The 109,922-nt window shown below is 62.4% G+C and carries 120 protein-coding genes, 1 tRNA gene and 1 pseudogene (1 of these 122 cut by a window edge); 43 read left to right on the plus strand and 79 right to left on the minus strand.

Annotated elements, in window-relative coordinates; translation table 11 throughout:
- Nucleotides 1-249, plus strand: partial view of a VOC family protein gene (locus V1294_RS25810; protein WP_334501053.1) — the 3' portion only. Its footprint begins 207 nt before the window's first position; the window shows 249 of its 456 coding nt (coding positions 208-456); its start codon lies beyond the left edge, outside the window; it ends in the stop codon at nucleotides 247-249.
- A gap of 228 nt (nucleotides 250-477) precedes the next feature.
- A complete protein-coding gene (locus tag V1294_RS25815) occupies nucleotides 478-1,008 on the plus strand; it encodes a hypothetical protein (RefSeq protein WP_334501055.1) in 531 nt (176 codons plus the stop codon).
- Nucleotides 1,009-1,014: 6 nt separating this feature from the next.
- Here the strand turns inward: V1294_RS25815 and V1294_RS25820 are convergent, their stop codons facing one another.
- A complete protein-coding gene (locus V1294_RS25820; RefSeq protein WP_334501057.1) occupies nucleotides 1,015-2,547 on the minus strand; it encodes an acyl-CoA carboxylase subunit beta in 1,533 nt (510 codons plus the stop codon).
- Nucleotides 2,548-2,680: 133 nt separating this feature from the next.
- On the opposite strand from V1294_RS25820, the gene V1294_RS25825 reads away from it, so the two are divergent.
- The gene (locus tag V1294_RS25825; RefSeq protein WP_334479581.1) at nucleotides 2,681-3,094 is read left to right on the plus strand and encodes a DUF4260 domain-containing protein; all 414 of its coding nucleotides are present in this window, start codon (nucleotides 2,681-2,683) and stop codon (nucleotides 3,092-3,094) included.
- Nucleotides 3,095-3,110: 16 nt separating this feature from the next.
- On the opposite strand, the gene V1294_RS25830 is transcribed toward V1294_RS25825, so the two are convergent.
- A complete protein-coding gene (locus V1294_RS25830) occupies nucleotides 3,111-3,287 on the minus strand; it encodes a PilZ domain-containing protein (RefSeq protein ID WP_334501059.1) in 177 nt (58 codons plus the stop codon).
- Here V1294_RS25830 and V1294_RS25835 point away from each other — a divergent pair.
- Together V1294_RS25835 and V1294_RS25840 are read left to right on the plus strand one after the other, a co-directional pair.
- Nucleotides 3,286-3,414, plus strand: coding sequence for a hypothetical protein (locus V1294_RS25835; protein ID WP_442895386.1), 129 nt, complete (start codon nucleotides 3,286-3,288; stop codon nucleotides 3,412-3,414). The two genes, V1294_RS25830 and V1294_RS25835, sit on opposite strands and share 2 nt — an antisense overlap.
- Nucleotides 3,415-3,503: 89 nt before the next feature.
- Nucleotides 3,504-4,007, plus strand: a complete 504-nt coding sequence (locus V1294_RS25840) for a hypothetical protein (RefSeq protein WP_334479579.1) — start codon at nucleotides 3,504-3,506, stop codon at nucleotides 4,005-4,007.
- A gap of 39 nt (nucleotides 4,008-4,046) precedes the next feature.
- On the opposite strand, the gene V1294_RS25845 is transcribed toward V1294_RS25840, so the two are convergent.
- Together V1294_RS25845 and blaOXA are read right to left on the minus strand one after the other, a co-directional pair.
- Complete coding sequence (locus V1294_RS25845; RefSeq protein WP_334501061.1) at nucleotides 4,047-5,423, minus strand: serine hydrolase; 1,377 nt, start codon at nucleotides 5,421-5,423, stop codon at nucleotides 4,047-4,049.
- A gap of 76 nt (nucleotides 5,424-5,499) precedes the next feature.
- On the minus strand, nucleotides 5,500-6,318 hold the full coding sequence (gene blaOXA, locus V1294_RS25850) for a class D beta-lactamase (RefSeq protein WP_334501063.1): 819 nt from the start codon (nucleotides 6,316-6,318) through the stop codon (nucleotides 5,500-5,502).
- 152 nt (nucleotides 6,319-6,470) lie between these two features.
- Between blaOXA and V1294_RS25855 the strand changes: the two genes are divergently transcribed.
- Entirely contained in the window at nucleotides 6,471-7,583 is a 1,113-nt protein-coding gene (locus V1294_RS25855; protein ID WP_334501065.1) for a hypothetical protein, read from the plus strand.
- A 17-nt stretch (nucleotides 7,584-7,600) separates the two neighbouring features.
- Here the strand turns inward: V1294_RS25855 and V1294_RS25860 are convergent, their stop codons facing one another.
- The 8 genes from V1294_RS25860 to V1294_RS25895 form a co-directional block, all read right to left on the minus strand.
- Nucleotides 7,601-7,867, minus strand: a complete 267-nt coding sequence (locus V1294_RS25860) for an EscU/YscU/HrcU family type III secretion system export apparatus switch protein (RefSeq protein ID WP_334501069.1) — start codon at nucleotides 7,865-7,867, stop codon at nucleotides 7,601-7,603.
- On the minus strand, nucleotides 7,864-9,450 hold the full coding sequence (fliK, locus tag V1294_RS25865) for a flagellar hook-length control protein FliK (protein ID WP_334501073.1): 1,587 nt from the start codon (nucleotides 9,448-9,450) through the stop codon (nucleotides 7,864-7,866). Before fliK ends, V1294_RS25860 begins: the two co-directional genes overlap by 4 nt.
- Nucleotides 9,451-9,502: 52 nt before the next feature.
- Nucleotides 9,503-9,952 (minus strand): DUF2158 domain-containing protein, encoded by a 450-nt coding sequence (locus V1294_RS25870; protein WP_334501075.1) that lies wholly within the window; start codon nucleotides 9,950-9,952, stop codon nucleotides 9,503-9,505.
- Nucleotides 9,953-10,150: 198 nt separating this feature from the next.
- A complete protein-coding gene (locus V1294_RS25875; protein WP_334501077.1) occupies nucleotides 10,151-10,942 on the minus strand; it encodes an ATP12 family chaperone protein in 792 nt (263 codons plus the stop codon).
- A gap of 143 nt (nucleotides 10,943-11,085) precedes the next feature.
- Entirely contained in the window at nucleotides 11,086-12,312 is a 1,227-nt protein-coding gene (locus V1294_RS25880) for an amidohydrolase family protein (protein ID WP_334501079.1), read from the minus strand.
- 96 nt (nucleotides 12,313-12,408) lie between these two features.
- Nucleotides 12,409-13,602: an RluA family pseudouridine synthase gene (locus V1294_RS25885; RefSeq protein ID WP_334501081.1), complete on the minus strand. Its 1,194-nt coding sequence runs from the start codon at nucleotides 13,600-13,602 to the stop codon at nucleotides 12,409-12,411.
- Nucleotides 13,599-13,916: a HigA family addiction module antitoxin gene (locus V1294_RS25890; RefSeq protein WP_334501083.1), complete on the minus strand. Its 318-nt coding sequence runs from the start codon at nucleotides 13,914-13,916 to the stop codon at nucleotides 13,599-13,601. The genes V1294_RS25885 and V1294_RS25890 overlap by 4 nt, the downstream gene beginning before the upstream one ends.
- Before the next feature lie 12 nt (nucleotides 13,917-13,928).
- Nucleotides 13,929-14,213, minus strand: a complete 285-nt coding sequence (locus V1294_RS25895; RefSeq protein ID WP_334504826.1) for a type II toxin-antitoxin system RelE/ParE family toxin — start codon at nucleotides 14,211-14,213, stop codon at nucleotides 13,929-13,931.
- Nucleotides 14,214-14,364: 151 nt separating this feature from the next.
- Here V1294_RS25895 and V1294_RS25900 point away from each other — a divergent pair, with 151 nt between their 5' ends.
- The 5 genes from V1294_RS25900 (at nucleotide 14,365) to V1294_RS25920 (ending at nucleotide 17,250) form a co-directional block, all read left to right on the plus strand.
- Nucleotides 14,365-15,300 (plus strand): alpha/beta hydrolase, encoded by a 936-nt coding sequence (locus tag V1294_RS25900; RefSeq protein WP_334501085.1) that lies wholly within the window; start codon nucleotides 14,365-14,367, stop codon nucleotides 15,298-15,300.
- A gap of 118 nt (nucleotides 15,301-15,418) precedes the next feature.
- Nucleotides 15,419-15,853, plus strand: a complete 435-nt coding sequence (locus tag V1294_RS25905) for a hypothetical protein (protein ID WP_334479561.1) — start codon at nucleotides 15,419-15,421, stop codon at nucleotides 15,851-15,853.
- Between the two features lie 24 nt (nucleotides 15,854-15,877).
- Nucleotides 15,878-16,558 carry a winged helix-turn-helix transcriptional regulator gene (locus tag V1294_RS25910; protein ID WP_334501087.1) on the plus strand — a complete coding sequence of 227 codons (681 nt, stop codon included), beginning with the start codon at nucleotides 15,878-15,880 and terminating at the stop codon, nucleotides 16,556-16,558.
- 12 nt (nucleotides 16,559-16,570) lie between these two features.
- Entirely contained in the window at nucleotides 16,571-16,966 is a 396-nt protein-coding gene (locus tag V1294_RS25915) for a TfoX/Sxy family protein (RefSeq protein WP_334501091.1), read from the plus strand.
- Entirely contained in the window at nucleotides 16,963-17,250 is a 288-nt protein-coding gene (locus V1294_RS25920) for a hypothetical protein (protein WP_334501093.1), read from the plus strand. The genes V1294_RS25915 and V1294_RS25920 overlap by 4 nt, the downstream gene beginning before the upstream one ends.
- A 93-nt stretch (nucleotides 17,251-17,343) precedes the next feature.
- Here V1294_RS25920 and V1294_RS25925 read toward each other — a convergent pair whose 3' ends face one another.
- The 4 genes from V1294_RS25925 to V1294_RS25940 form a co-directional block, all read right to left on the minus strand.
- A complete protein-coding gene (locus V1294_RS25925) occupies nucleotides 17,344-18,009 on the minus strand; it encodes a tetratricopeptide repeat protein (RefSeq protein WP_334479555.1) in 666 nt (221 codons plus the stop codon).
- Nucleotides 18,010-18,056: 47 nt separating this feature from the next.
- Nucleotides 18,057-19,391 carry a replication-associated recombination protein A gene (locus V1294_RS25930; RefSeq protein WP_334501095.1) on the minus strand — a complete coding sequence of 445 codons (1,335 nt, stop codon included), beginning with the start codon at nucleotides 19,389-19,391 and terminating at the stop codon, nucleotides 18,057-18,059.
- Nucleotides 19,388-20,782, minus strand: coding sequence for a DegQ family serine endoprotease (locus V1294_RS25935; protein ID WP_334501097.1), 1,395 nt, complete (start codon nucleotides 20,780-20,782; stop codon nucleotides 19,388-19,390). The genes V1294_RS25930 and V1294_RS25935 overlap by 4 nt, the downstream gene beginning before the upstream one ends.
- Before the next feature lie 83 nt (nucleotides 20,783-20,865).
- The gene (locus V1294_RS25940; protein WP_334479549.1) at nucleotides 20,866-21,243 is read right to left on the minus strand and encodes a winged helix-turn-helix transcriptional regulator; all 378 of its coding nucleotides are present in this window, start codon (nucleotides 21,241-21,243) and stop codon (nucleotides 20,866-20,868) included.
- A 122-nt stretch (nucleotides 21,244-21,365) separates the two neighbouring features.
- On the opposite strand from V1294_RS25940, the gene V1294_RS25945 reads away from it, so the two are divergent.
- From V1294_RS25945 to V1294_RS25960, 4 genes are all read left to right on the plus strand, one after another.
- Nucleotides 21,366-22,379: a zinc-binding alcohol dehydrogenase family protein gene (locus tag V1294_RS25945; protein WP_334501099.1), complete on the plus strand. Its 1,014-nt coding sequence runs from the start codon at nucleotides 21,366-21,368 to the stop codon at nucleotides 22,377-22,379.
- A 128-nt stretch (nucleotides 22,380-22,507) separates the two neighbouring features.
- Complete coding sequence (locus V1294_RS25950; protein ID WP_334501101.1) at nucleotides 22,508-23,485, plus strand: Bug family tripartite tricarboxylate transporter substrate binding protein; 978 nt, start codon at nucleotides 22,508-22,510, stop codon at nucleotides 23,483-23,485.
- 7 nt (nucleotides 23,486-23,492) lie between these two features.
- A complete protein-coding gene (locus V1294_RS25955; protein ID WP_334501103.1) occupies nucleotides 23,493-24,986 on the plus strand; it encodes an amidase in 1,494 nt (497 codons plus the stop codon).
- 340 nt (nucleotides 24,987-25,326) lie between these two features.
- A complete protein-coding gene (locus V1294_RS25960) occupies nucleotides 25,327-25,695 on the plus strand; it encodes a hypothetical protein (RefSeq protein ID WP_334501105.1) in 369 nt (122 codons plus the stop codon).
- 65 nt (nucleotides 25,696-25,760) lie between these two features.
- Here V1294_RS25960 and V1294_RS25965 read toward each other — a convergent pair whose 3' ends face one another.
- The 34 genes from V1294_RS25965 to rpsL all read right to left on the minus strand — a co-directional run bounded on the left by V1294_RS25965 (nucleotide 25,761) and on the right by rpsL (nucleotide 46,519).
- Nucleotides 25,761-26,105: a DUF1236 domain-containing protein gene (locus V1294_RS25965; RefSeq protein WP_334501107.1), complete on the minus strand. Its 345-nt coding sequence runs from the start codon at nucleotides 26,103-26,105 to the stop codon at nucleotides 25,761-25,763.
- Between the two features lie 149 nt (nucleotides 26,106-26,254).
- Nucleotides 26,255-26,551 carry a DUF1330 domain-containing protein gene (locus V1294_RS25970; RefSeq protein ID WP_334501109.1) on the minus strand — a complete coding sequence of 99 codons (297 nt, stop codon included), beginning with the start codon at nucleotides 26,549-26,551 and terminating at the stop codon, nucleotides 26,255-26,257.
- An 8-nt stretch (nucleotides 26,552-26,559) separates the two neighbouring features.
- The gene (locus V1294_RS25975) at nucleotides 26,560-27,360 is read right to left on the minus strand and encodes an SDR family NAD(P)-dependent oxidoreductase (RefSeq protein WP_334501111.1); all 801 of its coding nucleotides are present in this window, start codon (nucleotides 27,358-27,360) and stop codon (nucleotides 26,560-26,562) included.
- Nucleotides 27,361-27,496: 136 nt separating this feature from the next.
- A complete protein-coding gene (rplQ, locus tag V1294_RS25980; RefSeq protein WP_334501113.1) occupies nucleotides 27,497-27,913 on the minus strand; it encodes a 50S ribosomal protein L17 in 417 nt (138 codons plus the stop codon).
- 118 nt (nucleotides 27,914-28,031) lie between these two features.
- Nucleotides 28,032-29,063: a DNA-directed RNA polymerase subunit alpha gene (locus tag V1294_RS25985; protein ID WP_108518115.1), complete on the minus strand. Its 1,032-nt coding sequence runs from the start codon at nucleotides 29,061-29,063 to the stop codon at nucleotides 28,032-28,034.
- Nucleotides 29,064-29,168: 105 nt separating this feature from the next.
- The gene (rpsK, locus tag V1294_RS25990) at nucleotides 29,169-29,558 is read right to left on the minus strand and encodes a 30S ribosomal protein S11 (protein ID WP_006021048.1); all 390 of its coding nucleotides are present in this window, start codon (nucleotides 29,556-29,558) and stop codon (nucleotides 29,169-29,171) included.
- A 117-nt stretch (nucleotides 29,559-29,675) separates the two neighbouring features.
- Nucleotides 29,676-30,044, minus strand: coding sequence for a 30S ribosomal protein S13 (gene rpsM, locus V1294_RS25995; RefSeq protein WP_025588626.1), 369 nt, complete (start codon nucleotides 30,042-30,044; stop codon nucleotides 29,676-29,678).
- Between the two features lie 185 nt (nucleotides 30,045-30,229).
- On the minus strand, nucleotides 30,230-31,078 hold the full coding sequence (locus V1294_RS26000; protein WP_334501115.1) for an adenylate kinase: 849 nt from the start codon (nucleotides 31,076-31,078) through the stop codon (nucleotides 30,230-30,232).
- 79 nt (nucleotides 31,079-31,157) lie between these two features.
- Nucleotides 31,158-32,489, minus strand: coding sequence for a preprotein translocase subunit SecY (secY, locus tag V1294_RS26005; RefSeq protein ID WP_334479530.1), 1,332 nt, complete (start codon nucleotides 32,487-32,489; stop codon nucleotides 31,158-31,160).
- 148 nt (nucleotides 32,490-32,637) lie between these two features.
- Nucleotides 32,638-33,126 (minus strand): 50S ribosomal protein L15, encoded by a 489-nt coding sequence (rplO, locus tag V1294_RS26010; RefSeq protein WP_108518109.1) that lies wholly within the window; start codon nucleotides 33,124-33,126, stop codon nucleotides 32,638-32,640.
- Between the two features lie 75 nt (nucleotides 33,127-33,201).
- Nucleotides 33,202-33,396: a 50S ribosomal protein L30 gene (gene rpmD / locus V1294_RS26015; RefSeq protein ID WP_057849116.1), complete on the minus strand. Its 195-nt coding sequence runs from the start codon at nucleotides 33,394-33,396 to the stop codon at nucleotides 33,202-33,204.
- Between the two features lie 37 nt (nucleotides 33,397-33,433).
- Nucleotides 33,434-34,009, minus strand: coding sequence for a 30S ribosomal protein S5 (rpsE, locus tag V1294_RS26020; RefSeq protein WP_028349043.1), 576 nt, complete (start codon nucleotides 34,007-34,009; stop codon nucleotides 33,434-33,436).
- Nucleotides 34,010-34,070: 61 nt separating this feature from the next.
- On the minus strand, nucleotides 34,071-34,430 hold the full coding sequence (gene rplR / locus V1294_RS26025; protein WP_247515609.1) for a 50S ribosomal protein L18: 360 nt from the start codon (nucleotides 34,428-34,430) through the stop codon (nucleotides 34,071-34,073).
- Between the two features lie 11 nt (nucleotides 34,431-34,441).
- The gene (gene rplF / locus V1294_RS26030) at nucleotides 34,442-34,975 is read right to left on the minus strand and encodes a 50S ribosomal protein L6 (protein WP_334479523.1); all 534 of its coding nucleotides are present in this window, start codon (nucleotides 34,973-34,975) and stop codon (nucleotides 34,442-34,444) included.
- A 16-nt stretch (nucleotides 34,976-34,991) separates the two neighbouring features.
- Entirely contained in the window at nucleotides 34,992-35,390 is a 399-nt protein-coding gene (gene rpsH / locus V1294_RS26035; RefSeq protein ID WP_057834252.1) for a 30S ribosomal protein S8, read from the minus strand.
- Between the two features lie 14 nt (nucleotides 35,391-35,404).
- Nucleotides 35,405-35,710 (minus strand): 30S ribosomal protein S14, encoded by a 306-nt coding sequence (gene rpsN / locus V1294_RS26040; RefSeq protein ID WP_025588640.1) that lies wholly within the window; start codon nucleotides 35,708-35,710, stop codon nucleotides 35,405-35,407.
- Nucleotides 35,711-35,754: 44 nt separating this feature from the next.
- On the minus strand, nucleotides 35,755-36,312 hold the full coding sequence (gene rplE, locus V1294_RS26045) for a 50S ribosomal protein L5 (protein WP_334479521.1): 558 nt from the start codon (nucleotides 36,310-36,312) through the stop codon (nucleotides 35,755-35,757).
- Nucleotides 36,305-36,619 carry a 50S ribosomal protein L24 gene (rplX, locus tag V1294_RS26050; RefSeq protein ID WP_108518098.1) on the minus strand — a complete coding sequence of 105 codons (315 nt, stop codon included), beginning with the start codon at nucleotides 36,617-36,619 and terminating at the stop codon, nucleotides 36,305-36,307. The genes rplE and rplX overlap by 8 nt, the downstream gene beginning before the upstream one ends.
- A complete protein-coding gene (rplN, locus tag V1294_RS26055) occupies nucleotides 36,619-36,987 on the minus strand; it encodes a 50S ribosomal protein L14 (RefSeq protein ID WP_011473865.1) in 369 nt (122 codons plus the stop codon). Before rplN ends, rplX begins: the two co-directional genes overlap by 1 nt.
- Before the next feature lie 84 nt (nucleotides 36,988-37,071).
- Nucleotides 37,072-37,320, minus strand: a complete 249-nt coding sequence (gene rpsQ / locus V1294_RS26060; RefSeq protein ID WP_057843583.1) for a 30S ribosomal protein S17 — start codon at nucleotides 37,318-37,320, stop codon at nucleotides 37,072-37,074.
- An 11-nt stretch (nucleotides 37,321-37,331) separates the two neighbouring features.
- On the minus strand, nucleotides 37,332-37,538 hold the full coding sequence (rpmC, locus tag V1294_RS26065; protein WP_108518096.1) for a 50S ribosomal protein L29: 207 nt from the start codon (nucleotides 37,536-37,538) through the stop codon (nucleotides 37,332-37,334).
- Between the two features lie 4 nt (nucleotides 37,539-37,542).
- The gene (gene rplP, locus V1294_RS26070) at nucleotides 37,543-37,956 is read right to left on the minus strand and encodes a 50S ribosomal protein L16 (protein ID WP_025588649.1); all 414 of its coding nucleotides are present in this window, start codon (nucleotides 37,954-37,956) and stop codon (nucleotides 37,543-37,545) included.
- 32 nt (nucleotides 37,957-37,988) lie between these two features.
- Nucleotides 37,989-38,687, minus strand: coding sequence for a 30S ribosomal protein S3 (rpsC, locus tag V1294_RS26075; RefSeq protein ID WP_108518094.1), 699 nt, complete (start codon nucleotides 38,685-38,687; stop codon nucleotides 37,989-37,991).
- 19 nt (nucleotides 38,688-38,706) lie between these two features.
- On the minus strand, nucleotides 38,707-39,093 hold the full coding sequence (gene rplV / locus V1294_RS26080; protein WP_247515603.1) for a 50S ribosomal protein L22: 387 nt from the start codon (nucleotides 39,091-39,093) through the stop codon (nucleotides 38,707-38,709).
- Nucleotides 39,094-39,103: 10 nt separating this feature from the next.
- The gene (gene rpsS / locus V1294_RS26085; protein ID WP_247515602.1) at nucleotides 39,104-39,382 is read right to left on the minus strand and encodes a 30S ribosomal protein S19; all 279 of its coding nucleotides are present in this window, start codon (nucleotides 39,380-39,382) and stop codon (nucleotides 39,104-39,106) included.
- 12 nt (nucleotides 39,383-39,394) lie between these two features.
- On the minus strand, nucleotides 39,395-40,228 hold the full coding sequence (gene rplB / locus V1294_RS26090; protein WP_334479517.1) for a 50S ribosomal protein L2: 834 nt from the start codon (nucleotides 40,226-40,228) through the stop codon (nucleotides 39,395-39,397).
- A gap of 12 nt (nucleotides 40,229-40,240) precedes the next feature.
- Entirely contained in the window at nucleotides 40,241-40,540 is a 300-nt protein-coding gene (locus V1294_RS26095; protein ID WP_057849127.1) for a 50S ribosomal protein L23, read from the minus strand.
- Nucleotides 40,537-41,157 carry a 50S ribosomal protein L4 gene (gene rplD, locus V1294_RS26100; RefSeq protein WP_108518082.1) on the minus strand — a complete coding sequence of 207 codons (621 nt, stop codon included), beginning with the start codon at nucleotides 41,155-41,157 and terminating at the stop codon, nucleotides 40,537-40,539. Before rplD ends, V1294_RS26095 begins: the two co-directional genes overlap by 4 nt.
- A gap of 1 nt (nucleotide 41,158) precedes the next feature.
- A complete protein-coding gene (rplC, locus tag V1294_RS26105; protein WP_108518080.1) occupies nucleotides 41,159-41,878 on the minus strand; it encodes a 50S ribosomal protein L3 in 720 nt (239 codons plus the stop codon).
- A gap of 52 nt (nucleotides 41,879-41,930) precedes the next feature.
- Entirely contained in the window at nucleotides 41,931-42,239 is a 309-nt protein-coding gene (gene rpsJ / locus V1294_RS26110) for a 30S ribosomal protein S10 (protein ID WP_002712302.1), read from the minus strand.
- A gap of 89 nt (nucleotides 42,240-42,328) precedes the next feature.
- Nucleotides 42,329-43,519: an elongation factor Tu gene (tuf, locus tag V1294_RS26115; RefSeq protein ID WP_334479514.1), complete on the minus strand. Its 1,191-nt coding sequence runs from the start codon at nucleotides 43,517-43,519 to the stop codon at nucleotides 42,329-42,331.
- A gap of 40 nt (nucleotides 43,520-43,559) precedes the next feature.
- Nucleotides 43,560-45,632 carry an elongation factor G gene (gene fusA / locus V1294_RS26120; protein ID WP_334501118.1) on the minus strand — a complete coding sequence of 691 codons (2,073 nt, stop codon included), beginning with the start codon at nucleotides 45,630-45,632 and terminating at the stop codon, nucleotides 43,560-43,562.
- A 29-nt stretch (nucleotides 45,633-45,661) separates the two neighbouring features.
- Nucleotides 45,662-46,132, minus strand: coding sequence for a 30S ribosomal protein S7 (rpsG, locus tag V1294_RS26125; RefSeq protein WP_108518073.1), 471 nt, complete (start codon nucleotides 46,130-46,132; stop codon nucleotides 45,662-45,664).
- A gap of 15 nt (nucleotides 46,133-46,147) precedes the next feature.
- The gene (gene rpsL / locus V1294_RS26130; RefSeq protein WP_108518071.1) at nucleotides 46,148-46,519 is read right to left on the minus strand and encodes a 30S ribosomal protein S12; all 372 of its coding nucleotides are present in this window, start codon (nucleotides 46,517-46,519) and stop codon (nucleotides 46,148-46,150) included.
- A gap of 677 nt (nucleotides 46,520-47,196) precedes the next feature.
- On the opposite strand from rpsL, the gene V1294_RS26135 reads away from it, so the two are divergent.
- Nucleotides 47,197-48,420 carry an FAD-dependent oxidoreductase gene (locus tag V1294_RS26135; RefSeq protein ID WP_334501120.1) on the plus strand — a complete coding sequence of 408 codons (1,224 nt, stop codon included), beginning with the start codon at nucleotides 47,197-47,199 and terminating at the stop codon, nucleotides 48,418-48,420.
- Here V1294_RS26135 and V1294_RS26140 read toward each other — a convergent pair.
- The 7 genes and pseudogenes from V1294_RS26140 to rplJ all read right to left on the minus strand — a co-directional run bounded on the left by V1294_RS26140 (nucleotide 48,363) and on the right by rplJ (nucleotide 63,910).
- Nucleotides 48,363-50,391, minus strand: a pseudogene (locus V1294_RS26140) (ABC transporter ATP-binding protein). The gene V1294_RS26135 and the pseudogene V1294_RS26140 sit on opposite strands and share 58 nt — an antisense overlap.
- Before the next feature lie 164 nt (nucleotides 50,392-50,555).
- The gene (locus tag V1294_RS26145) at nucleotides 50,556-52,610 is read right to left on the minus strand and encodes an FAD-dependent oxidoreductase (protein WP_334501122.1); all 2,055 of its coding nucleotides are present in this window, start codon (nucleotides 52,608-52,610) and stop codon (nucleotides 50,556-50,558) included.
- Nucleotides 52,611-52,861: 251 nt separating this feature from the next.
- Nucleotides 52,862-53,959 carry a helix-turn-helix transcriptional regulator gene (locus V1294_RS26150; RefSeq protein ID WP_334501124.1) on the minus strand — a complete coding sequence of 366 codons (1,098 nt, stop codon included), beginning with the start codon at nucleotides 53,957-53,959 and terminating at the stop codon, nucleotides 52,862-52,864.
- Between the two features lie 160 nt (nucleotides 53,960-54,119).
- On the minus strand, nucleotides 54,120-58,319 hold the full coding sequence (rpoC, locus tag V1294_RS26155) for a DNA-directed RNA polymerase subunit beta' (RefSeq protein ID WP_334479504.1): 4,200 nt from the start codon (nucleotides 58,317-58,319) through the stop codon (nucleotides 54,120-54,122).
- A gap of 154 nt (nucleotides 58,320-58,473) precedes the next feature.
- The gene (rpoB, locus tag V1294_RS26160; RefSeq protein WP_334479503.1) at nucleotides 58,474-62,592 is read right to left on the minus strand and encodes a DNA-directed RNA polymerase subunit beta; all 4,119 of its coding nucleotides are present in this window, start codon (nucleotides 62,590-62,592) and stop codon (nucleotides 58,474-58,476) included.
- A 370-nt stretch (nucleotides 62,593-62,962) separates the two neighbouring features.
- Nucleotides 62,963-63,340, minus strand: a complete 378-nt coding sequence (gene rplL, locus V1294_RS26165) for a 50S ribosomal protein L7/L12 (RefSeq protein WP_334479502.1) — start codon at nucleotides 63,338-63,340, stop codon at nucleotides 62,963-62,965.
- A gap of 51 nt (nucleotides 63,341-63,391) precedes the next feature.
- Nucleotides 63,392-63,910 (minus strand): 50S ribosomal protein L10, encoded by a 519-nt coding sequence (rplJ, locus tag V1294_RS26170; protein WP_108518055.1) that lies wholly within the window; start codon nucleotides 63,908-63,910, stop codon nucleotides 63,392-63,394.
- Between the two features lie 644 nt (nucleotides 63,911-64,554).
- Between rplJ and V1294_RS26175 the strand changes: the two genes are divergently transcribed.
- Nucleotides 64,555-64,932 carry a hypothetical protein gene (locus tag V1294_RS26175; RefSeq protein WP_334501126.1) on the plus strand — a complete coding sequence of 126 codons (378 nt, stop codon included), beginning with the start codon at nucleotides 64,555-64,557 and terminating at the stop codon, nucleotides 64,930-64,932.
- Nucleotides 64,925-65,473, plus strand: coding sequence for a hypothetical protein (locus V1294_RS26180; protein ID WP_334501128.1), 549 nt, complete (start codon nucleotides 64,925-64,927; stop codon nucleotides 65,471-65,473). Before V1294_RS26175 ends, V1294_RS26180 begins: the two co-directional genes overlap by 8 nt.
- A gap of 128 nt (nucleotides 65,474-65,601) precedes the next feature.
- Here V1294_RS26180 and V1294_RS26185 read toward each other — a convergent pair whose 3' ends face one another.
- The 5 genes from V1294_RS26185 to secE form a co-directional block, all read right to left on the minus strand.
- On the minus strand, nucleotides 65,602-66,555 hold the full coding sequence (locus V1294_RS26185) for a 2-hydroxyacid dehydrogenase (protein WP_334501131.1): 954 nt from the start codon (nucleotides 66,553-66,555) through the stop codon (nucleotides 65,602-65,604).
- Between the two features lie 123 nt (nucleotides 66,556-66,678).
- Nucleotides 66,679-67,371, minus strand: a complete 693-nt coding sequence (gene rplA, locus V1294_RS26190; RefSeq protein ID WP_334501132.1) for a 50S ribosomal protein L1 — start codon at nucleotides 67,369-67,371, stop codon at nucleotides 66,679-66,681.
- Between the two features lie 6 nt (nucleotides 67,372-67,377).
- A complete protein-coding gene (gene rplK / locus V1294_RS26195; RefSeq protein WP_025588714.1) occupies nucleotides 67,378-67,806 on the minus strand; it encodes a 50S ribosomal protein L11 in 429 nt (142 codons plus the stop codon).
- A 161-nt stretch (nucleotides 67,807-67,967) separates the two neighbouring features.
- A complete protein-coding gene (gene nusG / locus V1294_RS26200) occupies nucleotides 67,968-68,498 on the minus strand; it encodes a transcription termination/antitermination protein NusG (protein WP_247787048.1) in 531 nt (176 codons plus the stop codon).
- Between the two features lie 20 nt (nucleotides 68,499-68,518).
- The gene (gene secE, locus V1294_RS26205; RefSeq protein WP_108518041.1) at nucleotides 68,519-68,710 is read right to left on the minus strand and encodes a preprotein translocase subunit SecE; all 192 of its coding nucleotides are present in this window, start codon (nucleotides 68,708-68,710) and stop codon (nucleotides 68,519-68,521) included.
- 364 nt (nucleotides 68,711-69,074) lie between these two features.
- Here secE and V1294_RS26210 point away from each other — a divergent pair, with 364 nt between their 5' ends.
- The gene (locus V1294_RS26210; RefSeq protein WP_334501134.1) at nucleotides 69,075-69,260 is read left to right on the plus strand and encodes a hypothetical protein; all 186 of its coding nucleotides are present in this window, start codon (nucleotides 69,075-69,077) and stop codon (nucleotides 69,258-69,260) included.
- 32 nt (nucleotides 69,261-69,292) lie between these two features.
- On the opposite strand, the gene V1294_RS26215 is transcribed toward V1294_RS26210, so the two are convergent.
- Nucleotides 69,293-69,368: transfer RNA gene (locus V1294_RS26215), tRNA-Trp, on the minus strand.
- Nucleotides 69,369-69,531: 163 nt separating this feature from the next.
- Here V1294_RS26215 and V1294_RS26220 point away from each other — a divergent pair.
- A complete protein-coding gene (locus tag V1294_RS26220) occupies nucleotides 69,532-70,755 on the plus strand; it encodes a serine hydrolase domain-containing protein (RefSeq protein WP_334501136.1) in 1,224 nt (407 codons plus the stop codon).
- A 185-nt stretch (nucleotides 70,756-70,940) separates the two neighbouring features.
- Here V1294_RS26220 and V1294_RS26225 read toward each other — a convergent pair whose 3' ends face one another.
- Both V1294_RS26225 and V1294_RS26230 read right to left on the minus strand, forming a co-directional pair.
- Complete coding sequence (locus V1294_RS26225; RefSeq protein WP_334479488.1) at nucleotides 70,941-71,708, minus strand: SDR family NAD(P)-dependent oxidoreductase; 768 nt, start codon at nucleotides 71,706-71,708, stop codon at nucleotides 70,941-70,943.
- 89 nt (nucleotides 71,709-71,797) lie between these two features.
- Nucleotides 71,798-72,505, minus strand: coding sequence for a histidine phosphatase family protein (locus tag V1294_RS26230; protein ID WP_334501138.1), 708 nt, complete (start codon nucleotides 72,503-72,505; stop codon nucleotides 71,798-71,800).
- A 139-nt stretch (nucleotides 72,506-72,644) separates the two neighbouring features.
- Here V1294_RS26230 and V1294_RS26235 point away from each other — a divergent pair, with 139 nt between their 5' ends.
- Nucleotides 72,645-73,430 (plus strand): SDR family NAD(P)-dependent oxidoreductase, encoded by a 786-nt coding sequence (locus V1294_RS26235; RefSeq protein ID WP_334479485.1) that lies wholly within the window; start codon nucleotides 72,645-72,647, stop codon nucleotides 73,428-73,430.
- A gap of 75 nt (nucleotides 73,431-73,505) precedes the next feature.
- On the opposite strand, the gene V1294_RS26240 is transcribed toward V1294_RS26235, so the two are convergent.
- From V1294_RS26240 to V1294_RS26255, 4 genes are read right to left on the minus strand one after another with little or no spacing between them, the layout of a single operon-like run.
- On the minus strand, nucleotides 73,506-73,862 hold the full coding sequence (locus V1294_RS26240; protein WP_334501139.1) for an NIPSNAP family protein: 357 nt from the start codon (nucleotides 73,860-73,862) through the stop codon (nucleotides 73,506-73,508).
- A 45-nt stretch (nucleotides 73,863-73,907) separates the two neighbouring features.
- On the minus strand, nucleotides 73,908-74,819 hold the full coding sequence (locus V1294_RS26245) for a DMT family transporter (RefSeq protein ID WP_334504827.1): 912 nt from the start codon (nucleotides 74,817-74,819) through the stop codon (nucleotides 73,908-73,910).
- Between the two features lie 5 nt (nucleotides 74,820-74,824).
- On the minus strand, nucleotides 74,825-75,883 hold the full coding sequence (locus V1294_RS26250) for a phosphotransferase family protein (RefSeq protein WP_334501141.1): 1,059 nt from the start codon (nucleotides 75,881-75,883) through the stop codon (nucleotides 74,825-74,827).
- A 57-nt stretch (nucleotides 75,884-75,940) separates the two neighbouring features.
- The gene (locus V1294_RS26255; protein WP_334501143.1) at nucleotides 75,941-77,173 is read right to left on the minus strand and encodes an acyl-CoA dehydrogenase family protein; all 1,233 of its coding nucleotides are present in this window, start codon (nucleotides 77,171-77,173) and stop codon (nucleotides 75,941-75,943) included.
- A gap of 215 nt (nucleotides 77,174-77,388) precedes the next feature.
- Here V1294_RS26255 and V1294_RS26260 point away from each other — a divergent pair, with 215 nt between their 5' ends.
- Complete coding sequence (locus tag V1294_RS26260) at nucleotides 77,389-78,081, plus strand: TetR/AcrR family transcriptional regulator (protein WP_334479477.1); 693 nt, start codon at nucleotides 77,389-77,391, stop codon at nucleotides 78,079-78,081.
- 432 nt (nucleotides 78,082-78,513) lie between these two features.
- Nucleotides 78,514-78,840 carry a hypothetical protein gene (locus V1294_RS26265; RefSeq protein ID WP_334479475.1) on the plus strand — a complete coding sequence of 109 codons (327 nt, stop codon included), beginning with the start codon at nucleotides 78,514-78,516 and terminating at the stop codon, nucleotides 78,838-78,840.
- 10 nt (nucleotides 78,841-78,850) lie between these two features.
- Here V1294_RS26265 and V1294_RS26270 read toward each other — a convergent pair whose 3' ends face one another.
- The 5 genes from V1294_RS26270 to V1294_RS26290 form a co-directional block, all read right to left on the minus strand.
- Entirely contained in the window at nucleotides 78,851-79,243 is a 393-nt protein-coding gene (locus V1294_RS26270; RefSeq protein WP_334479474.1) for a RidA family protein, read from the minus strand.
- Nucleotides 79,244-79,336: 93 nt separating this feature from the next.
- Complete coding sequence (locus V1294_RS26275; RefSeq protein ID WP_334479473.1) at nucleotides 79,337-80,563, minus strand: CaiB/BaiF CoA transferase family protein; 1,227 nt, start codon at nucleotides 80,561-80,563, stop codon at nucleotides 79,337-79,339.
- Between the two features lie 237 nt (nucleotides 80,564-80,800).
- The gene (locus V1294_RS26280; RefSeq protein WP_334501145.1) at nucleotides 80,801-83,050 is read right to left on the minus strand and encodes an ABC transporter substrate-binding protein; all 2,250 of its coding nucleotides are present in this window, start codon (nucleotides 83,048-83,050) and stop codon (nucleotides 80,801-80,803) included.
- A 525-nt stretch (nucleotides 83,051-83,575) separates the two neighbouring features.
- The gene (locus V1294_RS26285; protein ID WP_334501147.1) at nucleotides 83,576-83,827 is read right to left on the minus strand and encodes a hypothetical protein; all 252 of its coding nucleotides are present in this window, start codon (nucleotides 83,825-83,827) and stop codon (nucleotides 83,576-83,578) included.
- 81 nt (nucleotides 83,828-83,908) lie between these two features.
- Complete coding sequence (locus tag V1294_RS26290; protein ID WP_334501149.1) at nucleotides 83,909-84,838, minus strand: AraC family transcriptional regulator; 930 nt, start codon at nucleotides 84,836-84,838, stop codon at nucleotides 83,909-83,911.
- A 452-nt stretch (nucleotides 84,839-85,290) separates the two neighbouring features.
- Between V1294_RS26290 and V1294_RS26295 the strand changes: the two genes are divergently transcribed.
- From V1294_RS26295 to V1294_RS26315, 5 genes are all read left to right on the plus strand, one after another.
- A complete protein-coding gene (locus V1294_RS26295; protein ID WP_334501150.1) occupies nucleotides 85,291-86,241 on the plus strand; it encodes a helix-turn-helix transcriptional regulator in 951 nt (316 codons plus the stop codon).
- Between the two features lie 49 nt (nucleotides 86,242-86,290).
- Entirely contained in the window at nucleotides 86,291-87,118 is an 828-nt protein-coding gene (locus V1294_RS26300) for an AraC family transcriptional regulator (RefSeq protein WP_334501152.1), read from the plus strand.
- A gap of 142 nt (nucleotides 87,119-87,260) precedes the next feature.
- A complete protein-coding gene (locus tag V1294_RS26305) occupies nucleotides 87,261-87,524 on the plus strand; it encodes a hypothetical protein (RefSeq protein WP_334501153.1) in 264 nt (87 codons plus the stop codon).
- Between the two features lie 544 nt (nucleotides 87,525-88,068).
- Nucleotides 88,069-89,274 carry an NAD(P)/FAD-dependent oxidoreductase gene (locus tag V1294_RS26310; protein WP_334501154.1) on the plus strand — a complete coding sequence of 402 codons (1,206 nt, stop codon included), beginning with the start codon at nucleotides 88,069-88,071 and terminating at the stop codon, nucleotides 89,272-89,274.
- A gap of 101 nt (nucleotides 89,275-89,375) precedes the next feature.
- A complete protein-coding gene (locus V1294_RS26315) occupies nucleotides 89,376-90,329 on the plus strand; it encodes an MBL fold metallo-hydrolase (RefSeq protein ID WP_334501156.1) in 954 nt (317 codons plus the stop codon).
- A gap of 193 nt (nucleotides 90,330-90,522) precedes the next feature.
- On the opposite strand, the gene V1294_RS26320 is transcribed toward V1294_RS26315, so the two are convergent.
- Nucleotides 90,523-91,716, minus strand: a complete 1,194-nt coding sequence (locus V1294_RS26320; protein WP_334501157.1) for a M20/M25/M40 family metallo-hydrolase — start codon at nucleotides 91,714-91,716, stop codon at nucleotides 90,523-90,525.
- A 181-nt stretch (nucleotides 91,717-91,897) separates the two neighbouring features.
- Entirely contained in the window at nucleotides 91,898-92,923 is a 1,026-nt protein-coding gene (locus V1294_RS26325) for an amidase (RefSeq protein WP_334501159.1), read from the minus strand.
- Nucleotide 92,924: 1 nt separating this feature from the next.
- Between V1294_RS26325 and V1294_RS26330 the strand changes: the two genes are divergently transcribed.
- The 3 genes from V1294_RS26330 to V1294_RS26340 all read left to right on the plus strand — a co-directional run bounded on the left by V1294_RS26330 (nucleotide 92,925) and on the right by V1294_RS26340 (nucleotide 94,689).
- Nucleotides 92,925-93,395 (plus strand): ANTAR domain-containing response regulator, encoded by a 471-nt coding sequence (locus tag V1294_RS26330; protein ID WP_334501161.1) that lies wholly within the window; start codon nucleotides 92,925-92,927, stop codon nucleotides 93,393-93,395.
- 327 nt (nucleotides 93,396-93,722) lie between these two features.
- Nucleotides 93,723-94,436 carry a Bug family tripartite tricarboxylate transporter substrate binding protein gene (locus V1294_RS26335; protein ID WP_334501163.1) on the plus strand — a complete coding sequence of 238 codons (714 nt, stop codon included), beginning with the start codon at nucleotides 93,723-93,725 and terminating at the stop codon, nucleotides 94,434-94,436.
- Nucleotides 94,420-94,689: a tripartite tricarboxylate transporter substrate-binding protein gene (locus V1294_RS26340; protein WP_334501166.1), complete on the plus strand. Its 270-nt coding sequence runs from the start codon at nucleotides 94,420-94,422 to the stop codon at nucleotides 94,687-94,689. Before V1294_RS26335 ends, V1294_RS26340 begins: the two co-directional genes overlap by 17 nt.
- Nucleotides 94,690-94,854: 165 nt before the next feature.
- Here the strand turns inward: V1294_RS26340 and V1294_RS26345 are convergent, their stop codons facing one another.
- From V1294_RS26345 to V1294_RS26355, 3 genes are read right to left on the minus strand one after another with little or no spacing between them, the layout of a single operon-like run.
- Nucleotides 94,855-95,688, minus strand: coding sequence for an N-acyl homoserine lactonase family protein (locus tag V1294_RS26345; RefSeq protein WP_334501168.1), 834 nt, complete (start codon nucleotides 95,686-95,688; stop codon nucleotides 94,855-94,857).
- Between the two features lie 27 nt (nucleotides 95,689-95,715).
- Nucleotides 95,716-96,093 carry a carboxymuconolactone decarboxylase family protein gene (locus tag V1294_RS26350; protein WP_210205915.1) on the minus strand — a complete coding sequence of 126 codons (378 nt, stop codon included), beginning with the start codon at nucleotides 96,091-96,093 and terminating at the stop codon, nucleotides 95,716-95,718.
- 44 nt (nucleotides 96,094-96,137) lie between these two features.
- Nucleotides 96,138-97,481 carry an MmgE/PrpD family protein gene (locus tag V1294_RS26355; RefSeq protein WP_334501170.1) on the minus strand — a complete coding sequence of 448 codons (1,344 nt, stop codon included), beginning with the start codon at nucleotides 97,479-97,481 and terminating at the stop codon, nucleotides 96,138-96,140.
- 96 nt (nucleotides 97,482-97,577) lie between these two features.
- Here V1294_RS26355 and V1294_RS26360 point away from each other — a divergent pair, with 96 nt between their 5' ends.
- From V1294_RS26360 to V1294_RS26415, 12 genes are all read left to right on the plus strand, one after another.
- Complete coding sequence (locus tag V1294_RS26360; RefSeq protein ID WP_334479437.1) at nucleotides 97,578-98,552, plus strand: NAD(P)-dependent oxidoreductase; 975 nt, start codon at nucleotides 97,578-97,580, stop codon at nucleotides 98,550-98,552.
- Between the two features lie 32 nt (nucleotides 98,553-98,584).
- Nucleotides 98,585-99,982: an MmgE/PrpD family protein gene (locus V1294_RS26365; protein WP_334501173.1), complete on the plus strand. Its 1,398-nt coding sequence runs from the start codon at nucleotides 98,585-98,587 to the stop codon at nucleotides 99,980-99,982.
- A 130-nt stretch (nucleotides 99,983-100,112) separates the two neighbouring features.
- The gene (locus V1294_RS26370) at nucleotides 100,113-101,051 is read left to right on the plus strand and encodes a branched-chain amino acid ABC transporter permease (protein ID WP_442895464.1); all 939 of its coding nucleotides are present in this window, start codon (nucleotides 100,113-100,115) and stop codon (nucleotides 101,049-101,051) included.
- Nucleotides 101,048-102,838 carry a branched-chain amino acid ABC transporter ATP-binding protein/permease gene (locus V1294_RS26375; RefSeq protein ID WP_417021124.1) on the plus strand — a complete coding sequence of 597 codons (1,791 nt, stop codon included), beginning with the start codon at nucleotides 101,048-101,050 and terminating at the stop codon, nucleotides 102,836-102,838. Before V1294_RS26370 ends, V1294_RS26375 begins: the two co-directional genes overlap by 4 nt.
- Nucleotides 102,825-103,532 carry an ABC transporter ATP-binding protein gene (locus V1294_RS26380; protein WP_108517981.1) on the plus strand — a complete coding sequence of 236 codons (708 nt, stop codon included), beginning with the start codon at nucleotides 102,825-102,827 and terminating at the stop codon, nucleotides 103,530-103,532. Before V1294_RS26375 ends, V1294_RS26380 begins: the two co-directional genes overlap by 14 nt.
- A 30-nt stretch (nucleotides 103,533-103,562) precedes the next feature.
- Nucleotides 103,563-104,819, plus strand: a complete 1,257-nt coding sequence (locus V1294_RS26385) for an ABC transporter substrate-binding protein (RefSeq protein ID WP_334501178.1) — start codon at nucleotides 103,563-103,565, stop codon at nucleotides 104,817-104,819.
- Between the two features lie 37 nt (nucleotides 104,820-104,856).
- A complete protein-coding gene (locus tag V1294_RS26390) occupies nucleotides 104,857-106,092 on the plus strand; it encodes an ABC transporter substrate-binding protein (protein WP_334501179.1) in 1,236 nt (411 codons plus the stop codon).
- A 19-nt stretch (nucleotides 106,093-106,111) separates the two neighbouring features.
- Nucleotides 106,112-106,492: a carboxymuconolactone decarboxylase family protein gene (locus tag V1294_RS26395; protein ID WP_212032507.1), complete on the plus strand. Its 381-nt coding sequence runs from the start codon at nucleotides 106,112-106,114 to the stop codon at nucleotides 106,490-106,492.
- Nucleotides 106,493-106,507: 15 nt separating this feature from the next.
- On the plus strand, nucleotides 106,508-107,281 hold the full coding sequence (locus V1294_RS26400; protein ID WP_334501180.1) for a 3-hydroxybutyrate dehydrogenase: 774 nt from the start codon (nucleotides 106,508-106,510) through the stop codon (nucleotides 107,279-107,281).
- Between the two features lie 33 nt (nucleotides 107,282-107,314).
- Entirely contained in the window at nucleotides 107,315-108,055 is a 741-nt protein-coding gene (locus tag V1294_RS26405) for an SDR family oxidoreductase (protein WP_334501181.1), read from the plus strand.
- A gap of 28 nt (nucleotides 108,056-108,083) precedes the next feature.
- A complete protein-coding gene (locus V1294_RS26410) occupies nucleotides 108,084-108,800 on the plus strand; it encodes a GntR family transcriptional regulator (RefSeq protein WP_334501183.1) in 717 nt (238 codons plus the stop codon).
- 55 nt (nucleotides 108,801-108,855) lie between these two features.
- Nucleotides 108,856-109,827, plus strand: coding sequence for a tripartite tricarboxylate transporter substrate-binding protein (locus V1294_RS26415; RefSeq protein ID WP_334501185.1), 972 nt, complete (start codon nucleotides 108,856-108,858; stop codon nucleotides 109,825-109,827).
- Nucleotides 109,828-109,922: the final 95 nt, after the last annotated feature.

Here is a 109,922-nt window from a genome sequence, read left to right on the forward strand (position 1 = left end):
GAGCGCGCAAAGGCCACCTCGGCCATGCTGCACCTCTACGTGCCCAATGTGGATGCGGTTTACCAGATGGCGCTGAAGGCCGGCGGCACGTCAGTGATGGAGCCTTCGGACATGTTCTATGGCGACCGCAGCGGCGGCGTGACGGACCCGGCCGGCAATCACTGGCACATCGGCACCCACGTCGAGGACGTTTCGCCTGCCGAGCTCAAGAAGCGCGCGACGGAATTCATGAAGCAGCAGGCAGCCTAGCGCCCCTCGCTGTAGAACAATGCGGGGCGGGTTAGCTTGTCCGCTGAAGCTCGGAAGAGTGAAGGCGGAAGCGTGGCCCGCCCTACCTACCGATGCTGTCAGAGTGGGTGCGGCTTCGCCTAACCCATCCTATGAACTAATCTGCCTCCTCGCTTATTTTCGGTCGAACGCGTGGTACCTTGCGCAACGCTGGGCGCAGTGCCCTGTCGCGCGACTAGGGACAGAACGATGCGATCGACCTTTCAACTAAATACTGCGGCCGACTATTGGCTTGAGATGGTTGTTCCAGATTGCAGCGAATATTTTGCCAACAATGAAAGCCTACGCTGTGCGCTCCACGCCGCAATCTCGCTCTTTCACATGTCCGATTGGGTATTTCACACTCACGAAGCTGCCGTCAAAACTAGCTTTACATTCATAGACCGCAACGGAACCGCTCTTCCGGTTTACGATCCCGCTAGTTTCGCAACAGCATTAGAACAGCAATTTTCAGATTTTGGTCTGATTCGGGGCATTGCCCACGCTGCGAAACATCTCAAGTTGAACAATGTTAGGCCAATCCCAAACGCGCCCAGTCACGCAGCAAACACTGCGGTTCACGGGCCTACCTTTGCACCGAACGTTTTCGCCCCTGGTGTATTCGATACCCGTCGAAGAGTTATGTTAGCTGGCGCTAACGGCAGCGACGTTCAGTTCGAGAAAATCGTGCGAGCGGTTTACGCGATGTGGACATCATTGAAGTCAACACATGGATGGTAAGTTTCATCACAACGGCAAATTGTCGTGCTTCTTCGCCGGCATCTCGACCTTCTTGTCTTTCAGCATCGCCAGCGCGCGCGCGATCCGCTTCCTTGTCGAGTGCGGCATGATGACGTCGTCGATGTAGCCGCGTTCGGCCGCGATGAAGGGGGACAGGAAGCGGTCTTCGTATTCCTTGGTGCGTTTGGCGATCGCATCAGGGTCGTTCATATCGGCACGGAAGATGATTTCCACCGCGCCCTTGGCGCCCATCACGGCGATCTGGGCGGTCGGCCAGGCGTAGTTCATGTCGGCGCCGATTTCTTTGGACGCCATCACGTCGAACGCGCCGCCATAGGCTTTGCGGGTGATTATGGTGACGAGCGGCACCGTGCATTGCGAGTAGGCGAACAGCAGTTTCGCGCCGTGCTTGATCAGGCCGCCATACTCTTGAGCTGTGCCCGGCAGGAAGCCCGGCACGTCGACGAACGTCACGATCGGGATGTTGAAGGCGTCACAGAAGCGGACGAAGCGCGCGGCTTTCCGTGAAGCATCAGAGTCGAGCACGCCCGCCAGCACCATCGGCTGGTTGGCGACGAAGCCCACCGTGCGACCGGCGATGCGGCCAAAACCAGTGACGATGTTCCGGGCAAAGGTTTCCGAGATTTCGAAGAAGTCGCCCTCGTCCACGACCTTACTGATCAGCTCCTTCATGTCATAGGGCTTGTTCGGATTGTCGGGGATCAGCGTATCCAGCGACATGTCCACGCGCTCGATGTCGTCAAAGCTCGGCCATTCCGGCACGCCGTCGGTGTTATTGGACGGCAGGAAATCGATCAGCCGGCGCATCTGCAAGAGGGTCTCGACGTCGTTCTCGAACGCGCCGTCCGCAATCGAGGAGCGCGTGGCGTGCACCGAGGCGCCGCCGAGTTCTTCGGCCGTGACCACCTCGTTGGTGACGGTCTTCACCACGTCGGGGCCGGTCACGAACATGTAAGAGGTGTTCTTCACCATGAAGATGAAGTCGGTCATGGCCGGCGAGTAGACGTCGCCGCCGGCGCACGGGCCCATGATGACTGAAATCTGCGGGATCACGCCCGAGGCGATGACGTTGCGGCGGAACACGTAGGAATAGCCCGCGAGCGCCGCCACGCCCTCCTGGATGCGCGCGCCGCCGGCGTCATAGAGGCCGATGATCGGCGCCCTCGCCTTCATCGCCATGTCCTGAAGCTTTGTGATCTTCAGCGCGTGGGTTTCCGACAGCGAGCCGCCGAACACGGTAAAGTCCTTGGCGAACACAAAGGTCTTGCGGCCATTGACGGTGCCCCAGCCGGTGACGACGCCGTCGCCCGGCACTTTTGACTTCTCCATGCCGAATTCGGTCGAGCGGTGCTCGACGAACATGTCGAATTCCTCGAACGAACCCTTGTCGAGCAGCAGCTCGATGCGCTCCCGCGCGGTCAATTTTCCGCGGGCGTGCTGCGCCTCGATGCGCTTTTCGCCGCCGCCGAGCTTGGCGCCGGCGCGCCGTTCTTCGAGGGTGTCCAGGATGTCCTTCATGCTGCTTCCGCCCGCCTTTGGTGCCGATTTAAGGGCCTTCTAACACGGCATTTTCCGATCCGGAAACACCCTTCCGGCCTCTGGTACCGCCGCCCGGCGAACCCTATATCCGCATCCTGATCAGGGGAACGGAATGACCGATACTGCTAGCGCCGACACCTCAGGCGCCGTCACCGGGGGCGTGCGCACGGTGCTCCGGCTGGAAGGATTAGCGCTCTTTATCGGCATGACGCTGCTTTATTATATCTGGGACGGCGACTGGTGGGTTTATGCCATCCTGTTCTTCGCGCCGGACCTCAGCTTTGCGGCCTACCTGTCGGGACCGCGTTTTGGCGCACTCATCTACAACACCGTGCACAGCTACCTCGCGCCTGTCGCGATCATGACGACCGGATTTGCCACCGCCTCGCCGCTCATTCTCTCGATCGCCATGATCTGGCTGGCCCATATCGGCTTCGACCGCGCGCTCGGCTACGGCCTGAAATATACCAGCGGTTTTGGCTTCACCCATATGGGGCGGATCGGGAAGCCGACCATCAAGGCTTAGGCCGGCGATTTTCGATTCAGGTGAACTGAACGCCGATCTGCGTCGGCTTGCGCCAGACCACGGCGCAGCGCCGCGCCGTGGACTCCATTTCCATCAGAAGCTGAAAGCTGTCGGGAATGGCGGCAAGGTTCGTCGCCGCGATCGACGCGCCGGTCGCCGAAATGTTGCGGACAGTGAAGGTCAGATGCTGCATGGCGAAGCTGATCTTGGCCGACGCCTGCATCGCGCTCAATCCGCATGTCGGCGGCAATCCGGCGACCGCCCAGGAAGCGCGCAAGGCGGTGAGCGAATCCCTGCAGGCGCTGTTGAAGCTGGGGTAGCGGCGGCGTGATGGAACCCGCCCCACAAGTCAGGCGGCGGTGAAACCAATGAACCCGTTTGCAGTTCTGGCGTTGATGGCCATACCGAAATGGAGGCCATCAAGATGTCTGGATCCAGTTTTACCCAAAAGGCGCTGCTGTTTGCGGTGTTATGCCTGCCCTTAGGCGCAGCGGTGGCCGCACCTGTCTCGCCTTTCGTCGCCATGGCAGGTACGTGGTCCGGCGGCGGTGTTCTCAGCACTAGCGACGGACAACAAGAGCAATTACGCTGCCGCGCGACGTACAACGTCGCCGGAAGCGGCGAGCAGCTTCGGCTCAATCTGAGGTGCGCCAGCCCAAGCTATAATTTCGATCTCGCAAGCGACGTTGAATACCGTGGCGGCGCGATCTCGGGTTCATGGAGCGAAGCGAGCCGCAACGCATCCGGGACACTTTCCGGACGGGCGGCCGGCGATCACGTCCAGGCTGCAGCAAGAGGCGACAGCTTCTCGGCCAGCCTGTCGTTGACGACGCGTGGCGGACGGCAGACGGTGTCGATCCAGCCTCAGGGCACCAACATCACGTCCGTCTCGCTGGCGCTGAGCCGGCGTTAGCGATATCGGCGAGGCGATCCGGCGCACGGCGATCCAGCCTTACGGCAGCCGCTTGCCCGGCATGTCCTTGCCGTTCTGATGCAGCGTCAGCGACGGCGCCACGCCGCCTTCCGGCCGAGCGAAGCTGACCTGCGCGTCAACCACGCGATAGAAAAACTCGGCCTCGCTCTCGGCGAAGACCTCGAACTCGCGCTGCGCCGTCGCCTGAATGTACAGCCGTCCGCCATCGGGGCGCACCGTCAGGATGAAGGTCGGCGTCACCTCATAACGGCCGGCATAGCTTGCGAGAATTTGCGGATCGACCGGCACCTGTCGGCGCAGCCTGGGAAGCACGTAAGCGGCATTGATCAAATGCATGCCCGTACGCGTATTGGCCGAGTAGTCGGCGGCATTGGACAGCAGGATGCGGGCACGCCTGCTCTTCGTCGAAAATCCGACAAAGGATGCGTAGCCGCCAGTACCGCCATCCTTCCAGACGATCTCATCATTGTGAAGGGTCGAGATAAACCAGCCTTGCCCGACCAATGGCGTACCCTGGCCGGTCGGCCGGCGCTCGGCGAAGGTCATCTCCATGGCAGCCGCCAGCGGCGTGCGCCGGTTACCCAAGCTCACGTCCAGAAACGTAAAAAGATCGTTCGCCGTCGAGCGGAGCGCACCGGCGCCCGCCAATGTCGGAATGTCCCAGTTTGCCACCGGCGCGAGGCTGGCGTCGTGACCACGCGCCAGGCGTTCCTTCATGGAAGGCGACAGTGCAATGCGGGTGCTGTCCATTCCGAGCGGCGCACAAATACGCGAGACCACGAGTTCCTCGTAACTCGAGCCCGCACGCAAGGCGAGCGCATGGCCCAAAAGGCCGAAGCCCAGATTCGCGTATTCATAATGCGTTCCGGGCGCAAACGATAATTTGTAACTGGCCAGAAAATCGTAGAGCTGCCCGACCGTGTAGTCTGCATAGGGATTGTTCTTGTCAGCCGGCTTGAAGTTGGAGGGCAAGCGCGGCAGGCCCGACGTGTAGGTCGCAAGATCGAGCAGCGTGATGGGTTTGCCATCGAACTCGGGCACGTGCACGTCGCGCGGCAGAAATTTGGCCACGGGATCGCCGGGCGAGACTTCGCCACGCACCACCATGTCGGCAAACAGCAACGCGGTGAACACCTTGGTGATCGAACCGATCTCGAAAACCGTGTCGACGTCGAGTGGCCGATTATTTTCAGAGCCGGACTGCCCGTACGCGAAAACGCTGCGCCGGTCACCGTCAAGAAGGCCCGCGACAAGCCCCAGGCTTTCGCGCCCGACATCTACGCGCTCCCTGAGAACGGCTGCCACGCTCTCTTCCGACGACGCCTGTGCCCAGGCGCGGGCGGGCCCAAGCGAAAGCGCCAACCCTCCCAGCACGACCGAGCGGCGAGACAACATGCAGAGCCCCATAGCGGCGAGTGACGCTAGTCCAGCGTACTCCTGTGTGCCAGTAAAGTCGGCGTGGATCGGTTCGTCAAATCGCCACGATATCGGCAAGGCACTGCTGCACCACCGTCATGCGGGCGGCGATGTGGCTTTGCTCCTTGCAGTCCATGTTCATGGCGAACACGGTGGGGGAAGAGCCCTTCTCGACCCAGCCGACCATCCAGCCCAATGACGGCTTGCCTTGCTCGGCGCCCAGAAGGCCGCTCTTGGCGCGGATGGTGGCGTCGCCGACCTTCGTCACGGTGAGGATATCGCGCGTCAGTTCCTGGCTGCGCTTGGACACCGGCAGCACGCCGCGCCGCAGCCGGTCGACGAAATCGATCTGCTGCACGGGGTCGATGCGCAAATTGCCGGTCAGCCAGAACTGATCGATGCCGCCGCCGATGTCGCGATTGCCATAGTCGAACAGGTCGAGATATTTCTGCATGCGCTCGGCCCCGATGCGCCGGGCGATTTCCTGATAGACCGGCACGGCCGACACCGCGATCGCCGAGCGCAGCGTGTGGTCCTTGTTCCAGGGCTCGATGCTGCGCGTTACGCCGTCCCACTTGAAGACGTCCTTGTCGGGGTCCTCGACCACGCCGGTCTCCAGCGCGATGATCGAATTCGGAATCTTGAAGGTCGAGGCCGGCAGCCTGCCCTCGCCCGAGCGCACCTTGTCGCTGGCGATGATCAGGTAATCGTCCACCTTGTAGGCGACGAAGGTACCTGTCGTTCCAAGGTCGAAAAACCGCTTGGAAAGATCGTCGCGAAACTCGCTGCGCTGGTAGGAGACATTGGCAAGGGCGCGCGCGGGCACGAAAGAGGTCGCGGCAAGGAGACCGAGCGCTTGGCGGCGATTGATCACGGTTGTATCCGAATTGGTTGAGGATGCGGAAATGATGCTAATGGCATCGTGGTAAAACAATGACAACCAAAATCTCAGATAGCAATTCTTCGGCCAATACGAAGGTCCGATTTCGCGTTAAATTGCTGCCGATCTGACGATGGAGCGTTTGCTTGCGGCTGATATTTCTTCCCATGATCTTCTGCCTGGCCGCCAGTTCAGCCGCCGCCGCGCCGTTCGTGCCGCCCGGCGTCACGCCGCCCGACTACGTCGTCACCATGAAAGAGACATTTGCTGATCGCAAGGGAAGCAGTATCAGGGTCGTGACCCGTCATGGCGAATGGACCCGCAGCGACAGCACGTACGCCACCCCACCCGAGACCGCCTATTATCGGCACGGCAGCAATGCCTACGTCATTGACAACGGATGGATCAGCCACTTTCTGCGCAATGTCAAACTCGAATACGACCACCAAGCCCGCAACACCGGCGAGCGGCAGACCCATCTCGGTGAAAGCTGCACGGTGTGGGAAACGGCGCGGAGCAAAGCCGATAGCCCAGCCCGGCATAGCTTCACCGACCTGAGCTGCTTCACCGATGACGGCATCGAGTTGTGGCGCCGGAGGTCCGGTGCCCAAGGTATTAGTTGGTCGGCCGAGGCGATCCGGGTCGAGCGTCGGCCGGTTGCAGCCGAGGACGCCCGGCTGCCGCGCGCGCTGCTGGCGCTGAACTGGTGGGACCGAAAGGACTCCGCGAGCTCGACGGCGGCAGAGCATGAGACGGTCATGGAGCTTTCGGAAGAAAGGATACTTCCGGACGGATCGAACCCGGCTTCGCCTACCGTTCGCACGACGCGCCGGGCTGGCCCGTGGCTATTCAAGGAAGTGATCGCAGGCACACAGCGGAAGATCGAGATTTCCCATGATTCAATCCGGATGCGCTTGACGTACAAGTGCGGCGGGGCCGACGTGGAAGAGGAACTCACAATCGCGAGGCCCGACTCCGAACGCGCGAAGCCCGTCCACACCTTCCAGCCTGTTCCCAGCGACCGCTACGATACCGTCCTCGGCGAACGCTGCCGCTGGTTCGACATGACTCCCGGAATGGCCGATGCCAGCACGAGTGCGTGTTTCACAGATGACGGCATCATGCTCAAAGAAGACCATCGCTCCAGGATCTACCGGGGCACGTGGACCGCAACGCGCATCGTCCGGCGCCCGGTCGCGATCGACGAAGTCAAGCCGCCGGCCGAACTGCTGCAGCCGCGCACATGGGACCTCGACTGACGCGGTTTCGCGCGAAGCTAGCGCACGCGCCCCGACAGCCGCAGCACGAAGACCAGCACTTCGGCGACCGCCTTGTAGAGATCCGGCGGAATTTCGTCGCCGATTTCGACATGGGACAAGGCGCCGGCCAGCACCTCGTTCTCCTCGATCGGGATGTCATGTTCGCGGGCGAGTTCGATGATCTTCGCGCCGATGACGCCCTTGCCCTTGGCGACGACGCGCGGGGCGCCGGTCTTGTCATAGTGCAGCGCGACCGCAAGCTTGTTCTTGGTCTCGACGCTCATAGCGCGCGGTCCAGAAAATGGCCGGCACGGGCGGCTTGCGCGGGCTGCGGCGGCGCGCCGTCGCGGATCACGATGTCGCCGGGCGTAAGTTCGGCCCGGCTCAGCGCCTGGCTCAGGTCGGATGCGCCGGCGCGCAGTTGCTCTGCGGTCGCGGGCCGTTCCGCCCAGATCCGCACCGAGGTCTTTTCGCCCATGAGCGATATCAGCGCGTGAACCGGACCGGCCGGCTCGACGTCGAGCGAAAACCGCGCCCGCCACACCCGCTTGGCGGCCTCGACTTCCTCGCCGCCGCCATCGCGGGAAATCTCGAACTGCGCCATCGCCGTGCCCTGCGGCGTCGCGAACGGAATTTCGAAATTCCAGCGCGGCGCATTCATGTCGGCCTTCGGCGCCGAAGTGTCGATACGATCAGGCAAGGACGCCACCTGCAGCAGGGTTTGCCGCGCGATGGCGGCATCGGTGTCATCGAGCAGATGATGCGCGGTTGCTTCGAGCGGCGCATGCGGCGCAAGCGTCGGCGATGCAATCGGCTGCGCGGCCGGAAGCGCGCCGCGGACGGGTGGCGGCGGCGTGTTGGTGTGGAAGGCCACGTCGCTGCCTCGAACGTCTTTCGGCGTGGCGGCTATCCGCGCCGGGGTGCCAAGCTCCTGCAGCGCTTCCTGCAGCAGGTTCAAGGTCGCACCGGCCGAAGGTCCGGCGTCGAGCGCCGCCGCAAGCGGACTGCGGGCGGCCTGGCCGGCCAGCGCGAGGTTTTCGGCGGCCGGCAACCGCGCTTGCGGCAGTAGGATTTCCTGGACATCGAAATTGGGAGGCGCAGACGGTGCAAGGCTCGCGGCGGCGGCCTGTGGCGACGCGGCTTGTTGCGCCCCGGCCAGTGTCGCGACTGTTGCGTTGCTGCCAAGCGCCGACTGCAGCGTCTGGCGAAGCACGATCAGCGCGGCCTTGAGATCGGGAACGCCGCTCGGGGGAACTGAACCCGCCGCCAGCGACGCCTCGAGGAAGATTCCGGATTTCTGGAACGCGGTCTTGATGTCGCCGCCGTCGAGGTTCTGATCGAGGCTGGTCTGTTGCGCCAGCACCTGCGCGATCGCCGCTTGCAGTTTCGGCGGCAGATTGCCGACGGAAACCGCCGCGCCGAGATTGGAAAACAACGGCGCCAGACTGTCCTGTTCGGTGACCGCGGCTTGCGCGGCTGCGGAGACGGCTATGCGCTCCAGCGGCGTCAGCACATTTTTCGGTGACACGATGGCCGGCCGATTGGCTGCGGCATCGGCCAGCGCATCGGGTGACAAGGTAACGGCGTCGGCCGCGGCATCGCCGCCCTGCCTCAGCAATGCGAGGCGGATGCCGCCATCCTTGGTCTGCATGACCGCAAGCTGCAGGTTCTGGCCCTGCTGCAACGGAATTTCCGAGGCCACGTCGATCGAGAGGCTGGCGATCGCAATCCGCACCAGATCGGCGGACAACACCTTCAGGACCTGCGCGTTGACCACGCTCCCCGGCTGCAGCACGAGCTCGGGCGCAATGCCGCCAGCCTCTTGGGCTGATAGCACCGGGAGAACGGGATTGATGGATATCGCCATGTCATGAGGTCTCGGCCAGACTGCAGACTAACCAGGCGTCGTAAACCTCTCGTTAATACTCTGCCCTTTCGGGCCCGTTAGTAGCGGCAATTCCACTTGCGACCCATCCGGCAGCGACACCCTTGGGAGCCTGTGCGGTCTCCGGTTGTTCAACAACGGTGTTTGCGGACTTTGGCCGTTTGGCCACCTTGCTTGAAACTTCACCCTCGCTATCCGCCGGGGTGTTCATGGCGGCGACCATCTCATCAAGAACCATCTTGTATTCGCCGGCGACCTCCTCCAAACGCGCCTTTCGTTTCCTTGAAGAGTTCTTCTGCAACCGTGCGGGTTCGATCGCATCCTGTCCGAACCGGACGCGCTGAAGCTTCTCGCCGACAAACCAGACGCAGACGATCCCCGTGACTTTGTTGTCATCGAAAATATCGGTGTTCACCGCATCCACGGTCATGACCGGACCGCCGGATTTCAGCACCACGAGATTTCCCGGTTTGAAAACGGTCATTCGCAGATCCGCGGTCAACAATTTTGATGAGCGCAACTCGCGGCAACAATCGTTTCGTCTTGAGGTTGCCGCACCTGCGCCAAGGCAAGACGCAAACCAATACGACGCGCGATTGTCCAGACAATGCGCCGTCACCATGCCGATACGTGCAACTTATACTAGCACATCGCCCCGATTCGCGGTGGGCGGAAGCCGATCTCAGCGCGAGGAAGGCGCGCCGGGATTCAATTCCTTGACAATGCGCACCGCGGCCCGGAAATCGACCAGCCGGGCGGCCCGGCGGGCCGCCACCTCCTCGTCCACGCCCCATTTTTCGGCGTTCCAGTCCTCATCGACATGGGCGGCCGCCCAGATCTGATCGGGATCGCGAACGCCGTGCAGCAGCGCCAGCGCCAGCAGCGCCGAGCCCGTCAGCGTCGTCACCACATGCAGGGCGGCCACCGACCAGGGGTCGGCCGGGAACACGCCGCGGGCGGCCTTGATCGCCTGCGGCGGCTGGGCGGCATGCACGATGCCCTCGGACAGGATGAAATGGGCGCCGAGTTCGTTCGCGGCCCAGGACAGTACCGGGTCCCAATGCGCGGCTTCGCGCGCGACCAGCGCCTCGGGATGGCCGGCGCGATAGAACAGCAAATCCGTGCCGAGGTATTTTGCGACATCGTCGGCCACGGCATCGACGCGATCGGTGATCTCGGCGACGCTGTTGGCAAAGCGCGTCAGCGGCATGGTCAGGGGATCGATGGTCTCGCCTTGGGCATTCCATTCCGCGGCGATCGCTTCCGCGATGGCGCTGGCCGGCGCGACGACCTGCCGGCCGGAAGGCGTGCGGATCGGCTTGCCGTCGAGCGTGACGGCAAACCCGCCATCGGCCACGGCCGTGCCGGCCTCCTTGTAGAAGCGCTTGCGCCGGGGAGTGCGCGTGGCGCGTCGCACCGCCTCCTCCGGATCGAGCGGCGAATGTCCGGCGACTTCATCGAATAGTTCACGCATGCGGGTCTCGGCTTCCGGCAGTCGATGAATAATCCAGCCCCGACAATACGATATCGGGGAATGCAAATAAAGCCGATGAGGCCGTTGCGGAAACTACTTGCGATTTTGGATGCGGCAATGGGCTGTGCCGGGTTCCGCTGACTTCAGAGCTTTTGATAGATCACCTTGCCGGCCCGGATGGTGTAGGCAACCCTGGCCAGGTTCTTGACGTCGGCAACGGGATCGCCGTCCAGCACCACGACGTCGGCGTCAAACCCCTTCTCGACCCGGCCCTTCTTCGCGGCCTTGAAATACTGCGCGGGATTGATCGTCAGCGACGCCAGGATCTGGCGTTCCGACAGCGCACGGTGCATCAGCTCATATTCGAGCGTAGTGTCGTAGAGCTGGATGTAGCCGACGTCGGTTCCGAACAGAACCGTACCGCCGCTCTCGGAGAAGCTCTTGAGCTGGCCGATAATGTTGTCGACGATGCGCGCGACGATCTCGGGCGGCAACGGCAGCTTCGCAAACAGGGACAATGTCGGCGTCAGCGCAATCCCCTGCTGCTTGAAGCGCGCGAGCTGCTCGGGAGGATAGCCCGGCTGCCTGGCGACGGTATGCGCCATCACGTCGACCCCGGCGGCGATCACGGCCTCAATACCGGCCGTATTCTGGGGATGCGCGAACACCGGCTTCCCCTGCGCGTGCGCGATATCGACCGCGGCCTTGGCAACGGCCACGTCCATGTTGACGACCGGCTTGTCTTCCCCCTTGTAGGAGCCGGTGAACAGTTTGATACCGTCCAGGCCGGCCCGCAGATAGCCGCGCGTCATTTGCGCGGCTTCGTCGGGCGTGGCGGCTTCGGGGAGTTGCATCTCCGGCGGCAGATAGGCGGGATGACCGCCCCTCGGGAAGATACTGCCCGCCGTATGGATGTCTGGGCCCAGCACCTCGCCCGAGTTGATCCGCCGTCGCAACGGCAAGGTATCGCTCGGGTCGGAACCAACGTCCCACACCGTCGTAAAACCCCACCGCGTCAGCATCTCCCGCATATGCTCCTGCAGCGGCGCGGCGGGTGCAGAGCCCGCGTTCTTCCAGACCGCTTGCGTGAAATGGACGTGGCTGTTCCAGAAGCCGGCGACGACAGTCTTTCCGGTGCAGTCAATGACCTTCGCATCCGAGGGAATTTGAACTTCGTTGCGGCTGCCGATTGCAGTAATGACGCCGTTGGTCGTGACGATGACCGCATCGTCGAGCGGATCGGCGTCAGGCGACGCGTACGCCTTGCCGCCCACAAGGGCGAGGGTCTGCGCATTGGCTGTAGTGCCGATGCCGATGGCCGCCGCAAGAAGACAATAGAAAAGCGCGGCGCGGAGCAGATATCCAGTCATGCGGAGCCCTCAATTGAATAACACAGCCGACAATACCTGATGCGTGCGCTACCGGTTTGACAGTTGTTGCGCAGACCCGCGCGTCACGTATCTGTGTTATTCCTCCGGCGCGTTCTCGATCGGATCGAACCGGTCGTGCTCCAGTCCCAGCAAATTCCAGGACTGCAGCATGTGCGGCGGCAGCGGCGCGCTGACGTCGATGACGCCGCCGCGCGGATGCGGGATCACGATCCGCCGCGCCAACAGATGCAGCCGGTTCTGCAGGCCGCCCGGCAGCGCCCAGTTCTCCTTGTTGAAATACTTGGGATCGCCGACGATGGCGTGGTCGATATGGGCCATATGGGCGCGCAATTGATGGGTGCGCCCGGTGACCGGCTTCAGCGACACCCAGGCGAGTTTTTGGGCGGAGGTCTCGACCACGGCATAATAAGTCACCGCATGGCTGGCGCCCTCGTCGCCGTGTTTTGCAACCCGCATGATGCTGTCGTCCTCGCTCTCTTCCTTGGCGAGGTAGGTCGAGATGCGGCCCTGCTTCGGCTTCGGCACGCCGGCCACCAGCGCCCAGTAGATTTTTCGCGCCGAACGGTGGCGGAACGAGCCGGTCAAGGCGGTCGCGGCAAAGCGGGTTTTCGCGATCAGCAGACAGCCCGACGTTTCCCGGTCCAGCCGGTGCACCAGCCGCGGCTTCTGTCCCTTGGCGTCGCGCATCACTTCCAGCATGTCGTCGACATTTCGCGTGATGCCGGAGCCGCCCTGCACGGCAAGCCCCGCGGGCTTGTTCAGCACCATCACGTCGGCATCCTCGAAGATGATCATCTCCTTCAGCGCCTTCAGTGTTTTGGTGGCGGCTTCGGACAGCGGGCCCGCGCCTTTCGGCGTGTCGAGCTTCAGCGGCGGAATGCGAATGCTCTGCCCCTCCTCGAGCCGGTCCTTGCTGTCGGCGCGCTTGCCGTTGACGCGCAGCTCGCCTTTGCGAACGATGCGCTGGATGTGGGAGAACGACAGGCCGGGGAAACGCGCCTCGAGGAAGCGATCGACGCGCATGTTGTTTTCGTCCGCGGTGACGACGACGGTCTGAACCTTGGTCGGCAGCGGCGGCGGCTCGACGACGACCTTTTCGGGCTCGGGAACGAAAGGTTTTGGCGCACGCGGCGCCGAAGCTGGAAAGCGCGCGGGCTTGCCGCCCGGACGAGACGATTGCGGCCGCTCGGCTGCCGAGCCTCGATAGGGCCGCGCGCCCTTCGGGCGATCGCCCGCCGGGCGGAGAGGTCTCTTGACGCGGCGGCTCATGCCGTTTTTCCAAACTTTCGAGATGTCGGACGGGTGGTACGGCGCGGCAATACCGCAATCTTCGCACCTACCTGGCTTTCGGCAAGACGCAGCTCGTAATTCTGCTGCAAGTTCATCCAGAATTGCGGACTGGTGCCAAACCAGTGCCCAAGACGCAGCGCCGTATCGGCCGTGATGCCGCGCTGGCCGTGAATGATCCCCGTGATCCGGTTCACCGGCACGTCAATTTGACGCGAAAGCTCGGCAGCACTCAAGCCAAGTTCGCGCAACTCTTCGGCAAGATGTTCGCCGGGATGGATAGGTGTACGGGGCACGATGGTCTTCCCTCAATGATAGTCGACGATCTCCACCTCGATAGGCCCAGGCATCCCGTCGGGCCATGCGAAGCAGATACGCCATTGGTCGTTTATCCGAATTGAAAACTGTCCGGCACGATCGCCCTTGAGCGCTTCCAGGCGATTGCCCGGCAATCCTGCCAGGTCACCGAGGCTCACTGCTGCATCCAGCCGATCAAGACGCATCTCGGCCTGCCGCGCAAAACCCGAGAACTCCTTGACACGCTGACCGGAAGCAAACCGCTCGGTGCGCTTATCCCGATAGCTCACGATCATCGCTGACGAGGCTAGCAGCATTTACGACTTACGTAAATAGTAATTCCGCTATCTCCGAGTGCGTCGCGAACCGTCACGGCGAATTCAGTACAAAACAGGCGCCGGATCGGCCAAGTTAGGCCAAACAGCCAAGAAACGTGGGGTAGTCCGGATGAAATTACCAAGATCGGCTTTGACCGTTCTGGCGGCAATGGTCGCTAGCACGGCGTGGGCGCAGATGCCGGAGGATCTGGCCTGGAAGCTCCTGGAACTCGGCCGCGTCATCGACCCACCCAAGACGGTAGAGCTCTACGCGCCGCTGCAGGAAAAAGAGCCGTATCAGGACGTCAAGGTCGAGCGGGACGTTAAATACGGCCCCGCAGATCGCAATCTGCTCGATATCTTCGCACCGGATAACGTGATATCGGCCCGGCCGGTGCTGATCTTTGTCCACGGCGGCGCCTTCGTCGGCGGCAACAAGCGGACCACACCGATCAGCCCGTTCTACGACAACATCATGCTATGGGCCGCAAGGAACGGCTTCGTCGGCGTCAACGTCACCTATCGGCTCGCGCCACTGGCACCCTGGCCGGCGGGCACCGAGGATATCGCCGCCGCGGTCAAGTGGATCACCGACAAGATCGGCGAGCGTGGCGGCAATCCCGCGCGCATCTACCTGATGGGACATTCCGCCGGCGCGGTTCACGTCGCAAACTATGTCTCACATCCCGAATTCCACAAGGTGAAGGGTGGCGGCCTCGCCGGCGCGATCATGCTCTCGGGAATTTACGACCTGACCGCGACACCGCTCGCCGATACCGGGCGCGCCTATTTCGGGGCCGATCCCGCGCGCTACGCCGAACGATCCTCGCTGTCCGGTTTGGCAACAACGGATATCCCCCTGATGATAGCCGCCGCTGAACTTGATCCGGAAGGCTTCGTGCTGCAATTCGATCTCGCGAAAGAGGCGAGTTGCAAACGCGCCGGCGGATGCGCGCGCACTTTCCTGCTGCCGCAGCACAGCCACATGTCGGAAGTGTATTCGATCAACACCGCCGACACGCGCCTGACCGATCAGATCCTGGATTTCGTGAAGACAGGGAAATAGCGACGGAATTCAGGGCGCATTACGGCCTTGCGCCCGGAACGCCGTTACAGCTGCCACGAATATTGACTCCAGATTTTATAGTATGTACTATAAAAAATGTAGTAAGCTGGAGCCTCCGATGTCAGCAGCATCCGATGTCGCCCGCCCAACCGGCGTCCGCAGCTTTTGGCTTGGCTTTGCCGCCTATCTGCTTCCGTCCTTTCCGATCGCCTTCGTCTGGCATCTCGTCCTGTTCGAGCAGAAGTACCACGCGCTCCAGATCTATCGCGACGAGCCGGTGATTGCCTTCGGACTGGCTTCGATGATCATCCAGGGCGCGATCTTCTCGTGGTTGTTCCCGCGCGTATTCACCCAAGGCAGCGGCTCCTTCGTGAAGGACGGGCTCTTGTATGGTCTTGGTGCGGGCCTGCTGTCGTGGTCATTCACCACACTCGCGGTCGGAGCCAAGAATGTGATGGTTTCCGTGCCGGACTATGTGCTGCTCGAAACCGCGTTCACGATCCTGCAATTCGCGATCGTGGGTCCATTGATCGCGCTTGCCTACCGAAGATGATGCGGAGGACACCAGCCTAGAGGCATGAGCAACCTTCACTATCCGCAATTCTGCGCACTTGCCCGCGCGGCGGAAATCATCGGCGAGCGTTGGACTCTCCTGATCATTCGGGAGCTTCTTCTCGGACCGAAGCGATTTGGCGATCTCCTGGATCATCTTGACGGCATGAGCCCAACCTTGCTGACAACGCGCCTCACCGCCCTGACCGAATGCAACGTCGTGCGGCGGACCGTCTTGCCGCCTCCGGTCAATGCGCAGGTGTACGAGCTGACGGAGATCGGCCGGGAGATTCAGCCCGCGATCCGGGAGTTGATCCGCTGGGGCGGCCGCTTCCTGTTTCCGCCGGTGCCGGGCGACACGTTCGAGCCGGATTGGGTGCTGCTCGGCCTTGATGCCATTGCGAAGCGCTCACCCGTGCCGGAAATCAGGGTCGGCCTCGTGGTCACCCATGGCAAGAAATCGGCCGGCTTCACCGTCGCGGGCAGCAGCGTCGGGACAACGATTCAGAGAGGCCTCACCGATTGCAAGGGGACGCTGGAAGCCCCGTTCGACGCGGTGCTGCAGATTGTCGGCATGAGCGTATCGCTTCAGGATGCGATTGAGGCGAAGCGCGCCACCGTAAGCGGCGCAATCGCGCTCGTCCGCAAGCTTCCACTTCTGTTCGACCTCGCGGATCGCCGGCGCATCACGCCCGCTGCAAACTGACAGGAGGGACCGGTGGCCTGGACGAAATCGCCGCAGTCGCTGATCGATCTGTTCGAGAAGTCGGTTCCGTCAGGCACAAGCGTTTCCCGCCGCAAGATGTTCGGCTACCCGGCGGCCTTCGCCAACGGAAACCTCTTTATCGGGCTGCATCAGAACGATTTCATCATACGGCTATCGGAGAAGGATCGCGCCCGGTTCAGCGCGGAATTCGGCGAACGGCGCTTCGAGCCCATGCCGGGCCGGCCGATGCGTGAATATGTGCGATTGCCCGACGAACTGATGGCCGACCCGCGCAGGCGCGCATCCTGGATCGATCTTTCGCTGCGCTATGCCGAGGCCATCGTGCCGAAGGCGAAGTCCCCAACGAGAAAGCAGATGCCTCGATCGGTGAAAAGGAGTCGCACGTGAAGAAGTTTGTGCTGTTGCATTACGGATTTGAGAAGCCCACCCCGGAAATCATGGCCGCCTGGGGCAAATGGTTTGAAGCAACCAAGCCGCATACCGTTGACACGGGCGGCTTCGGCAGTGGTCGCGAAATCTCGAAGGGCGGAACGAAGGACCTTCCGCTCGGGCCCGACTCCATCACCGGCTTCACGATCGTCAACGCGGCAAATCTCGACGACGCCGAGAAGATGGCCCAAGGCAACCCCTACATTTCGAGCATTCGTGTCTACGAAGTAAGGTCGGCTTGACGCGAAAGACGTTGCAGCGAACGGCGCGGTTCAGCGGCACTGCCGATGCGCCGTTTCGGCTAGTCTAAGCAGCTTGAGCTACTTGCACTCGAGCTATTTGCACTGGGCGACGTTTCTGACCGCCGTCAGATCGCCCATGGAATTGTTGGACGGACGGTGCTTGGCAGCCTCCTCCGCCGCCGCGCAGGCCGCCGCCGCGTCGCCATTCTGGAAGCGCGCCCAGGCGAGATTGGTCCAGGCGTCGCCAAAATCCGGCGCGTCCTTGACCGCCTGTTCCAGCACGGACTGCGCATCACGCGGTCGTTTGGCGACCAGCAGGAAGCGGCCATAATCAGCCTTGAGGGCCTTTACCGGGTTGGGCCGCTCCAGCGCGATCCGGAAGAACTCGTCCGCGGCATCCAGGTCATTGAATCGCGCTTGGGCAACCACCGCGAAACCATGATAGACGCGGCTCTGTTCAGGCAAAATGAGAAACGCCTGATTAAATCGCACCGCAGCTTCCTTGATCTTGCCGGTATTTATCGCTCTCCAGCCACGCATCGTCGTTTCGTCGAAAGCCTTTTCACGCGAGCCGGCGGCTCCCACGATGGCGTCTACAAATTTTTCATCAGCGGCCTTCTCCTCCGGACTCTTGACCGCGAATCCAAAAAATGGCTGCTCGTTGACCGGCGCGGAATACGTCCGCTTCGTCACTTGCACGCCCGGCACGACCTCGACGGTCTCGGCAGCAGCCGCAAGCGTGGACGCCAGCGCCGCCACAAAGGCCGTGGCGCGAATGGTCTGTGCAAGATAGTTCCCGAAACTGGTCATTCGCGCTCACGTTCCCTTCGCAACTTCGCCCAGTAATCCAGCCGCTTGCGGATTTCGCGCTCGAAGCCGCGATCTGGCGGATCGTAGAAGGTTTTCCGTCCGAGCGCTTCCGGAAAGTAGTCCTGCCCGGAGAACGCGTCCGGCGCGTCGTGGTCGTATTCGTAACCCGAACCATAGCCTTCCGACTTCATCAGCTTGGTCGGTGAATTGAGAATATGTTTTGGCGGCAGCAACGAACCGCCCTCTTTCGCCGTGCGCATAGCAGCTCCGAACGCCTTGTAGGCGGCGTTCGATTTCGGCGCGGTGGCGAGATAGATCACGGCCTGCGCGATCGCGAGTTCGCCTTCGGGAGACCCAAGAAAATCGAACGCATCCTTGGCGGCATTGCAGATCACCAGCGCCTGTGGATCGGCAAGGCCGATATCCTCGACCGCCATCCGCACCACGCGCCGTGCCAGGAACAGCGGATCCTCGCCGGCATCCAGCATGCGCGCGAGATAATACAGCGCCGCATCCGGATCGGAGCCGCGCACCGATTTGTGCAGCGCGGAGATCAGATTGTAATGGCCGTCGGCGGATTTGTCGTAGATCGGCGCGCGGCGCTGCAAAATTTCCTGCAACTGCGCGGCGTTGAAGATTTCATCCTTGCGCGCGGCGCGCCAGACCTCTTCGGCCAGCGTCAGCGCGGCGCGACCGTCGCCATCGGCCATCCGCACCAGCACGGCGCGCGCCTCGGCATCGAGCGGCAGTTTTCGACCCTCGATCTTTTCGGCATGCGCAAACAGTTTTTCGATCGCGGCGGCATCGAGCGAATGAAACACCAGCACCCGCGCCCGTGACAGAAGCGCGGCGTTGAGTTCGAACGACGGGTTTTCCGTGGTGGCGCCGACCAGCACCACGGTGCCGTCTTCCATCACGGGCAGAAACGAATCCTGCTGGGCGCGGTTGAAACGATGCACCTCGTCGACGAACAACAGCGTGCCCTTGCCCATCTCGCGGCGGGCGCGCGCCGCGTCGAACACCTTCTTGAGGTCGGCGACGCCGGAAAACACTGCCGAAATCTGCTCAAAATGCAGTTCGGTGGCATCAGCCAGCAGCCGTGCCACCGTGGTCTTGCCGGTGCCGGGCGGCCCCCAGAACACCAGCGAGCCCAGCGTGCGCGTGGCCAGCATGCGCGTCAGCGCGCCATCGGCACCAAGGATATGATCCTGGCCGACGACGTCGGCGAGCGTGCGCGGGCGCAGCCGGTCGGGCAGCGGATGCGGCGCATCCTGCTCCATCCCCGCCGCGGCGAAGAGGTTGGTCGCCTCGCGCGGTTGTTTCGGGCTCATCCGCCCAGCGTCACGTTGATCTGCTGGCCGCCGCGCACCACGACGATGCGCCAGAGCCTCGACGATACTTTCGACGCCTTGTCGAGGTCGCTGGTCTTGGCGATCTTCTGGCTGTTGACCGCAAGGATGATGTCGCCCTTCTGGAACCCGACGCTGGCCGCAGTGCCGCCATCGGCGAGATCGATCACCACGACGCCCTCGGTCTGGGAATCCAGATGCAGCTCGTCGGCAATCGCCGGCGAAATATTGGCGACCTTGGCGCCCTGGAACGGCGAGCGCGCGGTGAGCACGATTTCATCGCGGTTGGTGTCGGGGGCGGTCTCCAGCGGCACCGTCAGTTTCACGGTCTTGCCGGCGCGCTGCACGTCGATCTGCGCAGCGCCGCCGAGCTGCCTTGTAGCGAAGCGGTAGTCGAACGCGTTAGGCTCGTCGATCGTCTGGCCTTCGATCGCTACAATCAGATCCGAAGGCTTCAGCCCGGCGCGGGCAGCCGGACTGTTCGGCGCGACATTGGCGACCAAGGCGCCGTTCGGCAGTTTCAGCCCGAGCGTCTCGGCGATTTCGGGCGTCACCGCCTGCAGTTTCGCGCCCAGCCACGGCCGCTTGACGGCCTTGCCACCGCTCTTCGCGGACGCCACGACCACGCGCACCATGTTGGCCGGGATCGCAAAGCCGATGCCTTGCGAGCCGCCGGAGCGCGAAAAGATCGCGGTGTTGATACCGACGAGCTTGCCGGTCATGTCGACCAGCGCACCGCCGGAATTGCCGGGATTGATCGCAGCGTCGGTCTGGATGAAGAACTGGTAGTCGGTGATGCCGACCTTGGTGCGGGCCAGTGCCGAAACGATGCCGTGGGTGACGGTCTGGCCGACGCCGAAGGGATTGCCGATCGCGAGCACGACGTCGCCGACCAGCAGTTCATCCGAATTGGCGAACTCCAGCGTGGCGAATTTCTCCCTGCCGTCCTTCACGCGCAGCACGGCCAGATCGGTGCGGCTGTCCTTGAGCACGATCTCGGCCTCGAACTCGCGCTTGTCGGCCAGCGAAATCTTGACCTGATCGGCGCCCTCGATGACGTGGTTGTTGGTGACCACAAGCCCCGCCGGATCGACCATCACGCCCGATCCGAGCGAGCGCTGCATCTGCTCGGGCTGCTGGCCGGGCACGCCGAAGAAGCGGCGGAAGACCGGATCGTCCAAAAGCGGATTTCGGTTCTGCACGGTCTTCGCGGCATAGACGTTCACCACTGCCGGCTGCGCGCGCTGCACGATCGGCGCGTAGGACAGCCGGAGCTCGGCGCCCGAGGCCGGCACGCGCCGGTCCTGCGCCAGCGCTGGTGTTGCAACGACTGCCGCAACCAGCAGCAGGACGAAGGAGCGGATCAAATTCATGCGAAAATCCTGGAATTTGGCGCCACACATATAGTCGCGCGGCGGCAACGAGAGAAGATAAAGTGGGACACAGTACCGGCCAGTCAGGCCGCGCGATCGGGCGTTTCGACGGCGTCGGGCGCAGGCCCGCAGGATAGCCGTTCCTGATGGCCCTCGCCCCACGCCCGCAGCGTCTCGATCACGGGCCGCAGGCTCTCGCCAATGTCCGACAGCGTGTATTCCACCCGCGGCGGCACCTCGGCATAGACCTTGCGAACCACGAGCTTGTCGTCCTCGAGCGCCCGAAGCTGCTTGGTCAGCATGCGCTGGGTAATCCCCGGCATCCGCCGCCGCAACTCCCCGAAGCGCTGGGTCCCGGCCTGCAGGTGGAACAGGATCACGCCCTTCCACTTGCCGTCGATCAGGTCAAGTGTCGCTTCGACCGCGCAACCCGGCCGGTGGGCAAAATTTCGCCGTTTCATGGATTTTTCCCAATAGTATACAAACAGGGACTAGTTCCCCGAATTTACAGTACTTGCCAATTTGATGCTAGCGCGACAGTTAGGCCCTAATCGCTAAATCAGGCAACCAGGAGGGCACGGACATGAAAGCCGTCGGCTACAAAAAATCGCTCCCCATCGAGGACGCTCAATCGCTATTCGATTTCGAAACCGCCAAACCGGAACCGAAGGGTCGCGACGTCAGGGTCGCCGTCAAGGCGATCTCGGCCAACCCGGTCGACTACAAGGTCCGCAAGCGCGCCGCCCCGCCCGAGGGCGAAACCAAGATCCTGGGTTATGACGCCGCCGGAATCGTTGATGCCGTCGGTCCCGACGTAACCCTGTTCAAGCCGGGTGATGAAGTGTTTTACGCCGGGTCGATCCTGCGCCAGGGCACCAATGCGGAATTTCATCTGGTCGACGAACGGATCGTCGGCAAGAAGCCGAAATCGCTATCGTTCGCGCAGGCCGCCGCGCTGCCGCTCACTTCGATCACCGCTTGGGAGTTGCTGTTCGACCGACTCGGCGCCGTGCCGGGGAAGAGCGTCGATCCGCGCACGCTGTTGATCACCGGCGGCGCCGGTGGCGTCGGCTCGATCCTGATCCAGCTCGCGCGCCGCCTCACCGGCCTGACGGTCGTCGCCACCGCCACGCGTCCGGAGTCGCAAAAATGGTGCCTCGAGCTCGGGGCGCATGCCGTGATCGACCATTCCAAACCGATGAAGGAGCAGACCGAGAAGCTGAAAGTGCCGCCGGTCGCCCTGGTCGCGAGCCTCACCTTCACCGACCAGCACTACAAGGCGATCGCCGAATTCATCGCGCCGCAAGGCAAGTTCGGCCTGATCGACGATCCCCCGGAATTCACGGTCTCTGCCTTCAAGGGCAAGGCGGTCTCGATCCATTGGGAATCGATGTTCACGCGCTCGTCGTTCCAGACGGCTGACATGATCGCTCAGCATCATCTGCTCAACGATGTGGCAGACCTGATCGACAAAGGCGTCCTGCGCACCACCCTTGACCAGACTTTTGGCACCATCAACGCGGCCAATCTGAAGCGGGCGCACGCGTTGCTAGAGTCAGGCAAATCGCGGGGCAAAATCGTGCTGGAGGGATGGTAGCAGCCCAACAACAGGGTTGATCGGGACGTCGATTCAAGGGACGCTGTTCCATCGATCCGGGACGGCTGTCGCCGAAAACCCCGGCGCGAATTGCCGGGGAACACGGAAGACAGGAGACCTGTTTCGACATGATACGGATGTTTCTGACGGCCGCGATAGCGTCGGCCTGTGTGGTGGGCTGTGCTTCGATCGCAACAGCGCAAGGTAGCTACCCCGAAAAACCGCTGCAGTTGATCGTGCCCTTTCCGGCGGGCGGCGCCTCCGACGTCGTCGGGCGCATCCTTGCCGGCGAGCTCGAGACCCGTCTGGGCAAGCCCGTCATCGTGATCAATCGCCCCGGCGGCGGCACCACGATCGCCGCCAAGGAGGTCGCCATCGCGGCTCCCGATGGCTACACCCTGTTCTCCAGCTCGAATTCGACCTTCACCTTGCAGAATGCGGTGAAGGAGAACGTGCCGTATGACAGCGCGAAGGATTTCGAGCCGATCGCCCAGACCGGCACCATAACGATGGTGCTGGTCACCAATCGCGACAATCCGATCAAGGACGTTGCTGCACTGGTTGCGGCGGCCAAGGCCAATCCAGACAAGCTATCGCTGGCTTCCTTTGGCGTGGCGACCATTTCGCATTTTGCCGGCGAGCTGTTCAAATCGAGTGCCGGCATCAAGATGGTGCACCTGCCCTACAGGGGCAGCGCGCCGGCGATGAACGACCTGATTGGCAAGCACATCGAGTACCACGTCGATACCGTGATCGCGATCAGGCCGCAAATAGAAGCCGGCACGGTTCGCCCATTGGCGGTGTTCTCCGCCAAGCGCTCGCAGTTCCTCCCCGACGTTCCGACGCTCGCCGAACTCGGTTATCCCAATATCGACCTTGTCTCCTGGGGTACCGTGGTCGTGCCGAAGGGAGTCCCGCCGGCCATTCGCGATCGGCTGACCTCGGTGCTGGAAGAGGCGATCGCAAGCCCTGCGGTGATCGAGCGCTTTAAGAAGGTCGGATACGAAGCCGGCTTCAAGCTTTATTCGGACTGGCCGGGTTTCATCGCCAAGGAAACCGCGGAGATGAAAGAACTGGCCCTCAAGGGCGGGATCAAGGAAGAGTAATCCCGACATGACCGAGCCGTGCGATCTGCCCGCGGTAACGGCCCGGGCGCTGATCGGCGAGCGCAAGCTTTCGCCGGTGGAACTGATGGACAGTTGCATCCGGCGGATCGAGGAGATCGATCCCGCCGTCAATGCGGTCATTGCGCGCTCGTTCGAGTCCGCGCGCGCAACGGCGCGGGAGAGCGAGGCTGCCGTGATGCGCGGCGATGCGCTCGGCCCGCTGCACGGGCTTCCGCTCGGGGTGAAGGACCTGATAGACGCCAAGGGGCTGCCGACGAGTTTTGGCAGCGTGCTGTTCACGGACAACATCGCGGCCGAGGATGAAGCTATCGTTGCGATGCTCAAGCGCGCGGGCGCGATCGTCATCGGCAAGACCAACGTCCCCGAATGGGGCGCCGGCGGCAACACCCGCAACGCGCTTCATGGCGCGACCGGTAATCCCTTCGACCCCGAGCGCTCCGCTGCCGGCTCGTCCGGCGGATCGGCGGTGGCGCTTGCCACCGGCATGGTGCCGCTCGCGACCGGCTCGGACACGGGCGGCTCGGTGCGAAACCCCGCCGCGTTTTGCGGTGTCGTCGGTTTCCGCCCCTCGCCCGGGCTGATCGCCAGCAACAGCCGCAACATGGCATGGCTGCAAATCTCGCAGCTTGGACCGATGGCGAGAAATGTATCGGACGCCTGCCTGATGCTTTCCTGCATGCTGGATCGCGACGCGCGGGATCCGCTATCGGCGATCCTTCACGCCGGCGGAACGCCCGAACGTGCGACCTATCGCAATCCGCCAAGGGTCGATCTCGCTACCTTGCGGATCGCAGCGACATCCGATTTCGGATTTGCGCCGACGGAGAGCGCCATCGCTGCGACATTCGAGAAGAAGCTCGCGACATTCGGATCGGCATTCCGCAGCCTCGAATGGACCCATCCGGACTGCAGCCATGCCGACGAGGTGTTCCGGATCCTGCGCGCCGTCGCATTTCTGGGGCGTCACCGTGAACTCGCCGAGAAATATCCGGACAAGGTGGGCCCCAATATTCGCGACAATGTCGCCGAGGGGCTTGGCTATTCCGCGCTCGACGTGGCGCGTGCGCTGTCGCTGCAGACCGCGCTCTATCGGAGCTGGCAGACATTCTTCGGCGAGCATGATTTTGTCATCGCGCCAACGGTCACGATCAGCCCGCGGCCGTGGTCGGAGCTCTACCCAGCCATGATCGACGGCACGCCGACCAAAAGCTATTTCCACTGGCTGGCGCTGGCCTATGCCGTCACCAATGCCGGACATCCGGTGGTGGCGATACCGGCCGGCCGCAACGGCGCCGGATTGCCGTTCGGTATCCAGATCATCGGCCCGCGCGGCGGCGATGTCGCAACGCTTGCCGTTGCCCGCGAGATCGAGGCGCTGCTTGCTTCCAATCCGGAGACGGCCCGCCCCGTCCCCGATCTTGCCTGGCTGCGCCGTCAGCCGCCGATGTCCGGCCGGCCGGGTTTTCTGGATTTCGACTGAGGCGATACTCGTCCGTGGCTCGCTTGCTGGAAAACGGCGTGCCGCGCGGCAAGATCGCCTGGCGTGATGGCCGATGTTCGCAGCGCAGCGCGAGCAGTATTCTCGCGCTGCAACGAGTTCCGGACCGTGAAAAAAATGGTGCTTCGCGACGGCGGCTCCTTCCCCGTCGCCTGAACACCCATTCATGAAAATTAAATCTGCCGCCAAAGCCGTTTGGAAGCCGGCACTTAGGCAACGAACTTCACTCGAATGTGTTTAGCGAGTGTCTGTTTTTGCAAAAGAATGAACTTCGCTCGAATGTAATGTGGCTGGCGTCTGTCTTTAAGGAAAGGAGTGGTCCATGAGGAAAGCACCTTTAGCTCTGGCTGCTGCGGCGGTCCTGGGCATGACGGCCGTAACGGCGCCATCGCCGGCGGAAGCCCACTGGCGCGGAGGGGGATGGGGACCAGGCTTGGCCGGCGGACTTTTGGCGGGAGCGATAATCGGCGGCATCGCATCCAGCGCTTACGCCTATGGTCCGGGTTACGGATATTATGGCTACCCGGGCTATTACGGCGGGTACGCGCCGGCTTACTATGGTGGGTATTACGGCGATCCCTACTATCCCGTGGTTCGCTATCGTCGCGTGATCCGCCCGGCGTACGCCTACTATGGCGGTCCGCGATTCTATGGTCCGCGGTATTATGGCGGCTACTGGCGTCGCTGGTGATCCGGCAAAATGAAAAAGGGCCGCCCGATTGGCGGCCCTTTTTTGCATGGCGCTGCGAGAGCACCTTAGTCGATTTCATGCACCACGGTACGGGTGCCTGGATCGACCAGCATCACGCGGTCGTTCGAGTAGACGTAGCGATACTTCGTCACTGACGGGCCCCAATCCGAAGGCACCGGCGCGAGTTCGACGTCGGTCGGCACCTTGGCGCCAACCACGATCCGTTCCCGTGTTTCCACCGGACGGATCTTGTGCTCGGTCACATAGCTCTTGATCCGGGTGCGATATTCCGGCTCGATCCGGACTGTCGCGCCAGCGGCTCCGGTCGTCGTCTCGACGGTAGTAGTCTGCGCATTGGCCATCGTCGCAACCAGCGACGCTGCCGCCGCAATCATGAATAGCTTCTTCATCTGGTTCCTCCTCAAACCGCATCAATGCGGCCGCAGGGAAAACAGATTTTTCTCGCTCTTGTTCCGAGAGGAATGCGGCACTGCAATGCATTGAATGCGCAAAGTTATCGCCTGATGCGCCGCTCTCAGCGCGACATCGCATTGCAACCTCAAGCCAGCGGCACGCCCTCAACGAAGATCAGCCGCCGATCGAGCGCCGTCTGCCGCACTTTCAGAGCCTCCGCATATTCCGGCGATGCGTACCATTCGCGTAAACGTTGCATCGTCGGAAATTCGACGACGATGATGGTTTTCGGCGGCGGGCCGCCTTCGATCAAGTTTGCGCCGCCGCCGCGGACCAGATAGCGGCCGCCATAGTGCGCTATCGTTTTCGCGGCGATGGCGCGATAGGCCCCGAAGCTTGCCGCATCGCGCACATCGACTTCGGAAATAACATAAGCCGACATCTCGCACCTCACGCGATGGTCTGAATCAATCCGCCTTCTGCCCGCAGCGCAGCGCCGTTGGTGGCGGAAGCCTCTTTCGAACTGACGTAGATCACCATATTGGCGATCTCCTCGACGCTGGCAAAGCGCTGGATCAGCGATCCGGGACGATGCTGCTTGATGAACTGCGCGGCCGCATCCTGCTCGGACTGGCCGTTCTGCCTGGCGAGATCGGCAACGAAAGTCTCGACGCCTTCGGACATGGTCGGCCCCGGCATCACTGAATTGACGGTAACAGCGGTACCCCGGGTCAATTCGGCAAGACCGCGCGAAACGGCGAGCTGCGCCGTCTTGGTCATGCCGTAATGGATCATCTCCTTCGGAATCATCAGCGCCGACTCCGAGGCGATGAAAACGATACGGCCCCAATTCCGCTTCAGCATGCCCGGCATGTAGGCGCGCGACAAACGGATGCCGGACATCACATTGACATCGAAAAAGCGGCTCCAGTCTTCATCCGGAATATCGAAGAAGTTTTTGGGCTCGAAGATGCCGGCGTTATTGATGAGAATGTCGACATCAGGCAGCGCCGCAACCAGGGCCTTGCATCCCGTGGCCGTCGAGACATCAGCGGCAACTCCCCGCACCTTGCCGCCGGCCTTATCAGCAGTCTTGCCGAGCGCGGCAGCCACGGCATCGACCTTGGCCTGCGTCCGGCCATTGATCACCACGTCCGCGCCGGCAGCAAAGAGGCCCTTGGCAATTGCGTGGCCGATTCCGGAGGTGGAGCCCGTCACCAGCGCCGTCTTGCCCGAAAGATCGATTTTCATCCGTCATCTCCATCGTTGATGACAGCGATATCGGGAGCGGCGGATACGATCACAATTGCAGCCAGCGCGCGTCAGATGCGCAAATAAAAAGCGGCGCCCCGGGGGGCGCCGCTTTCGAAACGAATGTAGACGGAGCTTACGCCGCTTCCGCTTCCTTTTCCTGCACCGGGCCGGAATCCAGGCCCTTGGCATCGACGTCGCGGTCGACGAACTCGATCACAGCCATCGGCGCGTTGTCGCCGTAGCGGAAGCCGGCCTTGATGATGCGGGTGTAGCCGCCCTGGCGGTCCTTGTAGCGGGTCGCCAGCGTGTCGAACAGCTTCTTGACCTGATCCTTGTCGCGCATTTCCGAGATCGCCTGGCGGCGCATGGCCAGCCCGCCCTTCTTGCCGAGGGTGACCAGTTTCTCGACGATCGGGCGCAATTCCTTCGCCTTCGGCAGCGTGGTGACGATCTGCTCGTGCTTGATCAGCGCGGCGCACATGTTGGCGAACATCGCCTTGCGATGCTCGGCGGTGCGGTTGAGCTTACGATGAACCTTGCCGTGACGCATTGAACTATTCCTTCTATTCGTCGCGACGGTTCGTCGGACTTGTTGCTCAGGTGGGCTGCCTGCGTTCGCCCGTTAAAAAGCGCGACGAAACATCATCGCGCTCTGGCTTGTTGTTCGATCAGTAGTGATCTTCGAAGCGCTTGGCGAGCTCGTCGATGTTCTCCGGCGGCCAGCCCGGCACTTCCATGCCGAGATGCAGACCCATCTGGGCCAGCACTTCCTTGATCTCGTTCAGCGACTTGCGGCCGAAGTTCGGGGTGCGGAGCATTTCCGCTTCCGACTTCTGCACGAGGTCGCCGATGTAGACGATGTTGTCGTTCTTCAGGCAGTTTGCCGAACGCACCGACAGTTCGAGTTCGTCGACCTTCTTGAGGAACGCCGGGTTGAAGGCGAGATCGGGGATGATCTCCTGCGCCACTTCCTTGCGCGGCTCTTCGAAGTTCACGAACACGTTGAGCTGGTCCTGCAGGATGCGAGCGGCATAGGCCACCGCGTCCTCCGGCGAGATCGCGCCGTTGGTCTCGATCGTCATGGTCAGCTTGTCGTAGTCGAGGATCTGGCCTTCGCGGGTGTTCTCGACCTTGTAGGAGACCTTGCGCACGGGCGAGAACAGGCTGTCGACCGGGATCAGGCCGATCGGCGCGTCCTCGGGCCGGTTACGCTCGGCGGCGACATAACCCTTGCCGGCGGCGACCGTGAACTCCATGCGGATTTCCGCGCCCTCGTCCAACGTGCAGATCTGCAGGTCGGGATTGAGCACCACGACGTCGCCGACGGTCTGGATGTCGCCGGCGGTGACAACGCCCGGGCCGGACTTCTTGACGACCATGCGCTTGGGGCCTTCGCCCTGCATCTTGATCGAGATGTCCTTGATGTTGAGCACGATGTCGGTGACGTCCTCGCGAACGCCCGCGATCGAGGAGAACTCGTGTAGCACGCCGTCGATGTGCACCGACTGCACGGCGGCGCCCTGCAGCGACGACAGCAGGATGCGGCGCAGCGCGTTACCGAGCGTCTGCCCGAAGCCGCGCTCGAGCGGCTCGGCGACCACAGTCGCGAACCGGGTCGCGTCGGTGCCCGGCGATACCTGCAGCTTGTTCGGTCGAATGAGTTCTTGCCAATTTTTCTGGATCGTCACTTTGTCACCCATGGGCCAGTCGATCTGCCTTCAAATCACCGGCGTTGGAGATCGCGGATCAGTCCGCGGAAAATTCCAAAAGCAACTGCGGGCGGCAAAACCGCCCGCAATCGAACATCAGACGCGCCGGCGCTTGCGCGGACGGCAACCATTGTGCGGGATCGTCGTCACGTCGCGGATCGACGTCACGGTGAAGCCCGCCGCCTGCAGCGCACGAAGCGCCGATTCACGGCCCGAACCGGGGCCTGCAACTTCCACTTCCAGCGTGCGCATGCCGTGTTCCTGCGCCTTCTTGGAAACGTCTTCGGCCGCGACCTGCGCGGCATAGGGGGTCGACTTGCGCGAGCCCTTGAAGCCCATCGTGCCGGCCGAGGACCAGGCAATGGTGTTGCCCTGCGCGTCGGTGATGGTGATGGTCGTGTTGTTGAACGACGAATTGACGTGCGCGATGCCCGAGGCGATGTTCTTGCGTTCGCGACGGCGTACGCGGGTGGCTTCCTTGCCCATTACCTAAAACCTTCCTGTGATCTCAAACGCCGCCGTACTGCCAGCGGCTACACCTAAGAAGCGAACGGTGAGCGGCGAATAGTTCTATTCGCTGCTCACCGTCTGCTATTCGAAAAATTACTTCTTCTTGCCGGCGATCGACTTGGCCGGGCCCTTGCGCGTGCGCGCGTTGGTGTGGGTGCGCTGGCCGCGCACCGGCAGGCCGCGACGATGACGCAGGCCGCGATAGCAGCCGAGGTCCATCAGCCGCTTGATGTTGATGCCGGTCTCACGGCGAAGATCGCCTTCGACGAGATAGTCACGGTCGATCACTTCGCGGATCTGCAGGACTTCCTGGTCGCTCAGCTGGCTGACGCGACGATCGAGGGGGATCTTGACCTTCTCGACGATCTCGGCCGCGTTCTTCTGGCCGATGCCATGAATGTACTGGAGCGCGATCAGAACGCGCTTGTTGGTCGGGATATTCACGCCGGCAATACGGGCCACGGACTTCTCTCCTGTCGCCGATCCCTCATGGGCCGGCCTTAAGTTCTTGCTATCTCGGGCAGGTTTCCGCAAACGCGAACACGACGCCCTTCCCCTCATCTGCTTCGGGGCCCGGCATCGTCAAAAACTATCCGACTTGGATGCGGGGCTTATTAAAGGATTCAACTCGGTTTCGTCAACCGCCTCTATCGCTTAGCTCGCTTTTTCGTGACCTTTTTGGCAGGCCTCGAAGTGGTCTTTTTTGCTGCCTTTTTGGCCTTGGCGGTTCCCCGCCCCTTGGCCAGCGAAGCGGCCTTACTAGCCGCCGTGGAAGCCGGTTTGGTGGCCTTACGGGCCGTTTTGACGGCCTTCTTGGCGGTTTTGGCGGCCTTTTTGCCCGTGAGCCCGGCAGTCTTCCTGGCGGCTCCCCTGGCCTTCCGGGCCGGCGCCGCCGCTCTGGGTTCCACCGCCCCGATCGCCGACAGGATCCGGTTGATCTCGCGGGTGACGTGCTCGATGGTCATCATCCCGTCGACCGTCAGGAGCTTCCGGCGCTCGGAATAATAGTGAATCAGCGGCTCGGTCAGCGAACGGTAGTTCGCCAGCCGCTTCGACAGCACTTCGGGGGTGTCGTCGATTCGCACTTCCTCGCCACGGGCCCGCATCTCGGCGACGCGCGTTTCGACGCGATCCAACAGCGCGCTCTCGTTGACGCGCAGTTCGACCACGGCGTCGAGCTTGATGTGCTTCTTCTTCAGCAGTTCATCGAGCGCGGCCGCCTGCGGCACCGTGCGGGGAAAGCCGTCGAGGATGAAACCGTTCTTCATGTCGGGCTGGTCGAGACGGTCGGAGATGATCCCGATCACGATCTCATCCGGCACCAGCGCACCGCTCGCCATGATGTCCTTGGCCTGCAGGCCGACCGGCGTTTGGGATGCGACCGCCGCGCGCAGCATCTCGCCGGTCGAAAGCTGGATGATGCCGTACTTCTGAACCAGCCGCTGTGCCTGGGTTCCCTTACCCGCACCCGGCGGACCCAAAAGGATCAATCTCATGACTTTTCGCCCCCCGGCTTGGTGAGCGAAACGCCGCACACCCTCTTATTGAAATTCAGACCGCAGCGTTTCCGCGAGATCAGCGGCGGCGGCCCCTCAGCTTGGATTTCCTGATCAGCCCCTCATACTGATGGGCCAGCAGATAGCCCTGCACCTGCGCCACCGTATCCATGGTCACGCTGACGACGATCAGGAGCGAGGTGCCGCCGAAATAGAACGGCACCGACGCGTAGGAAATCAGGATCTCGGGAATCAGACAGACGATCGCCAGATAGATCGCGCCGAGCACGGTAACGCGCGACAGCACGTAATCGATATATTCGGCAGTGCGCTCGCCCGGCCGGATGCCCGGGATGAAGCCGCCATGCTTCTTCAGATTGTCGGCGGTCTCGGTCGGGTTGAACACGATCGCGGTGTAGAAGAATGCGAAGAACACGATCAGGCCCAGGTAGAGGATCAGGAACAGCGGACGGCCGTGGCTGAGCTGGGTGTTGAGCCACTGGAACCATTCAGGGCCCTTGCCGGCGTTGAAATTCGCAACGGTGGCCGGCAGCAGCAACAGCGACGAGGCGAAGATCGGCGGGATCACGCCTGACGTGTTGAGCTTGAGCGGCAGATGCGAGGACTGGCCCTCGAACATCTTGTTGCCGACCTGTCGCTTCGGATACTGGATCAGAAGCCTGCGCTGCGCGCGCTCCATGAACACGATGAAGGCGATCACGGCGACCGCCATCACGATCACGACCAGGATCAGGGCGGTCGACAGCGCGCCCTGGCGTCCCAGTTCCAGCATGTTGGCCAGCGCCGAAGGCAGCTCGGCGACGATGCCGGCCAGAATGATCAGCGAAATGCCGTTGCCGATGCCGCGCGAGGTGATCTGCTCGCCGAGCCACATCAGAAACATGGTGCCGCCGGTCAGCGTGACCGTGGTGGAGATCAGGAAGAACATCCCGGGGTCGCTGACGACGTTGCCGGCGCCCTGAAGTCCGATCGCGATGCCGTAGGCCTGGAACGTGGCGAGAACCACCGTGAGGTAGCGGGTATACTGGTTCAGCGTCTTGCGTCCCGCCTCGCCTTCCTTTTTCAAGGCTTCGAGCTTGGGCGATACCGTCGTCAGGAGCTGGATGATGATCGATGCCGAGATGTACGGCATGATGTTCAGCGCGAAGATCGCCATGCGGTTGATACCGCCGCCGGCGAACATGTTGAACATGCCAAGAATGCCGCCGGCCTGCGACTTGAACACCTGCTCCCAGATCGCGGGATCGATGCCGGGCAGCGGGATATAGGTGCCGAGCCGATAAACAAGCAGCGCACCCAGCGTGAACCAGATGCGCTTCTTCAGTTCGTCGGCTTTCGCCAAGGCGCCGAAATTGAGGTTTGCCGCAAGTTGTTCTGCTGCTGAGACCATGTTCAGGCTTTCTCCCGCCGCCCCTCAAACCGCCGCCCCTCCCCTGGGGCGATCGGCAGACGCCGGACATTATTTGGTGCTCGGCTTCGATAAGTCCATTGCTCTCACGTGCGGATCGCCCGCGACAAAACGGGCGATGACGCAGATGTTACGCCGCCTCGCCTTCGTCCTTCTTGGCCGGGGCCAGGATCTTCACCGTGCCGCCGGCCTTCTCGACCGCCGCGACCGCCGATTTCGAGGCGCCATGCACCTCGATCGCGAGCTTGGCCTTGAGTTCGCCGCGGCCGAGCAGCCGCAGGCCGTCCTTGGCGCGACGGATCACGCCGGCCTTCACCAGCGATTCGACGGTGACGGTTTCCTTGGCGTCGACCAGCTTGGCGTCAATCGCCTCCTGCAGCCGGTCGAGATTGATCTCGGCGAAGTCGAGCCGGAAGATATTGTTGAAGCCGCGCTTCGGCAGGCGGCGATGCAGCGGCATCTGGCCGCCCTCGAAGCCCTTGATGCGCACGCCCGAACGCGCGGTCTGGCCCTTGCCGCCGCGGCCCGAAGTCTTGCCCTTGCCCGAACCGATGCCACGGCCGACGCGCATGCGCTTCTTGCGCGAGCCGGCGTTGTCGGCGATATCGCTGAGCTTCATCGTTAGTTTCCCTTATCCTTGGAGCATGATCTTAGCCGAAAACCGGTACCCACTTTTCGGGATCATGCTCCGATCTTACTTCTCGCCGACGACGCGGACGAGATGTTGAACCTTGGCGATCATGCCACGAATTGCAGGCGTATCCTGCAGCTCGGTGACACGACCGATCTTGTTGAGCTTGAGGCCGATCAGCGTCGCACGCTGCGAGTGGTGGCGGCGGATCGCGCTGCCGGTCTGCTCGACCTTGATCGTCTTTGCGGCCTTGGCCATCGTCTTAACTCCAAAGAGCGCTTGAAAATCGCGCCGGTTATTCAGCCACCACTTCGGCATCGCCGCCGACGCGGCGCGACTGCAGCGTGGACACCTTGATGTTGCGGCGCGCGGCCACCGAACGCGGCGAATCCTGATGCTTCAGCGCGTCGAAGGTGGCGCGAACCATGTTGTAGGGATTCGACGAGCCGATCGACTTCGCCACCACGTCCTGGATGCCGAGCGTTTCGAACACCGCGCGCATCGGGCCGCCGGCGATGATGCCGGTACCGGCCGGAGCGGCGCGCAGGTAGACGCGGCCGGCGCCGTGGCGGCCGGCGATGTCGTGATGCAGCGTGCGGCCTTCGCGCAGCGCGACGCGTGTCAGGTTACGCTTCGCCGACTCGGTCGCCTTGCGGATCGCCTCGGGAACTTCGCGCGCCTTGCCGTGGCCGAAACCGACCCGGCCCTTCTGGTCGCCGATCACGACCAGCGCCGCAAAGCCGAAGCGCTTGCCGCCCTTGACGACCTTCGCCACGCGATTGATGTGGACGAGCTTGTCGACGAACTCGCTGTCGCGCTCTTCGCGATCCCTGCTCCGTTCGCGTCCGCCGCGTTCGCGTTCACCTGCCATGGTGTTTTCCAATCTTTAGGGGAGTAATGCCCCTGTCCTCGTAATTATCCAAAACAGTTCGTTAGAAGCTCAGTCCGCTTTCGCGGGCCGCATCTGCGAGCGCCTTGACGCGCCCGTGATAGAGATACTGACCGCGATCGAACACCACTTCCTTGACGCCCTTCTGCACGGCGCGTTCCGCCAGCAACTTGCCGACGGCCTTGGCCGCATCGATGTTGGCGCCCGTATTGCCGCCATCGCGCATGGTCTTTTCCAGCGACGAGGCGGAAGCGAGCGTTTCGCCTTTCAGGTCGTCGATGACCTGGGCGTAGATATGCTTCGACGAACGGAACACCGACAGACGCGGACGTCCATTGGCGGACCGGCGCAGCGAGTTGCGCACGCGCTGCTTGCGCCGGGCATTCGTGACCTTGAGTGACATGACCGGCTCCGTTACTTCTTCTTGCCTTCCTTGCGGAAGATGAATTCGTTGGCGTACTTCACGCCCTTGCCCTTGTAGGGCTCCGGCGGACGGTAGGCGCGGATTTCCGCGGCGACCTGGCCGACGCGCTGGGAATCGGTGCCCGTGATCGTGATCTCGGTCGGCTTCGGCACCACGATGGTGATGCCTTCCGGGATCGCGTAGACGACGTCGTGGCTGTAGCCGAGCGCGAGCTGCAGGTTCTTGCCCTGCAGCGCAGCACGGTAACCGACGCCGGTGATCTCGAGCTTCTTCTCGAAACCCTTGGTGACACCCTCGACCAGGTTCGCGACCTGCGCGCGCGCAGTGCCGTACATCGCCTGCGCGCGGTTGGTCTTGAGCTTCGGTGCGACCTTGACCTCGCCGCTCTCGAACTTCACTTCGACGTCGTCATGCACGACGAACTGAAGCTGGCCCTTCGGCCCCTTCATCTTGACGGTCTGCCCCTCGACGGTCGCCGTCACACCGGACGGGATCGGAACGGGCCGTTTGCCAACACGTGACATGGCTCTAAATCCTTCCTCAGAACACCGTGAAGAGAATTTCGCCGCCCACATTCGCGTCACGCGCGGCGTGGTCAGCCATGATTCCCTTTGGGGTCGACAACACCGAAATACCGAGACCGTTGTTCACGCGCGGCAGGTTCTTCACCGAGGCGTAAACCCGACGGCCCGGCTTGGAGACCCGCTCGATCTCGCGAATGACGGGCTCGCCGTCGAAATATTTCAGCTCGATCTCGAGCTCGCTGCGGCCCGAAGCATGTTCGACGCTGGCGTAGCCGCGGATATAGCCTTCGGACTTCAGCACTTCGAGCACGCTGGCGCGCATCTTCGAGCCCGGGGTCGAAACCTTGGACTTCGAACGCATCTGCGCGTTGCGGATGCGGGTAATGAGATCGCTGATCGGATCGTGCGTTGACATCTTGACGACCCTCCTTACCAGCTCGACTTCACGAGCCCGGGAACCAGGCCCTTGGAGCCAAGTTCACGCAGCGCGATGCGGGAAAGCTTGTTCTTGCGGTAGTTCGAGCGCGGACGACCGGTCAGCTCGCAACGGTTGCGGATCCGCGTCGCCGACGAATTGCGCGGCATCTGGGCGAGCTTCAGCGTCGCCGCAAACCGCTCTTCCATCGGCCGGGTCTTGTCGGCGATGATCGCCTTCAACTTCGCACGCTGCGGGGCGGCGTTCTTCGTCATCCGCTTGCGCCGGTTGTTCTTCTCGATCGAACTCTTCTTTGCCATGCTTGGCTCCTGGGTTTCCGCGTTTGAGAGGCTTTAGTGGCTTCTCACTGCCGGAACGGGAAATTGAATGCGGTCAACAAGGCACGCGCCTCGTCGTCGGTCTTGGCCGTGGTGCAGACCGTGATGTCCATGCCGCGGGCTTCCGAAACCTTGTCGAAATCGATTTCGGGGAAAATGATGTGCTCCTTGAGGCCGAGCGAGTAATTGCCGCGACCATCGAAGCTCTTCGGGTTCAACCCGCGGAAGTCGCGCACGCGCGGCAGCGCCACGTTCACCAGGCGGTCGATGAATTCGTACATCTTGGCCTTGCGCAGCGTAACCTTGCAGCCGATCGGCTGGTTCTCACGCAGCTTGAAGGTCGCGATCGCGACGCGCGAATAGGTCACGACCGCCTTCTGGCCGGCGATCTGCGTCAGTTCGCCAGCCGCGGTCTCAGCCTTCTTGCGGTCGTTGACGGCATCGCCGACGCCCATGTTGAGCACGACCTTGTCCAGCCGCGGCACCTGCATGACGTTGGCATAGCCGAACTTTTCAGTCAGCTGGCCACGAATGCTCTTGTCATACTCCGCGCGCAGGCGCGGTGTGTAAGCGGTATCAGCCATCGATCTCTGCTCCCGAGCTCTTGGCAATGCGTACCTTCTTGCCATCAGCCTGAATCTTGAAGCCCACGCGGGTCGGCTTTCCGTCCTTGCCGACATAGGCGATGTTGGACAGGTGGATCGGCGACTCCTTGGAGATGATGCCGCCTTCCTGGTTCTGGGTCTGCTTCTGGTGACGCTTCACCAGGTTGACGCCGCGCACCAGCGCCTTGTTCTCGGCGGGGCGGACCTCGAATACTTCGCCGGTGCGGCCCTTGTCGCGGCCGTTCAGCACGATGACCTTGTCACCTTTCCGGATCTTGGCAGCCATCACAGCACCTCCGGCGCAAGCGAGATGATTTTCATGTGGTTCTTGGCGCGCAGCTCGCGCGGCACGGGCCCGAAGATACGGGTGCCGACCGGCTCCGACTGATTGTTGATCAATACGGCGGCGTTGCGGTCAAAGCGGATGACCGAGCCGTCGGCGCGGCGGATGTCCTTGCGGACCCGGACCACGACGGCCTTCATCACGTCGCCCTTCTTCACCTTGCCGCGCGGAATCGCTTCCTTGATCGACACGACGATAACGTCGCCCACGGTGGCATAGCGGCGCTTGGAGCCCCCGAGCACCTTGATGCACATGACACGGCGTGCGCCTGAATTGTCGGCCACGTCGAGGTTGGTCTGCATCTGAATCATTGATGCACCTCGTCCTCTTTCTGTTGCGCTCGAATTAGCGCCTAAAATTTTTCCTGATTACCCGTCCGGCCAAGCCGAACGAACTCAGGCGGTTTTCTTCTGCTCGCCCCGGACCACGGTCCAGCGCTTCAACTTGGAGATCGGCTTGCTCTCCTCGATCCACACCATGTCGCCCGGCTTGAACTCGCTGTTCTCGTCGTGCGCGTGGTAGTTCTTGGAGCGGCGGATCGTCTTCTTGTAGATCGGATGGGTGAAGCGGCGATCGACGCGCACCACCACCGTCTTGGCTTGCTTGTCGCTCACGACCACGCCCTGAAGGGTACGTTTCGGCATAATAAGGCCTCTTACTTCTTCTTCGCGCGCGTTTGCGCGGCGATGGTCTTGATGCGGGCGATGTCGCGGCGGGCTTCGCGCAGCCGCGAGGTGTTCTCCAGCTGCCCGGTGGCGCGCTGGAAACGCAGATTGAAACGCTCCTTCTTCAGATTGAGGACGGCGTCCTCTCTCTGGTCGTCGCTCATCGCGCGGATGTCTTCAACTTTCATCGGGGCCATGACGTTACTCCGCAATGCGCGCGACGAAGCGCGTCTTGATCGGCAGCTTGGCGGCGGCAAGCGAGAGCGCCTCCTTGGCGGTCTGCACCGTGACGCCGTCGATCTCGAAAATCACGCGGCCGGGCTTGACCCGCGCCACCCACAATTCCGGCGTACCCTTGCCCGAGCCCATGCGGACTTCGGCGGGCTTCTTCGACACCGGCAGGTCCGGAAACACGCGGATCCAGACGCGGCCGGCGCGCTTCATGTGGCGGGTCAGCGCGCGGCGCGCGGCTTCGATCTGGCGGGCGGTGATGCGCTCGGGCGCCATCGCCTTCAGACCGAATTGACCGAACGACAACGTCGCACCCGAAGTCGCAACGCCGTGGATACGGCCCTTATGCGCCTTCCGGAACTTCGTTTTCTTTGGTTGCATCATGGCTTTAAGCCCTCAAACCTTCTTCTGATGTCTCACGCTGCGTCGCGGCGCGGACGTGCGGTGTCGCCTTCGGCCATCTTCTTGTCCTGGGCCATCGGATCGTGCTCGAGGATCTCACCCTTGAAGATCCAGACCTTGACGCCGCAGGTGCCGAACGTGGTGAACGCGGTCGCCACGCCGTAATCGACGTCGGCGCGCAGCGTGTGCAACGGCACGCGGCCTTCGCGGTACCACTCCATGCGCGCGATTTCGGCGCCGCCGAGACGGCCCGAGCAATTGATACGAATGCCTTCGGCGCCGAGACGCATCGCCGACTGCACCGCCCGCTTCATGGCGCGGCGGAAAGCGACGCGGCGCTCGAGCTGCTGGGCGATCGATTCGGCGACCAGGGTAGCGTCGAGCTCCGGCTTGCGGATTTCGACGATGTTGATGACGACGTCGGAAGCCGTGATGTCGGCAACCCGCTTGCGCAGCTTGTCGATGTCGGCGCCCTTCTTGCCGATCACCACACCCGGACGCGCCGAGTGGATCGTCACGCGGCACTTCTTGTGCGGACGCTCGATCACGATGCGGGCGACGGCCGCCTGCTTGAGTTCCTTGTGCAGGATCTCGCGGATCTTGACGTCTTCATGCAACAGCTTGCCGTATTCGTTCTTGCCGGCGAACCAACGGGAATCCCACGTGCGGTTGATGCCGAGACGCAGTCCGATTGGATTGATCTTTTGACCCATCGTTTTCTCCCGCGCCGCTTTAAGCGCTTGCCTCGGCCTCGACCTGACGAACCACAATGGTCAGGTGCGAGAACGGTTTATAGATACGCCCCGAACGGCCGCGGCCGCGCGGTGAAAAACGCTTCATCACGATGCCGTTGCCAACATGCGCCTCGGCGACGACGAGATCGTCGACCTCGAGGTCGTGGTTGTTCTCGGCGTTCGCGATCGCCGATTCCAGGCACTTCTTGACGTCGACCGCGATCCGCTTGCGCGAGAACTGCAAATCGGCGAGCGCAGCCGAAGCCTTCCGGCCGCGGATCAGCTGCGCGACAAGATTGAGCTTCTGCGGGCTGACGCGCAGCATCCGGGCAACTGCCTTGGCCTCGTTGTCCGCGAGGACACGTTCGCGCTTTGGTTTGCTCATCGTCTATTCCTCAAGCCTTCTTGGCTTTCTTGTCGCCAGAATGGCCATGGAAGGTACGGGTCGGCGAGAACTCGCCGAACTTGTGACCCACCATTTCCTCGTTGATCGATACCGGCACATGCTTCTGGCCGTTGTAGACACCGAACGTCAGGCCGACGAATTGCGGCAGGATAGTCGAGCGGCGGCTCCAGATCTTGATGACGTCGTGACGGCCCGACGCGCGCGCAGCATCTGCCTTCTTGAGCAGAGAGGCTTCGACGAACGGGCCTTTCCAGACTGAACGTACCATGTCCGGCGTTCCTTACTTCTTCCGCTTGTGGCGGCTTAGGAGGATGAATCGATTGGTCGATTTGTTCGAACGGGTCTTCTTGCCCTTGGTCGGCTTGCCCCACGGGGTGACCGGGTGGCGGCCGCCCGAGGTGCGGCCTTCGCCGCCGCCGTGCGGATGGTCGATCGGGTTCATGACGACGCCGCGGTTATGCGGACGCCAGCCGAGCCAGCGGGTACGACCGGCCTTGCCGATCGAGATGTTCATGTGATCGGGGTTTGACACCGCACCGATGGTGCCGCGGCAACGACCGTGCACCAGGCGCTGCTCGCCCGAGTTCAGGCGCAGAATGACGTAGTCCTGGTCGCGACCGACGATCTGGGCGTAGGTGCCGGCCGAACGTGCGATCTGGCCGCCCTTCCCGATCTTCATCTCGATGTTGTGGATGATGGTGCCGACCGGCATGTTGCCCATCGGCATGACATTGCCGGGCTTGACGTCGACATAGTTGCCGGCAACCACGGTGTCGCCCGCAGCCAGACGCTGCGGCGCCAGGATGTAGGCCTGCTCGCCGTCCTGATACTTGATCAGCGCGATGAACGCGGTGCGGTTCGGATCGTACTCCAGCCGTTCGACGACGGCGGGAACGTCGACCTTGTTCCGCTTGAAGTCCACCAGGCGGTAGGACTTCTTGTGGCCGCCGCCGCGGAAACGCACGGTGATGCGGCCGGTGTTGTTGCGGCCGCCGTTGCCGAGCTTGCCCTCGGTCAGCGCCTTCACCGGCTTGCCCTTGTAGAGCGCCGAACGGTCGACCATCACCAGCTGGCGCTGGCCCGGCGTCGTCGGATTGTATGTTTTCAATGCCATCGCTGTGTCGCCTTATAGTCCGGTAGTGACGTCGATGCGGTGGCCCTCTTCGAGGGTCACGACAGCCCGCTTCACGTCCGACTGCGAACCGAAATTGCCGCGGAACACCTTGGTCTTGCCCTTGCGGACCAGCGTGTTCACGCGCTTCACCTTGACGTCGAACAGCTTTTCGACGGCTTCCTTGATTTGCGGCTTGGTCGCCTTGCTGGCGACCTTGAACACCACCTTGTTGTGCTCGGAGGCAACCGTCGCCTTTTCGGTGACGACGGGTGCGACGATCACGTCGTAATGGCGCGGATCGATATTCTTCATTTGAAGCGCGCCTCCAGCGCATCGACTGCCGCCTTCGTCAGCACGAGCTTCTGACGACGCAGAATGTCATAGACGTTGATGCCCTGGATCGGCAGCACGTCGATATTCGGAATGTTGCGCGCAGCGGTCGCGAAACCGGCATGCACCTCGGCGCCGTCGATGATCAGCGCATTGGTCAGGCCCAACCCTGAGAAATGACCGACCAGCGCCTTGGTCTTGGCGTCCTTGACCTGCGCATTGTCGATCACGATCAGGCCGCCGTCCTTGGCCTTCGCCGACAAGGCATGCTTGAGCGCCAGCGCGCGCACCTTCTTCGGCAGGTCGGTCGCGTGCGAGCGAACCACCGGACCGAACGCACGGCCACCGCCGCGGAACTGCGGCACGCGGGCCGAGCCGTGACGGGCGCCGCCGGTGCCCTTCTGCTTGTACATCTTCTTGCCGGTGCGCCAGACGTCGGCGCGGCCCTGCGTCTTGTGCGTTCCGGCCTGGCGCTTGTTGAGCTGCCATTGCACGCAACGCTGGATGATGTCGGCGCGCGGCTCGAGACCGAAGATCGCGTCCGACAGCTGTACCGATCCAGCTTCCTTACCTTCAAGGGTCGTGACTTTCAGTTCCATCTCACGCGCCCTCCTGCTCGGCCGGAGCCTGAGCCTGCTCACCGCCGGCGACCTTGAACTTGCCGGGCTTCGGAGCTTCCTTCGGCAGCGGCTTCTTGACGGCGTCGCGCACCGAGATCCAGCCGCCCTTGGAGCCGGGAACGGCGCCTTCGACGAGGATCAGGCCGCGCTCGACGTCGGTCTGCACCACACGCAGATTGAGCGTGGTGATGCGATCGACACCCATGTGACCGGGCATCTTCTTGTTCTTGAAGGTCTTGCCGGGATCCTGACGTCCGCCGGTCGAACCGATCGAACGATGCGAAACCGACACACCGTGGGTGGCGCGCAGACCGCCGAAATTCCAGCGCTTCATGCCGCCGGCAAAACCCTTACCGACCGAGGTGCCGGTGACGTCGACGAACTGGCCGACCACGAAATGGTCCGCCTGAATCTCGGCGCCGACCGGGATCAGCGCGTCCTCGGACACGCGGAACTCGGTGACCTTCCGCTTGGGCTCGACCTTGGCGACCGCAAACTGGCCGCGCTCTGCCTTCGGCAGATAGACGGTTTTGCGGGTACCCGAACCGAGCTGCAGCGCAACATAACCGTTCTTCTCGGTCGTGCGGTGGCCCAGCACCTGGCAATTGCCCAGCTTCAGCACGGTCACAGGGATATGTTCGCCGGTCTCCGTAAAGACCCGCGTCATCCCGACCTTTTGTGCGATCACTCCGGAGCGCATCGGCGTGCTTCCTGTTCTTTCTGTCCGCTAACTTCGGACGATCCTGAAAATCTTAGAGCTTGATCTCGACGTCGACACCGGCGGCCAGATCGAGCTTCATCAAAGCATCGACGGTCTGCGGGGTCGGATCGACGATGTCGAGAAGGCGCTTGTGGGTGCGCATCTCGAATTGCTCGCGGCTCTTCTTGTCGACGTGCGGTGAACGGTTGACGGTGAACTTCTCGATGCGGGTGGGCAGCGGAATGGGTCCGCGAACCTGGGCACCGGTACGTTTCGCCGTGTTCACGATCTCGCGGGTCGACGTATCGAGGATACGATGGTCGAACGCCTTGAGACGGATGCGAATATTTTGGCCGTTCATTGCCGTTGTCTCTTTCTTCGTCGCTTGATGCGAGTAGTGAGCGGCGAATAGCGAATGAAACCATTCGCTATCCGCTTTTCGTTTTCTCTTTACTCGATGATGGAGGCGACGACGCCGGCGCCGACGGTGCGGCCGCCTTCACGGATCGCGAAGCGCAGCTTTTCTTCCATCGCGATCGGCACGATCAGGTGCACTTCCATCGCGATGTTGTCGCCCGGCATCACCATTTCGGTGCCTTCGGGCAGATGCACGACGCCGGTCACGTCGGTGGTGCGGAAGTAGAACTGGGGCCGGTAGTTGGTGAAGAACGGGGTGTGACGACCGCCCTCTTCCTTGGTCAGGATGTAGGCCTCAGCCTTGAACTTGGTGTGCGGCTTGACCGAACCGGGCTTGCACAGCACCTGGCCACGCTCGACTTCCTCGCGCTTGGTGCCACGGAGCAGCGCACCGATGTTGTCGCCGGCCTGGCCCTGATCGAGCAGCTTGCGGAACATTTCGACGCCGGTGACGATGGTCTTCTGGGTGTCGCGCAGACCGACGATTTCGATTTCCTCGCCGACCTTGACGATGCCGCGCTCGACGCGACCGGTCACAACGGTGCCGCGGCCCGAGATCGAGAACACGTCTTCGACCGGCATCAGGAACGGCTGATCGATCGGACGCTCCGGCTGCGGAATGTAGGAGTCGACGTTCTTCATCAGCTCGAGGATGGCGTCGTGACCGAGCGCCTTGTCCTTGTCTTCAAGAGCGGCGAGCGCCGAGCCCTTGATGATCGGGATGGTGTCGCCCGGGAATTCGTACTTCGAAAGCAGTTCGCGGACTTCGAGCTCGACGAGCTCGAGCAGTTCCGGATCGTCGACCATGTCGCACTTGTTCAGGAACACGACCAGCGCGGGAACGCCGACCTGACGGGCGAGCAGGATGTGCTCGCGGGTCTGCGGCATCGGGCCGTCGGCGGCCGACACGACCAGGATCGCGCCATCCATCTGGGCTGCGCCGGTGATCATGTTCTTCACGTAGTCGGCGTGGCCCGGACAGTCGACGTGGGCGTAGTGCCGGTTGGTGGTTTCGTATTCGACGTGGGCGGTCGAGATCGTGATGCCGCGCGCCTTCTCTTCCGGCGCCTTGTCGATCTGGTCGTACGCCGTGAACGTCGCACCGCCGGTTTCAGCCAGCACCTTGGTGATCGCTGCGGTCAGCGATGTCTTGCCATGGTCGACGTGACCGATGGTTCCGATATTGCAGTGCGGTTTATTACGTTCAAACTTTGCTTTGGCCATTTGACTCTCCGTTCAGTCGTTAGCTTTGAACCAACGACAATCAGGCAAACTTCTTCTGGACTTCTGCCGACACGTTCGCCGGCGCTTCAGCGTAGTGATCGAATTGCATCGTAAAGGTCGCGCGTCCCTGGCTCATCGAGCGCAGGTTATTCACGTACCCGAACATGTTCATGAGCGGCACCATCGCGTTGATGACGTTGGCGTTGCCGCGCATGTCCTGGCCCTGGATCTGGCCGCGCCGCGAATTCAGATCGCCGATGACCGAACCGGTATAGTCTTCCGGGGTCACCACCTCGACCTTCATGATCGGCTCGAGCAGAACGGACTTGCCCTTCTGCAGCGCTTCGCGGAATGCCGCGCGCGATGCGATTTCGAAGGCCAGAGCCGAAGAGTCGACGTCGTGATACTTGCCGTCGACCAGCTGGACCTTGACGTCCACCACCGGGAAGCCGGCGACCACGCCCGAGCCCATCACGCTGTTGAGGCCCTTTTCGACGCCAGGGATGTATTCCTTCGGCACCGCGCCGCCGACGATCTTCGATTCGAACTCGTAGCCCTTGCCGGGCTCGTTCGGCTCGACGATGATCGACACTTCGGCGAACTGACCGGTACCGCCGGTCTGCTTCTTGTGCGTGTACTTGACTTCCGCGCGCTTGGTGACCCGCTCGCGGAACGCCACCTGCGGCGCGCCGATGTTGGCGTCCACCTTGTAGGTACGGCGGAGGATGTCGACCTTGATGTCGAGATGGAGTTCGCCCATGCCCTTGAGAATGGTCTGGCCGGACTCCTGGTCGGTCGACACACGGAACGACGGATCTTCGGCGGCGAGCTTCGCCAGCGCCACGCCGAGCTTTTCCTGGTCGGCCTTCGACTTCGGCTCGATCGCGATCTCGATCACCGGCTCCGGGAATTCCATCTTTTCGAGGATCACCTGCTTGTCGGGATCGCACAGCGTGTCACCGGTGCGCGCTTCCTTCAGGCCCGCCAACGCGACGATGTCGCCGGCATAGGCTTCCTTGATGTCTTCGCGGTTGTTCGCATGCATCAAAAGCATACGGCCGATACGCTCTTTCTTTTCGCGGGTCGAGTTCACGACGCCGGTGCCGCTCTGCAGGATGCCCGAATAGATGCGGCAGAAGGTGATGGTGCCGACGAACGGGTCGTCCATGATCTTGAACGCGAGCAGAGCCAGCGGCTCCTTGTCGTCGGCCTTGCGCACCACTTCATTGCCATCGTCGTCGGTGCCCTTGATCGCGGGTACGTCGACCGGCGACGGCAGATAGTCGACAACGGCGTCGAGCAGCGGCTGCACGCCCTTGTTCTTGAAGGCCGAGCCGCACAGCACGGGATAGAAGGCGCCGGTCAGCACGGCTTTACGGATCAGCCGCTTCAGCGTCGCTTCATCCGGCTCGTTGCCGTCGAGATAGGCGGCCATCGCGCCGTCGTCGAGCTCGACGGCGGCTTCGATCATCTTCTCGCGGTATTCCTTGGCCTGGTCGACCATGTCGGCCGGGATATCGACGTAGTCGAACTTCGCGCCGAGCGATTCATCGTTCCAGATGATGCCCTTCATGACGACGAGGTCGACGAGGCCCTTGAAATTGTTCTCGGCACCGATCGGAAGCTGGATCGCGATCGGCTTGGCGCCGAGGCGGTCAACGATGTCGGCGAGACACTTGAAGAAGTCCGCGCCGGTCTTGTCCATCTTGTTGGCGAAGACGATGCGCGGAACCCTGTACTTGTCGCCCTGGCGCCAGACGGTCTCGGTCTGCGGTTCGACGCCCTGGTTGGAATCGAGCACGCATACGGCGCCGTCGAGCACGCGCAGCGAACGCTCGACTTCGATGGTGAAGTCGACGTGGCCGGGGGTGTCGATGATGTTCAGGCGCTTGCCGTTCCAGAACGCGGTGGTCGCAGCGGAGGTGATCGTGATGCCACGCTCCTGCTCCTGCTCCATCCAGTCCATCGTCGCGGCACCTTCGTGCACTTCGCCGATCTTGTGGCTCTTGCCGGTGTAATAGAGGATGCGTTCGGTGGTCGTGGTCTTACCGGCATCGATATGCGCCATGATACCGAAGTTGCGGTAGTTCTCTATGGCATGAACGCGGGGCATGGGCTGTTCCTTAAATCCGTTCTTCGCCGTTACCAGCGATAATGCGAGAAGGCACGGTTGGCTTCCGCCATCCGGTGCACGTCTTCACGCTTCTTGACGGCGTTACCCCGGTTATTCGATGCGTCGAGCAGCTCGGCCGAAAGCCGCTCCGTCATCGTCTTTTCGTTGCGATCGCGCGCTGCCGTGATGATCCAGCGAATGCCCAGCGCCTGGCGGCGAACCGAGCGCACTTCGACCGGCACCTGGTAGGTGGCGCCGCCGACGCGGCGCGAGCGCACTTCGATGGTCGGCATGACGTTTTCGAGCGCCTGCTCGAACACCGGCAGCGGGCCCTGCTTGGTCTTGGTTTCGATCATGGCGAGCGCGCCGTAGACGATGCTCTCGGCGGCAGATTTCTTGCCGTCGTACATGATCGAGTTCATGAACTTCGTGATGATGACGTTCCCGAACTTCGGATCCGGGTTCACTTCACGCTTTTCAGCAGAATGGCGACGAGACATCTGATCTGTTCCCGCTTACTTCGGACGCTTCGCGCCGTACTTCGAACGACGCTGCTTACGGTTCTTGACGCCCTGGGTATCGAGGACGCCGCGGAGGATGTGGTAGCGCACGCCGGGCAAGTCCTTGACGCGGCCGCCGCGGATCATGACCACCGAGTGCTCCTGAAGGTTATGGCCTTCACCCGGGATGTAACCGATCACTTCGAAGCCGTTGGTCAGGCGCACCTTGGCAACCTTACGAAGCGCCGAGTTCGGCTTCTTCGGGGTCGTGGTGTAGACGCGCGTGCAAACGCCGCGCTTCTGCGGCGACTGCTGCAGCGCCGGCACCTTCTTGCGTGACTTCTGCACCGCACGCGGTTTTGCGATCAGCTGGTTGATCGTCGGCATGTCAGCCTTCACCCTTTAGTTCGCGCGAAACCTTGAATGGCTTTCGCAAATTCTTCTCGGAACTAGCCGTTCCGTTCGGCCCGCCCTGCGTGAAAAACATCCACGCAAAGCGAAATCGCGCCAACCACCCATCGCTGAGCGGAAAGCGCTTCGACGCCACAGAGGACCGCGAATAAAGGCCGATCAGCGTTCGCTGTCCGGCCTGCTACCGAGGTCATGCATCCGAGTTCACTCTCAAGAGGACGTGCTCAAGAGAACTAAAATCGTCCTGGCATTGCCTAGCAATATGATCGACAGCGTTTGAGCGGCATTCGTCGAGGTTGGTGCCCGTCCAGGTCCTCTAGGAAACTTCCGTAAGGATTTGAAAGGGTGTTCCGTTCCGACGCTGGCGTTGCTCACCGCCTGTCGTTAAGTGGCCGTCTTCTATAAGCGGTGGATAGCTAAGTCAAGCGAAACGAGAACGCTGGAAACGCCTATGGCGTCTGCGGATTCAGTGCTTCGCGCGAATTCGGCAAGTTCGAAATGGCGCTGCCCCTCCCTCCCTTGAGTCGCGCCAACCGCTAATTTTACCCGGATAAAAATATCCAGAAACACCAAATACTGGTTCCACTTTTTCCCGGCTAGCTTTTGTTTGCCTTTCGAGGCGCAAAACTACCGCTTCGAGACCGGGAATCCCCATGAAGTATACCGACATCGCGATCATCGGCGGCGGCCTTGCCGGCTCGACCGCGGCCGCCATGCTCGGACGCGCGGGAATTCCGACGGTTCTGATCGATCCGCATCAGGTCTATCCGTTCGACTTCCGCGTCGAAAAAATCAGCGGCAACGAGCAGCTCGATCGTTTTTATCAGACCGGAATCGCCGATTCGGTGCTTCGCTCGGCCACCCATGACGGCGAAAACTGGATCGCGCGATTCGGCTACCTGCTCGACAAGAAGCCGAGCCGCCAGTACGGCATCATGTACGACGCGCTGATCGGCGCGATCCGCGCCGAAATCCCGTCCCCCGCCGAACTGATCTACGCCAAGGTGACCGACGTCTCGACCAGCGCAGAGCGGCAGAATCTCACGCTGTCCAACGGCGAAACCATCTCGGCGCGGCTGGTGGTGCTGGCCAATGGCCTGAGTGTCGGGCTGCGCCGCAATCTCGGCATCGAGCGCCATATCCTCAGCGTCAGCCATTCCATCTCGATCGGATTCGACCTGGTGCCGGTTGGCCGCCCGGCCTTCGAATTTCCCGCCCTCACCTATTTTTCGGAACGGGTAAAGGAGCGCGTCGCCTATGTGACGCTCTTCCCTGTCGGAAACCGGATGCGGGCCAACCTTTTCGTCTATCGCGAGGTCGACGACCCCTGGCTGCGCGAGATGCGCCACAGGCCGGTCGAGACCATGAACGCCGCGCTGCCCAGGCTGCGCCGCATCACCGGCGAATACGGCGTTGCCGGCGACGTCAAGATCAGGCCCGCCGATCTCTATGTCTCAACCGGCTATCGCCAAGCGGGCGTCGTTCTGGTCGGCGACGCCTTTGCGGCCACCTGCCCGGTTACCGGCACCGGCACCGACAAGGTGTTCACGGACATAGCCCAGCTCTGCAACGTCCATATCCCCGTCTGGCTTGCGACCGAGGGCATGGGCGCGGACAAGATCGCTTCCTTTTACGACGATCCGGTCAAGCAGGCTTGCGACACCTGGTCGATGGCAAAAGCCATAAGCTTCCGCAAGGTCACGATCGAGAACGGGCCATACTGGAGTGCGCAGCGCTGGGCGCGCTTCCTGGCGTGGTTCGGTGAAGGCGCCGTGCGGCGGATGCGCAACCGCGTCAGCGCGGGGTCAAGCCGCCGGGCTCACTCCTCGTCGTCATCCTCATCATCGTCGTCGTCTTCATTGTCGTCGTCGGCCTGACCGGCAGCGTTGTGCGGCGTGCGGCCCTGGTCGTCCCAGAGCTTGCGATAGACGCCGTTGGCCGCGAGCAACTGCGTATGCGAGCCGCGCTCGATCGCCTTGCCGCCTGAAATCACGATGATCTCGTCCATCTCGACCACTGACGTCAGACGGTGGGTCGACCAGATCATGGTGCGGCCCTCCGCCACGTTGAGAAGCGTGCGGTTGATCGCGGCTTCCGTGGTCTGGTCGAGCGCCGATGTCGCCTCATCGAGCAGCAGCAGCGAGGGATTGCGGATGATCGCGCGCGCGATCGCGATGCGCTGGCGCTGGCCGCCCGACAGCGTGTCGCCGCGCTCGCCGACCGGCGTGTCGTATTTCTGCGGCAGGCTCATGATGTAGCTGTGGATCTCGGCCTTGCGCGCCGCCTCCTCGACCTCCTCGTCGCTGGCGCCTTCCTTGCCGAGCCGGATGTTCTCCCGGATCGACATGTTGAACAGCATGTTCTCCTGGAACACGACCGCCATACCGCTGCGCAGGGATTCGCGGGTCACGCGGCGGATATCGACGCCGTCGATGGCCACGCGCCCCTCGTCCGGCGTGTAAAGACGCAGGATCAGATTGAGCAGCGTGCTCTTGCCCGAGCCGCTGGGGCCGACGATCGCGATGCGCTTGCCGACGCCGAGCTTGAGGCTGAAATTGTCGAGCACCGGCGTCTCGCTGCCCTCGTAAGCAAAGGTAACGCGGTCGAAGGTGATGTCGTTGGTGATGCGCGGCATATCGGGCGCGCCCCGGGCGATCGGCGCCCCGCGTCGGCTCATCCAGCAGTTCCTGGATGTGCCGCACCGCCGCCGCCGACTGGATCGACACCGGAATGAAATGCATCAGATGGGCGATGTTGTAGGACACCTCCCAGAACGCGCTCTCGAAGGTGACGAAGGTGCCGATGGTGATCTGGCCCTTGGTGGCGAGATAGGCGCCGATCGCCAGTACCACGAGGTGCAGCAGCAATACTGAAATGGTGACGGTGCGCTCCACCATCGTGGAGAGGAAGACGGCGGACGCGGTCTTGATGCGCACTTCCTGGTTGCGCATGGTAAACCAACCCAGCGTGCGGCGCTGCAGGCTGAACGCCTTGATCACCGCCTGCGCGGCCACGTTTTCCTGCACGGTGCCGAGCAGCGCCGATTCGTTGAGCTTCTGCTCGTAATTCGCCTGCACCGCCTTCGGCGTCAGGATCCGCGGCCCGATCAGCGTGATCGGGAATACCAGCAAGGCGACCGCCGCGAGCTGCCAGTTCAAAAACAGCATCAGGATGATGCCGGCAATCAGTTCAAAGAACGGCAGCGCCGCGCTGTTGGCAAAAGTCTTGATCGAGCCTTCGAAGGCCGCAAGATCGATCGAAAAGCGCGAGAGTATCTCGCCGCGCTTGGTGCGGGCAAAATACGACGCCGGCAGGTTCTGGACATGCTCGAACAGCCGCGTCCGCACGTCGGCAATGATGCACGCCGCCAGCCGCGCATCCCAGCGCTCATACCAGACCGCAATGATCGAGGTGATGATGCCAGCGACCGCAAGCACGCCGAGGATCTTGTAGAGCGCCTGAAAGTCCTCCTCGCCGAGCGCGTCGTCGATCAGGAATTTGAGGCTCAGCGGCATGATGACGTTGAACAGCGTCTCAACGAGAACGCCGAAGGTCACGAAGACGAGAAGCTTCCTGTAATTGCCGAGATACGGCCTGACGAAGCCGTAGATGGTCGCCATCGCGCCGGCGGCTTCCTTGGCGGTGAAGACGACGAGGTCCTCGTCATCATCATCGTCGTCGAGCTCCAGCTCGTCCTTTTGGTCGTCCTTGTCATCGTCAGGGGGCGCGCCGGCCCCCTTACCGCCGGAGAGCGGCGCGACGGCCTCCAGCACGAGCTTCTTCGTCAGCTCAGGATCGTCCGCCGGCACGGGATTCTGATCATCCGAGGAAGGAGGCTTGGGCGCCATGAAACCAACCGATGCTGCACGGCCGGCTTGACCGCAAATCGAACGCGGCAGCGGCGAGCGCTACCCGTGCGGATTCTATGCGATCGGGATCAATTCGGCAAACATTTGGCGCGACCGGCGCTGATCCATCAGAGCCGGCCGTGCCTTAATACACCGTTCGGACCTCAATCGTCCGATTCGACCTTGTCGAAGAACGAATAGCGCAGGCTGTCGGCGTCGGCGTACCACTGCCCCGGCCCCTTGTTGGCAGCCAGCGTCGCCGCCCACACCGCATCGGTGCAGTCGCGGCGGTGCATCGAGAGGTCGAAGCCGTTGCCGAAGAACAATTCAGACCATTCCCACCAGGTGCCGAGCTTCTTCACGCCGCGCAACAGGTCGTAACGGTCGATCAGCGCGGGGGCCATGTCGGACGTCACCGATCCGAACAGCAGCCCGGTCTTCACGACGCGGTTGAGTTCGCGCACCGCCCGCGGGACCTGCTTTTCGGCGACGTGACACAGGCTGGTCTCGAACACGAAATCGAATTCGCCGTCCTTGAACGGCATGTCGACGACGGAGCCGAGCTTGTTGTACTTTTTCAACGCCTTCGGGGTTTTGGCGTGGATCGCCTTGTTGTTTTCGATACCCCAGGCATCGATGCCGCGCTCGCGCAGCGCGCCGACCAGTTCGCCGCTGGCGGAGCCGGCAACCAGCAGCTTGTAGCCCTTGGCCCTGTTCCAGACGATCTTGATCAGGTCCGTCAGATAGGCCGGATCGGTAAACTGGCTCCAGACTTCGCTGTAGGGGCCAACGCCGCGGTAATTCTCGAAATAGCTGCGGTCGATCTTGTCGGACGATACCCCGCCCTCTTGTGCGCGGGCGCGGCGCAGCCGCATCATCTCGGTCAAGATGATATCGGTGGCGGCGTCGGAGGAGTCGAGCAGGCCGTTCAGCGTCGAATCGAACAGATAGTCGCCGACCACGACGATCCCCGGATGCTCTTTCGGTTCGGGGCGATGGTTGGTCATGACGTCGCGCACCGGCAGGCCGCCCGGCAGCGCATTCACCGACGACAGCCAGCGGTGGATCTTGCCTTCCATGAAATGATCGCGGGCGTTGCCGAGCGAGGCCGGCAACGATTTCAGCGCGGCGTCGATCAGTTCCTGATCGCTCAGATTGGCGAACGCAAGCGCGTCGGAACCTGCGATCAGCCAGTTCAGCACGCCGTGCTTGCCGACGTCGTGGCGGGCGCCCTCGTTGTAGACGCAGCAGCCGCCGAACGCTTCCGACATGAACCAGGCGCCGGTGATCTTCTCGCCCCAGAACGGTTCGTCGAACAGGATCGAAACCCGAAGATAATGGGCCGGACGGTCGAAATAGGCGACGTGCTTGACCATCGACCGGCGCAGCTCTTCGCCATCCCAGCGCATGGTGGCGAGCCAGGAATGCGGCAGGCACATCAGCACCAGATCGAAATCCCGCGTCTCCGGCCCCTTCCCGTTCATCATATTGAGTTCGTAGCGACCAGAGTCGGTCTTGCCGACCTTGAGCACGCGATAGTTGAGCTGAATATCAGCATCGACTTCCGAGCGCAGGCACTCGATCAGTTGCTCGTTGCCGTTCTGGATCGAATACAGGCCGATATAGCCGTCGACATCCATCACGAAGTTCTTCAGCGCGTTCAGCCCGTTAGTGTTGTGGCTTTCGGTCGCGATATCCGATCGCGCCATCACCTTGAGGAAGCGCTTGGCGGTGGGATCGTCGACTTCCTTGTCGAGCACCTCCTCGCAGGTCATGAAGGCCCAGGGATGCTCGTTGTCGTGGGCGCCGACGCCCTCATAATACTCGATCGGCGATACCATATCGCTGCAGCGCTTGCGGAACGCCTCGATCGCAGCCGCGGTCCTCTCGCCATACTTGCGGCGCATGCCCGGCACGTCGTGGAGCAGCTCACCGTCGAGGTGCACCTGCTCGGCGTCCATCGGTATCGTTTGCAGGCCGAAATGCTGGATCAGTTCCCGCAGCGGATCCGGGCCGGTCATCGAATAATCGTAGATTTCGGCGACGCCGGCCTCGTACATCGCCGGCGCGGAATCGAATTTCCGCGAGACGATCTTGCCGCCGACCCGGTCGGATGCCTCGTAGATCGTGACGCGGCAGAGATCGCCGAGCTTTTTCTTCAAATACCAGGCGCTCATCAGCCCGCCCGGGCCACCGCCTACGATTGCAAGATCCAACATGTCTTTTCCGTCGCCCTCCGGCCCCCCTGCCTTCTGGAAGCAGCCGGTCTAAACCACAAGCAAAAGCCCTTTTCACCCTGAAGGGAAGATGAACAAAGCAGGTCTCCGCAACGCAGCAATGAAAGAAAGCAGCAAAAAGGCCGGCTTGTGCCAGCCTTTTGTCTTCGCACCGTATTCTTGCGGAAGCCGTATCCCGTCGGCGGAAGGGCCAGCGATTCCGCCCCTGGAGCCGGAGCCGTGGGTGCGGCCACCTACCCGCCACGGAACGCCTTGCCGGCCAGCAGGCTGACCAGCTCCTGCTGGCGCGACAGGCCGGTCTTGGACAGCACGGCCTTGAGCTGGCTGCGCACCGTCTCCCGATTGACGCCTGTCGCGTCGGCAAGTGCATCAACGGTTTCGGCCTGGCCAATGCCTCGCGCCACGCGCGCTTCCGCCGGTGTCAGGTCGAACAGGCCTTGCAGGACCTCCGCGGTCGGCACCGCGGCGCGGTCGACCGGCGTCACCACCAGCAGCGCGGTGGCCTGGGTGAAGATATCGCGGGCAGCGCCGCGTACCGGGATGACATGCAGCACCATCGGCACGTGATCCACCGTCGCGGCGACCGGTATGGATTTCACGGTCCGGCTGCCGGCAAGAGGCAGCGTACCGAGCGCTCCGGCGAGCAGCGCATCCGCCGCAACGTCCGTCATCATCACGCGCTGGGCGCGATCCTGAAACAGCGAAGGCATCAGCGTATCGAACAGGCCGTTCGTCGCGAACACCCGGCCGGGCCCGCGCAGCACCGCGCCCGGCAGGCCAAGCGCCTGCAATGCATCGACCTGAGCAAGTGCGCGCTCGAAGCCAAGACGGTTTGCTGCAAGGGAAGCCCGGGCCAGATGCGGCCGCAGTCCATCCAGCAGATTGACGACCTGTTGCGGCACCGGGCCGTGATCCTGATGCCGCGGCAGCACAATCGCGATTGAATCGCCGCTCGGCATCGGAATGATCGTCCCGGCCCGGTAGCCGAGGCCGTGTTTGCGGTAAAAGTTGCAGTAGACTTCGTTGGTCGCAATCTCCTCCTCCGAGAGGAGGTCATAGTCCGTGACGAAGCCTGCACGATTCAGCGCGATGGCGCGCGGCAGGTTAGGATCGCGTTCGCTCCATCCCTCTGTCAGGAAAACCGGCATGAGCGCGTCATATTCGACAGAATTGACCGCGCTTGTGTAGCCATCCCGCACGCCGAACAGAAAACCGCCGTTGCCGCCGACCGCCGCACCGAGTTCGCCAAGCAGGGCTGGCCAAAGCGAGGGGATGAGTCCGGCCTCATAAATGCGATCGATCAGGCGTTCTGGATCAATTGATGCGCTCATGGGGAATCGAAGGGGATCGTCAACATGGCCGGACTGCACACCGTGAGCTGGTAGCACGTATCACCCTTATGGGTGAAGCACGGGTCGCGCCGTTGAAAAAGGAAAAGCCGGCTTCGCAGCCGGCTTTTGTTGTTGATCGGAACCAGGTGGAACGGAACCCTTACTCCGCCGGCGGTAACGCCAGCGGTTCCGCTTCCGGAGCGGTCGGCACGATCGTCGCCTGCTTCTCGCGCTCGTCGAGGATCAGCTTGTCGCGCTTGACCGCGACTTCGCGGATCTTGGCCATCGAGGCGCCGGTGCCCGCCGGGATCAGCCGGCCGACAATGACGTTCTCCTTGAGGCCTTCCAGCGGGTCCACCTTGCCGTTGACGGCGGCTTCGGTGAGCACGCGGGTGGTCTCCTGGAACGAGGCCGCTGAGAAGAACGAGCGGGTCTGCAGGCTCGCCTTGGTGATGCCGAGCAGAACCGGCGTTCCCGTGGCGGGCTTCTTGCCCTCTTCCTTGGCCTTCAAGTTGAGCGCGTCGAACTCGATCTTGTCGACCTGCTCGCCCGAGATCATGTCGGTGTCGCCCTGGTCGGTGACCTCGACCTTCTGCAGCATCTGACGGACAATCACCTCGATGTGCTTGTCGTTGATGAGCACGCCCTGCAGCCGGTAGACTTCCTGGATTTCGTTGACCAGATAGGCAGCGAGTTCCTCGATGCCCTTGATCGCCAGGATGTCGTGCGGCGCCGGATTGCCTTCGACGATGAAATCGCCCTTTTCGACGATGTCGCCGTCCTGCAGATGGATGTGCTTGCCCTTCGGGATCAGGTACTCCCTGGTCTCCTCGGTCTTGTCCATCGGCTCGATCGAGATGCGGCGCTTGTTCTTGTAGTCGCGGCCGAAGCGGATCGTGCCCGCGATTTCCGCGATGATCGCCGCGTCCTTTGGCTTGCGGGCCTCGAACAGTTCGGCCACCCGCGGCAGACCGCCGGTGATGTCGCGGGTCTTGGCGCTTTCCGTGGAGATACGCGCCAGGATGTCGCCGGCCTTGACCTTGGCGCCGACGTCGACCGACAGAATGCCGTCGACCGACAGCATGTAGCGGGCATCGCCGCCACGTGCGAGCTTCAGCACCTTGCCGTCCTTGCCCTTGACCACGATGGCCGGGCGCAAATCCGCCCCGCCCCGCGACGCGCGCCAGTCGATGACGACGCGCTTGGCGATACCGGTCGATTCGTCCAGCGTTTCCGAGATCGACTGGCCTTCGACCAGATCCTCGAACCCGATGGTGCCTTCGACTTCAGTGAGAACCGGCCGCGAGTACGGATCCCACTCCGCGATGCGCTGGCCGCGCTTGACCATGTCGCCTTCATCGACGTGCACGCGCGCGCCGTACTGAATGCGGTGGGTCGCACGCTCGGTGCCGTCGGCATCGGTGATCGCAAACACCATGTTGCGAACCATCGCGACCAGATGACCTTCGCTGTTCCTGGCGATGGCCTTGTTCTTGATGGTCACCTTGCCGTCGAAGTTCGACTCCACGAACGACTGCTCGTTGATCTGCGCCGCGCCGCCGATGTGGAACGTGCGCATCGTCAGCTGCGTGCCGGGTTCACCGATCGACTGGGCGGCGATGACGCCGACCGCCTCGCCGTGGTTGACCGGCGTGCCGCGGGCCAGGTCGCGGCCGTAGCACTTGCCGCAGATGCCGTTGACGAGTTCGCAGGTCAGGGCCGAACGGATCTTCACCTCCTGGATGCCGGCCTGCTGGATGGCGTCGACATGCGTCTCTTCCATCAGCGTGCCGCGCTTGACCACGACCTTGTTGGTCGCGGGATCGCGCAGGTCCTCGCCCGTGGTGCGGCCGAGGATACGCGACGCCAGCGAAGCGACAACCGTGCCGGCATCGACGATGGCGCGCATCTTGATGCCGAGCTTGGTGCCGCAATCGTCCTGCGTGATGATGCAGTCCTGCGCCACGTCGACCAGACGGCGGGTCAGGTAACCGGAGTTCGCGGTCTTCAACGCGGTGTCCGCGAGGCCCTTGCGGGCGCCGTGGGTCGAGTTGAAGTATTCGAGCACCGACAGACCTTCCTTGAAGTTGGAAATGATCGGCGTCTCGATGATTTCACCCGACGGCTTCGCCATCAGGCCGCGCATGCCGGCGAGCTGACGCATCTGGGCCGGCGAACCGCGCGCGCCCGAATGCGCCATCATGTAGATCGAGTTGATGTCGGCGTCGGCGCCCTTCGGCGTCTTCTTGGTCGAGGAGATTTCCTTCATCATCTCCTTGGCGATTTCTTCGGTCGCCTTCGACCAGGCGTCGACCACCTTGTTGTACTTCTCGCCATGGGTGATCAGGCCGTCATTGTACTGCTGCTCGAAATCCTTCGCCAGCGTGCGGGTGGTGTCGACGATCTTCCACTTTGAGTGCGGCACCACCATGTCGTCCTTGCCGAACGAGATGCCGGCCTTGAACGCATTGTAGAAGCCGAGCGCCATGATGCGGTCGCAGAAGATCACGGTCTCCTTCTGGCCGCAGTGACGGTAGACCTGGTCGATCACGCCGGAGATTTCGCGCTTGGTCATCAGCTTGTTGATGATGTCGTACGAGATCTTCTGGTTCTTCGGCAGCAAGGTGCCGAGCATGACGCGGCCCGCGGTGGTTTCGATCCAGCGCCTGGTGGTCTTGCCGTTCTCGTCGGTGCCCTCCCACCGGTACTTGATCTTGGTGTGGAGGTGGATGACCTTCGAATGCAGGGCGTGCTCGAGTTCGGCCATGTCGCCGAAGATCTTGCCCTCGCCGGGCAGGCCTTCGCGCATGATCGACACATAGTAGAGGCCGAGCACGATGTCCTGCGAGGGCACGATGATCGGCTGGCCGTTCGCCGGGTGCAGGATGTTGTTGGTCGACATCATCAGGACGCGCGCTTCGAGCTGCGCTTCCAGCGACAGCGGAACGTGCACGGCCATCTGGTCGCCGTCGAAGTCGGCGTTGAACGCGGCGCAAACCAGCGGATGCAGCTGGATCGCCTTGCCTTCGATCAGGACCGGCTCGAACGCCTGAATGCCGAGGCGATGCAGCGTCGGCGCGCGGTTCAACAGCACCGGATGCTCGCGGATCACCTCGTCGAGGATATCCCAGACCTCGGGACGCTCCTTCTCGACCAGCTTCTTCGCCTGCTTCACGGTGGTGGACAGGCCCTTGGCGTCGAGCCGCGAATAGATGAACGGCTTGAACAGTTCGAGCGCCATCTTCTTCGGCAGGCCGCACTGATGCAGGCGCAGTTCGGGACCGACCACGATCACCGAGCGGCCCGAATAGTCGACGCGCTTGCCGAGCAGGTTCTGCCGGAAGCGGCCCTGCTTGCCCTTGAGCATGTCGGCCAGCGACTTCAGCGGACGCTTGTTGGCGCCGGTGATGACGCGGCCGCGGCGGCCGTTGTCGAACAGCGCGTCGACGGCCTCCTGCAGCATGCGCTTTTCGTTGCGGATGATGATGTCGGGCGCGCGCAGCTCCATCAGCCGCTTCAGGCGGTTGTTGCGGTTGATGACGCGGCGGTAGAGGTCGTTGAGATCCGAGGTCGCGAAGCGGCCGCCGTCGAGCGGCACCAGCGGACGCAGGTCCGGCGGAATCACCGGCACCACGGTCAGGATCATCCACTCCGGCTTGTTGCCGGAATAACGGAAGGCCTCGACGATCTTCAGCCGCTTGGCGAGCTTCTTGTGCTTGATGTCGGATTCGGTCTCGTGCATTTCCGCGCGCAGGGACTGCTCGAGCTTTTCGAGCTCAAGCCCCTTCAGCAGCTCGCGGATCGCTTCGGCGCCGATCATGGCGGTGAACGAATCCTGGCCGTATTCGTCCTGCGCCTTCAGGTACTCGTCTTCCGACAGCAACTGACGGTCCTTGAGCGCGGTCAGGCCGGGCTCGAGCACGACGTAATATTCGAAGTACAGAATCCGCTCGAGATCCTTCAGCGTCATGTCGAGCAGAAGGCCGATGCGGGACGGCAGCGACTTCAGGAACCAGATGTGGGCAACGGGCGCGGCCAGTTCGATATGGCCCATGCGCTCGCGCCGGACGCGCGACAGCGTCACTTCGACCGAGCACTTTTCGCAGATGATGCCCTTGTACTTCATCCGCTTGTACTTGCCGCACAAGCACTCGTAATCCTTGATCGGCCCGAAGATGCGGGCGCAGAACAGGCCGTCGCGCTCCGGCTTGAAGGTCCGGTAGTTGATGGTCTCCGGCTTTTTGATCTCGCCGTAGGACCAGGACAGAATCTTCTCCGGGGACGCAATTGAGATCCGGATCTGGTCGAAGACCTGGGCCGGGGTCGTCGGATTGAAGAGATTCATAATTTCTTGGTTCATCGTCTTCTCCTCGCGTGCCGATCGTCACCGGCAGCAAATTCGAAACTCTTTTTTAGTGCGCGCCCCGCTCAACGTCCGAGAGAAGCGCGAATGCCCGGCCGATCTGCGCGAAGACATGCTTCGCGCTCCTGGCCGGACATGGAATCTTTAAGCGTTACTCAGCAGCCTCGGACGTGGTCGCCGGCCCCACCTTGGAATTGTGCAGGTCGACGTTGAGGCCGAGCGAGCGCATTTCCTTGACCAGCACATTGAACGATTCCGGAATACCCGCCTCGAACGTGTCGTCGCCGCGCACGATCGCCTCGTACACCTTGGTACGGCCGGCGACGTCGTCCGACTTCACGGTCAGCATTTCCTGCAGCGTGTAGGCCGCGCCGTAAGCTTCCAGCGCCCACACCTCCATTTCGCCGAAGCGCTGGCCACCGAACTGCGCCTTGCCGCCCAGCGGCTGCTGGGTGACGAGCGAGTACGGTCCGATCGAACGCGCGTGGATCTTGTCGTCGACCAGATGGTGCAGCTTGAGCATGTAGATGTAACCCACCGTCACCTTACGATCGAAGGCGTCGCCGGTGCGGCCGTCATAGACGGTTGACTGGCCGGAGGCGTCGAAGCCCGCGAGCTTCAGCATCTCCTCGATGTCGGCTTCCTTGGCGCCGTCGAACACCGGGGTTGCGATCGGCACGCCGTGGCTCAGGTTCCTGCCAAGCTCCATCAACTCGCCGTCGTTCAGCGTCTTGATGGTTTCATCGTCGCCATAGATCTTCTTCAGGGTCTCGCGCAACGGCTTGAGGTCCTGCTTCTGATAGTAGGCGTCGATGGTCTGACCGATGCGCTTGCCGAGGCCTGCGCAGGCCCAGCCAAGATGCGTCTCCAGAATCTGGCCGACGTTCATGCGCGAGGGCACGCCGAGCGGATTGAGCACGATGTCCGCGTGCGTGCCGTCCTCGAGGAACGGCATGTCCTCGATCGGAACGATCTTGGACACCACGCCCTTGTTGCCGTGACGGCCGGCCATCTTGTCGCCGGGCTGGATCTTGCGCTTCACCGCGACGAAGACCTTGACCATCTTCATCACGCCGGGCGGCAATTCGTCGCCACGCTGCAGCTTTTCGACCTTGTCGAGGAAGCGCTGTTCAAGGCCCTTCTTCGATTCGTCGTACTGCTTCCGCATCGCCTCGATTTCGCTCATCAGCTTGTCGTTCGGCGAAGCAAACATCCACCACTGCGACTTCGGATACTCCTCGAGCACGGCGCGCGTGATCTTGGTGTCCTTCTTGAAGCCCTTGGGACCCGCGATGCCCTGGCGATTTTCCAGCAGCTCTGCGAGGCGGCCGTAGACGTTGCGGTCGAGGATCGCCTGTTCGTCGTCGCGGTCCTTGGCCAGACGCTCGATCTCTTCCCGCTCGATCGCCAGCGCACGCTCGTCCTTGTCGACGCCGTGACGGTTGAACACGCGCACTTCCACGATCGTGCCCTGCACGCCAGGCGGCACGCGGAGCGAGGTATCGCGGACGTCGGAAGCCTTTTCGCCGAAGATGGCGCGCAGGAGCTTTTCTTCCGGCGTCATCGGGCTTTCGCCCTTCGGCGTGATCTTGCCGACCAGGATGTCGCCGGCGCGGACTTCGGCGCCGATATAGACGATGCCGGCTTCGTCGAGGTTCTTCAGCGCTTCTTCCGAGACGTTCGGAATGTCGCGGGTGATTTCCTCAGGGCCCAACTTGGTGTCGCGGGCCATCACCTCGAACTCCTCGATGTGGATCGAGGTGAAGACGTCGTCCTTCACGATCCGCTCCGAGAGCAGGATCGAGTCTTCGAAGTTGTAGCCGTTCCACGGCATGAACGCGACCAGCACGTTGCGGCCGAGCGCGAGTTCGCCGAGATCGGTCGAGGGACCGTCGGCGATGATGTCGCCCTTCTTGACGATGTCGCCAACCTTCACCAGCGGACGCTGGTTGATGCAGGTCGACTGGTTGGAGCGCTGGTACTTCATCAGCCGGTAGATATCGACGCCCGACTTGGTGGGATCGAGATCTTCGGTGGCGCGGATCACGACGCGGGTGGCGTCGATCTGGTCGATCACGCCCGAGCGTCGTGCGGCAATCGCAGCGCCGGAGTCGCGGGCAACCACGCCTTCCATGCCGGTGCCGACGAACGGCGCCTCGGCGCGAACCAGCGGCACCGCCTGGCGCTGCATGTTCGAGCCCATCAGCGCGCGGTTGGCGTCGTCGTTCTCGAGGAACGGGATCAGCGCCGCGGCCACCGAGACGAGCTGCTTCGGCGACACGTCCATATAGTCGACCTTGTCGGGCGTGATCGGCAGCACTTCGCCGGCGTGACGGCAGATGATCAGGTCCTCGGTGAAGCGCCCCTTGGCGTCGAGCGGCACGTTGGCCTGCGCCACGCGATAACGGCCCTCCTCCATCGCCGAGAGGTACACGACCTCCTCGGTGACTCGGCCGTCCTTGACCTTGCGATAAGGCGTTTCGACGAAGCCGTATTTGTTGACGCGCGCGAACGTCGCCAGCGAGTTGATCAGGCCGATGTTCGGACCTTCCGGCGTTTCGATCGGGCAGATGCGGCCGTAATGCGTCGGATGCACGTCGCGCACCTCGAAGCCGGCGCGCTCGCGGGTCAGACCGCCCGGTCCAAGCGCCGAGAGACGGCGCTTGTGGGTGATCTCCGACAGCGGGTTGGTCTGGTCCATGAACTGCGACAGCTGCGAGGAGCCGAAGAACTCGCGCACCGCGGCAGCCGCCGGCTTGGCGTTGATCAGGTCCTGCGGCATCACGGTGTCGATATCGACACTGGACATGCGCTCCTTGATCGCGCGCTCCATGCGCAAGAGGCCGATGCGGTACTGGTTCTCCATCAGCTCGCCGACCGAACGCACACGGCGGTTGCCGAGATGGTCGATGTCGTCGATCTCGCCCTTGCCGTCGCGCAGATCGACCAGCGTCTTGATGACGGCCAGGATGTCTTCCTTGCGCAGCGTGCGATGGGTGTCGGGCGCGTCGAGTTCGAGGCGCATGTTCATCTTGACGCGGCCGACCGCGGACAGGTCGTAGCGCTCACTGTCGAAGAACAGCGACTGGAACATGGTCTGCGCCGAATCGATGGTCGGCGGCTCACCCGGACGCATCACGCGATAGATGTCGAACAGCGCGTCTTCACGCGTCATGTTCTTGTCGGCATGCAGCGTGTTGCGGATGTAGGCGCCGACATTGACGTGGTCGATGTCGAGCAGCGGCAATTCCTTGTAGCCCTGCTCGTTGAGCGCCTTCAGCGACTTCTCGGTCAGCTCCTCGCCGGCTTCGGCATAGATTTCACCGGTCTTCGGATTGACGAGATCTTCGGCGAGATAATTGCCGACCAGCTCTTCGTCCGACAGACGCAGCGCCTTGAGGCCCTTTTCCTGCAACTGGCGCGCCGCGCGCACTGTCAGCTTCTTGCCGGCCTCGAGCACGACCTTGCCGGTATCGGCGTCGATCAGGTCGTTGATGGTGGAATAGCCGCGGAACCGCGCGGCGTCGAACGGCACGCGCCAGCCTTCCTTGGCGCGCTTGAAATTGATCTTCTTGTAGAAGGTGGACAGGATCGTCTCGCCGTCGAGACCGAGCGCGTACATCAGCGAGGTCACGGGGATCTTGCGGCGGCGGTCGATGCGCGCGAACACGATGTCCTTGGCGTCGAACTCGATGTCGAGCCAGGAACCGCGATACGGAATCACGCGCGCGGCGAACAACAGCTTGCCGGACGAATGGGTCTTGCCCTTGTCGTGGTCGAAGAACACGCCGGGCGAACGGTGCATCTGGGAAACGATGACGCGCTCGGTGCCGTTGACGACGAAGGTGCCGTTCATGGTCATGAGCGGGATATCGCCCATGTAAACGTCCTGCTCCTTGATGTCCTTCACCGACTTGGCGCCGGTTTCCTCGTCGATATCGAACACGATCAGGCGCAGCGTCACCTTGAGCGGCGCAGCATAGGTCATGCCGCGCTGGCGGCACTCGTCGACATCGTATTTCGGCGGCTCGAATTCATAGCGGACGAATTCCAGCATCGAGGTGCCGGAGAAGTCCGAGATCGGGAACACCGAGCGGAACACCGCCTGGAGGCCCTCGTCCAGCCGGCCGCCTTGGGGTTCCTCGACCATCAGGAACTGGTCGTAGGACGCCTTCTGAACCTCGATGAGGTTCGGCATTTCGGCGACTTCCTTGATGTGTCCGAAAAACTTGCGAACGCGTTTGCGACCGGTGAATGTCTGCTGCGCCATCGTGGCCTCTCATTTTCGTCGCCCTTGTGGGCGAACCTTCCGAAGCGCGACTGCCATCGCCCCCGGGTTGAATTTCGAATCGCTCAAAAGGAACAAAGCTCAATTTCAGGAATTAAGTCCTGAACTCGCACCTTAGACCTTCAAAACGCAAAACGACGCGCGGGGCGCATGACTGCACCCGCCCGTCTCAACTTGCCGCTTCACGGACTGAAAAAGCCCGAAATCTGACTGTCTCCCAACGGCTTACGTTGGGAACCCTGCCGTCCCCACCGCCTACCGCCTTTTCCTGCTGCCGCTCCGATATGGGGCGGAATCGTGGAGATTCGAGGGGCTAACCCCGCGAATCCCCACACTTTTCTGTGTAGTACGCTTACTTCAATTCCACCTTCGCGCCAGCCTTTTCGAGCTGGGCCTTGAGCTTGTCGGCCTCTTCCTTGTTCACGCCTTCCTTGACCGGCTTGGGCGCGCCTTCGACGAGGTCCTTGGCTTCCTTGAGGCCCAGGCCGGTGATGGCGCGGACTTCCTTGATGACTTCGATCTTCTTGTCGCCGGCGGCAGCGAGAACGACCGTGAACTCGGTCTTCTCTTCAGCCGGAGCAGCGGCAGCGCCACCACCCGCGGGACCGGCAACCGCCACGGCGGCAGCGGCGGACACGCCCCACTTTTCTTCGAGGAGCTTGGCGAGTTCGGCAGCTTCGAGCACGGTCAGGCTCGAGAGGTCGTCGACGATTTTCTGTAGGTCAGCCATTGATCAGTTTCCTTAAACGTTTGGTTCGAACCAGGTTTGATTTGCGAAGGGTCAGGCCGCTTCGCTCTTTGAGGCATAGGCCTGGACGACGCGCGCGAGCTTGGCCGCGGGCGCAGTCGAGAGCTGCGCGATCTTGGTCGCCGGCGCCACCAGGAGGCCGACAAGCTTTCCGCGCAGTTCGTCGAGTGACGGCAGCGAGGCAAGCGCCTTCACACCGTTCACATCCAGGACGGTTTTACCCATCGAGCCGCCGAGGATGACGAACTTTTCGTTCGCCTTGGCAAATTCGATGGCAACCTTCGGCGCTGTTACCGGATCGTTTGAAGTCGCGATCACGGTCGGTCCCTTCAGCAGGGAGCCGATGGCAACGACATCCGTGCCTTCAAGAGCAATTTTGGCGAGACGGTTCTTCGAGACCTTCACCGACGCGCCCGCCTGCTTCATCTGCATGCGCAGCTTCTGCATCTGGGCCACGGTGAGGCCGGAATAGTGGGCGACGACTGCGACGCTCGTGGTCTTGAAGACCTCGTTCAGCGCCTCAACCGCGTCCTTTTTTGCCGCTCTTTCCACAGCAAGCTCTCTCCGGTTGGCGGCCTTCGCAAGAAGCGAGACCGCCGGGTTGCACCCATCGTCTCGCCCAAAACCTGACCTCTAGACACCAGTCTCAAGGACACGCCGGACAGGACGACATTGATAAGCCTGCCCTCCCGAACCAGATGGTGCGGGGTGTCGAGGTTCGAACCAAATCAGCCAGGGCGCCACACGAGGCGACGCTGAAGCGAAATCCGGTCTTCACCCGTCTATGCAGGCTGTAAGATTAAGCCGTTGAAGAAACTTGCGTTTCGGCACAAATTTCAACTTGGGCGCCTGCAGTCTCGGACAGGATCGAGGCCATCCGGCAAGCCGAAAGACCCCTGCCGCACTCCACCGAAGCGATGAGTTTTCCTTCCTTTCGAGCAATCCATGCGGATGTCCTGAAAGGAATGATCTCCTACCGTGTCGGATTTTCGGAATGCGCGCACGAACGTGCCAGCAACTGCCAGCACGCCCGGAAGCGGTTGTTTACCGAGTCTTGTCCGGCTTGCCAAGGGCAAAATTCACACCAGTTCATCGGCCCGGCCGGAACAAAAATTTTCGCCCCGAATCGCGGAAATTCTTTGACGAATTCTGTCACACCGGGGGCTCCTGGTTCGTCTTGGCCGCAGGAGGTTCCCATGCGGCGTCAGTTGGCGGCAATTCTTGCGATACCCACGGTTCTGAACGGACTGGCCATGCTGGTGGCTGGCCCCCTCTGGTACGAAACTGTACCCGGGGTGCCGGACACCGGTCCGTTCAACCCACATTTCGTTCAGGACATCGGGGTCGCGTTCCTCGTGGCCGGCCTGGCGCTGGCCGCCCGGGCATGGCGGCCACGGTATTGGCCGGCCGCCGTCGCGGGCGCCAGCTTTCTCACCGCCCATGCCCTGCTCCACCTGGTGATGCTGGCGGGCGGGCACACCCATCATCCCACCTTCGACCTCTTCGCCATCGTGCTGCCGTCGGCAGCCGCCCTCTATTCCGCCTTTCCCAGCCAAGGAGAAAATCATGCGTAGTTGGATCGCGCGCCGCATGCTGCGCGCATTTGCCAAGCGTTACGGGTACGACGTCAGCTATATGGAAATGATGCTGAACGTATCCCCTGCCGCGTTCTTCAAGTTCGCGCCCCTCATGAAGGCGGCCGCCCACCGCGAGGCGGTCCCGATCGACGCGAGCTTCGCAGCCAAGATCGTCGGCGCGCTGGCCGAGGATTGCGGGCCCTGCACGCAACTGGTCGTCGACATGGCGCTGGAAGCCGGCATGCCCAGGGACCAGATCGAGGCGGTTCTCCGCCGCGATCCCCGGGCGATGAATGAGGCGACGACGCTTGGATTCCGGTTCGCCGACGCCGTGGTGCGCCGGGCCGCCGGGGCGGAGGACGAGTTTCGCGACGCCGTCCGGGCGCAATGGGGCCAGAAAGGCGTAATAGATCTGACGCTGGCGCTGCAAATGGGCCGCATGTTCCCGATGGTGAAGGCGGGGCTCGGCTACGCCAAGGAGTGCCGGCGTGTCACTGTGAGTGGACACAATGTCGATGTCGTCAAACAGGCCGCATGATGACGACCCGCTGGCGCCCCATCGCGGGCGCCTGCTCGGACTCGCCTATCGCATGCTCGGCAGCCGTATATCGTCCGAAATCCCGACAAGCTGCGCCATCTGCCGGCTGCCGGAATGCACTGACGCGATCAGCCGAGCGGCACCTTGTATGGCAGCGGCTTGCCGGCGAAGAACGCATCGAGATTGGCCAGCACGCAGTCCTGCATCGCCACATGCGACTCCAGCGTATGGCCGCCGATATGCGGCGAGAGCACGACGTTGGGCAGCGCCGTCAGCGCGTCAGGCGCATGCGGCTCCTTCGCATACACGTCGAGGCCCGCCCCGGCGATGGTCTGGTCGGTCAGCGCCGCGATCAAAGCCGGCTGGTCGATCACCGAGCCGCGCGAGATGTTGACGACATAGCCGTCCTTGCCGAGCTTTTTCAGGACATCGGCACCGACGGCATGATTGGTATCCGCCCCCGCCCGCACCGCGATCATCAGGACGCTGCACCATTCGGCCAGCGCATCGAGCGTCGGAAAATATTGATAGGGAACGTCGTGCTTGCTGCGGCTGAAATAGCCGACCTCGGTCTCGAACGCGGCGACGCGCGCCGCGATCTTGCGGCCGATCTCGCCCATGCCGTAGACGCCGATTTTGCGGCCCAGCATCCCGGCCTGCGGTCGCATCATCGGTGACGGCTTTGCGGCGGCCCAGCTGCCGCCCCGCACATAGTCGTCAGCCGCGAGCAGTCGCCGCGTGGTGGCCAGCATCAGGGTGACCGCGATGTCGGCGACGGATGCCGCATTCGCCCCCGGGCTGTGGCCGACCGCGATGCCGCGCTTCGCCGCAGCCGCCAGATCGACGCCGTCATAACCGGTGCCGTAGCAGACGATGGCGCCCAATTTCGGCATGAGATCCATCGCCTCGCCGCGAAGCGGCGTGCCGCCGGCCGTGATCATCGCGCGAATGTCTGCGAGCTGTTCGGCGGAAAACACTTCATTGGGCGGCTTGCCGGCCGCGTTCAGGAGCTCAAAACGCTCGCCGAAACGCTCCATCTGGGCTTTTGGAAAACGCGAATAGATCAGGACCTTCTCGGGCATTGTTGTTCCTTCTTGGCAAGTCCGGCGCTGCGACGATTACGCAATTGCCACATCAAACGCAAAGGGCGGAATCGGTCACCCGATTCCGCCCTTTTGTATTTTATTCGCGTAAGCCGCGAGGAACTAGCTGAGCAGCGTGCCCGGCTCGACCTTGACGCCCGGGCCCATGGTGGAGGAGACCGCCACGCGCTGGATGTAGGTGCCCTTGGCGCCGGCGGGCTTTGCCTTCGACACCGCGTCCGCAAGCGCTTTCACGTTCTGCACCAGCTTTTCCTCGGAGAACGAGGCCTTGCCGACGCCGGCCTGCACGATGCCGGCCTTCTCGACGCGGAATTCGACCGAGCCGCCCTTGGCGCCCTTCACGGCGGTGGCGACATCCATCGTCACGGTGCCGATCTTCGGGTTCGGCATCATGCCGCGCGGGCCGAGCACCTTACCGAGGCGGCCGACCAGCGGCATCATGTCGGGGGTGGCGATACAGCGATCGAAATCGATGTTGCCGCCCTGCACCTTCTCGACCAGGTCTTCGGCGCCGACGACGTCAGCACCTGCTGCCTTGGCTTCTTCCGCTTTCGCGCCGCGGGCGAACACGCCGACGCGCAAGGTGCGGCCGGTGCCGTTCGGCAGGTTGACGACGCCGCGAACCATCTGGTCGGCGTGACGCGGGTCGACGCCGAGATTGATCGCGATCTCGATCGTCTCGTCGAACTTCGACTTGGCGCGTTCCTTGACCATCTTGATGGCATCCGCGAGCGGATAGAGCTTCTCGCGGTCGACACCCTCGCGGGCCTTCTTCAAACGTTTTCCGATTGCCATGGCCCGTTACCCCGCAACTTCCAGACCCATCGAACGGGCGGAGCCCTCGACCATCTTCATGGCCGATTCGATGGAATCACAATTGAGATCCTTCATCTTCTTCTCGGCGATCTCGCGCACCTGCGCGCGGGTCACCTGGCCGGCCTTGTCGCGGCCCGGAGCTTTCGAACCGGACTGGATCTTGGCGGCCTGCTTGAGGAAGTGGGACATCGGCGGCGTCTTCATCTCGAAGGTGAAGGAACGGTCCGCATAGATGGTGATGATCACCGGGATTGGGGTGTTCTTTTCTTCCTTCTGCGTCTGCGCGTTGAACGCCTTGCAGAATTCCATGATGTTGAGACCGCGCTGACCAAGCGCGGGACCGATCGGGGGCGAAGGATTCGCCGCACCGGCCGGCACCTGCAATTTCAGGTATCCGGTCACTTTCTTTGCCATGTATCACTCCTGTTGTGCCGGGTTTCGAAGCCGGCGGTTTCAGGTTCGTGGTTCGGATCAAGGACGGTTGGCAACCGCCTCTTCCTCCCACGGCCTCTTGATACGCGAAGACTAAGCTGCGCGCTCTCTAAGTGCGGAGACGCGCTCCGCGCTTTTGCCGATCAGACCTTCTCGACCTGACCGAATTCCAGTTCGACGGGCGTGGCGCGGCCGAAGATCGACACCGCGACCTTCACGCGCGAACGCGCCTCGTCAATTTCTTCAACCACGCCGGAGAACGACGCGAACGGGCCATCGGCCACGCGGACGTTCTCGCCGATTTCGAACGACACCGACGCCTTCGGACGTTCGACGCCTTCCTGCACCTGATGCAGGATTCGCATCGCCTCGGATTCGGAGATCGGCATCGGCTTGTTTTCAGCGCCGAGGAAGCCGGTGACCTTGGGCGTGTTCTTGATCAGATGGAACGCCTCGTCGGTCAGCTTCATCTTCACCAGCACGTAGCCCGGGAAGAACTTGCGTTCGGCGTCGATCTTGCGGCCGCGGCGCACCTCGGTGACCTTTTCGGTCGGCACCAGCACCTGCTCGAACAGATCTTCAAGCCCACGCTGCTTCGCCTGTTCCCGGATCGATTCCGAAACCTTCTTTTCGAAATTCGAATAGGCGTGAACGATGTACCAGCGCTTGTCCATGGTTTGGGTTCCGGTGCTCATCAGTGGACGCCCAGAAGGAAAGTGACAACGTAGCGAATGACCAGATCCGACATGAAAAAGAAGATCGAAGCCAGCGCAACCATCACGAACACCATGATCGTGGTGATCGTCGTCTCGCGGCGCGTCGGCCAGGTGACCTTGGCAGTCTCCGAGCGCACTTCCTGCAGGAATTTGAACGGGCTGAAAGCCATCGTTGGTTACCGCGTCCTTCGTGAGACGATTGTAATTTAAAGCGAATCCGAACAGCCCTCTCGCGCCCAGCCCTCTCTCGAAGGATGAGCCGCCAAGCGGGCTCGATTGTTCGGGGGAATTCAAAGCCGCGCCGGATATCCGCATCTAGCGGGCCGGCTGCAGGTGGCGGGTATCTACTGCCGGCCGGGCAAAAGGTCAAGGTACGGGGTGCCGCGGGGCCGCCACCGCCTGATCCCCCTTGGGGCGGCGGCCCCGTCATTGGTTAATCACCAGTACCGCCATGCCTCAAATGCTCACAAGGCCACGATCTGGTTCTTAAAAGCTGTCGGCTATCCTGCAGGCTCCAAGGGGGCGAGATCGACCATGGCTCAGTTAGGCCACGACCAAGAGCGACCCGCGGGCGAGACGGCCTGGACCGTTCTCGACGCGGCCAACGACCTCGGCGACATCCTCACAGTGGATGCATGCCGGCGGGTCATCGATGCCGACCTGCGGGGCGAGACCCCGGCGCGCTCCGATGTGGCTGTGCTCAGCGCGTTCTTCGCCTAAGTTCAAAAATCGGTCTAAGCATTTGATTTAGCTGGCAGGAGTGGCAGGGCTCGAACCTGCGACCCCCGGTTTTGGAGACCGGTGCTCTACCAATTGAGCTACACTCCTGCAGGGAACCGGCGCGTGCGCCGCTTCGCGCCGTTTCAAGCATAGGCCATGCCCCGATTGCAAGGGCGAAGCGATTGCTCCCACATCAAGAACTCTATCCAAGCCAGGGCTTCTGCGCCAAAGTTCGCGTCTGTCACAAACAACAAGCGCAACGGGAGACACCATGAACGCGCAGACCGCCGCCCGGCAGACGTCCGCCCCCCAGACCCCCGCCCTCCCCGACGCCAAGCCGGAAACGATCGGGCTCTCGAGCGTACGCCTGCAGTCTATGTCGGATGCCTTCCGGCGTGAGGTCGACAAGGGAACCCTGCCCGGCGCGACCGTGATGGTGGCGCGGCGCGGTCAGGTCGGCTGGTTCGATGCGATCGGCCGGCAGAGCCCGGCGGCGGCCACGCCGATGGCGCATGACAGCATCTTCCGCATCTTCTCGATGACCAAGCCGATCGTCTCCGTCGGCATCATGATGCTGGTCGAGGACGGCCACTTCGTCCTGGGTGACCCCGTCGCAAAATTCATTCCGGAGTTTGCCGAGCAGAAGGTCGGCGTCGAGAACAACGGCAAGCTCGAGCTGGTACCGGTGAAGCGGCAGATGACCGTGCAGGATCTGCTGCGGCACACCTCGGGCCTGACCTACGACCACACCGGCAACGGCCTGGTCCAGCAGCTCTACCAGCAGTCCCGGCTGCGCAGCCGCAAGATCACCAACGCCGAACACGCGACCATAATCGCCGGCATGCCGCTGATCTGCCAGCCCGGCGCGGAATGGAATTACAGCCGCTCGACCGATGTTCTCGGCCGCATCATCGAGGTTGTTTCCGGCAAATCGCTCGGCGCCTTCCTGACCGAACGCATCCTGGCGCCGCTGCAGATGACGGAGACCGCATTCCATACGCCGGAAGCGAATGCCGGCCGCCTCGCCGAACCGTTCTCGACCGATCCCTGGAATGGCGACAAGGTGCAGCTCTTCAACATGCTTGAGAAGCCTGCGATGGAATCCGGCGGCGGCGGGCTGGTCTCGACCACGATGGACTATGCGCGCTTCTGCCAGATGCTGCTCAACGGCGGTGCGCTGGACGGCAACAGGATCATCGGCCGCAAGACGCTGGAGCTGATGGCCTCGGATCACCTTACCGCCGGCGTGAAGGTCGACTCACCGCTGATGCCGCCCGGCCACGGTTTTGGCCTCGGCTTCGCGGTCCGCACTCACAGAGGGATAGCGCCGTTCCCGGGCTCGCTCGGCCAGTTCTTCTGGAGCGGCATGGCCGGCACGTTCTTCTTCATCGATCCCGCCGAGGACCTGTTCACGGTGTTCATGATGCAGGGCCCCGGCCAACGCGAATATATCCGCAACCTGCTGCGGGATCTGGTGTACGCCGCGGTGGAGTGAGGCTGACCGAGATCGCACAACGCCCTCCGCCGTCATGCCCCGCGAAGGCGGGGCATCCAGTACGCGGTGACATTTGCGGGAATCGAGACGGCTGCGTTTACAGGATCGTCCGCCCCAATGCGCAATTGCGCACAAGGCGGACGATGACACCGAGTAAAAAATGCGCGCACCATACCAGCTCACTCTCAACTGATCGTCGCCCCGCCGTCGATCACGATGGTCTGGCCGGTCATGAAGTCGCCGGCCTTCGATCCCATCAGGACCGCGGCGCCCGCGATCTCGTCGGGTACGCCGATGCGGAGCAGCGGCGAACGCGCGGTGGACGCCTTCAGCGTCTCCGGATTGTCCCACAGCGCCTTGGCAAAATCGGTCTTGATCAGGCCGGGCGCGATGCAGTTCACGCGAATATTGTGCTTGCCGTATTCGCAGGCGAGGTTGCGCGCGAGCTGCATGTCGGCCGCCTTCGAGATCGCGTAGGCGCCGAGCACGGTCGACCCCTTCAGGCCGCCGATCGAGGACACGATCACGATCGAGCCGTCCTTGCGCTCGATCATCTGCGGCACGACCATCGAGATCAGCCAGTTGTTGGCAACGATGTTATTGTCGAGGATTTTTCGGAACTGGTCATCGGAAATGCCGCCGAGCGGACCGTAATAGGGATTGGATGCGGCGTTGCAGACCAGCACGTCGATCTTGCCGAAGGCGCGGTTGGATTCATCGACCAGGTTCTGTAAATTTTCCTTGCTGGAAATGTTCGCGGCGATCGCAACCGCCGTCCCCTTGCCGAACTTTTCGTTGACCTCCTTGGTAACCTGGTCGCAGACGTCCTGCTTGCGCGAGGAGATCACCACCTTGGCGCCGTGTTCGGCCATGCGCTCGGCAATGGCACGGCCGATGCCTCGCGTGGAGCCGGTGATGACGGCGACTTTCCCGGTCATATCGAACAAGCTCATGTCTCTCTCCCCGATGTTGATCCAGCGCGAGGCCGGCTTGGTCTTGAATTCGAACTAAGCAGCGTTTGCGGTCCTCGACAACTCGAGGCTCAAGCGAGTTTCGTCTCCGGCGGCTTCACCTCGGGCCCTGCCGGCTGATGCATCGCGTTGTGCGAAGCGTCCGCGATCCAGGGCTGCTGGTTAACCATCGGCAGCCGCCAGCCGGTGTAATTCGCGCTTGAGAGATAATCGAGCCGCGTCACCGAACAATTGTCGATATCGAAGGCGAGACCTCTCTCTGGCTGACCGAGTGCAAGCCCGACAGCGGCCCTGATCGTGCCGCCATGCGCGACGACGATGACGTCCCTGCCCGCCTGCTCGGCGTTGATGCGCTCGATGGCGCCGCATGTGCGATTGTACAGGTCAATGAAACTCTCGCCGCCGGGCGCGGGTTCGTCGATCTCAGTAAGCCAGTGGCTGCCGATCGGCCGGCTGGCGAGGAACGCCGCGCGATTCAGGCCTTGCCACTCACCGAGATGCTGTTCGGCAAATGCATTCACGTGCGGCATATCTGACGGCTTAGGAAAGCCGGCGGCCCAGATAGCGTCCGCGGTCTGGTGCGTTCGCTTCAGATTGCTTGCATACCAGACCGCATTGCGCGGTAGGATTTTTCCGACCGCTTCGAACACCACCCGATCGCTGGTGTCACAGCCAAGATCCTTTTGCCCGTAAATGCAGCCGTTATCTTCGCGGACCGGCGCATGGCGAACCCACCACCATCGCGTCGCAATTACCCGCGGTTTGTCTGGATTGGACATCGCCAAAGCCCTTCAATACTGTTTGTTGTCGCTGTACGTCAGAGCACGCATCGTCTCAAGTGACTTTGACGTTTGAAATCTTGTTTGAATTCCGCAAGGCGGCAGACGCCGACACGCATAATACCACAGGGAGAAACTCATGGGCCGCCTCGAAGGCAAATCCGTCGTCATCACAGGTGCTGGAAGCGGCATCGGGCGCGCCGCGTCGGTGCTGTTCTCCAGGGAAGGCGCGAAGCTCGTCATCGTCGATCGCACCGAGGGCGTGAAGGAAACCGCAAAACTCGTCAGCGATGCCGGCGGCATCGTCGAAGCCGTGATGGCGGATGCGGGTTCCGAAAGCGACGTGAAGGCCTTCATCGACAAGGCGGTCGCGAAATATGGCAGGCTCGACGCGATCTGGGCCAATGCCGGCGTCAGCGGCGGGCTGGTGCCGCTCGCCGAGCAGACCGTCGACCATTGGCAGGAAGTCTTGCGCGTCAATCTGATCGGGCCGTTCCTGGCGATCAAGCATTCGATGCCGCACATGATCAAGCAGAAGTCCGGTTCGATCGTCTGCACCGCCTCGGTCGCGGGCCTCAAGGCCGGCGCCAGCGGTCACCCTTACGGCGCGAGCAAGGCCGGCGTCATCAGCCTAGTGCAGACCACCGCCTACTCGCTGTCCGGCACTGGCGTCCGCATCAACGCGGTATGCCCCGGCCTGATCGAAACCGGCATGACCAAGCCGGTGTTCGACCGCGCCAAGGAGCGCGGCACCCAGGACAAGATCGGCCAGCTCAATCCGCTGAAGCGCCCGGGCCAGCCGCACGAACTCGCGGCGATGGGACTGTTCCTCGCCAGTGATGACGCCTCCTACGTCAACGGCCAGGCGATCCCGGTCGACGGCGGCCTCACCGCATCGATGCCGTACACCGGCAAGCCGATTTAGCCGCGACCTCGAACTAGGACGCGGCGCAGCGCGACGCTCCATGCCGCACCGCGTTCGGGGCACGAGACTGATTTTCTATGCGGAGATCGCAAAGAGGCTCCTGCCTTTCGCCGGCGAATAATCTGTTGGCACCAGCAACCGGTCCTCGATCTGGCCGACCATCAAGCCGTGCTCCGCATGCGTCACGCGCTTGATGTCGGACCATTCGGTATCGGCCATAAAGGCCGACCATGCGGCGGTCTTGGTTGCCTCGTTGGGCCACTCCAGGAGATAGACAAACTCGGTCCTGTCGCCGAATTTGGTTTCCCACATCGCGACGATCCTGAAACCGTATCTGGTTTGCATAATGCGCGCGGCGTGATCGCGAAAGCGGGCGTGGAACGCGGTTTTGTTCTTTTCGAATATTTCGTAGATGCGCAGTTGCTGAATCATGACCAACTCCAATCAACTTCGGAGATATGGGCTCCCGCGATGCAATCACAACCCGTCCGGCGGCAGGCCGGATGATTCCGCCGCCACCGCGCGGTGGCGGATGCGTTCGCGGTAGAAGGCGTAGAGGCCGGAGGCTACGATGATCGCAGCGCCTGACACCATCATGGCGTCGGGCCTGTCGCCGAACACGAGGTAGCCGAGCAGCATCGCCCACAGCAGCGCGGAATAGCGGAACGGCGCCACCGCCGAGATATCACCGGAGCGCAGCGCCGAAATGATGCATTGATAGCCTATCAGGAGCAGCACGGCGGCCACCGCCTGCAGGCCAAGCGCGCCTGTCGATGGCGGCGTCCAGCCGCCGAGCGGAACAAGGATGGCGCCACCGGCCGTCGTCACCGTCACCGTCGTCAGCAAGGTGATGAACAGTGACGGGATCTTCGCGGGTATCCGCCTCGTCGCGAGATCGCGCAGCGCGCAGAACGCGACCGACACCAGCGCGAACAGCGAATACTGGCTGAAGCCCGCAAGCCCCGGCCGCACGATGATGAGCACGCCGATGAAGCCGGCCACGATCGCCGACCAGCGGCGCCAGCCGACCGGCTCGCCAAATATCACGGCGGCACCGAGCGTGATCGCCAGCGGCAACGCCTGGAGGATCGCCGAAGTGTTGGCGAGCGGCAGATGCACGAGCGCTGTCATGAACGAGATCGTGCCTCCGATCTCGCCGAACACCCGCAGCGCCACCGGCTTGACCATGAGGGTGCGCAACGGACGCAGCGCGTCCTGATGCCACGCGAGCGCGGCCACCAGCACAATCGCGAACAGCCCGCGCACCAGCATCACCTGGCCGAAGTTCATCTCCGACGACACCACCTTGGTGATGGAGTCGTTCGTGGTGAACGCCGCCATGGACACCGCCATGAGCAAGCTGCCGCGGATATTGGGAGAGAGTGCCAACTGGGTCAGGTCGCGCCGGCCTTTTGCGCGTATTCCCACGAAGCCTTCGACAGCGGCACGGTGCGCGCCGCGGACTCCAGCGCCTTGGCGTTGGCAGCGGTGCCGTCGCGAACGCGACCGGCGATGCCCTGCGTGATGCCGGCGAGGCGGAACAGATTATAGGCAAAATACCAGTTCAGGTCCGGCACGGCGCTGCCGGTGACGTTGCAGTAGATTTGCGCGGCCTCTTCCAGGCTCGGAATGTTGAGCGCCTTGAGATCGGCATTGGCGAGACCCGGCATGGTCCACTGCATCAACAGATAGGTGAAGTCGGCCATGGGATCGCCGAGCGTCGACAGCTCCCAGTCCAGCACCGCCTGCACGCGCGGCTCCGTCGCGTGGAAAATCATGTTGTCGAGACGATAATCGCCGTGGACGATCGAGGCGCGCGCCTGTGCCGGCACGGTTTTCGGCAGCCACTCGGCGAGTTTTTCGAATTCCGGAATGTGTTGGGTTTCGGAGGCGCGGTATTGCTTGGTCCAGCGATCGACCTGGCGGGCGAAATAATTGCCCGGCTTGCCGAAATCGCCGAGCCCGATTTGCTCGGGATCGAAGACGTGGAGTTTCGCCAGCGTCTCGATCTTGCTGGTGAAGATCTTGCGCCTGTTGTCCGGCGTCTGGCTCGGCAGCGTCGGATCCCAGAACACCCGGCCCTCTTCCATCGACATGATGTAGAATGCGGCGCCGATCACGGCGTCGTCGGTGCACAGCGCATAGGCCTTCGCGACCGGAAAGCCCTGCTTGCCGAGCGCGGCGATAACGCGGAACTCGCGATCGACCGCATGCGCCGACGGCAGCAGTTTGCCGAACGGCTTTCGGCGCATCACGTAGGATCGCGCCGGCGTCTCGAGCTTGTAGGTCGGGTTGGACTGGCCGCCCTTGAACTGCAGGACGCTCAGCGGTCCCTGATAGCCTTCGACATGCTCGCGCATCCAGCCATCGAGGCTCGCCTCGTTGATACGATGACGCTCCTCGACTTCCTTGGTGCCCGAGAATTCTTCGTCTTTCCTGACGCCGTCGGCCACGATGACGCTCCCTCAATTTCTTCTTGAACTTTGGGGAGCGCCATCATGACGTTCCCGTTAATGGGTAGAGTTTGCATACTTCCGAAGTTCAAGTCTGGCAATGGCGCGGTTATGCACCTCGTCCGGACCATCCGCGAGGCGGAGCGTACGAATATGGGCATAATCCTTTGCCAGGCCGGCCTCGTCGGAGACACCGCCGCCGCCATAGGCCTGGATGGCATTGTCGATGATCCTCAGCGCCATGTTGGGGGCCGTGACCTTGATCATCGCGATCTCGGCCTGCGCGGTCTTGTTGCCGACCTTGTCCATCATGTCGGCGGCCTTGAGGCAGAGCAGACGATTCATCTCGATGTCGGCGCGCGCTTCGCCGATGCGCTGTTCCCACACCGAGTGCTCGATGATCTTCTTGCCGAACGCGGTGCGCGAGGCCAGCCGCTTCACCATCTTCTCCAGCGCCTCCTCGGCCTTGCCGATGGTGCGCATGCAGTGATGGATGCGGCCCGGACCAAGACGGCCCTGCGCGATCTCGAAGCCGCGTCCCTCGCCGAGCAGGATGTTTTCCTTCGGCACGCGAACGTTTTCCAAAAGCACCTGGGCGTGACCGTGCGGCGCATCGTCAAAGCCGAACACCGGCAGCATCTTCTCCACCTTGATGCCGGGGGTATCGAGCGGCACCAGGATCTGCGACTGCGCCTGGTGCTTCGCCGCCTTCGGATCGGTCTTGCCCATCAGGATCGCGATCTTGCAGCGGGGATCGCCGACGCCCGACGACCACCATTTGCGGCCGTTGATGACGTAGTGGTCACCATCCTTTTCGATGCGGGTTTCGATGTTGGTGGCGTCCGAGGACGCAACAGCCGGCTCCGTCATCAGGAAGGCGGAGCGGATCTCGCCATCCATCAGCGGCCGCAGCCACTTCCGCTTCTGCTCCTTGGTGCCGTAGCGGATGAACACTTCCATGTTGCCGGTATCCGGAGCGGAGCAGTTGAACACCTCCGAGGCCCAGGAGATGCGGCCCATCTCTTCCGCCAGCAGCGCATATTCGAGATTGGTCAATCCCGCGCCGCGGAATTCGTCGTCCTCATGCGCGTTCGGCGGCATGAACATGTTCCAGAGGCCTTCGGCCTTCGCCTTTTTCTTCAGTTCCTCGAGGATCGGGATCACCTTCCAGCGCGGGCCTTCCGCATCCTGCTTATCGTAGATCGGAACCGCGGGGCGGACATGCGTCTTCATGAACGCCTGCACGCGGTTCAGCCATTCCTTTTGCTTTTCGGACATATCGAAGTTCATGGGACGCTCCTCGACTCTGGGCTTTCTGAATTCGTTGGGCCGCACTGTCCGCCCGCCGCTTTTGACCCGCAAGGCATTTTGCGAATTTGGCGACGATGGCAGTCCGGACTGGCTGGAGATGCGACACGTTCGCAAACGTTGTTGACATTTCCGGTCCTTCAAACGATAGTTTCATACAACTGTTTGAATTGCAACTCCCCGAACGGGGCCCAGATATGTCGAGCGATCGGACCCGGTCTGCCATCCTTGCCGCCGCCGAACGGCTTTACGCCGATCGCGGCTTCGGCGACGTGACGCTGCGCGACATCGTCGCCGAAGCGAACGTCAATCTCGCCGCGGTGAATTATCATTTCGGCTCCAAGGACGAATTGATCGCGGAACTGTTCGTCACCCGCAGCCTCGCCACCAACCGCGAGCGGCTCAACGAGTTGAAGGCTGCCGAGGAAAAGGGCGGCGGCCGCGCCCCGATCGACGCCATTTTGCACGCGCTGGTGGGCCCTACCCTGCGCGGCTGCCTCGGCCCCGACCGCGAAGGCTCGACGGCCGCACGCTTCATGATCCGCGCCTCGATTGAATCGGTACCGCCGATCCGGCGCATCAAGAACCGCGAGGTCGATCACTTGCGGAAATTCATCGCCGCGATGCGCCGCGCGATGCCCGGCCGCGACGACGCCGATCTCTATTGGGGCCTGCATTTCGCGCTGGCGATGTCGCATCACACCATCCGGGAAAAGGAGCGGCTGACGAAATTGTCGGAAGGGCAATGTGACCTCAACGACGTGGACGCCATCGTCGATCGCGTGGTCTCGGTCTCGGTGATGGCGCTGACGGGTAGCGAGGCGCCGGCGAAGAAGGCGCCTGCCCGGCCGGCGGTGCCAAATGGAAGGCTGACACGGCAGGACTTGTGAGCCTGGATGAACCAACGCGTGACAACGGCTCGCTCCACGTCATCGCGAGCCAACGGGTCGCGCGAATGCGCGCCCGATGACAGGCTCCGCGAAGCAATCCATTCTTTCTTTATGCCGGGGTCATGGATTGCTTCGCTTCGCTCGCAATGACGGTGGATATGGTTTCGCGTTCTCGCGGCGCTGATCGCCCGAGGGTTTGCATCTTCGTTTGCCCTCTTCGAAATAGAGGGCACAGGGAAGACCGGGTGCTTGCTGCACCCGCGGTCTCGCGTGCGATTTGCGCTAACAAAACTGCACACGAGCATACAGGGCAGCTGGAGGATTCCGGCCTTCCCTGCGTCGATCAGCCTGCCGGGAGTCGCTTCGGCATCTCAACGCCCGGAACGGTCAGGCTGGCTCCGCGGTTATAGCAGGCCAAGGAAGGAGCTGATCATGCCAAGCCAGCCGACCATCGCGCGCATCTGGCGCGGCCGGACGCGGCCCGACGTCGCGGACAGTTACGAAGCTTATCTGAAGACGGATGGAATCCCGCCGCTGGAGAAAACCGCTCTTGGCGTCCAGCTATTCCGCGAGGATCGCGCACACGAGAGCTGGTTCACGACCATTTCCTATTGGCCGGACCTCGACTCGATGACCGCCTTCACCAGGGGCGAGCCGACCAAGGTTCACCATCTCGACCGCGATCCCGAGTTCCTGATCGAACTCCCGGAGTTCATCCAGATCCACCGGATCGTGATCGACCGTCAGGGGCTGCGCTGAATTGGAGCGCCTACATCACCGCGACGCAATCGATTTCGATATCGAACGGCCCAAACCATTGGGGAACGCAAACGAAGATGCGCGCCGGGGGCTCTTCCGGAAAATAGCGCGCATAGATCGCGTTGACGGCGGCGAAGTGCTCGACCGAGGTGCAGTAGACGTTGCACTTCATCACGTTGCGCAGCGATGTGCCCGCGGTCTCCAGGCACAGCTTCAATTGCTCAAGGACGAGCTCGGTCTGACGCTCGATCGGGCCGGCGAAGAGCTCGCCGGTATCGGGATCGAACGGCGGCAGGCCCGAAACAAACACCATGCCGCCGCCGCGCGTCACCGGCGAGACCGGTGCGCTCCGCTTCGCAAGCCAGGACGACATCGGCTCGACGTGAATGACTTCCCGCTTCATCGTTGCGCCTCTCGAACGGACTGATCGAGGGTGCAGACTAGCGCAATCTGGCGCCGCCATGCTTCGATAAAGATGGAAGTGTCGATGTCGAAATCAGACGATCTTCTGCGCCTTCAACGCCTCGACCTTGGCCTCGTCATACCCGATCGTCGCCAGCACATCCTTCGTATCCGCGCCGAGCAGCGGCGGGGCGCGATATTCCTTTACCGGGGTGCCGGAGAAGGTGATGGCATTACGGATCAGCGACAGGTCGTGCTGCAAGGGGTGGTCGACCTTGACCTGCATGCCGCGCGACTGCACGTGCGGATCGTTGAACACCTGCGAGAAATCGTTGATCGGGCCCGAGGGAACGCCGGCCTTCTCCAGCTCCTCCAGCCAGTAGGCCACCGGCTTCTTCAGGAAGAGGCCTGCAAAGATCGCCATGATCTCCTTGCCGTGGACGACGCGATCGTTGTTCTTGAGAAAGCGCGGATCGGTCGCGAGTTCCGGCGCCCCGAGCACGCCGCAGGTGCGCTGGAACTGGCCGTCATTGCCGACCACCAGCATCAACTCGCCGTCGGTACAGCGGAACACGCCGGCCGGCATGCCGCCATTGCCCCAGGTGCCGCGCCGCGGCGGGGTCTGGCCGTTGACGAGAAAGATCTGCGCGTAATGCGATAGCGAGGCGATCACAGTGTCGAACAGGCAGACGTCGACATGCTGCCCCTCCCCGTCATTGGCCTTGCGGTGATAGAGCGCCGCCAGAATGCCGATCGAGGAATTCATGCCGGTCATGTAGTCGACGATGGAAGGACCGACCTTCATCGGCCCCGCGCCCGGCTCGCCGTCGAGATGACCGGTGACGCTCATCAGCCCGCCCATCGCCTGCAGGATCGCGTCGTAGCCGGCGCGCGGCGCGTAAGGCCCGGTCTGGCCAAAGCCGGTCACCGAACAATAGATGATGCCGGGGTTGATCGCCTTGATCGCTTCGTAATCCAGCCGGTAGCGCTTGAGATCGCCGACCTTGTAGTTCTCCATCATCACGTCGCAGGTTTTGGCGAGCTCGCGGACGATGTCCTGCCCTTCCGCCGTCGCGATATTGACGGTGACGGATTTCTTGTTGCGGTTGGCGCAGAGATAGAACGAGTTGTTGTTGTTCGCCTTGCCCTCGGGATCTTTCAGGTAAGGCGGGCCGAAGGCGCGGGCGTCGTCGCCGCCGCCGGGGCGTTCGATCTTGATCACCTCGGCGCCCAGATCGGCCAGCATCTGTGCCGACAACGGGCCTGCAAGCACCCGCGTCAGGTCGAGAATTTTGATGCCCGAAAGTGGCAGAGCCGACATGAATTTCCTCCGAATTTTTGGCGTGGTGGCGCGGGAACGTGTCCGGGCGCTGCGAAGCCAAGCCGATACACTATTTTATGTGACTGAGCCCTGCATTACCGGCATGACGCCATCCGTTCGGCGCCCGCTCTTGCGCGCTGGCGGCCGGACCCCAAAAGCACGACGGCCCGCCGAAGCGGGCCGTCTTGTCGTCAAACCGTGTTACCGGCTGGTCCGATTACCTGCTGCCGCCGGCCTTTACCTGCTGGCGCCGGCCTTGGCGCGGCTGGCCCGCCATTCTAGGAATTCGCGATACAGGGGATCGCGGTCCTGCGGCGCAAGGGCTGCGGCCGGTGCAGCAAACGGAGCCGGCGGCGGCGCCACGGCGCCTGATGCCGCCGACACGGCCGAGCCTGCGGGCAGCGGCATGTTGCGGTCGAGCCATTCCTGCGCCGCCTTGAAGCGGGTCCAGCCGGACACCGTCGCGCGTGGCGCCATTTCCTTCCACTTCGGATGGAACGGCGGACGCTGCAACTGGCCGACCTTGTCGAACATGGTGTCCACCAAAAGCGCCAGACGGCGGTAGCGGTCGCTGTTCGGCGCCCAGTTATACGACGCCAGCACCGCCTCGGCCGCAATCGTCTCCACAGAGCCGCCATCCGCGACCAGGTTCGGGTAGTCCGTCGACGACAGCTTGGACGGCAGATATTCCTCCTGCAGCGGCTTGGCATAGTCGACCGGCACCAGATGCAGGTTGCGGTCGTTGATCTGGTTCAGCCATTGCAGCGGCTTGCCTTCGATCGCCACGATGGCGTCGACCTCGCCCTTGCGCAGCATGTCCACTGCCAGCCGCGGCTCCTGATAGATCAGATGCGGCCTGATGCCGAGCCGGTCGAACACGTTGATCGCCGTCACGAAGGTCGAGCTGTCGGGCAAATCGACCACCACGGTCTTGCCGTCGAGATCCCGCATGTTGGTGATCGACCTCGGCGCCAGCACGTGCATTTCCTCGTTGAACATCTTGGCAACGTAGACGAACTGGTTGCGGATGTCCTTGGCGAAGTCCTTGCGGTCTAGGTAGGACAGCGTGTCCTTGCGGACGATGCCGGCGTCGACGCCCCGCAGCAGCAGGATGTCCGACACTGCTTGCACCGATCCACGGCCCATCACCGGCAGGATCCGCAGCGAGGTGCCGTTGTCGAGCACCGAGGCGAGATCGGCGCCCACCTGGGCGTAGGTAGAGCCGAACGAACCGGTCATCAGGCTCACGGTATTGGCATTGAGCTGGTTCGCCAGATCGCGCTTGGTGGCGGTGCCGTACTTGAAGATGGTCTTGAAGGAATCGCTGACGGCGCCCGCATCGACGCCGCTTCGCACCGGGCCGAAGTGCTGCCACTGGCCGTTGGTGAAGCGCATCATCCGCATCTGCTCGATTGGCGCGTGGTCGGACGGGCTGGTGTCGATCTTGATGCCCTGCACCATCATGGGAAGCTGGATACCCTTGAGCAAGCGGGCCTGCTTCATGATGTTTTCGCGCGACAGGTCGTCGCCGCAGTTCTTCAGGACCTCGACCGTCAACTTGCCGACCAGATAGCCGAGGACGGCCTGGCCGTTGGTCTTGCTCACGCTCGGAAGATAGCGCTGCATGAAGGCGCTCCATTCGCGGAACACCGCCTCGCCGGCCGCCGCCGCGTCTTCGCCCTCCAGCCTGTATGCCGCCGACAGCAGGCCTTCCGCATTTTGCGGGCCCGCCGGCTGAATCACGGCCGAGTACGAATTGGAGATCGACGCGGCGAACTGTAGCGGCCTCCAACCGAGTTCGGCGGCTCGCTTGATCGCCATGATCGCGAATTTCGGCGTGGTGAACTCGATGAGGACGTCGGCGCCCGAGGCCTTGAGCTTGGCCATCTGGGCGTCGATGGTGGTGTCGGTCACCTTGTATGGCGCCTCGGCCACGATCGCAATCTTGCCACCCAGGCCGTCCTTCAGGCCCTTCAGGTATTCCTTGCCCATCCCATCCTCCTGATAGAGGACGGCGATCCTGCTGCGGGGATGATTCTCCAGCAGATACTGCGCAAAAATTTGCGCTTCAGCCGTGTAGGTCGGCAAGAAGCCGATGGTCCAGGGAAACTCCTGTGGCTGGTCCCAGGCCGCCGCACCCGACAAGGCAAAAAGTTGCGGGACCTTTTTTGAATTCAAATAGGGCTGGATCGCGGCATTCGTGTTCGTGCCGATGGTCCCCAGGGCGAGGAGAACGTTGTCTTCCTCGACCAGCTTGCGGGTCATCGCCATGGTTTTGGTCGGTTCGTAGGCGTCGTCATAGGTGATCATATTGACCTTGCGGCCGTTGATCCCGCCTTCGGCGTTGACCTTGTCCAGATAGGCCGTGATGGTCTTGGCGATAACGCCATAGGCGGAGGCCGGACCGGTATAGGGCGCGGTGTTGCCAATCCGGATCTCCCTGTCGCCCGGGGGCGGCAGCCCCTGGCCGAAAGCCGGCCCCGCCATCGCGGCAATCACTACCACTGCCGCCGCGGCGCTGCGCCGAGGCGCGGAGAAAAGCCCGCGCAGACCGCCACGGGTCCCAGACCCGGACAATTGTGCCACCCAACGAGTATCGATCAAAGCCCGCATCTGCCTGCGCCCCCCTAAAGCAATATACCTGCGATTTCCCAGCAGCGAGAAGGATAACGTTTCAGCCCTACTCGCTGACATTGTGTCTCAATCGGATTGATTTTGTGTCAAGGCCAGTCGTTTACCAGAGCGCGGTTAGTCGATTGTGTGTTCTACCGCGACAATGCAGCACATTAGCGTTACCGAATCGGGATTCGGTTGCATCAACGAATATCGATTCGTCCTACGGTTGCAAGTACAGCCTGCGGTCGATTTTGAAGGCCGACCGAGGATACCGACCGAAACACGGGACACGTTGCGCCGCCCTTATCATCCCCAAAACACGGCGGCCCGCCGAAGCGGACCGCCCTTATCGTCAAACCGCGTTATCGTCAATCCGCGTTATACCGGTTGGCCTGATTATCTGTTGGTACTGGCCTCGGTGCGGCTGGCCCGCCACTCCAGAAATTCGCGATACAGCGGGTCCTGCGGGGCAAGGGCTGCGGCCGGTGCAGCCGGTACCGGCGCCGCGCCGGATGCCGACGACACGGCCGCGTTCGCGGGCAGTGGCATGTTGCGGTCGAGCCATTCCTGCGCCGCCTTGAAGCGGGTCCAGCCGGACACCGTCGCGCGTGGCGCCATTTCCTTCCACTTCGGATGGAACGCGCGCATTTCGCCCTCAGAAACGCCCCGAAATTGACGCCAACTTTTCACCGCGCGATCAAAGCGTGCGGCGCCTGACATTTCCCTGGATCACAACGCGCCTTCCGGGACGCCATGCGCCTCGCGGCGCCAGGCCCCCGGGCTGACGCCGACCGCGGCCGAAAACACCCGTGTAAAGTGGCTTTGATGGGCAAACCCTGCCGATATCGCAATCTCGGACAGCGGCAGGTCTCGGACAGTCATCAACCGCTTGGCCGCCTCCACGCGCTGGCGAAGAAGCCACTGGTGCGGCGGCAGGCCGGTGGAAATGCGAAATGCGCGTGAAAAATGGCTGACCGAGAGATCAAACTCGGCGGCGATTTGCTCCAGCGAGAGCTTTCCGTCGAGGTTGGATTCGAGCCTTTCGCAGGCTCGCTTCGCCTGCCACGGGGCAAGGCCGCCGCGGTGCGGATCGATGATGCGCTGCAGCCCGCCATAGGTCTGGGCGACGTGGGCCGCGAACGCGAGCATCATATGATCGATGAAAAGCTGGTTGGCCTCGTCCGGCCGACGCAGCGCCTCCAGAAACGACGCGCCGAGATGGCGGACGACCGCGTCGTCATGGCCGATGCCGGGCTGATAGCCGAGCTCGCCAATGCGTGGCGCACCGGTCTGTTTGGCGATGTCGTCAAGCGCTGTGCGCGGCAGGTAGAAGAACAGGGAGTGGAACGGCTTGTCGATCAGGTAGCGCGGATCGCGCTTCAGGTCGTACAGGTAGGTTGCGCCGGCGCGGACATCCGTCTTGATCACGCATCGGCCGCGCTCCCAGCATTCGCAATCTCTGTAATCGCGAAATTTGAGGCTGACGAGATAGGCATCCTCGGAGGGAAACGAGCCGGAAAGACCCGGCGCAGGGTTATCATCCCGGGTTTCGGTAACCGCGAGTGCAGCACTGCGCAGGGAGCGGGTTATCAGCGAAGGCGCGTCCTTCAGATGCAAGGGCTGCCCGAGCCTTTGTCCGTACACGCCTTGCAGTGACATAGGGGCGGCCCCACCCGTCGAATTGGATCGGGCACCATCGCCCGCGAGGTCGCTGCACATTATCGGGGATCGGTGAGCGGCCGTCCAGATTTTCCACGCGGAATAGCTGGTTGCCCCGACTGCATGATCGAGCCTGCGATGTGACGGTTCTGTAAAATTAAAGCTTGATCGTCTTGCCCAAGCTTTGGGCGTTGGTGTTCATCGGCAACATCGTTGCTCAACACGAAGGCATTTGCAGGCGTCGCGGCTGCATTCGCTGCGACGGATCGCAACTGTTGGCTGCATATGGCATTGGCGAGATTGCAGCAGGATCGGGCAAAACATGGCTGCTTTAGGAAATACGCCGGACCTGCCAAGCATCTAGAACGCGCACCGAACGTAGCTTCGCACCAGCCCACAGACAGGGCCCAAGCGGAGCGAATCCATGGCCCCCTCAACGCGAGCACACCGCCATGAGCAAACCGATCTTGCACGATCCTTCCGAGAATCTGCCGACCGCGCCCGAGGCGTCCGGGGACGAATTGCCGGTCGGCGAGCGGCGTCCCGCCGATGCGGAGATGGCGCGGGTGCTAAGGACCGCCCCCCTTCGCATGGCTTCTGATCCAGCCAGTGGCGCGATCGCCTATTGGAAACATGATCCCCTGCACGATGTCGTCGAGCCCATGGCTGATCATGTCATCATGACTTACCCCGCCGGCTCACAGCGGCTGGAGCGGCGCACCGGGAAATCTGCTGCAATTGCAACAGCGCGTCCCGGGGTTGTGACGGTCATTCCGGCCGGCTCGACCTCCCGGTGGGACATTCACAAGCCCATGCATGTCGTCCAGCTCTACCTTCCCCACAGGACGCTCGAGCGTGTTGCCGGCGAAGCCGGCATGGCCGCTCCTGGCGATCTCTTGGAAAGAACCGGGCACACCGACCTCATTACATCCCGATTGCTGATGAGTGCGGCGGATGCGCTTGAGGGCAGCGCGGCCCTGGATGCCCTGTTCAGGCAGCAATTGACGGATCTCTTGGCCAACCGCCTGCTGGCCGCGCACGCCGGCTCGCCGATCATGTCTCAGCCGGTCGTGGGCGGCCTCTCGCCGATGGCATTGCGGCGCGTCATCGAGCGCCTGCGCGCTGATAGCGATGCGGACGTCTCTCTCACGGCGCTAGCTGCGGACGCCGGCTTGTCGCGTTTCCATTTCTGCCGCGCCTTCAAGGAAAGCACCGGCCTTTCCCCTCACGCCTGGCTGCGCCAGCACCGGCTCGAGCAGGCCATGAACATGCTGCGCGACACCGACGAATCCGTCGTCTCGATTGCAGCCGCGCTTGGTTACTCCTCCCAGACCGCCTTCGCCGCCGCATTCAGGAAGCTGACCAGCGAAACACCGAGCGAGTGGAGACGGCGTACGCGATAACAGCAACGCTCTGCGGGTAACGAAGTGCTCTCAATGGCGAGGACAAGTCATGAGCTGCAAGCCAGTCGAGCGCCGGCTTTCGCAGGAAACTCAGCCTGGAACGGCGGAGGCGCATCAGTCCGACCTGCAAAATGGCGAGCGCCCTCACGCGGACGCAGAAATGACGCGCGTGCTAAAGATGGCGCCGGTTCGCATCGCCTCCGATCCGTCGAGCGGTGTGATCGCTTATTGGAAGCATGACGCGCTGCACGACGTCGTCGCACCCATGGCCGACCACGTCCTCATGACTTTCCCCTCGGGATCACTGCGGTTCGAGCGGCGGACCGGGAAATCGGTGGTGTTTGGAACGGCGCGTCCCGGCACGGTGACGGTCATCCCGGCCGGCTCCACCTCGCGATGGGACATTCCCGAGTCCTTGAACGTGATCCACCTCTACCTTCCGCAAACAACGCTTGAGCGCGTTGCGCTTGAAGCGGGCACGGCATCTCCCGGCGATCTGATCGATCGATCGGCGCATCCCGACCCCATTACATCCCGTCTGCTCCTGAGTGCGGCGGATGTGCTCGGCAAGGCTGGCATTCGCTCCGTTGCTCACGGACTTTTCGAGCCGTTCCGAGAAAAAGGAATTCACGTCGCGACAATGACTGTCTTCGCCTTTGTTTCCCCGGGATCGAGGGAGGCCTCATCGGTGGCCGAACACTTCTGGCATCTGTACAGCCAGCCAAAGGACTCCTGGACCGCCGAAACGAACTACGCCCCGCCAGCGCATGACACCAGGGAAGCGATGAACATGCTGCGTGACACCGACGAATCGATCGTCTCGATTGCGACCGCGCTTGGCTATTCGTCGCAGACCGCTTTCGCTGCGGCGTTCTGAAAGCGACCGGCGAAAGCGAGCGATTGGCAAAGCGCAGGCGTTAGCAGCAATCGCTCTACAGGTACGGCAATCGCTCTGGCGCAACCGCAGCTCCTATCCGCTAGACCATCACGGTGCCAATCCAACTGGATGGAGAAAAAAGATGATCTGGAAAAGCATCGACAGCCCCCGTGCGATCGCACCGGCTTCCGCGCGCTGGTCCGCGATGTCTGGTTTTGCCAGCAAGACGGCTGAGACAGTCTCCGACTTCGCCAGCGTCGTTCACAATCTGCTTATGGATGTACGCGATTGCTACCGGCCCGAACTGCACTACATGCGTGGCCCCGGTCCGAAATGGCGCGCCAAGAATCAGCCCTGGCTAAGATTCGATTCTGCCCCGGGCGATTGGCGGAAGCACATGCGTTAGCAGCAATCTCTCGACAGGTACGGCAATCGCTCTGGAGCAGTCACAGGTTTGGTCCGCTAGATAAAGACCATCGCAGTGCTCACCGCCTATAGGAGACAAACTATGGCCTGGAAGAATTTGATCGGCCCATGTGCAATCACATCGCGACGCAGGGTGGTCGCGAGCGCCCTCATGTACGGACTTTCGTTGTCGGTTCGCTTCACCTCGGCAACGGGCGAGGAGGTGGAAATACCGGCGCAGTCCGTGCAAAGGACCAATCCCGTGATTTCCATCATGGCTAGGAATGGCGCCCAGCTCCCCTACCAGGACTGGGGCCTGAGGTCCGCTCAGCCGATTGCCTTTCGAGAAGGCTCGCGGCTGAGTTCCGGAGGCTGCCGCGCGGCATGTGAATCCCCCATGCCGATATCGTCAATGCCGGGCTGCGTCTCTCCTTAAGAGCCCGCGATTTCGTTTCACCTCTTCGTTCGCATCGCGCGCTGTCCTCAACGAGATCAGCGAGCGGTAGCGCGCGGACTTTTGGAAGTTCAACCACAGGAGCAAACACATGCGACTAGTCATCATCGGCGCCGGCTTCGCCGGCATGTATGCCGCCCTCTCCGCGGCGCGCCTGCGCGATATCCAGGGCGTTTCGCCGGAGGAGCTCGAAATTGCGCTGGTTGCGCCCGAGCCGACGCTCGTCGTCCGCCCGCGGCTCTACGAGCCGAAGCCCGAAACAATGACGGCACCTCTGCTCGATGTCCTCAACGCCATCGACGTCGTCTACGTGCAAGGCAGTGCCGAGACGGTGGACGCCAAGTCTCGCATGGTGCAGATCACCACCAACAAAGGCACACGAAAGACCCTCTCCTACGATCGCCTGGTCGTAGCCACCGGCAGCCGGCTGTTCCGCCCCAACATTCCTGGTCTCGCCGAACACGGCTTTTCCGTCGACTCGTTCGATGATGCGGTTGCCCTCGACAAGCATCTGCACGACCTGGCCAGGCGGCCGGCGGTGAACGGCCGCGATACCGTCGTCGTCGCAGGCGGCGGCTTCACCGGCATCGAGGCGGCGACGGAGATGCCCACGCGGCTGCGCGCGATCCTCGGCAAGAATGCCAAGCCGCGCGTCATCATCGTCGAACGCACCCCGGCGATCGCCCCCGATATGGGCGAAGGCCCCCGCCCCGTCATCGAGGAAGCGCTGCGGAAGGTGGGCGTGGAAACGCGGGTCGGCGCCGGCGTCGCCTCGCTGGACAAGTCCGGCGTCACGCTTTCAAACGGCGATCACATCGAGACGGAGACGGTGATCTGGGCGGCCGGCATTCGCGCTGCCCCGTTGACCCAACAGATCCCGGCCGAACGCGACAGTTTCGGCCGGCTGTTGGTCGATCGCTGTTTGCGCGTGCCGGGCGTCCAGGGCGTATTCGCCACCGGCGATGCCGCTCGCGCCGCCTGCGACGATGAGGGCAACTATGCGCTGATGTCCTGCCAACATGCCACGCGGATGGGTGCCTTCGCCGGCAACAACGCCGCAGCGGAGCTCCTCGGTGTTGCGACCAAACCCTATCACCAAAGGGCCTACGTCACCTGTCTCGACCTCGGCGAAGCCGGCGCGCTGTTCACGCGCGGCTGGGAGCGCAAGGTGGAGATGGTCGGCGACGTCGCCAAGAAGACCAAGCAGGAGATCAACGGCGTCTGGATCTATCCGCCCAAGCCCGAGCGTGCCGCCGCCCTCGCCTCGGCCGATCCGGAGCGGGTGACCGATCTCTAACGCTCGACGCAACACGGGCCGCGCCTTCCACGCGTGAAATGCGGCCGCTTGGAATCTCGCATCAAAATCGAACGTCAACATCGATCAATGGAGCCTTCAAAATGAACCAGATGATCCGCAACATCAGGCAGAAGACACTCAAGAGCCTGGACAACACCTCACACCCGGACAGAGCGGGGACCGACGAGTTGGTTCCGTCGCGCTATGCACTGCAAATCGGTGAGATTGACGTGCTTGTGATCAGCGATGGGGTGCTAACGCCGCCATCCGAGTCCATGGCCACCAACGCCGATCCGGCCGTCCGGTCGGCCTGGCTGGACGACATGTTCTTGTCGCGGGACGCGTTTGATTGGGCGCTGAACGAGGTCGTGGTACGCAGCGGCGGCCAGACCATACTCATCGACGCTGGACTGGGGGAGGAGTACCCGGACTTTCCGCGGGCCGGGCAGTGGGGCCAGCGACTGGAGGCCGCCGGCATCGATCTTGGGTCGGTGACCGACGTGGTGCTGACCCACATGCACTTTGATCACGTTGGCGGACTGCTCGTCGACGGCGTGAAGGATCGGTTGCGCCCGGACCTGCGGATCCACGTGGCCGCCGCCGAGGTCAAGTTCTGGGCGTCGCCCGACTTCTCCCGCACCGCCATGCCGCCGGCGCTCGCGGACTTGGCTCGACGGGCGTCCAAGCAATTCCTGGACGAATACCGCAGCCAGCTGCGGCCGTTCGATGAGGAGTGTGAGGTTGCGCCCGGAGTCGTCGTCCGTCGCACCGGCGGCCACACCCCCGGGCACAGCGTGGTTCGCCTGGCGTCCGGCGATGACCGACTGATGTTCGCCGGCGACGCCATATTTCCGGTCTCGTTCGATCATCCCGAATGGCACAACGGCTTTGAGCACGACCCAGAGGAGGCGACCCGTGTTCGGCTCCAACTCTTGCGGGAGCTGGTGGCGACCGGCGCGTGGCTGGTGGCCACGCACATGCCCTTCCCCTCCGTTGGCCGGGTCGCGGCTGCCGGCGACCTCTTTCGTTGGGTACCGGCCTGGTGGGACTACTGACAGCTTGTTGGGTTAGGGCCGAACCAGGGCGCGTAGCAAACGCTTCATCCGATACGGGCCGCGTTTCCAGCGCGGGAGCGCGGCCCGCTCACCCAAAACCCTTTTGGAGCTCGACCTCGATGAAACACGGGACCGTGCGCGCGAGCGCGTTCGCCATGCCGCTGACGATGGCTCGGGAGCTGAACTGCGATGCTCATCGCATCGTCGCGAGTTGGACTGCGAGAGCACACGCCCGGTCGTACTCGTCGAGATTGATCCACTCGTCGATCGTATGCGGCTCGTTCTGCCCCGCGCCGAAGGTCACCGTCGGAACGCCGTGGCGGACCATCCAGTTTGCATCTAGCCCGCCATTCGCGGCGCGGATGCTCGGTGTTGCGCCGATGCCGGACACCGCCGCAACCGCGCGTTTGACCACGGGCAGGCTCTCCTTCATGCGGAACGGATAATAGTCGGTCTCAGCCTTGAACTTGACGCGGCCCGACTTGCCATCGCTGTTGTTCACGCGCTTTGCTGCCTTCTCGAACGCCGCCTTGTAGGCCTTCGTAATCTCCTTGAAGAACTTGCTGTCGTGGCTGCGGCTTTCGCCGCGCACGTGCACATAGTCGGTGACAACATTGGTGGCGTCCCCGGCCGGCCGTCCGTCGCCGCCGGTGACGGGGCCGACATTGCTCGTGCCCTGCCGCTTGCGCTTCACCACCTTGCCGAACCAGCCACCGGCCTTCACATCGGCGAGCGCAAGCGCCAGGATCATGGTCGAACTGATCCCGCGCTCGGGTGCGACACCTGCGTGCGACGCGCGGCCGAAAATCTCGACCTGCCAGCGATCCGCACCAACGGCGCCGATCGTGACATTGGAGGCAGAGCCGCCGTCGTAGTTAAAGGCCATGACCGGCGAGCCGAGATCGGCGGTCTTGACATGGCGCGCGCCGTAAAGCCCGCTCTCCTCGCGCACGCAGAACAGAAGCGTGATCGGCGGATGATCGAGCTTCTGTTTCGCAAGCTCGGCCGCCAGCGTGACGAGAACGCCACAGCCGGCGCGGTTGTCGCCACCGAGCGCGGTCTTCGCCTCATTGACGATCTTGCGCCCCGCAAGCTTCGGCTTCGCTCCGGCGCACAGCGGCACGGTGTCCATGTGAGTCATGAACATGATCCGCGGCTGGTTGTGCATTGCGCCCCGGCCGGGCAGATCGACAATGAGATTGCCGGTCTCTGTCGGCACGGGAATGCGTGTATTGGCGTCGTCGAGGCGGATCGCGGTCGCCGGAACGCCACTTTCCTGCAGCGCCGCGCTGAGCTCGCGCCCTATCGCTGCCTCCTTTCCGGTCACTCCCTCGACAGCGAGGAAGCGCATGAGGCGATCGGTGGCGGTTTTGACGTCGACGGGCATGACGATCCCTTGATGTGGCTTGCGGAGCTCGTAAGCATCGTTCGAGACGCGCTGCTTCGCAAGGCTCATTTGGAAGAGTCGGGCATGCCGAGCCGTAGGTAGCTCGCGGCCGGAAGGCACCCTCCCCTTAGGATTTCCCAGTCCGATGTCGGCTTCCAGGCCACCCACATCAGCCAACCTGTTATCGGATGGGAGGCCGCTGCGTATGCCAGTCCGTCATCGACTGGAAGGCATGCGCGGCACGTGCAAGCACCTCCTCGGAGAGATGAGGACCGACCAGTTGCATGCTCAGCGGCATCTGATCTGAAGCCATCCCCATTGGCAGCGTAATCGTGGGGCTCCCACTGAAGTCGAATACGGCTGTGAACCGCAAAATACTCAACAGCACGCCAGGATCGGCGCCATATTCACTCATTTTGGCAAGCGTCGGAATCGGCATCGGCATTGTGGGGACGAGTAACAGGTCGATGTCCTCGAACAATGCCGCCAGGCTGCCGGAGAATTTCAGCCGCTCGTGATGAATGGCCGCGATCTCGACACCGCTTACCGATCTGCCTTGCTCGATCAACTGCGCAAGGTCCGGACCGTACTCTGACTTGCGCGACGGATACGTCTCCAGGTGAGCTTCGGCCGTCTCCACCGAGCACATCGGAATCCACTGACTGACGAGCTTCTCGTAGGAGGGAAATTTGACCTCACGGATTTCTGCGCCGAGATCAGCCAGAGTGCGCTCCGCTTCCAACAAGGCTGCCACGACCTGCGCGTCTATTCCTTCCTGAACGTATTTGCGATCCACGCCAATCCTGAGACCGCGTACGCCATCGCCAATCCGAGCCGGATAATTCGGAGCGGGAGCCAGCAAAGCCGTTGGGTCGTTTGGATCCGCGCCTGCGATAACGCCCAGCATCGCCGCGGCATCCGCGGCGCTTCGGCACATCGGTCCGACATGATCAAGCGAGTCCGCCAACGGGAAAACGCCGTACCGGCTGACCCGGCCCCATGTCGGCTTGATTCCGGTCAGCCCGCAGGTGGCCGATGGAAACCTGATCGAACCGCCGGTGTCACTCCCGATCGATCCGTAGCAGAGCCCGGCCGAGGTCGCGACACCGGATCCACTCGATGAGGAGCCAACCCAGTAATTCGCATTCCAGGGATTGAGCGGGGCCTGATCATCCGGATGATGGCTCGTATAGGCGCCTTCCGTCATCTTGAGCTTTCCGAGCGTCACCGCACCGGCGCGCTCGAGCCGGTCAACGATCGTAGATGAATTTCTGCCGCTCGCCTCGCCCGCGCAGCGGGCTTTGCCTGGACGATGCCCTGTCATCGCCCTGCTGGGCACGGAAACTCCGAGCCGGCTGAAGCTCGTGCTGGAGCTCGATCCGGCGTCGTTTCTCGTCAAACCGCTGCGCTCCGCGGGCATTTATGCGGCGCTGGTCATGGCGTTCGAGCGGACCGAGCGCACCAACGAGTTGAAGCAGCAAGTTGTCAAGCTGGAAGAGCGCCTTCGCTCGCGTCGGGTCGTGCTCGCTGCCGTCCTTCAAGTGATGCATTCGCACTCCATCGCTGAACCCGCCGCCTTTGCACTAATCCGGCGAGCCGCCATGGAGCAGCGCAAAACAATTGAGCAAATGTCAGCGGAGATCGCGGCAAACGGCAGTTTACCCCGCGCGACCGGATAGATTCACCATCGCCTGGTCGCCGGACTTCGCGGCAAGTTCCGTACCGGTCGCGCATGGCAAGGATGCCCAAGGTCACGAAGTCCTTCAGATGGCCACGCGGAGCAGCCCGCTGCCTACCTGCTTGCTCGAGTATGTCCAGTTCAGCTGAAGTTCAACAGTGTGTCGAGGGTCCTGGCTCAGTTCGTGTCACTCCACGCGCAGGGCGCCGTCTGCAGAGATCGGTCCTGTCAGGCTCATTCGTGCGGGCGGCAACGACGTCAATTCAATTTGCCTGCCGGCGAGACCGGCATATGCTCACAGCAATAAAAAATTTCAGGGAGGCGATAAATGGCAAAGCAGTTGATGGCGGCGGCTGTTCTTCTCATGGCGGTCGGAATGAATGGCGCACAGGCCCAGGATTATCCCGCGAGAACGGTCACGATTATCGTTCCGTTCGCAGCCGGCGGGCCGGCCGATATCACGGGCAGGATAGCCGCCGACATTTTCAACCGTCATCTCGGCCAGAAATTCGTGGTGGAGAATGTCGGAGGTGCCGGTGGCACCATTGGCGCACTTCGCGCCGCTCGCGCGCCGTCCGACGGATACACGATCCTGTCCGGTCACTTGGGCACCAATGCGCTGGCGCCGGCGTTCTATCCGAATCTGGGCTACGATCCGCAGAAGGATTTCGAGCCGATTGGACTGACCGCCGAATATCCCGAGCTGCTTGTCGTCCGCAAAGACTTCCCCGCCAATAATCTCAACGAATTCGTCGCCTATGCCAAATCCAACGCGAGCCAGCTCAATGTCGGGCACGCCGGACTTGGCTCGGTATCCTACATCGGCTGTCTCCTCCTCAACGCGGCCATCGGCATCAAGCCGACAATGGTTCCGTTTACCGGCACAGCCCCGGTGTTGAATGCGATGCTCGGCGGTCAGATCGACTATGAATGCGATCCGGTGCTCGGCACATTGAGCCAGGTGCGGGCTGGCACCGTCAAGGCGCTGGCAATCGCCGCCAGGAAACGCAGCCCGATGTTGCCGGATGTACCAACTTCCTAAGGGCCTGCCCGAGTTCGACTGCGCTCCTTTTTACGCGGTGTTCGTACCAAGTGGCACGCCGCAGTCAGTTATTGATAGACTTGCGGAAGCCCTGAACAAAGGCCTCAGCGAAGATTCAGTGCAAAAACGGTTGGCTGATCTCGGCGCCGATATCGTGGAGCCTGACCGCCGTGGACCAAAGGCACTCGCGAACCTGATAAAAAGCGAATCTGCCCGGTTGATGCCGATTCTAAGAGAAGCGGCGGAGAAATAAGCGCTGCGAATGTATCTGCCGTTGGAACGCGTTCGCTTCCGTTAGAGCATTATCGGTTCTGATTGAATCAGAACCGAAGCCCTAGATTCTTGTTTTGACGCATTTTCTTCACGCGAACCGGTACCCACTTCGCTCGAAAACGCTATGGTAGCTCATCGACATTGGCTAATGCCCCGCCAGATAATCGGCGCGAACGGGCGCGGTGCCTGATGGCGGCACATCAAGGCGCACGGCGATGCCCTCCAGTTGCGGGCTTGGAGCCGGATAAAGCTTCATGACGAGCGGATCATGCCCCGGAACGATATAGCTCTCATCCGGCGCAAGCGCCCGCAGCCGATCAAATCCCTCCAGCATTTCGCCGATATGGAGGGCGGTCGTAAACGGACGCTCACTGGCCATATTCTCGTAAAAATGACTGACATCGGAGGCAACGACGACAAATCCCCGGCGGGTCCTGACGCGAACGAACTGAAGTCCGGCGGAATGGCCGCCGGCCGCATGTATCGTAAGGCCGGGAGCGAGCTCGGCGTCGCCATCATAGAACAAGACGCGCCGCGCATAGTTCAGCCGTACAATCCCGCAGACGTCCTCGACCTCGAACGAATGCGACAACCTCGGATATCGCATAAAGCGTCCCGTGGCATACGCCAGTTCGCGTTCCTGGAGATGGAATCGCGCGTTCGGGAATCGGTCGAAATTGCCCGCATGGTCGTAATGCAGATGTGTGAGGATGACATCCTCGACCTCGTTCGCACCGATGCCGAACGCACTGAGCGTCTCCACCGGACAACGCAGGAACGTCCGCTTTCGCTTCTTCGATACTTCCGCGTTGAATCCGGTATCGATGACAAAGGTGCGGCCCCCTCCCCTTGCCAGCCACATGAAATAGTCCATCGGCATCGGTCCGTCGTGCGGATCGCCGCCGATGAAATGCTCGCTCCGCCGCGCCTCGCGAGTGGCATAGCGGATAGCAAAGAGTTCGTACTCCTGCTCGGCCATGCTATCTCCTCATAGAGCGGCGATTCATCACTTTGCGTCGACTTCGTTGAACGCCTCGCGCGCATTCCGGAAGGCATCGATTCCCGACGGGATGCCGCAATACACCGCGACCTGAAGCAGTATCTCCTTGATCTCCTCCTTGGTGAGGCCGTTCTTCAGTGCTCCCTTGACGTGCAGCTTCAGCTCGTGAGGCCGATTCAGCGCTCCGAGCATCGCCAGATTGACGATGCTGCGGGTGCGACGGTCGAGTCCCGGCCGGGTCCACAACGCGCCCCAGCAAAACTCGGTCGACCATTCCGCCATCGTCCGGGTGAATTCGTCGGCGCCGGCGATGGATTTGTTGACGTACTCTTCGCCGAGTACTTCCTTGCGGACCTGCAGGCCTTTTTCGAACAACTCGCTCATCATTGGTTCCTTCCATTGTTTGAGTATTGCTTTTCAGGTGCGGCTCAGCCGTGTGCCCTCATCAGGCTTGAGACGTCAGCAAGCGTGTCGAGACGCCAAACATCGTCGATGATGCGATCGATATCCCAATCGCTTTGCCCCAGCCGCGCACAATCGCGCATTTTCGCTTCGATATCACGGTCCGACAGCGGATCGGCAAGACTGCCTTTCGCTTCCATCACGACCTCACTAAGCATCTCCCCCGACGCCATTTGGATAGCGACGCGCGCGGCGCCGTTCGGAAGCGAAGCGTCAAGCTCCGCCTTCACTTTCTGCCGCAAGGCCGCGATCTCCGGCCGAAATACGATCGCGTCCGAGAATTCGGTGATGCCGGCCGCGCCCAGCAGCAATGCACAGGCGGCACAATGATGAATGCTGACCCGCGCATCGCGTTCGTTGCGAACCGGCCGGTCGCCGCGTGCCAGCAAAAGCGCCGAACCCCGCACCGTGATGAAGGCGATATCGTCGATGCGCCGATCCAGCTTTTCCCGCAATTTGAAGCAGGCGTCGATCACGGCATGAAACACGATGCCCGCAGGATAGGGCTTGTAGGTGTTCTTCGCGATCTCCCAGGTCTTGCCGAGACTGTCCGTCAAACGCTCAGGATCAGGTTCGTCGCCCATGGCACGGGCCCAGCCGAGCGGCCCTTCGATGGCCCGTGGCGATGCGGAATAGCCTTCAGCCGCGAGCAATGCCGCAAACAGGCCGTTGCGCGCCGCATTGCCGACGCTGACATTCTTGGCGGCGCTCGGAAGATTTTCGACGATGCCGGCCGATTGGCTTGCCGCAATTCCAATCGCATTGGAAATCTGGTCTGCCGGGAGGCCGAGCAATTTGGCGCAAGCGGCCGCCGCGCCGAACACGCCGCAGGTCGAGGTGATGTGCCAGCCACGCGCATAGTGTCCGGGAGATACCGCATTGCCGACGCGGCATTCGACCTCCACGCCGAGAATGAATGCGATCAGAACGTCCCGCCCCGAAAGCCCGCGCGCCTGCGCCAATGCCAGGACCGGTGCAGCAACGGGCGCTGCCGGATGAATGATCGTGTCCAGATGGGTATCGTCGAAATCGAGCAGATTGGCCGAAATCGCGTTGACGAACGCCGCGCCCATCGCATCGAGCCGCTCGGAGCGGCCGATGATCGCCGAAGTTGCGGCGCCGCTGAACGGCGACAGCACGCGCAAGGCAACGCCGACCGCAGGGTCATGAGCCGAACCGAGGGCCGTCGCAAAGAAGTTCAGAATCGAACGCTTCGCTTCGTGATTCTGCCTCGCGACATCCGTCCACGTTGTACCGGCAACGAAATCGGCGAAAATTGTGCCGACGCCTTGCGCTTCATCTTGCCGCACTGAGCGAATTCCCCGGAGCTTGTTTTTCCAATCCTATTCCGGCGCATTGAGCCCTGTCGACAGAATTCTTATGCTTGACAGATTAACTGACAATCTGTGAGTTTGGTCAAACGCGGCCAGGGAAACCCTGCCGCGGCAAGAACAAGAAAGCGCCAGCGGCGCGACAGGGAGCGAATCATGGCAGCAGAAACAATCGGCTTTGTCGGAACGGGCCGCATGGGCGGACCGATGGCCGGGCGCCTGCTCGACGCCGGCTATTCGCTGTGCATTTACGATGCACAGGCTGAAGCGACCAAGCCGCTGGTTGCGCGCGGCGCACGGCTGGCGAAATCGCCCGCCGAAGTCGCGTCAAGCGCAGACATCGTGCTGGCCAGCCTGCCGACCCCCGACATCGTCAAGGCCGTTGCGCTGGGGCCCGATGGAATCGTCGCCGGAAACCGCGCGACCGTCCTGATCGACTTGTCTACCACCGGGCCCGGCGCCGCCAAATTGATCGCGAAGGGATTTGAAGCGCGCAACCTGACGCTGGTCGATGCGCCGGTCAGCGGCGGCATCAAAGGCGCGGTGAACGGCACGCTTGCAGTGATGGTGTCCTGCCCGAAAGCGACCTATGACAGGGTTGAGCCGATCCTGAAGCACTTCGGAAAGCTGTTTTACACCGGCGACAAGCCGGGCACGGCGCAAACCGCAAAGCTCGCGAACAACCTGATGGCGGCGGCAGCGCTTGTGATCACCTCCGAGGCGGTCGCGATGGGCGTCAAGGGCGGCGTCAACGCCAAGGTGCTAATCGACATCATCAACGCCAGCAGCGGGCGCAACAGCGCTTCGGAAGACAAATTCCCTCGCGCCGTGCTTCCCGGCACCTTCGATTTCGGCTTTACCACCGGCCTCTCCTACAAGGACGTGCGGCTCTGCGTCGATGAAGCCGAGGCCATGGGCGTGCCGATGGTCTGCGGCTCGGTGGTCCGGCAGATGCTCGCCATCACCAACGCCAAATATGGCGCGTCTTCCGATTTCACCTCGATCGCGAAAGTGCTGGAGGAATGGGCCGGCGTGGAAATGCGCGGCTAGACCCGGGTCAACGGCGCGCGAGGACGATTGCCATGACAATCGGATCGACCGGATCAAGCAAGGTGTCGTTGGCGCGGGCGTTGGCACGCACCGCGCTTGCCGTCGACCTCCGCCGTTTTGACGCTGATGTCATCGCCAAGGCGAAAATCTGCCTGCTGGATTTTCTTTCCTGTGCCTTCGAGGCGAGAAACCATCCATGGAGTCGCCAGGCCATCGGCATCGCGCGCGAGGTCGGAAACGGCGCAACCGTCATCGGCACCCGCACCCTCGCCTCGCCGGGCGACGCGGCCTTCGCCAACGCCACCATGGGCCACGGCCTGGTGCGCGAAGACATGCATGCGGCCAGCATCTGTCACCATGGCGTGGTGATCTGGCCGACCCTGCTCGCTTTGTCGGAACGAACGCCACTGTCCGGCGCAACGTTCCTTGGCGCCGCGATCATCGGCTATGAGACCGGCGCACAGATCGGCCGCGCACTGTTTGCCGCCGACCTCGCGCGCCTCTACCGGCCGACCGGGCTTGTTGCGCCGTTCGGGGCAGCCCTTGCGGGCAGCTATGCTCTCGGCCTGACCGAAGACGTCGCAACCAGCGCAATTGCCATTGCCGCAAACACGTCGTCCGGCCTGAACGAATGGCCGCGCGCCGGCGGCTCCGAAATGTATTTCCACCCAGGCTTTGCGGCGCGCAACGCGATTGCCGCGGTCGAACTGGCCGAGGCCGGCGCGTGCACCTCCGAAACCATCCTTGAGGGCGAGGCCGGACTGTTCGCCGCCTTCGGCCGCCAGCCTGCCCCCGCCGGGATCCGATTGTTTGCCGGCTCCCAGCCCGAGATCATGGCCGTCTACAACAAGCCCGCTCCCGCCTGCAATTTCGCACAAACCGCAGCGCAGACAGCGTTACGTGTCGCGCGCGAACTCGGAACATCCGAAGACATCGCGACCGTTGCGATCAGAGTCCCCGAGGCGGCGGCCCGCTACCCCGGCTGCGACTCCAAGGGGCCATTTCACAACGCGCTACAGGCCAAGATGAGCATTCCCTTCAGCGTCGCAGCCGTGCTGGCGCGCGGTGCGCTCGAAGAGGACAATTACGCTGATATCGACGATATCAGGATCCTCCGCCTCGTCGAACGGACCGAGCTGCAAAGCGAGCCCGGTCTCACCGCCGCGTTCCCGGCCAACCAAGGCGCCGAGATCCGGGTTGGCCTCCGCAACGGAAACACCGTCCATCAGCGTCTCGACAACGTGATTGCCGCGACGCCCGAAGAAATCCGCACCCGCTTTCGGGGTGCTGCCGCCGCCGTTATCGGCGACAAGCAGGCGCGGCATCTGGAAGAGTTGATCGACAATTGCGCATCACTTCCGGACAGCCGCGTCATCGCCGCCCGGTGCCGGCTTGAGCCGACCGAACAACGGCTGCGGCCAGCGTCATGATCGATAACAACAAACAGAAAATGGGGGGCATCATGTTCAAACCGGAGACCGCCGATACGGCCATACCGATAATAGCCGGTGCGAAACACGGATGTTCCGTTCCTGTGCGAGGTTGCCAGTGACCCAGGCACTGGAAGGCTTCCTGCAGGCGTTGTCCGCCGGGCTTTTGATCGGCTCGGTCTACGGCCTGATGTGCGTCGGGCTCGGGCTGATCTTCGGCGTCATGCGGGTAATCAACTTCGCGCAGGGCGATTTCATGATGCTCGGCATGTATGCGGCATTCTATTTCTTCACCGCGCTCGGCGTTCAGGCCACTTTCGGCAACACCTTCGGTCCGTTCGTCGCGATCGTGCTTGCCGGCCCGGTGCTGGCCGTCTTCGGTTACTTCGTCCACCTCACCCTGATCTCGCGGGTATCCGGCACGCGCACCTCTTCACTCGAGGGCGAGGGTCACTACGCCCAGCTCATTCTTACGCTGGGGATCGCACTGATCCTGCAAAATGGTGGCCTGCTCGTGTTCGGCTCGGTATTGGCCTCGATCCGGACGCCGCTGTCGAGTTCGGCGTGGGAGCTCGGACCGCTGTTTTATGACGTCAGTGTCTTCATCAACAAGGCGCGCGGGATCGACGCGGTCGTCTCGCTGGTGACGATGCTGCTGCTGACGCTGATGATCACGCGGTCGCGGATCGGAAAATCGCTGCGTGCCGCGGCCGACAATCCTACCGCGGCGACCTATATGGGCATCGACGTCGACCGTGCGCACCGCATTGCCTTCGCACTCGGCACCGGCATTACCGCGATTGCCGGCGGCCTGCTCGCCACCAACTACCCCTTTCACCCCTTTGTTGGTGTCGAATACGTCATCGTCATGTATGCCGGCGTCGTGCTCGGCGGCATGGGCAGCATCATCGGCGCCTTCTGGGGCGGCATGACGATCGGGTTGGTCCAGCAGATGTCGACGCTGATCCTGCCGACGCAATTGCAGAACGCCGCGATCTTCGTCGTGTTCCTCCTGATCATCTTCTTCCGTCCGCAAGGTTTCTTCGGGCGCATGGTCGAAAGGACATGATCATGCGCGGATGGCGTTCGCTGCTCCCTATCATCGTCTTCACCGCGCTCTATGCCACGGTGTCGCTAAGCGTGACCAATTCCTATTACCAGTTGGTGATGACGTTGGTTCCGGTTTGGGCGATCTTCGGCTTGTCGTGGAACCTGCTTAGCGGATACACCGGGTTGATCTCGTTCGGTCATGCCGCCTTCTTCGGCGTCGGGGCCTATGCCGTCGTGCTCGGCCAGATCCATTTCGATCTATCGCCGTGGATCATGATCCCGATCGCGGCCATCCTCGGCGGCATCGCCGGACTGCTGATCGGCTTTCCGACCTTCCGCCTGCAGGGGCACTACTTCGCGCTGGCGATGCTCGCCTACCCGCTCGCCATTCTCTACGTGTTCGAATGGCTCGGCCTTCAGGAAGTCACGCTGCCGATCAAGCGCGATAATCCGATCGCCTATATGCAATTCGCCGATCACCGTCTCTACACGCTTCTGGCGCTGGCGATGATGCTGGCCACGATCCTGCTGACGCGTGCCATCGAACGATCGCGCTTCGGCATGGCGTTGCTCGCGATCAAACAGAATGAAGCCGCCGCGGAAGCCGCGGGGATCAACACGCTGGCCTGGAAGCTCCGTGCCGTCACGCTCAGCGGCGCCATCGCCGGAGCGGTTGGCGGGTTTTATGCAGTCGTGCTGCTGGTGGTGACCCCGCAATCCGTGTTCGGCATGCTGGTGTCGGCACAGGCGTTGACGGTCGCCATGTTCGGCGGCGTCGGAACGGTCTGGGGTCCGGTGATCGGATCGGTGATCCTGATACCGCTGGCCGAAACGCTCAATGCCGAAGCGGGCTCGCGCTTTCCCGGAATTCAGGGGGTGATCTATGGCCTCGCGATCATATGCGTCATTCTTCTCGCGCCTGAGGGCCTGTTCTGGAAAGTGCGAGACTTCCTGCGCAAGCGGTCGGCACCACCGGCTGCGGCAACGTCGAGCGCGCCGGATGTCCCGGTTGCGGTTGCCATCCCCGCCGCACCGGCACCAGCGCGTGCCAAACGATCCGTCGGAACAGGCGACGTCGTCCTGGAAGTTCGCAACCTGTCGCGCTCGTTCGGCGGATTGAAGGCCGTGCAGGATGTCAGCTTCAAGCTGCGGCGAAATGAGATCCTCGGGATCATCGGTCCCAACGGGGCCGGCAAGACCACGCTGTTCAACCTGCTGAACGGATTCCTTCGGCCAGGTACGGGCGAAATTCTCCTCGACGGGCGGGAGATGTCCGGCCGCAAGCCGCATGAGCTCTGCGAGGCAGGCATCGGCCGCACCTTCCAGATCATGCGCCCGTTCCTGCGCATGTCGATTTCGGACAATGTCGTGGTCGGAGCCTATGTGCGCGCCAAGACCGATGTCGAGGCAAGGAAGCTGGCGGCCGATGCAATTGCCCGCGTCGGACTGTCCGAGATCGCCGAGCGCATCGCCGGCGAACTCACGACCAAGGAATTGCGGCTGATGGAACTCGCCCGCGCGCTGGCCGGACAGCCGCGCATCCTGCTGCTCGACGAGACGCTCGCGGGCCTCGGACACGACGAGGCTGATGAGGTCGTCGCGGTAATCCAGCGGCTTGCCCGCGACGGCATGACGATCGCGATCATCGAACACACGATGCAGGCGATGGTTCGCCTGGTTGACAGTTTCCTGGTGCTCGACCACGGCGCCGTGATCGTCGAGGGCGAACCAGAAGCTGTCACCCGCGACAGCCGCGTTATCGAGGCCTATCTCGGCAAAAAATGGGTGGCCCATGCTCCGCATTGAAGGGCTGACCGCCGGATATTCCGCGATTCCCGTTTTGAACGGCGTCTCGATCAAGGTCGAGGAAGGCCAGTTCGTTGCGATCGTCGGACCGAACGGCGCCGGCAAGACCACGCTGTTCAAGACGATTTCCGGCATCGTGCGCCCAAGCGCGGGAACGATCACATTCAGGCATCACGACCTGCTGTCGATCCGGCCGGCGCAACGCGCGCATCTCGGCATCGCCCACGTACCGGAAGGCCGCCAGGTGTTTCCTTCGCTCACGGTGATGGAAAACCTCGAAATGGGCGCGATGACCGAGGCCGGCCAGCGCGACTGGAAACACAACATCGAGCGCATCTTCGAATGGCTGCCGATCCTGGCCGAGCGCCGCGGCCAGTTCGCGGGCACGCTGTCGGGCGGACAGCAGCAGATGCTCGCGATCGGCCGCGGGCTCGCAGGCTCGCCCAAGCTCCTGATGCTGGATGAACCCTCGATGGGCCTCGCGCCCACGATCGCCGATTTCATCTTCGAACGGCTGATCGAAATCCGCCGGCAATCGAACCTGACGATCCTGCTGGTCGAACAGCGCGTCGCGGAGGCCCTTGAATCCGCCGACCACGGCTACGTGCTCGAAGCCGGCCGCGTCGCACTCGAAGGCAACAACCAAACCTTGCGGGCGGACGACCGTATCCGCAAGGCCTACCTCGGCATGTAACCAACAAACGACACCATTGGGAGGACGAAAATGGGCCAGGACAACCGATCCGACAAGGTCTCGCAGACGTCGCTGACGCGACGAACCGTGCTTTCCGGTGCGGCTGCGATCGGCCTGTCGACGGTAGCTCGCGCGCAGCAGCCGGCGGAGGTCAAGGTAGGCCTGATCGTGCCGTTGTCGGGTATCTATACCCGTCCGGGCCAGGTGATGCGCATGGGCGCCGAGATGGGCATCGAGCACATCAACGCGCAAGGCGGCATCAAATCGCTCGGCGGCGCGAAGATGAAGCTTGTCGTGATCGATTGCGGCGACACCACGGAAAAGGCCAAGAACGCCGCGCAGCGCATGGTCGCACAGGAGGCCGATCTGGTTGCGGCGACCGGCTCCTATCTGAGCTCCTTCACGCTGGCCGTGACTGAAGTCACCGAGCGCGCCGAACTGCCAGTCCTCACGCTGTCGTATTCGGATTTGCTGACCGAACGCGGCTTCAAATTCATCTTCCAGACGGCGGCGCCTGCGAGCCGGCAATCGGAACTCGGCCTGCCCGAACTGATGAAGCTTGCCGAAGCCGCCTCCGGCAAGCGCCCGAAGACAGTGGCGATGCTGATGGATAACACGGCGACGTCGGTTGCGACCGCCAAGGCGCTCAAGGAGAAGATCTTTGCGCAGGAAGGCCTGCAACTGGTCGTGGAGGAAGTGTGGACCCCGCCGCTTTCCGACGCCACGCCGCTGATCCAGAAGGTCAGATCGGCCCGTCCGGACCTGCTGCTGTTCATGCCCAACGCCATCTCGGACGCCAAACTCGGCCTCGAAAAAATCAACGAGTTCGGGCTTGGCCAGGGCAAGATTCCAACCGTGTCCTTCTCGATCACGATTGCGGAGCCGGACATGCTGCAAAGCGTCAGCACCGACGCCGTGCAGGGCATCATGACGGTTGTCGCCAACTGGGGCTCAAAGGGCCATGAGGCGCTGATCGCCGAGTTGAAGGCGAAGTACAAGGAGCCCTGGATGACGCAGAATGTCATCTCGACCTATGGCGACATGTGGCTGATGAAGGCCGCCCTCGAGCAAGCCGGCAAGGCCGACCGACTTTCCGTTGCGCAGGCGTTCCGCACCATGGATGGCGGGCCGTCGAAACACTACCCCGGCGGCCAGCTCAAGTTCGACGAAAAGGGCCGCCGTGTCGGCGCCGGTGTTGTCATCGTGCAATGGCAATCCGGCGTGCCCGTCACCGTCTATCCGTCCGACCTCGCATTAGCTGCTCCGTTCTGGCCGAAGAAATCTTGACTGCAACGCATCTCAAAAATTTCAGGGAGGAATAGTCATGACAAAAATTACCTCGGCCGCATTGACGCGGCGCAGCTTGCTCGCCGGCGCATCCGCCGGCCTGATCTCGTCTCGCGTGTGGGCGCAACAACCGTCCGAAGTGAAGGTCGGGTTGCTGGTGCCGATTTCCGGCCTCTATGCGCGTCCGGGAGCCGTGATGCGCCACGGTGCCGAGATGGGGGTAGAACACATCAATGCGCAGGGTGGCATCAAGTCGCTCGGCGGCGCCAAGCTCAAGCTGGTCGTGCTCGATTCCGGCGATACCACCGAGAAGGCCAAAAATGCCGCGCAGCGCATGGTCGCGCAGGAACCCGATTTGGTGGCGGCCAGTGGTTCCTATCTGAGTTCATTCACGCTGGCGGTCACGGAGGTGACAGAACGGGCCAATCTTCCGGTCCTCACCCTCTCCTACTCCGACCTGATTACCGATCGCGGCTTCAAATATGTCTTCCAGACATCGGCTACGGCGGGCTCGCAGGCAAAACAGGCTTTGCCGCAAATCGTGAAGCTTGCTGAAACCGCTTCCGGAAAGAAGCCCAAGACGGTCGCGATCATCACCGACAACACCGCGGCATCGGTTTCCTCGGCAAAGGCGATGCGCGACGGCCTGCTCGCCGAAAACGGTCTGCAGTTGATCGTCGATGAAACCTTTACTCCGCCGCTCGCCGACGCCACCCCACTGGTTCAAAAAATCCGGTCGGCGAAGCCTGACTTGCTCTTCTTCCTGCCGACCGTGATTTCCGACGCCAAGCTGCTGCTCGAGAAGATGAACGAGTTCGGCCTCGGGCAAGGCAAGATTCCAACCATCTCGTTCGGCATCGCCATTGCCGAACCCGACATGCTGCAGACCGTCAGCCCGGAATTGCTGCAGGGCCTGCTCACCTGTGTCGCGAGTTGGGGCGCCAAGGGCCACGAGGCGCTGATCGCCGAACTCAAGACCCGTTACAAGGAGCCCTGGATGACGCAGAACGCGATCTCCACCTATGGCGACATGTGGGTAATCAAGGACGCGCTCGAGAAGGCCGGCAAGGCTGACCGCGTTGCGGTCGCCGATGCGCTGCGCTCGATGGATGCCGGTCCGTCGAAATATTACCCGCTCGGCGAAATCAAGTTCGACGAAAAGGGCCGTCGCGTCGGCGCTGGGATGACCATCGTGCAGTGGCAAGCCGGCGTACCGGTCACGGTATTCCCGCCGCAACTGGCGCTGTCCCAGCCATTCTGGCCCAAAAACTAGCTGAAGATTGGATAGCGATATGGACAAGGCGACATACGATCGAGGCCTCCAGATCCGAAAGAACGTTCTGGGCAATGAATTCGTCGACAAGGCGATCGCATCGGCCGACGACTTCAACCGTCCGATGCAGGACCTCACGACGGAGTATTGCTGGGGCTATGTCTGGGGCCGTGACGGCCTTACGCACAAGACCCGCAGCTTTCTCAACCTCGCGATGCTGTGCGCGCTCAACCGGCCGCAGGAACTCAAGACCCATGTTCGGGGTGCCCTGACCAACGGCGCGACGCGCGAGGAAATACGCGAGGTGTTCATGCAGGTCGCGATCTATTGCGGCGTGCCGGCCGGCGTGGACGCTTTCCGTAACGCCAAGGAAGTGTTTGCCGAACTGGACAAGAAGTAACCGGGGCCTGAGACGATGTTGAAGGGCAAATGGGCTCTCGTGACCGGGGCAACGGCGGGCTTGGGCCTGGCCGTGGCCGAAAGCCTTGCCGGAGCGGGAGCCAACATTGCCCTGCATGATCTCAACGAACCGGTGCAGACGAAAGATCGTCTACGCACGCAGTTTGGCGTCGAGGTGGTCAGCATCGCAGCCGACCTGTCGCAGCGCACCGCCGTAGAAGCGATGATGAACGACCTGCTCGGCCGCGTCAGCACGGTCGATATCCTGGTGAACAATGCGGTGGTGCGGCATTTTTCACCGGTCGAAAACTTCCCGCCGGAACGATGGGACGAAGCGCTCGCCGTCAATCTGTCGGCCCCGTTCCACCTGATCCGTCTCGCATTGCCCGGAATGAAAGAGAAACGCTGGGGCCGCATCATCAACATGGCGTCGATCTATTCGACCCGTGCGGTTGCGGACCGCATCGATTATGTGACCACCAAAACAGCCATTGTCGGCATGACCCGCGCCGTCGCGATCGAGACAGCAAGGAGCGGGATTACCTGCAACGCGCTTTGCCCGGGCACGCTGCCGACGCCGGCCATTCAGGGAAAAATCGCAGGGATCGCGGCCGCCGACGGCAGCACCGTCGAGGAAGCGACGCGCGATTATCTGGCGGCGCGCCAGCCGACCGGACGGTTTGTCGCCATGGAGGCCGTCGGTGCGATGGCTGCCTTCCTGTGCAGCCCTGCCGCACAGGATGTCACCGGAGCAACGCTGCCAATCGACGGGGGCTGGTCCATCGCATGAGCACCGTCGGCCGTCTCACTCAGGAGATCTGCAATGGCTGAAGCATCGAGCCGAAATGCCGTGGTGACCGGCGCCGCCGGAGGCATGGGTCGCGCCATCACGAAAGCGCTGGTCGAAAGCGGACGCCGGGTCGTGCTCGCTGATCGCGACGGCGAATCCCTTCGTCAATTCGCCGGCGAAATGGGCGGTGGCACATTTCCGATCCAGCTTGATATCACCGACCCGACCAGCGTGGACCGCCTGCCCGACCTCGTCCCGGACACCTTCAAGCCGATCGACATCCTCGTCAACAATGCCGGCCACGACATTGGCGGCCGGACGCGCTTCGATGCCGGCGCGGCGGACGATTGGTCCGGAATCATCCAGACCAATCTGATCGGCCTGATGCGGGTGACCCGCAGCCTGCTGCCCGACATGGTCAGGCGTAACGCAGGCCACATCGTCAACATCAGCTCAATCAACGCCGTACGCATCATTCCCGACATGGCTGCCTATAGCGCCAGCAAGGCGGGCGTACACATGTTTACCGAAACGCTCCGGGGAGAGCTCGCGGAAACGGCGATCCGGGTGACCGAAATGCAGCCCGGCCTGACCAGGACCAACATCATCCTCACCCGCTATCGCGGCGACCGGGAGAAGGAAAAGGACTATTTCGACCAGTTCAAGATGGCGCTCGATCCGGCCGATATTGCCCGGTCGATCGTCTTTGCGTTGGACCAGCCGCCGCATGTTCAGATTGCGGAGATGATGATTCTGCCCGTAAATCGCTATTGAACCAATGCCGGCACCAAGGCGGTAGACAATGGACAAACGCGGTGAATTGCAATCTACGCTCCGGATCGAGGACGTTCCGACCGTCCGGTCGAGGGTCGCCCAGAAGCTGCGCGAAGCGATCATGTCCGGAAAGCTAAAGCCGGGCCAGCGCCTAGTCGAACGGGAGCTTTGCGAGATGACGGGTGTAAGCCGGCCGTCCATTCGCGAAGCGCTCCGGTTGCTGGAAGCCGATGGTCTCGTCAATACGGTCCCTCACCGCGGCCCTGTCGTCAGCACTATCAGCCTTGAGGAAGCAAAGCAGCTCTACGCAGCCCGCGCCGTCCTCGAAGGATTTGCCGGACGAGAGTGCGCGCGCCTGCACGATCCCGCTGTCGTTCGCCGGATCGGGGATGCCCTGACCAAATTGAAAGCCGCATTCGCCGAAGGCGATCTCATGACGGCTCTCGAGGCCAAGACCGAGTTCTACGCCGCGCTGATCGGCGGCTGTCAGAACGCCTTCATCGAGCGAATGCTCAGGCCGCTGCACGACCGGATCACGCTGTTGCGAATTACGTCGATGTCGCAGCCGAAGCGAATTAACAAGAGTCTTCGTGAGGTCACGGCGATCTGGCGCGCCATCCAGAACGGCGATCCCGACCTCGCCGAGCAGTGCTGTGTCGATCATATCAAGGCGGCGGCAGTGGCCGCGCTCAGCATGATCGAGCGAACATCCGCATCGGACGAAAAGGTGAACGCGGATGATTGACCGATCCTTTTCCCGATCGAGCTACGAAGGGCCACAAGGCCGATAGGAACCTGCCATGAAGTTCGTAAAAGGCGTTCTCCTGATGTTGCTGCTGTCGCCGATGCTGCCGGCATTGGCGCAGGAATTCCCGAACCGACCGATCACCATGGTGGTTCCCTTCTCGGCCGGCGGCCCAGGCGACGTGATCGCGCGCCTGCTCGGCAGCTCAATGAGCGCGACACTCAAGCAGGCGGTAGTGATCGAGAACGTCGTCGGCGCCGGTGGCACTATCGGCACCAACCGGGTCGCCAAGGCCGCACCCGACGGCCACACTCTCTTGCTCATGCATGTCGGCCAGGCGACCGCGCCCTCGCTCTATGCGAAGCTGCCGTTTGATCCCGTCGGCGACTTTGCCCCGATCGGCCTCGTCACCGACGTGCCCATGATCCTGGTGGCGCGAGCCAATTTTCCCGCCAAGGACCTGAAGGAACTGGTCGCATATGTGCGCTCCCAGGGCGACAAGGTTACGTATGGCAATGTCGGCCTCGGCTCCGCATCGCATCTCTGCGGGCTGATGTTCATGAGCGCCATCGAAGCCAAGCTGACGCCGATCTACTACAAGGGCGGTGGTCCCGCGCTCAACGATATCATCGCCGGTCACATCGACGTCTATTGCGATCCGGCAACCGGACCGACGCCTTATATTCAGGCCGGCACCATCCCGGGCTTCGCCATTACCAGCAAAAAGCGCGTCGCGACCTTGCCGAATGTGCCGACGTCTGCCGAGGCTGGTGTACCGCAATTCGACGTCACGACCTGGTATGGGATGTATGCGCCGCGCAATACGCCGAAGCCGATCATCGATGAGCTCGTGAACGCGCTGCAGAAGGCACTCGCGGATCCGCCTTTGGTGAGCCGCTTCGCCGAACTCAGCATGGCGCCCGTCGAGCAGGAGCGCGCAACGCCAGCGGCGCTCGAAGCCCTCCTCAAGAGTGAAATCGACAGATGGGACCGCATCATCAAGCAAGCAGGCATCAAGCCTCAATGAACGAGGTCCGATGGGCCAGGATTCCATCGGTAGAGGGCTCGAAGTGCGCGAAGGCAGGTCGCACCAGATCGAAAATCGATCGCGGTCTTGCGCTG

The sequence above is a fragment of the Bradyrhizobium sp. AZCC 1678 genome (genome assembly GCF_036924765.1).
Lineage (GTDB): Bacteria > Pseudomonadota > Alphaproteobacteria > Rhizobiales > Xanthobacteraceae > Bradyrhizobium > Bradyrhizobium algeriense.

Excerpts from the sequence above, each read along its gene's own strand:
- V1294_RS25815 (WP_334501055.1), top strand. The coding sequence starts at position 478 with ATGCGATCGACCTTTCAACTAAATACTGCGGCCGACTATTGGCTTGAG.
- V1294_RS25820 (WP_334501057.1), bottom strand. The coding sequence starts at position 2,547 with ATGAAGGACATCCTGGACACCCTCGAAGAACGGCGCGCCGGCGCCAAG.
- V1294_RS25825 (WP_334479581.1), top strand. The coding sequence starts at position 2,681 with ATGACCGATACTGCTAGCGCCGACACCTCAGGCGCCGTCACCGGGGGC.
- V1294_RS25835 (WP_442895386.1), top strand. The coding sequence starts at position 3,286 with ATGGCGAAGCTGATCTTGGCCGACGCCTGCATCGCGCTCAATCCGCAT.
- V1294_RS25830 (WP_334501059.1), bottom strand. The coding sequence starts at position 3,287 with ATGCAGCATCTGACCTTCACTGTCCGCAACATTTCGGCGACCGGCGCG.
- V1294_RS25840 (WP_334479579.1), top strand. The coding sequence starts at position 3,504 with ATGGAGGCCATCAAGATGTCTGGATCCAGTTTTACCCAAAAGGCGCTG.
- V1294_RS25845 (WP_334501061.1), bottom strand. The coding sequence starts at position 5,423 with ATGTTGTCTCGCCGCTCGGTCGTGCTGGGAGGGTTGGCGCTTTCGCTT.
- V1294_RS25860 (WP_334501069.1), bottom strand. The coding sequence starts at position 7,867 with ATGAGCGTCGAGACCAAGAACAAGCTTGCGGTCGCGCTGCACTATGAC.
- fliK (WP_334501073.1), bottom strand. The coding sequence starts at position 9,450 with ATGGCGATATCCATCAATCCCGTTCTCCCGGTGCTATCAGCCCAAGAG.
- V1294_RS25870 (WP_334501075.1), bottom strand. The coding sequence starts at position 9,952 with ATGACCGTTTTCAAACCGGGAAATCTCGTGGTGCTGAAATCCGGCGGT.
- V1294_RS25875 (WP_334501077.1), bottom strand. The coding sequence starts at position 10,942 with ATGCGTGAACTATTCGATGAAGTCGCCGGACATTCGCCGCTCGATCCG.
- V1294_RS25880 (WP_334501079.1), bottom strand. The coding sequence starts at position 12,312 with ATGACTGGATATCTGCTCCGCGCCGCGCTTTTCTATTGTCTTCTTGCG.
- V1294_RS25885 (WP_334501081.1), bottom strand. The coding sequence starts at position 13,602 with ATGAGCCGCCGCGTCAAGAGACCTCTCCGCCCGGCGGGCGATCGCCCG.
- V1294_RS25895 (WP_334504826.1), bottom strand. The coding sequence starts at position 14,213 with ATGATCGTGAGCTATCGGGATAAGCGCACCGAGCGGTTTGCTTCCGGT.
- V1294_RS25900 (WP_334501085.1), top strand. The coding sequence starts at position 14,365 with ATGAAATTACCAAGATCGGCTTTGACCGTTCTGGCGGCAATGGTCGCT.
- V1294_RS25905 (WP_334479561.1), top strand. The coding sequence starts at position 15,419 with ATGTCAGCAGCATCCGATGTCGCCCGCCCAACCGGCGTCCGCAGCTTT.
- V1294_RS25910 (WP_334501087.1), top strand. The coding sequence starts at position 15,878 with ATGAGCAACCTTCACTATCCGCAATTCTGCGCACTTGCCCGCGCGGCG.
- V1294_RS25930 (WP_334501095.1), bottom strand. The coding sequence starts at position 19,391 with ATGAGCCCGAAACAACCGCGCGAGGCGACCAACCTCTTCGCCGCGGCG.
- V1294_RS25935 (WP_334501097.1), bottom strand. The coding sequence starts at position 20,782 with ATGAATTTGATCCGCTCCTTCGTCCTGCTGCTGGTTGCGGCAGTCGTT.
- V1294_RS25940 (WP_334479549.1), bottom strand. The coding sequence starts at position 21,243 with ATGAAACGGCGAAATTTTGCCCACCGGCCGGGTTGCGCGGTCGAAGCG.
- V1294_RS25945 (WP_334501099.1), top strand. The coding sequence starts at position 21,366 with ATGAAAGCCGTCGGCTACAAAAAATCGCTCCCCATCGAGGACGCTCAA.
- V1294_RS25950 (WP_334501101.1), top strand. The coding sequence starts at position 22,508 with ATGATACGGATGTTTCTGACGGCCGCGATAGCGTCGGCCTGTGTGGTG.
- V1294_RS25955 (WP_334501103.1), top strand. The coding sequence starts at position 23,493 with ATGACCGAGCCGTGCGATCTGCCCGCGGTAACGGCCCGGGCGCTGATC.
- V1294_RS25960 (WP_334501105.1), top strand. The coding sequence starts at position 25,327 with ATGAGGAAAGCACCTTTAGCTCTGGCTGCTGCGGCGGTCCTGGGCATG.
- V1294_RS25965 (WP_334501107.1), bottom strand. The coding sequence starts at position 26,105 with ATGAAGAAGCTATTCATGATTGCGGCGGCAGCGTCGCTGGTTGCGACG.
- V1294_RS25970 (WP_334501109.1), bottom strand. The coding sequence starts at position 26,551 with ATGTCGGCTTATGTTATTTCCGAAGTCGATGTGCGCGATGCGGCAAGC.
- V1294_RS25975 (WP_334501111.1), bottom strand. The coding sequence starts at position 27,360 with ATGAAAATCGATCTTTCGGGCAAGACGGCGCTGGTGACGGGCTCCACC.
- rplQ (WP_334501113.1), bottom strand. The coding sequence starts at position 27,913 with ATGCGTCACGGCAAGGTTCATCGTAAGCTCAACCGCACCGCCGAGCAT.
- V1294_RS25985 (WP_108518115.1), bottom strand. The coding sequence starts at position 29,063 with ATGGGTGACAAAGTGACGATCCAGAAAAATTGGCAAGAACTCATTCGA.
- rpsK (WP_006021048.1), bottom strand. The coding sequence starts at position 29,558 with ATGGGCAAGGAAGCCACCCGCGTACGCCGTCGCGAACGCAAGAACATC.
- V1294_RS26000 (WP_334501115.1), bottom strand. The coding sequence starts at position 31,078 with ATGAGATTGATCCTTTTGGGTCCGCCGGGTGCGGGTAAGGGAACCCAG.
- secY (WP_334479530.1), bottom strand. The coding sequence starts at position 32,489 with ATGGTCTCAGCAGCAGAACAACTTGCGGCAAACCTCAATTTCGGCGCC.
- rplO (WP_108518109.1), bottom strand. The coding sequence starts at position 33,126 with ATGAAGCTCAGCGATATCGCCGACAACGCCGGCTCGCGCAAGAAGCGC.
- rpmD (WP_057849116.1), bottom strand. The coding sequence starts at position 33,396 with ATGGCCAAGGCCGCAAAGACGATCAAGGTCGAGCAGACCGGCAGCGCG.
- rpsE (WP_028349043.1), bottom strand. The coding sequence starts at position 34,009 with ATGGCAGGTGAACGCGAACGCGGCGGACGCGAACGGAGCAGGGATCGC.
- rplR (WP_247515609.1), bottom strand. The coding sequence starts at position 34,430 with ATGTCACTCAAGGTCACGAATGCCCGGCGCAAGCAGCGCGTGCGCAAC.
- rplF (WP_334479523.1), bottom strand. The coding sequence starts at position 34,975 with ATGTCACGTGTTGGCAAACGGCCCGTTCCGATCCCGTCCGGTGTGACG.
- rpsH (WP_057834252.1), bottom strand. The coding sequence starts at position 35,390 with ATGTCAACGCACGATCCGATCAGCGATCTCATTACCCGCATCCGCAAC.
- rpsN (WP_025588640.1), bottom strand. The coding sequence starts at position 35,710 with ATGGCAAAGAAGAGTTCGATCGAGAAGAACAACCGGCGCAAGCGGATG.
- rplE (WP_334479521.1), bottom strand. The coding sequence starts at position 36,312 with ATGGCTGATACCGCTTACACACCGCGCCTGCGCGCGGAGTATGACAAG.
- rplX (WP_108518098.1), bottom strand. The coding sequence starts at position 36,619 with ATGGCTGCCAAGATCCGGAAAGGTGACAAGGTCATCGTGCTGAACGGC.
- rplN (WP_011473865.1), bottom strand. The coding sequence starts at position 36,987 with ATGATTCAGATGCAGACCAACCTCGACGTGGCCGACAATTCAGGCGCA.
- rpsQ (WP_057843583.1), bottom strand. The coding sequence starts at position 37,320 with ATGCCGAAACGTACCCTTCAGGGCGTGGTCGTGAGCGACAAGCAAGCC.
- rpmC (WP_108518096.1), bottom strand. The coding sequence starts at position 37,538 with ATGGCCCCGATGAAAGTTGAAGACATCCGCGCGATGAGCGACGACCAG.
- rplP (WP_025588649.1), bottom strand. The coding sequence starts at position 37,956 with ATGATGCAACCAAAGAAAACGAAGTTCCGGAAGGCGCATAAGGGCCGT.
- rpsC (WP_108518094.1), bottom strand. The coding sequence starts at position 38,687 with ATGGGTCAAAAGATCAATCCAATCGGACTGCGTCTCGGCATCAACCGC.
- rplV (WP_247515603.1), bottom strand. The coding sequence starts at position 39,093 with ATGAGCAAACCAAAGCGCGAACGTGTCCTCGCGGACAACGAGGCCAAG.
- rpsS (WP_247515602.1), bottom strand. The coding sequence starts at position 39,382 with ATGGTACGTTCAGTCTGGAAAGGCCCGTTCGTCGAAGCCTCTCTGCTC.
- rplB (WP_334479517.1), bottom strand. The coding sequence starts at position 40,228 with ATGGCATTGAAAACATACAATCCGACGACGCCGGGCCAGCGCCAGCTG.
- V1294_RS26095 (WP_057849127.1), bottom strand. The coding sequence starts at position 40,540 with ATGAAGAATATCGATCCGCGCCATTACGACGTGATCGTCGCACCCGTC.
- rplD (WP_108518082.1), bottom strand. The coding sequence starts at position 41,157 with ATGGAACTGAAAGTCACGACCCTTGAAGGTAAGGAAGCTGGATCGGTA.
- rplC (WP_108518080.1), bottom strand. The coding sequence starts at position 41,878 with ATGCGCTCCGGAGTGATCGCACAAAAGGTCGGGATGACGCGGGTCTTT.
- rpsJ (WP_002712302.1), bottom strand. The coding sequence starts at position 42,239 with ATGAACGGCCAAAATATTCGCATCCGTCTCAAGGCGTTCGACCATCGT.
- tuf (WP_334479514.1), bottom strand. The coding sequence starts at position 43,519 with ATGGCCAAAGCAAAGTTTGAACGTAATAAACCGCACTGCAATATCGGA.
- fusA (WP_334501118.1), bottom strand. The coding sequence starts at position 45,632 with ATGCCCCGCGTTCATGCCATAGAGAACTACCGCAACTTCGGTATCATG.
- rpsG (WP_108518073.1), bottom strand. The coding sequence starts at position 46,132 with ATGTCTCGTCGCCATTCTGCTGAAAAGCGTGAAGTGAACCCGGATCCG.
- rpsL (WP_108518071.1), bottom strand. The coding sequence starts at position 46,519 with ATGCCGACGATCAACCAGCTGATCGCAAAACCGCGTGCGGTGCAGAAG.
- V1294_RS26135 (WP_334501120.1), top strand. The coding sequence starts at position 47,197 with ATGAAGTATACCGACATCGCGATCATCGGCGGCGGCCTTGCCGGCTCG.
- V1294_RS26145 (WP_334501122.1), bottom strand. The coding sequence starts at position 52,610 with ATGTTGGATCTTGCAATCGTAGGCGGTGGCCCGGGCGGGCTGATGAGC.
- V1294_RS26150 (WP_334501124.1), bottom strand. The coding sequence starts at position 53,959 with ATGAGCGCATCAATTGATCCAGAACGCCTGATCGATCGCATTTATGAG.
- rpoC (WP_334479504.1), bottom strand. The coding sequence starts at position 58,319 with ATGAACCAAGAAATTATGAATCTCTTCAATCCGACGACCCCGGCCCAG.
- rpoB (WP_334479503.1), bottom strand. The coding sequence starts at position 62,592 with ATGGCGCAGCAGACATTCACCGGTCGCAAACGCGTTCGCAAGTTTTTC.
- rplL (WP_334479502.1), bottom strand. The coding sequence starts at position 63,340 with ATGGCTGACCTACAGAAAATCGTCGACGACCTCTCGAGCCTGACCGTG.
- V1294_RS26175 (WP_334501126.1), top strand. The coding sequence starts at position 64,555 with ATGCGGCGTCAGTTGGCGGCAATTCTTGCGATACCCACGGTTCTGAAC.
- V1294_RS26180 (WP_334501128.1), top strand. The coding sequence starts at position 64,925 with ATGCGTAGTTGGATCGCGCGCCGCATGCTGCGCGCATTTGCCAAGCGT.
- V1294_RS26185 (WP_334501131.1), bottom strand. The coding sequence starts at position 66,555 with ATGCCCGAGAAGGTCCTGATCTATTCGCGTTTTCCAAAAGCCCAGATG.
- rplA (WP_334501132.1), bottom strand. The coding sequence starts at position 67,371 with ATGGCAATCGGAAAACGTTTGAAGAAGGCCCGCGAGGGTGTCGACCGC.
- rplK (WP_025588714.1), bottom strand. The coding sequence starts at position 67,806 with ATGGCAAAGAAAGTGACCGGATACCTGAAATTGCAGGTGCCGGCCGGT.
- nusG (WP_247787048.1), bottom strand. The coding sequence starts at position 68,498 with ATGGACAAGCGCTGGTACATCGTTCACGCCTATTCGAATTTCGAAAAG.
- secE (WP_108518041.1), bottom strand. The coding sequence starts at position 68,710 with ATGGCTTTCAGCCCGTTCAAATTCCTGCAGGAAGTGCGCTCGGAGACT.
- V1294_RS26210 (WP_334501134.1), top strand. The coding sequence starts at position 69,075 with ATGGCTCAGTTAGGCCACGACCAAGAGCGACCCGCGGGCGAGACGGCC.
- V1294_RS26220 (WP_334501136.1), top strand. The coding sequence starts at position 69,532 with ATGAACGCGCAGACCGCCGCCCGGCAGACGTCCGCCCCCCAGACCCCC.
- V1294_RS26225 (WP_334479488.1), bottom strand. The coding sequence starts at position 71,708 with ATGAGCTTGTTCGATATGACCGGGAAAGTCGCCGTCATCACCGGCTCC.
- V1294_RS26230 (WP_334501138.1), bottom strand. The coding sequence starts at position 72,505 with ATGTCCAATCCAGACAAACCGCGGGTAATTGCGACGCGATGGTGGTGG.
- V1294_RS26235 (WP_334479485.1), top strand. The coding sequence starts at position 72,645 with ATGGGCCGCCTCGAAGGCAAATCCGTCGTCATCACAGGTGCTGGAAGC.
- V1294_RS26240 (WP_334501139.1), bottom strand. The coding sequence starts at position 73,862 with ATGATTCAGCAACTGCGCATCTACGAAATATTCGAAAAGAACAAAACC.
- V1294_RS26255 (WP_334501143.1), bottom strand. The coding sequence starts at position 77,173 with ATGAACTTCGATATGTCCGAAAAGCAAAAGGAATGGCTGAACCGCGTG.
- V1294_RS26260 (WP_334479477.1), top strand. The coding sequence starts at position 77,389 with ATGTCGAGCGATCGGACCCGGTCTGCCATCCTTGCCGCCGCCGAACGG.
- V1294_RS26265 (WP_334479475.1), top strand. The coding sequence starts at position 78,514 with ATGCCAAGCCAGCCGACCATCGCGCGCATCTGGCGCGGCCGGACGCGG.
- V1294_RS26270 (WP_334479474.1), bottom strand. The coding sequence starts at position 79,243 with ATGAAGCGGGAAGTCATTCACGTCGAGCCGATGTCGTCCTGGCTTGCG.
- V1294_RS26275 (WP_334479473.1), bottom strand. The coding sequence starts at position 80,563 with ATGTCGGCTCTGCCACTTTCGGGCATCAAAATTCTCGACCTGACGCGG.
- V1294_RS26280 (WP_334501145.1), bottom strand. The coding sequence starts at position 83,050 with ATGGCGGGGCCGGCTTTCGGCCAGGGGCTGCCGCCCCCGGGCGACAGG.
- V1294_RS26285 (WP_334501147.1), bottom strand. The coding sequence starts at position 83,827 with ATGCGCGCGTTCCATCCGAAGTGGAAGGAAATGGCGCCACGCGCGACG.
- V1294_RS26290 (WP_334501149.1), bottom strand. The coding sequence starts at position 84,838 with ATGTCACTGCAAGGCGTGTACGGACAAAGGCTCGGGCAGCCCTTGCAT.
- V1294_RS26295 (WP_334501150.1), top strand. The coding sequence starts at position 85,291 with ATGAGCAAACCGATCTTGCACGATCCTTCCGAGAATCTGCCGACCGCG.
- V1294_RS26300 (WP_334501152.1), top strand. The coding sequence starts at position 86,291 with ATGAGCTGCAAGCCAGTCGAGCGCCGGCTTTCGCAGGAAACTCAGCCT.
- V1294_RS26305 (WP_334501153.1), top strand. The coding sequence starts at position 87,261 with ATGATCTGGAAAAGCATCGACAGCCCCCGTGCGATCGCACCGGCTTCC.
- V1294_RS26310 (WP_334501154.1), top strand. The coding sequence starts at position 88,069 with ATGCGACTAGTCATCATCGGCGCCGGCTTCGCCGGCATGTATGCCGCC.
- V1294_RS26315 (WP_334501156.1), top strand. The coding sequence starts at position 89,376 with ATGAACCAGATGATCCGCAACATCAGGCAGAAGACACTCAAGAGCCTG.
- V1294_RS26320 (WP_334501157.1), bottom strand. The coding sequence starts at position 91,716 with ATGCCCGTCGACGTCAAAACCGCCACCGATCGCCTCATGCGCTTCCTC.
- V1294_RS26325 (WP_334501159.1), bottom strand. The coding sequence starts at position 92,923 with ATGACGGAAGGCGCCTATACGAGCCATCATCCGGATGATCAGGCCCCG.
- V1294_RS26335 (WP_334501163.1), top strand. The coding sequence starts at position 93,723 with ATGGCAAAGCAGTTGATGGCGGCGGCTGTTCTTCTCATGGCGGTCGGA.
- V1294_RS26340 (WP_334501166.1), top strand. The coding sequence starts at position 94,420 with ATGTACCAACTTCCTAAGGGCCTGCCCGAGTTCGACTGCGCTCCTTTT.
- V1294_RS26345 (WP_334501168.1), bottom strand. The coding sequence starts at position 95,688 with ATGGCCGAGCAGGAGTACGAACTCTTTGCTATCCGCTATGCCACTCGC.
- V1294_RS26350 (WP_210205915.1), bottom strand. The coding sequence starts at position 96,093 with ATGAGCGAGTTGTTCGAAAAAGGCCTGCAGGTCCGCAAGGAAGTACTC.
- V1294_RS26365 (WP_334501173.1), top strand. The coding sequence starts at position 98,585 with ATGACAATCGGATCGACCGGATCAAGCAAGGTGTCGTTGGCGCGGGCG.
- V1294_RS26375 (WP_417021124.1), top strand. The coding sequence starts at position 101,048 with ATGATCATGCGCGGATGGCGTTCGCTGCTCCCTATCATCGTCTTCACC.
- V1294_RS26380 (WP_108517981.1), top strand. The coding sequence starts at position 102,825 with ATGCTCCGCATTGAAGGGCTGACCGCCGGATATTCCGCGATTCCCGTT.
- V1294_RS26385 (WP_334501178.1), top strand. The coding sequence starts at position 103,563 with ATGGGCCAGGACAACCGATCCGACAAGGTCTCGCAGACGTCGCTGACG.
- V1294_RS26390 (WP_334501179.1), top strand. The coding sequence starts at position 104,857 with ATGACAAAAATTACCTCGGCCGCATTGACGCGGCGCAGCTTGCTCGCC.
- V1294_RS26395 (WP_212032507.1), top strand. The coding sequence starts at position 106,112 with ATGGACAAGGCGACATACGATCGAGGCCTCCAGATCCGAAAGAACGTT.
- V1294_RS26400 (WP_334501180.1), top strand. The coding sequence starts at position 106,508 with ATGTTGAAGGGCAAATGGGCTCTCGTGACCGGGGCAACGGCGGGCTTG.
- V1294_RS26405 (WP_334501181.1), top strand. The coding sequence starts at position 107,315 with ATGGCTGAAGCATCGAGCCGAAATGCCGTGGTGACCGGCGCCGCCGGA.
- V1294_RS26410 (WP_334501183.1), top strand. The coding sequence starts at position 108,084 with ATGGACAAACGCGGTGAATTGCAATCTACGCTCCGGATCGAGGACGTT.
- V1294_RS26415 (WP_334501185.1), top strand. The coding sequence starts at position 108,856 with ATGAAGTTCGTAAAAGGCGTTCTCCTGATGTTGCTGCTGTCGCCGATG.